Genomic DNA, 115,343 nt, shown 5'->3' with positions numbered 1-115,343 from the left:
GTGCAGCATATGGATCGTTGCGAAAAGCCCTGATCCCTATGTTCTCCGTCCTCCCTCGACAGCCTGCGCTGTCGAGGGCTTTTCTTTTTACTGGCCTTTGAGTTGCAGCCCATAATGCCGGTTCAGGACTTGAATCGACGATTTGTAGGCGCCATCGCTCCAGCCCGAGCGATTGATAAAGTAGGCTTCCCCAACCAAAGATACGGGTTCTCCCGGCAAAGGTTCGAGCGACCAGGCGGCGATCTCCGCATTGCTGTTCGTTGCCCCTGCGCGCAGAAAATGCCAGCCGGCGGGCCAGATCTGAACATGAGTTTTGAGCGGCCTTGGGATGACGACATTCTCGGGAAGGCTGACACCGTTTTGATGGAAGATTTGCGTCAGACCTTCATGAATTTCCGCTTCCACCTGCTTCATCGAATGTTTCGCAAGTTTTTCCCAGTGTTCCACGCAGCGCTGATCATCATCATAAACGGAGCGGGTCACGTTCTGCACCGCGGCGCTGGCTTCCATGGGAATTTCGATGAAGTTCACGCAACTTTCCGTGGTCCATGCGCGCCAGACCTGGCCCTTTTCATCAGGCTGTGCCGGATTGCGAATATCCTTCCACCAGGCGTAAGGCCACCATTGCGTGATCGTGGCGACTTTCACGCCCACGATATCCTGAAAGGGTTTTTGTTTGGCAATACGGGCCGGAACATCACCGCGCAGATGCGGGAAGGCGCTGGGTGGGACCGCGAGCACAAGTTTATTGGCGGCCACTTTATAGCGAGCACTTTGCAGCTGGTAGCCCTGGCCTTTGCGATGAATGCCGTGGATGGCCTCCCCTTTGAAAATGCGCACGCCCGCAGCGCGAGCCCGCTCTTCCATGCCGCGAATGAAGCCGGACATTCCCCCCACAGGATAGGAGGCCACGCAGCAAACATCCCATTCTTCGTCCAGATAATCCAGATAGGAGGGGGCATCCAGATCATATTCAAAGTCCGCGCGGAAACGGGACATATCATGCAGGTAATCAAACCCCGCCTTTCCCACGATGGCGCTCACGTAGCTGCGAAAATCAGGATAGAGTCCGGCGTTGCCACGCTCCGGACCATGACGCAGTTGATCATAGAGCCAGGTTTCCGTGTCCGTACTGGGATCCTGTTTCACCGGCAGGCCGGGATAAAGCGAAACAAAGTCCTCTTTGCCAAATGCGGTGCGACCACGCGCCTGAATCAGGTCGGCGCTGACGACAGGTGTTTCCAGCTGCAGTCCGAGTTCAGCGGCCAGATCCAGCACCACCGTCTGCGTTTCCATGATGCGGCGGGCGCCCACGCCGATGCGTGGGGCATCCTTGGCATCGTTGTCATAAGAAATATCATGAATGCGACCACCCAGTTCCTCCTCTTTTTCAAAGAGACAAACTTTGGAACCCAGGATGGGCCCAAGACGGAAGGCGGTATGCAGGCCGCCGGCACCTCCGCCCACGATGGCGACCTCGCAGACCAAAGGCTCCGGGCTTTTTGCCAGCAGAGGCGCGGCATGGGCAAGGATGAACGTGCCGACAACGGCAAGAATCCAATGACGACTGGCATGCGTGAGGTTCATAAAATTACCTATTCCCTGTGTGGGGTGATGGATTCGAAAACAGGCCCCACACTACCGGGAATTCTTGCGCTTGCAAAGATAATTGCCGCAGGCGTTACAGGCCTTCCGTCTTGATCAAACGATCGGTGTCGGCCCGGTTGTAACGGGCGGAATGAAGCCCATTGGTGACCCAGGCTGCGCCCAGTCCCCTGGATTGAAAAAGCTCGCGGAAGGTCATCAGATCCGGCTCGCTGGGAATCACGGTGCCGGCGATATCTCCATAAGGGTTGTCAAAGGCAAAGGGATGATTGTGGAGAAAAGCGACTAAATTCCACCCGTTCTGCTGGAGTTCATGGGCGGCCGCAGCCTTGATGATCACCTGGGGAGCGGCCATGGATGACTGCTCAAAGAAGGCGGCGAAGACTTTCAGACGCGTGCCCTTCCGGTAGATGTGAGCACTGAACTCAGAGCCCGGCACATTCAAGGGATGATACTTGAGATGCTCGCCCATCAGCATTGACTCCACACAGATATTCCCACCGATGCGGCCAACCTCACCTTTTTCGATGAGGCGAAAGGATTGAACGACACCGGATTGCGGCCCATAGACCTTTTCAAAGATTTCCCGCTGCCGTGCCAGAAGGACAAAGGGGTCCGTATCGGCCTGTCCATTGGCGTAGTCGCGGTATTCCTGCACATTCGCGGGAATCGGTGCGGTTTCCTCGCCCAGCCAGGTCGCGGCTGCATCCAGATCCCAGACATACTGCCAGACTTTATTTTCAAAACGCTGTTCCCGAGGTTCAGGGGCCTCGGGACAGGCGGACAGCGGGGTCGCCATCAGTGCGACCAAAGCCGGAACAAGCGCACGCAGGGATACCACGAATTTCATAATGAACTCCTTGTTGAAATGCTACTTCAGATCCTCTCTACTGAGTTTCGCTGGGGATTTCAAGGCCGGTCTGGATCGAGCCGTGGGAGAATGTCCTGGCCCGTCATGGCGAAGTGATGGTAAACAGACCGATGACTGAAGTCTGAAGGAGAGCCCTGGCGTATGTTTCGCATTTTGGAAATCGGGACGGATGGATTGGTGGTCACGCACCAGGGCAAGGAGCACATCGCGCCGCCACCGGAAGGCTTCATCCGCTGGGTCGATGTTACTGCTCAGGATGAAGCCCAACTTGAAGTGCTGCGAACCGGCTTTCAATTTCATCCTCTCGCCCTTGAGGACTGCGCGCATTTCGATCAAAGACCCAAGGTCGAGGAATACGGGAGCTATCTCTTTATCGTCACCCAGGGTTTCGTCGTGGAAGGCGGTTCGGTTGAAAATCTCAAGATTCTTGAGCTTCATACCTTTCTTGGCAGCAACTACCTTGTGACCGTTCATAGCGAGGGGATCGATGCGCTGGATGCCGTCTGGAAGCGGGCCGTGGGTGATGGTCTTCTGATGCGCCGCGGCGCCGATTTTCTTTACTACCTGATTGCCGATCGCCTGGTGGATGGCAACTTCCCGATCCTGGATCTCGTCACCGAGGAATTGGAATCGCTGGAAGAGGAAGTCCTTTCCGAGCCACAAAGGGAAAATCTGAGCCGCATCTTTGAATTGAAACAGCAGCTGGTTTGCATGCGCAAGGTACTATCTCCGCAGCGCGATGTGCTGGCGGCTCTGACCCGACTCGATCATCCGTATATTTCGAATCGGACCCAGCATTATTTCCGCGATGTCTATGATCACCTGACGCGCATCAATGAATCGATTGAGGCCAACCGCGATCTTTTGAGCAATGCACTGGAAGCCTATCTTTCCTCGGTTTCGCAACGGACCAATGAGATCATGAAGCATCTCACCATCATGAGCGCCGTGTTTCTGCCTCTGACTTTCGTCGTTGGTTTCTTCGGACAGAATTTTCACACCCTCATCGGTCTTCCGCAATGGATGGAATCCAATGGCCTGATGTGGGTGATGATTATTCTTTGTGCGATTATCCCCGTTGTCATGATCATTTGGTTCAAACGCAGGAACTGGGTCTAAACGACACTTCCGTAACTTTCTGATAATACATCTGAATTAAAAAAACTTTCAAAAAATTCATTTTTTAACTGACTGTCCAGCCAGCTATCGGTTACAAGTTTTTATCAACAAAATAAAAACGACAGTAGAAAGGGGTTTCGATGCTGAAAACCTGGAAACACAAAGTTGCTCAATCCGTCGCTTCCAGCCTTTTGATCAGTCTCGTGGCTTGCGGTTCTCCGGAAGACATGCAGGAAAACAGCGAAACCAAAGTAACAAATGGCAAGACAGCAACAACGGGTGAGTATCCTTCTGTGATTCTCCTTCGGTTCAGCATGGGCTACAGTACATCCATCTGTACCGGTACCTTTGTGAACGATGCACAGGTGGTGACAGCCGCCCACTGTGTCTATGACCTTGTGAAACGCGGCTACAGCGCTTCGTCGATGTCTTTCGATAAAAAACTTTCGGATGGCCGCAGCCAACGCATTGCTGCCACCGATCTGGAATATCATCCAGGTTATACCGTTGTCCCTGGCCGTCTGAGCAATCATGATCTGGCCGTGGTGACGTTCCCACGCTATTCGGCGCCCGCCACCACCAAACTCTATCCGCGCACGCCGAGTGTCGGGCAGAAGTTCACGATCGTGGGCTACGGTGTGAATGACTACGATTACTCGTCCTCCGGTCAGCAAACCGGAACCAACGGTTCGGGTGTCAAACGCAAGGGCGAGAATACGATCGAGCAGGTTTCGGGCGGCTTTATCCGTTTCACCGGTGTTCCTTCCTCCTCCTCTTCCAAGGTGGCGTTAGGCCAGGATTCCGCCAGCGGATCGGGTGACTCCGGAGGTCCCATGCTGATCAATGGTGCGCTCGCGGCCGTGACATCGGGTGGTGCCTTGACGCAATCCCGGGATCCCAATGGAAAGACCGTGATCATGAAAGTGTCCAACTACGTGGACCTGAATGAAAACTCGAACAATGACTTCCTAATGTCGCGTTTGATCAGCGCGCAGGTTCAATAATTCCCAGCTCATCCATACCTTGAAGTTCAAGCCCACCTGATCCCAGGTGGGCTTTTTTTTACTGGCCAGCCAAGTACTCCTGCTGTTCCTCTTTAGGAACAGTCCCTGCAAAGGCCTTGTTGTTGCTCTGATGCAGCAGACTGAAATCAAGGAGTACCGATATGAAGCGCTGGATGCAAAAGAGAATGGCTCCCCGCCTTGGATTCATTCTCGGGGTCAGCGGTCTTCTGGCTTGCGGCCCTGTTCAACACAACAAGGAACAGACTTCGTCCCCCCTTGTCACCGATGTGGCTCATACCATTGCCAAACGTCAATCGATCGGAAATTGCTGGCTCTATGCGGCCAGCACCTGGCTGGAATCGATGGCGCTCCGTCACCAAAACGAAACGCTCGATGTCTCGGAGTCCTATTGGACCTGGTGGCATTTTTACAACCAGCTGGTGGCGCCGTCCACCATCGAAGAGATTGCAACCGGTGGCAGCTGGGGCTTGGCCCGTTCGATCATTTTAAAGCATGGCATTGTCAGCGAAGGTGATTTTCTTCCCATCGAAACGGCTGCCGAGATGTCCCAGCGACAAAAACTGGCGGTCGATTCCATCAACGAGCAGTTGACCACTGGAGCGTTAAAAGACCCGAAAGCGCGCACGCCTGCGAAGGTGCGTGAGGTTCTTGATGATGCCTTTGGCTCCGACATGGCGGCCGCGCAACGACTGGCGATACCAGCCACCGAGAAGATCATTCGGGTTCTGCCGAGCGGTCAGCTCGTTTCGTTGCGTGACCTGCTCGATAGCCGCTCAGCACAGGCCTGGGTGGAGGTCCCGTTTCCGCGCATATTTGGGGAAAAAGCCGTGCCCAGTGCGAGCACGCAAAATGCCCGTCGTCAGCTTTGGACCCGGGTCTTCCGCGCCTTGAATGATGAACAGCCGGTGGTCATCCGTTTGATGATCGACTTCAATGCGCTGGATGCCAAGGACGGGACTTTCAAGGGGCAACGTCTGCACGAAAGCGGAGCGGGCAGCCAGGGAGGACATCTGACTGTCCTTGAAGATTACACCGTTACGGATGTGCCCGGTGTCGGCGCGATCGGTCGGGGCGAAGTGAGCGAGGAACTGCAGGAACTCGCGCTCAGTGGCATCCTGGATAAACTGGTCGCGAAAAATTCCTGGGGCGTGAACCGTCCCGACCGTGGCATCAAGGATGGTATCTCACTCTTTGATCGCAGCTACCTTGAGGATCAGTTCGCCTGGAAGGAGGATGATGAGGATCCTGAAAGTCCTGTGCACTGGTACACGACTTTGGGAGGTTTCGTTTTACCTCCCGGCTACTGAAGGTTGCCAAGTTCACTGATGGAAAAAGAAAGGTCATCCACCCGAGGGAGGATGACCTTCACGAATAGCGGGATTATTCGATCAACGCGGTTGAGCCGTCCGGCAGAGGATGACACTCCAAGGCCATGGATAAGGACATGGTTTGGGTGTCGGCGCTGGGGTCGGTGTCACCGTTGGCGTTGGCTTGGGTGTTGGTGTCGGCTTCGGATCAGGAGTCGGGGTCGGTTTGGGTGTCGGTGTTGGAGTCGGAGTGGGCGTCGGGGTCGGCGCAGGCTCCTGCGCAGCCAGATAAGGCTTGAACCAGCACAGAGGACGGAAGCCGGCGGAATAGCCTTCGGATTGATTACAGGTGTATTGCACCGCAGCTTCCTCGGCATCCTTGCTGTTGCGGAGGCTGCCCAGATCGCGACCTGGGATCACATGGGTGTCCCATTCCTTGTTACAGATCGCGCCGGCTGTATAAGTATCCAAACGGCATTGACCCGCGGGATGGGAATTGTAGGTGCGGCTGACGACGCTTTTATCCGGCGTGGAGAAATCGGCTTTGGTTCCCCCCAGAGCAGCGAGCAGATTGGCCAGCGAATGTCCGCCTGCTGTCATACGATAGCAGAGGTTTTGATCCTGTTCCGATTCCCAGGCTTTATCGCAAAGGGCTTTGGGTATGGCTTCGACCGTATCGCGAAAACCGGCGTTGGTGGCATGATCATCTCTCCAGAGCTGCCGCCCGCAGGAAAGCGTCGCAAAATAATCCGATTCGCCTTCATTGGCAGCCCACGAGGAACTATAAGGATAACCGCCGAGGTGGTGGCCGATTTCATGGCACAGCACGAGCGCAAAGCCATCGCGGGTGATTTCCGGCCGGCGGGCAAGACCACCATACATGTTCACCTGCCAGGTGGAGCCGGTCTGCATCGCACTGGCATTCACCGTGCTATCCGACCAAAGACGATTCACTTTCAAAGTGCCGCCAAAGCTGGCGACGATAGGCTTATAGTAGGCTTCCGCCTCATCAATCACTTGATTGAAATCTTCCTGGGTGATGCCTGCCGCCCGCAGCAGTCCATCTTCCTTCCAGAGATCGTTGGGAGGCAAAAAATCGGCCTGGGCCTGGGACGCGGTCAGGATCAGACCGGCTAACGCTGCGGAGGTTCGTCTTGCAAGCATCATCAATTCCCTTCACTTTCTTAGATTTTATTCATAATTCCAAGCATAGTTGGTTGGCTGGCCAGTTCAATTTCGAAATTATTAATCAATTGACTTATTATTTTGGGCTAACAAGACAGAGGAAGATGAGGCGGGAATGATCCTGAACCCTGGTGTTTTTCAGCAGGCATCATGCTTTGAACGGAGTACACATGTTATCTGAATCGAGGATGTTCAAGCATTGATGGCCGTCGAACGCTGTGTTTCACGCTCAAATTTGATGAAAAGGAGGGCACAGTCGTCACTGATTCTGGCATTTTTCCAGCAATGCTCCAGATCGCGCTTGATGGCCGCCATCATGGACTGGGGATCCGACCCTTCCGATTTCAAAAGGCGGGCGGCGAGCTGCTTTTCACGGAAGGTGTGACCTTCGGGCCCCTGGTTTTCGAAGAGTCCGTCTGTATAAAGAAAGAGAGTTGTGCCGCCTTTAACCTGAAAATTCGTGTGCTCGAACTCCGGAGCATCGACAACGCCCAGCATATTGCCCCTGCAGATCAGAGGAATCAGCGCACCATCCTGCACGAGATAAGGTGGGCGATGGCCGGCATTGAGGAAGGTTCCTTCCCAGCTCACGAGATCCACACAGACAAAGGCCATGGTCATGATGCGATCGGTTTTTTCACCGGTCAGACACACGACGCGGTTCACGGCCTGGGCGATGGTTTCCAATGCCTCCTGCCTGGTCTGCGCGGAGGATCGGACGACATCCACCAGCGATTGAATGGCTCCGGATACGGCGGCCGTAACCAGCGCTGAGGGGATGCCATGCCCGGTGACATCGCCCATGAACACATAGAGTCGTTGTGCGGTCTCATCATGAAAAACGCCATACCAGTCCCCGCCCGTGGTATCGGCGGATTGATATAGACTGGCGATCTGAACGCCAGGAATCTCCTGCTGACCGTGAATCAAAGCATCCTGAACGGCACGTGCCTGCTGAGCCAGCTTTTCACTTTCCTCGATCTGCTGTTGAGCCAGTATCTTCTGGTCACGCTCCGAATTGATTTTATCGCCCAGGGAAAAGGACAGCAGCAGAACTTCCAGGGCCGAGCCGAACTGCACGCTGTAATCGAAGAACATGGTTTGCGGCAAAAGGCCATTGCGATTGAACGAGAACAGCATCCCACCGAGCATGACGCAGGACCAGGCGAGGAGCAGGCTGAATGTCTGACGATCGCGCTGCTGTTTATAAGCCAGGACTGTGACCAGCAGACCCGATGCAATCATGAGACCAGCAATTGTGACCAGTGCAACCTGGTTGAAGATGGGATTGTCATAGAGATAAAGGCTCGCGGTGAACGGAACACAGAGCACGCAGAGCCGCCGCAGCATCCTGAGGCACCAGCTCTGATGAAAACTCTGGACGAAGTTCATGACAAAGAGCCCACCGAAGAGGAGCACGCCATAGGCAAAGGTATTGCATGTTTCCGCGGTCAGTATAAAAGGGGGCGGGGACAGCAAAGCCAGCCAGTCACGCACCCAGAGCATCATCAGCGTCATGGAGAGGACATAGCAGATGTAATAGAGATAGCTGCGATCGTAGGTGGTGATAAAAAGAAAGGCGTTGTAAAAGAACATGCTCAGCATGATGCCGAAATAGAGCGACTGCAGGACCGTATCCAGAAAATAGTGGGCTTCAAAGGACGTGCGTCCTTCCAAAGTCACCGGCACACTGCTCGTGGTCTGGAAGAGAAAACGCACGAGGAGTTCCCTTTGCTCACCTGGGTTCAAGTCCAAAGGAATATTATAATAACGCTTGGGAATAGGCCGACCCTCGACGCCTTCACTCCGATTCATCGTATAAAGATGTTCAGGACCATTCGGCCCCAGTTTCCAGATCGCGATCTGAACGAAGGAGGCATCCGGAAAGGACAGAATCCAATTCCTCTCCGTGGAGGCATTTTCCACGTCCAGGCGCATCCAGAGAGGCTGCTTCAGATAACCAAAATTCGGCGTCGACACCTGGGAGCGTGTCCATGCATTCGCGGGCAGATTCATAACCGTGTCCGCTGTCCAGTTCCCCTCCTGATCCACCACGTAGTCCAGCGCCTGTCCCACCAGCGTGGAAACCTCCGGTTCCTGCAGACGAAACGTCGCCGCTGCGGACTGAGCCGGGACACTCAGCAGCGTGAGCAGGATGAGAAGTCGGGTGAACAAGGGGCACCTGTCGCTGGTTGCATGGGGCCGTATCCGGAACGGCTGATCCTTCATTATCGGTTAACCCAGGAGCGGATTAAGGGCTTCTTTGCAGGATTTTCATTGAAGAAAGGGTAAAGAAGACGGTATCTTGGGACGCGAACAGTCCCCCAACGCCTGACAGGAGGATTCATGCCATCACTTTCACCGGCAGCGGAGCGCAACAAAGGGCCTATTTTTGAGATTCTGAATCCCCTCCTTCCGACCGGGGCCCAGGTTATGGAAGTGGCGAGTGGCACAGGTCAGCATGCGGATTATTTCTGTGAGAAAAGACCGGATCTTCGCTGGCAGCCGAGTGATCCCGATCAGGCGAGCTTCGAGAATATCATGGAATTTTACAGGGCGCGGAAAAGCGAAGCCTTTCAGGAGCCCATTCGCTGGTCGGTCTTCGATCCTCTCCCGGAGCCTTTGCAGCGAAGCTTTGATGCTGTTGTGAATATCAATATGATTCATATTTCGCCGTGGGAAGCCTGCCTCGCTTTGCTCGATCATTGCAAAATTTGGCTGGCATCGGGTGGTCTCCTTCATCTTTATGGCCCTTTTATTCTCGGCGATCGACCCACAGCTGCTTCGAACCTCGCGTTTCATCAGTCCCTGCAGGCACGCGATCCGCGCTGGGGATTGCGGGAGCTGGATCAGGTCGTGGCCGCCGCCGCCACACGGGGTCTTCTGTGGAAAAAGACCATTGATATGCCGGCGAACAATGTGTCCGTGCTCTTCAGCGCGCCCAGGCGGGATTTTCCATCACGGTGAAAAAAGACAAGGTCCCATCCGGCCATGGCTATTAATCCGCTGACAATCTAGCTGCTTTCGTTTACTATCAGAAGGAATACAAATTTCACAACGAAATGCCTGTAAACCCCGGTTGATCCGAGGCTGGGAAACCTTTCGCCTCTTCTGTGATCAATAACAGTAGGGATAACACGAATGCGTGCTGCCTTTTCCCTCGTTTTGTTATCGGCACTGGTTGCGTCCTGCTCGCAAGACTCCGATCTCTTCAAACAACTTGTTCCGTCATCGGCGGATCATTCACAAGGCCAGGATAAAGCAGACTCTCAGCCCGGCTTCCCTGCCCGGGGTGATGCCGATTTGAGTCAGCCCGGTGGCAAACGTTCGCTGTCAGCTGGTGAACATCATAGCTGTGTGCTGTCGGATGGAGCGGTTCATTGCTGGGGTTATGGCCTTGCCGGTCAGCTGGGGCAGGGTGATTCTCAGAATCAGGCGGAGCCGGTGTTTGTGGAGGCCCTGGGGCTTGATAATATTGCCGTCGCCTCGGGCGATCTGCATACCTGTGCGATCAAAGTTTCGGGTGAAGTTTATTGCTGGGGTTATAACCAAACTGGAGCGGTCGGCAATGGAAAATCCGGTCGTGAATATGCGTTCAGTGGTCAGGCCAAAGGCAATAACGTCACGCAACCGGCACGCGTTCAGGGCCTGAATGGTGTTTCCATCATGCAGGTCGCGGCAACGAAAACCACGACCTGTGCCCTGGCGCAATCGGGTGACGTTTACTGCTGGGGCAGTGGTTCAAGCTATGAGCTGGGTGATGGACAGATGGAAAGCCTGCAAAACCGCTATAACCATCACACCGGTGTCGCTCAAAAAGTGACGGTGCTGACGGAAAAAGCCCGATCGATTCACGCCGGTGATCAGGCGTTCTGTGCGGTGATGGTGAGCAATCGCATCAGCTGCTGGGGCAAGCTCACTCTGCCCACGGAGAAGGATTATCCCGTGGTGGACCTGAGCTCCGGTCGCTCCACCCTGAGTCTGACCATGGCGGATCAGCACGCATGCTTTATCACCGATGAAAATGAACTCTACTGCATCGGCGATAACTGGTACCAGCAGACCGGCCTTTCGAGTGTCGTGAGTGCCTGGACGCGGGTGGACGGGGAATCCTTCACACGTATTTCCACAGCCCGGAAAACCACCTGCGGCATCACTCCAACCCGGACGGTACGGTGCTGGGGCGTTTGTCTGCATGGGCTCTGCGGCACTCATTTTGCGGCGAAGCTCGTGAGTCCCACCCAGGCTCAGAACGTCTTTGCCTACACCACGCAAAAATCCATAGAAATCGAAGGCATCAGCGGCGCCGTGGAAATCTCCGTTGGCGCGCGGCATGCCTGTGCTCTGCTCGACAGCGGCACGATTCGCTGCTGGGGCAATGGCTTTCTCGGTGAACTTGGCCATGGGGAGAGCCACAGTTCCGCTGAGCCGCTGGCTGTGAATCTTTAACCTCTGACAGGAAGTTATTCCATGATGCGATCCTTACGTCGTTGGGCAACGGCTGCTGTTCTTTTGTTGTCCGGAAATCAACTGATGGCGGCTTCAGCGCCGTGCAGCGCCTGGTGGTGTCAGCCCGCTGTCACACCGGAAAAGTTGAACAGGGCTCTGCAGGATTTGAATGCGTGGGTGACGGAGGAGGCTCGCAAGGATGTCTACTACACGCGGGATTTGCAGCCGATGCCGATGGATGAGACGCTGAAGGCTTTCGATAAAAATGGTTACAACAACATCTATGGCTATGGTTACCTGCATTGGGTTCTAAAAAAGTCGGCGAAATTCGTGAGCCTGCTTTATCCCGGATATTTTATAACCGTTCTGCGGGTGAACACCAACCATCCCTACTCCAATCCCACCGGATCGCATGATGCCCATGGCAATGGCCTGGACGTGGATATGGGTTATATCCTGACCCATCCGAATGATGAATCCTCGGCGATTGATTTTGAGGCCCAGTTCTGGTTTGTGTATATGCTTTACACCGAGGCCCGGGTGGTCAGCTCACATCGCTATTCAGGTTTCAGTTACATTCATGAGATGGAATCATACCTGGACAGCGCGATCGCGCGGGCGATGATTCCCAAACATTTTCGTTTCAGCGGCATCACGGATCCCTGGGAATTCAGCCACATTTCGCATTTTCATTTCGGGATGAATCCCTGCAACAAACCTGTCACGCGAACCGCAGTCGGGCCACGCTGCACGCCATAAGGCGGCCGTGGCCCTTGCTTGCTATCGAGCGCTCACTTCCGTGTCCTGCACACCAAAATCATGAACCGTCGGGCAGTAGGCTGTGATCATATCCAGGAGAATGAGTGATGCCGCGCCCTGACGTTCCAGACGCGGGCTGCCGCAGCCGCCGGTTTCAAAGAGCACCAAATCTGTTCCAGCATGATGACTGCTGATCGAAGTGGTAGGACCATCGCAGACATAGTTGTTGGAACTGCTCAGTGTCTCCGCCCCTGCCTGTTCCAGAATATTAAAGATTGACTCGCTAAACGTGACGTTGCGTACCTCCCGACTGGTCACGGTGCTATCGGCATCGGCTCCGTATTGGTTGGTAATGATCACCTTGTCCAGAAAAAGTTCGCAAGTTTCCAGGCGAACGTGTTCCGGCGCCGTATAACCGGTGGCGTTGGTTTTGGTGATCAGCGCTGCTTCCTGAGCGAAAGCCAATTGAGCCAGGAGCCCCATGGTGCAAACGATAATGCCGTTGATTTTCATAGCTAGTCCTTAATTTCATGGGTAAATGGTGTCGGGCACGCAACCCGCGAATGCGTGGACTTTAAACAGGTTGCGGAGGGGAAGTCCAGCAGACGTTTCTTTTCAATGTGATGTTGCGTGTCGATCGAGACACTTTTTGTGATGCCGTAGCAAAGGATATGTAGGAGTTTGAGCGTCTGGATGAATGGTCAGACTTGCGTTCAAGAAGCTGGAAGGTCTGATTCGACGGCTGTGGTCTGGGCAGGATCATCAACCTTCATGTAGCCAGATGTCTCTTACAAAATGATTCAAGCCTCGACAATGAACAGATTTGCGGCACGCAGGCCCAGCATCAGATAAGTGGCAGCTGCCATCAGCCCGAAAATAAAGCTACCTGCGACGGCTACTGGCGCATAGATACCGGCATGAACCAGGGCGAAGGCCGGTGAAGATAGAAGGATTACCCAGGGTTTTTCTCATGAATTGCATGAGAGCTCCAAGGATGGGCACTTTGAAAATGATATCCTCTGTCACCGGCAAGCATGCGGCGGCACTTCCTTCCAAGCGCGCCGCCCACTGCCAGCATTTCATCCTATTTTCGTCTATATGCGTCGTAAGAATCGAAATCGCGCTGTGTCCATTGGTCTTCTCTCTCAAGAAAGTCTCTGACGTCTTGGTGAAACTCGTCATCGCAAGCGACCAAACACGCAGCAATGGTGCCTTTCACGATAATATCAACAACATCGCTGGTTTCGTAATTCCTGAAATATTCATACAGCGCGCTCAAAGACTCCGGATTTTCGCGAGCATAGTCTCGTAGCATTTCCAGCATGCCTTCGTTGCTCCAACCTGTAGCTGGTTTCTCCGGCATAAGACTTTCCAAAAATCTTATAACATCTGGCCTATTGTCCATATGTGACTAACTCTCCGAAAATTTAGCAAAAATTGACCTTATTTTTCCATCCTTATAATACAAGGTAAACGGAATACCCTTGTATACGCCCTGAAGGACGCCAGGAGGATTCGGTCCAGCTTTCATAATAGCTTCTTTTGCTGCTGTGGCAATATCCTCCGGAGTGAAACTTTCAGGCCAAAGGGTTTTAATGTGCCTGATACGACGGCCGTCGCTTGTAGGCAAAGAGATTTGTGCAGCATCCGAATTAATAAACGCTTCACGAGGAAACTGAACCTCTCGAACTCCATTAGGAAGTCTTCGCACCAATAACTTATTTGGATCAAGATTACGTTCGGAAAATGTTGACACCTCTACTATGTCATAAGAAAGGCCATGTTTCTTATTGCGAAAAATGAATTCGTTCAATCCCTTTTGGGTATGCAAACCGCCTGCAAGTTTAGTGGCTCCAGCGACATCATAAAGTTCTCCTCGAAGAACATGTTTGTAACCAGACAGGCTCCAATACTGCCCTGCATTGTTAACGATCTCTGTGAAAATCTGCCTGAAACACTCTTCTTCGGAGGTATCAGCAAAAGCGATAGAAACGCCAAAGATCAAATCAATTGCATTGGTTCGAGACGTTTGGTGTGTTGATGACAGCAGCGTGCAGCCGTAAGACAAGTCGAGGTCTCTTAATACCTCTTTTACTTCGTTCTCTTTAAGATCCGGTATTTTTCGACGCCCGCTTTCCAAAGTATCCGCAACAAAACCAGCAATTCGGCCAACTTTTGTTGTTACTACACCTGCAGCTTCGGCTAAAACTCGCCAAATTTTTCCGCTGCCAATAACAAGGCCTGCTGCGGTTGCAACTCTGCCCGCAAATGTCAGCTCCGATCCATCGCAGTAGTCCCTGCCTACGGTGATTTCATACCAGTCAGCAAATTCCCCAGATGCACCTACTTTCGCCAAACACTTCGTAACGTCCTTGACTGCTTCGATTGCACCATCAGCAATTGACTTGAGGCGATTATGAACAGCAGATGCCTCTTCAGGAAGTTTTAACAAAGTCTGATGAAATGCAGTGCCCAGGAACCTGACCGCCTCAAGAGCAAGTCTTTGCTTCTCAGTGAGCGTCCCTTCCCATTTTTTCAGTTCATCGTCCAGCGCCATAGCCTGAGCCGGAGCATTCGGCTTGATGTCATCCCTAATGGTTTTCTTGATGTCATCTGGCACGGGACTATCGAGAGGATAGCCGTATTCATCTAAGTTGAAATCCACTTTAGAAAAATAGTCCTCCACCTTGTCAGTCGCGCTCTTAAAGTCGACGAATGTTTCCTGACTCAGAGGATCCTCAGATGCAAGGCTTCGGCCGAACACGGGAAACGTATATGTAAGGCCAAGCACAGAAGTCAAAAACCTGCGTTTGTCGGTCGTGTAGGATGCATCAAAAATCACCTGGTACTTATCGAAGAGCCCTAAATAAAAGCCGCTGGAATTTGGATCAAGTGATGGTGAAGGATGAACGATCTCTTCGACGGCGGCTGCCTTATAGTCGTCGTCCAGAGGTAGAGTTACACCCAGTTTTCCAGCAACAGCGAGAACTGTTCGATAAATATCATCCAGAGACTGAGAGACAGCGAGAATGAAATCCCTTATCTCTTTCTGGATTCGGTCGACTTCGTCCTTCAGCTCTTTGATAGTGTCAGATTCGCCACAAACCCTGGCAAGCTCGGCAAAAGCCTGTGGATTAAGCTCCAGGATTTTTTTGGATGTGATGCTCGATACCCTGCCCTTGCACTGATCCAGTTCTTTTTCAGCACCAGCCAATTTTGCTTTTACATCCTTGATTTTTTCATCAAGCTTCTTGGAATCGGTGTTATCCTCGAGGATAAAATAGTCGCCGTCAGAATGAATACTGCCACCGTTTAGGGTGAATTTGCAGTCAATACGCTTTGGGTCATTGGCACATTGACGATTTGGAAGGTCAGAATAGATAAATTTTTCTTTCGGGACTGTTCCCGAGGGACAGCTCAAATATGGCTTCATATAATCATAGCCATTTACAATTGCCGACCACGGAACTGTCTTGTTGCTGGTAAGGCTGGAATTGACACAAACTGCTGAACCAGCCTGTGCCAATGAACCCCCACTGGCTTCGTAAACACCCTGCGAACTCCTAAGAACTATCACACCTGCCTTCCAAATCGGCCCAACATCTGTACACGCTCCATGAGGGAGCAACGTCCACCCATGAATTTCCGAGCTGGCGGCTTCGATTGTTTGTCCAGTGTAAGGATCCTGTCCAACTGGCCAATACCTGTTACTATAATCGACATGGGCCAAGGTAAGGTAAAGATCAAACGGCTCGAAGTTACAAATGTTCCAACTGTTTGGAACCTCGTAGGGATCGCCAATGTGGGCTAGTTCTGATTTCTCCTGCGCAACCTGACCACAGGAAATCACAAGTAAGAATGTTGCCCAGAAAAATATTGAAGGCATCCTGGAATGCACCTTGATCTTCCGGTTATAGGCGCTCATCATTCCACTCCAACTCTGGCTTTTTGATCGTTCAACCATGGACGAAGTCCTTTGACTGTCTGGATCTTTTGTAGGTTCGCTATCTCAATCGCCTTTTCAAAATTCGAGATGCACTCACGTTTCTCCAGCTCGGTTGCAGACGGCGCACAAATATCCCGAGGTGCTGGATCTGGGCAACCTTGGCAGAGATTAGGTGTGCCTACTTTTGTATCGGCGATTATCTCCCACCAGACTTCAGCAGCCCTTCCAAGCTCCTTGAACATATAGATAGCCTGATCCCATCGCTTACCGGCTTTCTTAAACCAACGCTCCGGAATTCCGACAAAGTTCAAGCTCATTTCGGGCCACTTCACATTCGATACCTTGAATTCAGGAAGCTTTGGCCCTTTTATTGAGGCGGTTTTCTCCTCCAGGTAGTCCGTCGAGAAAACCTTGGGAAGAGACTTGACATCATCTTCCAACCTTTTGATTTCGCCCTTGATGTTCTCAATCACTTTACCAACCGAATCCACTCCATCCTGGATGGCCTGTCCAACTTTATCGACAGCTTTCTTCAGCTTCTTGCAGCAGCTCACCTTAAGCTTTTCAGGCTCAAAATCATTTCCGAACACTGCGTTCAGATCAATGATAGGACCCTTTTCCAGCGCTGCAATGGCTAGCCCGCTCGATTTCAGACGACCAAGGTGGATTCCCACGGGCACTCCGTCCTGACTTAATAGGCGGCCTGACTGCCCATGCCAGCTGGGACAGTGGTAGGCCATGAACCCCATTGCGCTTTCGATATAGGCTACGCGGCATCGCTTTTTCAGTTCGCCATCCAAAAAGCCAAGGTGCGGTGATTTCATGGTAATATGCCTGCCTTCGCCAAAAACATTCTCATTGAGGCGGACAATCAGCAGGCGCTCACTGGTCTGAAACAGATCCGATCGCGCGTCTTCCGAAAAGTCGCGAACGCTTTCAATTTTTTTCGATCCAATGTTTTCGAGAGAGACGTTTTCATAGGGCTCGGAAACGCAATGGTTTGGCAAAAGGATTTCATTTCCCGAAAAAACTGTTGCAATACAAGCTCTGCCGTCGACCAGCGCACGAAACATTTGCTGATCAGGTGCGGCGGAAACTGCACCTGATCCAGCCATCAGCATCAATGCCATCAACATCGCTTTCATATTTCTACCCCATCAATCTGCTTGAGCATATCCTGGGCTTTGGCCAACGAGGCATCCAGTTTAACGGATTGCTCGAAATCAAGGTTTGTTGGAAGTGTGTATCGTCCTGAGGGAGTCATTCCTAGCTCGGCCAGACAGAAGGCTTTGAGTTTTTCATAAAGATCCGTCTTGACTGGGTCGAGCGTGGTGGAATTCAGTTTAAACAGTCTCGTATGGACGTTCCGCGTCCTGGTCAAGTGAAAGGATCGCTTGCCGTTCACTGTGAAAATTTTTGAATTATCAAGCTCCCTGGCCATGTCCGCCGCGGCAGAACCCAGGTTGTCGATGGCATCATTTTTCTCGGCCTCAGCCACAAACTTAAGGGATTTGATCGGGGCTATTAGAGCTTCCAACTGCTGTCTATAGGTGGCCGAGAATTGCAGAGTTTCGTTCACTTTTCCGGCGCGAATGTTGGAGATATTTCTGGCAGCCATCGAGGTTGCAAGGCGCCGGACCTGCTTGACCAAATTTCTCTCGGCAGTAATGTCATCGATATGTTTGAGAAACTGATCGAGATTAATAGCATCAATCGCTGCAGAGGCCTTGTTCAATTCAGCCACTGTTTGAGAAAGAGAAATGACAACATCGAACTGAAGGAATGTGTCGCAAATATCCGAAGGAATGGCGGCAGGCATAACGGAAAGAACAGCCTTCTTCGCTGCTTCAAAATTTGCTGCCAAAGCATCTCTATTGGTTATGACGGAATTTTTCATTTCGTCAAAATCTGGAGGAAGACTCCAGTTTTTAGTGAGATAAGTAGCCTCATCCCTCAAGCGGCTCATGGATTCCACATTGCTCAATAAGGCAGCCAGCTCTGTCTGGAATATATTTTTCCCACAACTGCTGCCTACTTTTAACGAGCGGTAGTCTTCCATCAGCGACCTAAACGCTGCAGGATCCGTCGTTGTTTTCATCGCCTGATACGTCTCGCTCATCCACTTCGAGAGCTTGTCCATATCGGCGCTTTGTTGGGCAGCACGTTTGATGAATATAGACAGGTTTGACTGAAGTGAATTGGCCTGGCCCTGAAATTCAGAGCTGATCCTCTGCCATGAATTCGCAACGCGAGTGGCCTGGATATCGATCCTCTGAATCTCTTCTTTTTGGCGCTGAAGCTCGCTTCTTCGCGCCATAAGATTAGCGCTCTCGTCACCCTTTGACGGTGAAGAAATTGTCATCCATGTAACTGCTGCCACATACATCAGTTTTTTCATAGGCTGCCAGACCTCCATTCGCTCCGTTGGGTTTAATCCAGCTTGGAAATCAAGCGCTTGAGAGCATTCGAGACCGATATGGAAGTGGCCTTGAGACGATCAGATTCGGCCTTGAGGAATTGATTTATTTCTACCAGTTCAGACTTTTTTGCGACTGTGCTGGCATCCAGGGCCTCGGACACTTTTGTCACACTTTCGACACAAAAGGCATCATTCACATTCGCTTCGCACTGTTCTGCAACCTTGGCAACTTCGCTGAGATCGCTTTTCAATCTAGCGAGATCATTGATCGAGCTTTGATAGGATTCAATGATGCCAGGAATTGCCGCCAGACGTGTCGTGTCATTGACTGATAAGCTCGCAGCATCTGCCGCTGTCAGAGCATCGAGTTCCTGCTGTAGACTATTGACTTCAAAGACCAGACCGTTCGCCAAATCTTCGATTGTCGCTGGTGAATCCTTGATGACCACCCATTTGGCAGGAAGTTCAGCAGCTTCATCGACGCTCGTCTTAAGGTCCGCAAGCTGAGTATAACTATCGCTCAAAAGACCTACTATGGTGCGCAGCATATCAACATCTGGAACCGATACGTTGCTGATGACTTCCATTCTGCAGGTTGGTTGATAGGTTGCACTGTAGTTGATTTGTGGAGAGAAGACATACGTTGATGCGCCAAGCGCTGTGTAGTTTACTGACTGGCGAATTTTTTCAGCCACAGCCTGGGAAGACGCTAAAAGCATCTGATGGCTGGTGCCAACGGCAAGGTCCACTGGGGTGCTGTCGGGGAAGGCAGGACAATAGAGTCGGTAGCTGAGCGTGTTTTCTATGGGAACATTAACGACATATTTGGACAAGGTGGAAGTAATTGCACTGAACGGTACGATAACTGGAGCGCCGCTGCAGAAGCGAAATGCCCCGGCTGGACCAGGCCTCTTGCAGTTGGCGGCAGATGGTTGATAAATGACCTGACCGAATAGAGATGTTGAAACCAGAACCGCAAACAGCCCGGCTGCTTTTGAAATGGAACTTTGCATGAAGGCTTCCTTGATGATTGGCGTTTAGCAGGCAAGGCGCAAGTGCCTCTGAGACTTTTTTTAAGAAAACAGTTGCAAGAGAATATTGCACTCAGCCCTATGTGAGTCATTCAGGCATTGTTAATACTGTGTGCGAATTATCTAGTCAACTGGATTTGAGGCTGGAAATAAAAAAGATGTTCCAACAATTACAGTCGTTTAAGAAAAATTAACCCGATGATTTTTCAGCTTATCCTGTCCGCAATATCCAGCCGACACCTGAATCATTCGATTGACCACACAGCTGGCTGGTGGTAGAAGTGCGCCGAAATCACCAGCTCCTGTCGATTGGGGCTGGCACAAACAGGACCTCGCGTTAACCTCTCCTAAGAAGGAAACTAAACCTTGAAAAAGCTCCGCGTATTGGCAGTTTTGACCGCAATTGCAGTCCACGCTAGTTCATCCATGGCAGCAACTACGAGAGTAGAGCAGAATGTAGGTGAGCAGTACACATATGCGCCTGATCAAGACTTGATCGCCACGCTTTCACCTCTTCGGACTGGATTCTACGATCAAAATATAAATCTCCCTGAATTCAATGAGGGTGATCCGTTGGCAGCACGTCCACAAATTATGATATTCACGACCCAGCCATATACTGGTCTGTATCCATTCGACGCCGATCCTTTCGGTAAAACTGTGGAACCTCTTTCCATTCATACAACTGGCGGGCAGGGTCCTGGCCAAACCCAAGGTGAAGCACATTTGATGGTACGTCTTACTATCAGCCAGAAAGCTGACTCTGAACTTGAGCTGCCAGGAAAAAGGCTCCTCATAACCAAAGGGGAGTTCACAGTCAAAACCGACCTGGGACATTCCCGCCCAGATAGTCAAGTCTATGTCTCAGTTTATTGCGGTAGCAAACTGCTTAATGAATTGAGTTCCAACACTATTCGAATCCCAGCAGGAACCGAAACGACTTTGGTAACTCCACAGGCACAAATTAATGATTTTGACTTCGCAAATTGCCGTGAAGACGTGAACGTATATTACGTAGCGGATGCACAGAACATTCAATTTAAGAGCTTGACCTGGATGATAACAAAAGGCACAAACACTCCCGCACCAGTTGACAATCCTTCTGAAGTTCGCAGCTGCCAATATAAGCACAAGGCACCCAGTCTGGGTGGATCAGTCGGAAGAGTAACCACCAGAGATGCCTTTGGTAGATCACGGACCTGTGACTCGAACGGCAACTGGAAAATGACTTGCAATGACAACAGTGGCAAGACAGACGAAGTCGGCTGCAGATAACGTCGAGAACTGGTCAACCAGAAGATATTCCTAACGCCTTTCGTTGGCGCTGTTACAAAATAGCGAATTCTTGCGATGACAGATGGCCCATTTGATTGCCTGCTCGGTATCGCTATTGGATGGTGGAACGCACGGAATTTCCAGGAACGGCTTAACTCCGGCCATCGCTTAAGCGAATAATTGATGGCTTTAAAAGAGGGAATTCGATTCCACATTACGTTGCCCATCGTCGCTTTACTGAACTTCAGGTGCATGGAGGGGGAACACTCCAGAGCCTATAGGGGCTATTGCTCGCTAAGCACACTCTCAGCAAGTAGGTTAAAAGGAAATTGCGCGTTATCAAAACGTGTGGACGCTGCTCATCGACCTCGTCTGGATGGCTGGTGATAGCTCAGACAGAGGCAGCATGGGGATGGTGGATCCGCCTGCAGAGACTACAACGGGGACTGAGTCGCTCCGATGGGACGTGAATTCTCTGGTTAGTTTCCTGATTTTCTGCTTGAGTGGCCGGGAACGTGCTTTCATCTTGAATTCTGCATAATAGTGGAGACAGATGACCATCGACTTCCCAAGCCTCCTGGCCTCCCATCGCAAATTTTTTTGGACGCTGCGCACGGACCTGAGCTTTGACTATTTTTCTTTTCAGGAGGAAGGGGCCGGTTCCCTTCTGCTCATTGGCATGCATCTTTCGGAATCCATGCCCTGGCTCTGCGCCAGAAACCCGCTTTATCTTGCCAAGGCCCCAGGGCTCATCGACGCTGAATCCAAACGCATCCTCGGCAAACGCTTTCGGATCGACGCAGATTGTTCCACACCGTCGCTGCCGCAAAGGACCCTTGATACCCTATCCCTGGTGCTGCAAACCGTGGCGGATACGGGCCACTGTTTTCACACGGAGTCCGAGGTTCCGCCTATGCAGAAGACCCCCGGCAAACTTCTGCCGCGCCCACTCACAGCCCGAGCCCACGTGGCGCTGGATGGCATGGAATGGACTCTGCATGCCCGCAACTTTTCCGAAGTGAGTCAGTGCCTGCATGCCGAACTTGCTCTCGTGTTTGGTCTCAGCCAGCTCCTCAGCGGCTTGCCGCAGCGTCCCGAAAAGCTGCAAACCTTCCAGCTGGAAACCACGCTGAAACCTTGCAGGATGTGCGCTGCCTTTCTGCATGTCGTGCGAAAAAAATGCCGCACGTTTTCCGTCAGCTATGAGAAGGACGATCCAGGGCGGCTGGCTGCTCATACCCTGCTGGATCGCTTTGGTTACCAGTCGAACGCGTGAGATTTCTCCGCGGTACAAGCTGGTGCCAAAGCTCCCGACCCTGGCGATCCACAAAAACGAGCGAAGCCCTGTCGGCCTCGAGGGTCAGTTCGGTAAAACCGATTTCATTGGTTCGGAAAAGGGAGGGCTGGGCACTGGGCATGACGTGTTTCCGAATTTCTGCACCGTGTCCGACGATCGCAAAGGTCATCCCATTCCAGGGCGCGAAGACTTCCGCATGATGCTCATGACCCGCAAAGAAAAAATCCACCGGGTGACGTTCCAGAAACGGAAGAAAGACCTTTTTCATTTCCTTATGATCGCCGCGCAGGCCGGTGGACCAGAGATGGTAATGGCAGCAGAGGATTTTCCAATCCGGGGTGTCTTCCGCCAGCTCCGCGGCCGCGAATTCCAGAGCCTCGTGCGGATAAGGAAATTCACTGCCCGCCGCGGTCACGTTCAGGACGATGATTTTCACAAACCTGTCTCGAATGACATAACTTGGGGCCGGCAGCACCCAGCCGCCTTTTCCCTGACTGAGGGCATTCACCTCGCGGCTGTACCGCAGCTGTTCCGTGATGCGGTCCTCATCCATATCGTGATTGCCGGGTGTTTGATAAAACGGGACGCCGGCCCGGATCAGCTCGGCGAAGGGCTCTTCAAAAATTCGCTTCATGATATCCGGGGTGGTGGCGTCGTACTGGTTATCGCCGGTTGATAACGCAAAACGAAAGGGATGGAGCGCATGCCGCCTGGCCATGATGCGACCCAGATCAAACTGTTCGGCGTTGCCGCGTCCGGCATCGCCGTAGATGGCGATATGAGTCCCAGCTTTCTGCATGCGAAAACGTCCTCGCGAAGGGTTGGCTTGTAATGGTGTGATGATGAGAAACTTTACTGTGCAAAACCTGCGTTTCGCAACGAAAAAGCTTGTCAGTCTCTTTTTAACCACCACGTCCCAAGCGCGAGGAAACGCCGTTTTATTCCTTAAGGCAGAGCGTGGCCGAAATCAGATTGTCGAGTCCGAAGCGATCCAGGTTGAAGCTGGTTCCTCCATTGACGGTCGAGCCGCCCGTTCGCTGCCAGACATTTTTTGCAAAGGAAAGGCCTGAACCATAGACATAGACCGTGTTGCTCCCCCTGAATCCAGGGTGCTCAAAGAGCACCGCGTAGTAGCCGTCCTTGACCCAAACGCTGCTGACCTGATCACCCCAGCCGCTGGCCAGGTTGTAATCAGCATTCTGATTGGCCTTTTGTTCCAAGACAGTCCCGCCACGGTTGGGCTCCTTGTAATAGAGGCACTCCGCGGACAAAGCCGGCTGGGCAAGAAAAATGAGTAGAAAAAAACGCTTCATGAAAGGACCCTTTCCTTATTCAAAACAAGCCTTGAGGGAGCCGCTGTTGTCGCCGAAGGCATCCTTCTTGTCGTTGATGATCATGTTGATTTCGGAAATCTTATTGAACGTCATATTAGCCTTCCATCCGGTCCAGGCACCCCAGGCGGTGGGGCTTTTCCTTGTGGCGATCAGAAGGTGTCCCAAATTCAGGCTGTTCACCATCCAGTTGTTGGGTTTGAAATTGTCGGGATGGCCGGCGGGGCCAACCATCTTGCTGCCACCTGCCAGAGCGGTCCAGGTTCCGGTTACAGATTTCAGTTTGGAGCGCGGCCGGATGAACGAGAAGGGCTGATCCTTCTTTTTGGGGGAAAGCGTCACGCATTCATTCGTGATTGCCTTCAGCATGGCGGTCAGGTCCTGAAAAAGTGCGGTCTGCGTTCCCGTGATCTTCTTTTTCACACCTGCGATTTGAAAGCTCATGGCCGGCACGCCAAAATTAATCTGATAGACCCGGTTGATCAGAGGATCCAAAAATTTCTGACGTATGTAAGCATCATGATCGGCTTTCAGCGAGGCCAGCGTGATGACCTTGCCCGGTTCATTGAATTGGCGTGCGGTCCACTGGTCGAGCAGATCATCATGATATTCAGCACCAAAGGCATAGGCCATGGACTGGATAAAGACGATGCGGTCGAGGGCCTGGGCTGATTTCAAAAATTCCTGCAGTTCAAGACTATGCGGGCGCAGGCTGCCATCCCGAAAGCGTTTCGCGAAAAAGTTGAGTTCCTCTGGAAACGGCGTGCGACTCCAGGCCGCGGAGAACGATCGAATGACGATATCCGCGCTGTCCAGCTTGGATTTTTTAAGAGCGTCCACAAATTTTTGTTCCAGCCAGGCCGTGGTGCAGGTGCTGCCCTGGACGCGACATTCATTGCTAAGCTGGGACAGAAGACTCGGTGTGATGTCGATGCCGTGAACATCGTGATAAATTTTCTCAATCTCGGTCTCATCGAGATTGCTCGCCGCGCATCCAATGGAATAGAGCCGCGCCTTGGGTTGACCCGGCACGTAACTCCGGACGAGGTAATCCAGAGATTGATCCGTTACTTCATGCAGGGAGCTGGGGATTTTGCCAAAGAGCTGAGCGGCCGACGCGCAGGAAAACTGCACCAGCGTATCCTGGTAGGCCTTAAGGCGCAAAAGAGGAACCGGCCGAGGCTCCTGATTGATGATGTGATAGGCATCGCTGGCAAAATCAGGACGTGTGGCACTCTCGCAGTAAAGGACGGGCTGTTCCTCGATCTTTCCGTTCACATAATCTTCAAATTCAGGAAGGGAAGGATCGAGCGTCTCGAGTTCACCCGTAACGGGAAGCCCAAAGGCCGCCTGCAGGCGATCATCCGGCGCCTGGCAGCTCAAACGGAACGCGCGACCACCCGTGAGGAGCACGCGGCTGACCGAGACTTCATTGTCCTGCACTCGGAACAGGCGTGCATCGAAAGGCAGAGTCCTGGGTGTGGCCTTGGGAATGGAGAGATCCTGGGGCAGAGCCTCGGCTGTGTCGAAGCAATGGAGAGCCTGGATGTAGTCCCCACCGGGGATATCCGGAAGGTTTTCCTTGAAGATCGGAATCATGGGATCCGGGCCGGCGAAGGTTTCGAGAATATTCTGACAGCCGACTTCAAAAAGATTTTTGTCGAGCGGGCTGAAAATATTGAAGCGGACCAGAACATGGCTCTTCTTTTTCGTTTGATCGATCACGCGATAGATCTGACTGAAAAGCGGAGACTGCTGGTTGTCGCCATTCAATGCATCACAGCGGAGGAAGGGCTGCTCCGAGATTTTGAATGCGGCCTCAAGATCCTGCTCGTGGATGGGTTCGATATCGCCGGTCCCCAGGAACACATCACCGAACGAACGCACGACAGCCAAGGGATCACGGCCTTTGCAGGACACCGCAAAACCCTTCAGGGTATCCTGTTTCACACCGTTCGCATCGGTTTTCGTTTGCCTTATGATCACCACGGGAAAGCCTGCCTTGGGCAGTTCGCTGAAGGAGGCGCTGGTTTCTCCGACCAATTTAAACATGCGAACTTCGAGGCGGGTTGTGTCGATGGCGGCCTCGTCCCACGTGATGGTGGGAGCCGCCGACTGCTCGGCATTCAGGATGGACGGAGTATCCTGTTGTTGTTCTGTCCCACAACCTGCGGCGAGCAGAAGAAGAGCAAACCTGGTAGAGTGTTTTGGCCATGGCCTGAACATGTCGTTGTCCTCGTATAAGAATGGGCGCTGACGGATCACGCCCCCCAAAGCAATAGAAGTGCCACAAGGCAGCAGACGGAAAATCCCTGGAAAGAATTGCATCATCCTTCCCAGGGAGCCCTGTTCACGTCCACGAAAGTGGACATTCGGTGATGGATGTCCAGGTTTCGAGACGTGACAGCTGCGGGAAGAAAGCACCGCGACTGTCATCCTCCCCGGTTGGGCGCATGGGAAGGAGTGGCATCATGTTTGCTCCCGGATCCCGCCATGAGCAAAACCTTTGGTTTAACCCCTCGCAGAGTTGATGATCCTCCATGAACGCAAACTTCTCCATCTATCGCCTGGCGCTTTTCCTGTTTCTTCTCGTGGGTGCGGGTCCGCTGTCCGCCCAGGATGTTCCGGCAACAGCTCCGTTACCGACAAGGATCGACGTGGATCCTGCTTCCGGGACAGCCTCCATCCTGCTGCCTCTTCCCGGGCTGCCCGGTCGCGCGGACTGGACACCGCAGCTCGCGCTCAGCTATCAGCAGGACAACCGGAATCGCAACCAGGGTGTTGGCGTCGGCTGGGGTTTGACGCTCTCCTCGATCCAGGTGGAGCGTGAATTCGGAACACCCCATCCGTTTTACAGCCAGAATGTGAACAGCCAAATCAAGGACACCGCCTATCAGCTGAGCCTCGATGGAGAGGTCCTGCGCTTTGTTCAAAGCCCCGGTCCTGAAGGTGATGTGGAGTATACAACCGAAGCCTTCAACAGCCGTCTGCGCATTCAACGCTTCGATCGGCCCTTTGACGTCGAACTCCGTTCAGCTGACGGCAGTCTGGAAAAGAAAAGAATCAGTTCGGGATTTATCGTCCAGTCGGCGGATGGTCTGCGTCGGGTCTACTCCGGCGATCTCACGGTTGCGGAAGGCTATCTCGTGACCAACATCGCGAGCCTGCCCGAAATTCAACGGAAATTCGTGAGCCGCTGGCCCCTGGTCTATGAAATCAAGCCCGATGGTGACTTCATTCAGTACGATTACTTTGTCGATCAGGGCCGCAGCTATCTGAAAGAGGTAAGTTTCGCCAGCGGTCGCTCCCGTTATGTCTTCCACTGGCGGACCTTGTCGGCCGGACCTGTGAGCTTTGCCTCCGGCTTTCGTCAGGAAGGCCGGATTGTTTATACCGGACTGGTGGCCTGTCTTGATCAACAGCCGCAGTTCACCTGGCTTTTCTCTTTTACTGATGCGGATGACACAGACCTGCAGCCGCTGTCCTGCCTTCGGGAGGAAACGGAGTCGGATTCGGAAACGGGCTTTGTGTCTCGACGCCTCGCGTCCGTAGAGGACGGGACTCTGGGCACCGTCCGTCGCCTGTGGCATCAGGCTCTCGTCTGGTTGAATTCCACCTTTTCCTGGAACGCGGAGATTGAAACAGTCGAAAGATTCGCGGATTCCAAGGACGCTGCTCTTCATCTACGCCGCATCCATCGCTTCGGTCAGACGGTGGGACGCCTTGATGATGAACGAATCGCCCGTGAGCCGGACATCACGATTCATTACCAAAGCTGGCAGGCCCCCCAGGAAGGAATGTTGAGCGAGCTGAGCACCGCAGGGATGAACGGCTTTGGCCTGAATGGCAACGGCGAGCTTTTTGATGCGGATCAGGATGGTTTGCTCGACCTGGTGGTATACGACAAGGGCAGGAGTATCAATCGCGTTTTCCGGAATCAGGGCAAGCCGGGAACTGCGCATGAATTTGTGGAGGGGACTCCATTCACGGTGCGGCGCCGCACAGCATCGGGCTTGCAGGTCTTCACGCCCCAATTGAATGAAAGCAGTCAGACCTCACGCATCATGCGCAGTGACATCAATGGAGACGGTTGGGAGGATCTGATTGAGATCGCCAGCGATGGAACCTGGACCGTCTTTTTCAATCGTAGGCCATTGGGTGCCGATGGCTTTGAATCCACAGCATCCAGGGTGAAACTCGAAACCCCGGGCCAGACACTGGATCTCAAGGTTGATCGCAGCTTTTTCGTCGATGGACGTGGTCATCTCGTGGACATCAATGGTGACGGCCGACCGGACATTATCCATCCGATGCGCGGCACCGATGGCAAGGCGCGGTTTCAGGCCTATATCAATAACACCCGCAAAGGCGCGGAAACGGTCACCTTCATCAGCCGCACCTATAAGTTTCCCTTCAGCACGACCGAAACCGATCTTCTGGCCCAGCCCGAATATCGACTGCTGGATATCAACCAGGATGGTCTGATCGATCTGGTGCGCATCGTGGCCCTGGCCACCGGATCCAAGGGCCTTTGCCTTTATGAAAACCTGGGACAGGCCGCGATGAACTCCGCGTTCCTGTTTCGCGAGGATAAGCCTTCCGCGGGCGTGACATGCGAGGATCATGCCTTCCATCGCTTCGAAGATCTTGATGTGAACAGCAGCGCCCTGGTCGAAGCCATCAATGGGATGTTGATCCTGGACCTTGATGGCAACGGTGCCATGGACTTTGTACGCCTGAATGAAACCAATCAAAGTATCGATTACTGGCTCGGATACACGCACCAAAGAGGTTTCGCGACCCGGCAGTCGATGCCGTTGCCAGGCCGCATCAAAATCACAAAGAACAAGTACAATACCCAGACCGCTGACATCGATTTGGATGGCTACGATGAGATCCTGCTTTGGAATGTGGACAGCAAAACTCTGCAGACGATCGACCTGAATATTGCGAACGGCGCTCAGGTACCCGCCCTGGGTCTGCTCACGCGGCTGGAAGCCGACAATGGATCCATTCAAACTCTGGATTATGACACCTATGCCGCCATCCGCGAGCAACAAAAAAGTCTGCCGTCACCCCGTCGGATGCAGCCTCTCCCCCTGAATTTGACACTGGTTACGCGTCACACGACAAGCACACTGAATTATGAGGATCCTTCCCAGCCGCGATCCCATGATATGGCTGAATACCAATATGGAAGTTTCCAGTGGGACCCCGAGCGGGGCCAGCCGCTGGGGACTGAATTCGTGCGTGTCTTTAAACCAGGAACCCTCCGGCAGGGTCTGGTGGTGGAGCAGGCTCAACTGGAGACTCTGGATTTTGGTCTGGGTTTGACAACTCTTGAGCAGCGTCGCTACCTCGGCCGCTTTCCGAAGCTCACGGAAAAGGCGAACCTGCCCTGGGATGCCGGCAGGGAGGCAAGTCTTCTCAACTTTCTCGCCAGTTCGTCCCGCAGCGCGTTGTGGTTTGAAGATGTGTATGGATGGGAAGCCCCCGACCGCAAAACCTTGCAAATGGTGCATGAGGCATACAGCCTCACAGGCTTCCCTGCAACCCAGCCCGGTGACAGTCGCAGCTTTAACACGGCCCATTTTAAGCCTCGATATTTTGTTCAGCATGACAGCACCAGCACCGTGATCTGTGGAACTGAAGATCCCGACTGCCAGGATCCCAAAGAGGAAAAAACCACCTGGCGTTATGATTCCAATTTCCGTGTGCATAAGAGGCTCCTGACGCAACCGGATATCAAAGCACCTCGTGATCTGACTCTGCCAGGCCGCACGATAGAGACGGAGTTTCTCTATGATGAGGCCTCGGAACGTCTGGGCATCCTGAATAACGTTCGCCACAAAACGGTTCAAAGCCTCCAGAGTCATTCGGCAAAGCTGATCAGCCGCTACAAGGCGGACTACCATCCTGAATTTGGCCTGCCTCGAACGGAGACAAGCGAAAGCTTTATTTTCGAAGACGACCTCAACAAAATTCCGGCCCCTCTGCGTGAGCATATCAGCCCCCAGATGAATCGGACCGTGACAACGAATTATGAGGACACTCATGGCTTCGCCGTGGTCACGTCCATCCATGATGATATCGGTCTGATCGAATCCTATAGCTATGGGCCGGCGTCTCTGTTTCGATTGAAAACACAAAACGCCGCAGGGCATAACACCTATCAATGCTTCTCCGAGCAGGACTGTCTGATCCCCGATCGTCAGGGTCTGCAAACCCAACTGCCGGCTTCACCCTTTCCCGTTCTTCTGCAAAACGCCCAGGGTTACTGGACGCGCATCGATCGAGATGGGCTCGGCCGACCCTTGCAGGTCCGCGGTGCTGTCGGCGAAGCTCAGACCTTCCGTTACATTCCGGCTTCCTTCGAACGTCCCTTCGCGGTGGAAACCATGACCCATGAGCAGGGTCAGGATGTTTATTGGCAAAGAACAGCCCAGTTTTTCGATGTCACGGGCCATCTGCTGGCAGAAATAGTCGATCGTGCCGATGAACCCGCCTGGATTCACGCGCAGCACGGTTACTCCCGTCGCGGTCAGCTGGTGTGGGAAGCCAACCCTTATCAGTCGGCTGAGAAATATTCTGAACTCGTGGCTCATGGTCGCAACCTCCTGACGGGTGAATATCCGGGCAGCCGTTCCATGTTTGATGCCTTGGATCGCCTCACCCTGAAGTCGTCCCCAGGTGAAGCCGAAATCACGACCTGGCAGTACCCCAGCTGGGGTCAGGTGACGATCGTGGAAGGCGGCGAAGGTGCGAGAACCCGGACTGTGATCGCCCGTGATCCCGCCGAGCCTGAAGGCCTGATCGATGAAGAGGATCATCTTCATGTTTACATGAGAAACGAAGCGGGCCTCCTGCAGGGAATCAAAAGCCCGGAGGACCGTGAACCGCGCTCGTTTGTGTTCGATACCCGAGGCCAGCTGGTGGCCAGTATCCTGCCCGGCATTCGCACGGAACTTCTGCAGCGTGACAGCCGGGGCCGTGCGATCCGATCCTGTACTCTTGGCTTTGATCAAAAGGATCTGAGAGTCATTGAGAGCAACTTCGATGGGATGGATCGGCTCACGCATATTCGCAGCGGCACGGGTCAGACCAGTCGTCATTTGACAGAATTTTATTATGATACAGTCACGGATCCCGCGGGCCGTTCCCTGCAGCTCGACGGTGCTCTTCTCGGTACGCGTGTTTACGATCCCGTTCAGACCCTGGATACCTTCGATGTCTTCGAACGGGATCGTAAAGGTCGCGTGACATCCCATGAGACGTTTTATCTGCAGGCCGACGGTTCCATCGCCCACAGATCGCAGGAAAGCTGGGATTACCGCGCCGATGATCAGCCGATTCGGGCTACCCTGAACAGCACCCTGCAGCTGCAATACGGTTATGACGCCAGCGGGGAATTGAGTGAACTAATCGCTGATTTCGAGAATGGAGAAAATTTATCCATCCTGGCTGAAGGACGCTGGTCCCCTCTTCTTCAGCTGGAAAAAGCCTGGTTCGGTCCCCAGCGATTCGTGGGAATCTGGCAACATGATGATCAGCAACTCTGGTTGAATTCCCGCCTGCTTTGCCGGGACGATCCTGGGCCTGATCAAGCCTGTCGCGACACGGCCTTGATTCATCACGAAGAGTATCAACGCTATTCCGATGGCATGGTGAAATCCAAAGGCCGACATGCTTATGCTTATAACAAAAGGAGAGAACTCACGACCGCCTGGCAGCCTGCCCTGGATGAGCAGTGGCTGCTGTCGCCAGCCGGGCACTTTGAAACCTATCAGGGCCGGACCCAGGAAACTCTGCTTTCCTCGAACCGTTCGCCCATGCTGCCCCGTGTGGCGGCTTCGAAAAAACTTGAGCTGGATGCTCTGGGTCGCGTCATCCGCTTTGCGTCGCAAACGGCCAGGTATGATGAGCAGGATCGGCTGCTCGAAACTCAAGGCGACAACACCACCACATTTTATGGCTACCATGCGGATGGCCGCCGCAGTTACAAACGGATCCGCGGCGTCGATGGTGTGGAACAAACCGTCTATTTTCCAAGTGATCAGCTGATCCTCGGGGCTCAGCAGCAGGTTACCATCCAGCTGCCTGGGGGGCTGGTTGCTGAAATCGACTTGAGTCGACGGACCCTGCATTACCTCGTCCTGGATGCTGTTGGTACTCCGGAAAAACGTCTGGATGCTGCGGGTCAGGTCGTGGAAACGTGGGAACGCAGCGCCTATGGTCAGCTCCTTCAGGCAACACCGGAGCCAGGACCTGAAACAGCTCTGGCGCCACTCGCGTTCGCAGGTCATCGTCTGGATCAGGAAACGGGCTGGATCAATATGGGCCGCCGGATGTATATTCCCGAGCTCGGCCGCTACCTGACGCCCGATCCCTTGTTCCTCTTTGATCCGGAATCCTGCGTCAGCGCCCAGTGGCAGGAATGTGAGCTTTATACCTACGCCGCGAACAATCCAGCCGCCTTTGACGATCCTTCCGGTCTAAGTCTGGCCGGTCGTGTCGTCTCAACCGTGAAAAATGCAGCGAGCCGTGTCGTTCACAGCAGTTCCCGCCTGCTGCGTCCCTTCAGGCCAACTCTGACTCACAGGGCGACGGCCGGATCGCATCAACGTGGACTCATGCAGGATGCGGCCAAACAAAGGGCCAGCTATCTGTCCAAAGTTTCCAGTCTGATGGCGGCCGCCGAACGCATGAAGGCGGAAGGCAAGTCGCCCGAACACATTGCCCGCGTGACCGTGGAGGGGCGCAATGCCATCAAGCTCGAGGTTCGGGCTCAAGGCAACTGGTTCCTTGCCAGAGCTGCTGATATTCGCAATATTGTGAAGTATGGAAACCGCGCCGGGCCCTCCGCGGATCGCCTCTATCAGAAATATGGAAGCTGGGAAGAGGTGACCCGGGCCGCGATGCGAACCAATAGCACGATCAACCGATTGACAGGGAATGAATGAAAACTGTCCTGCAGCATTGGAATGTGAGCTGGCTCAAGGTCATCCTCACCGAAAACGGTCAGTTCAGCCTCTGGAAAGGCCTCCTTTCCAAGTCCAGGCCGCAGGGCCAGGCCTTTCGGGTGGATGGGGCTTGGTTCGCCCTTTATGCAAAGGATGGTTCGCTGCGCTTTCGCAAAAACTCGGAAGAGTGGACCGTAAGCGAAGACCTGCAGTGTGCATATGAACGTTCGTCCGATCACAGCCGCTGCTTTATCCTCAAGCTGCAGGGCCGCGAAGTTCTGCGTCATCGCTATCGGGCGGTGGCCAGCCGCGGTCTTCGCCAGCTGGATCCGACCTATGATCAGACGGATGAAGAGCTGGAGGATTTTTTTCTGTGGGCTGCGCGTCTTCTGAATGACAGAAGCTGGCAGGCGAACATGCTGAAAGCTTGGACAGTTGCCCCTTGATGTCCTGGATCCTGGACCTTGATCCTGATCGGGGTCCTGAAATCTGCACAAAGCGTCTCTCCCTTCTCACGAAAAGCCATGAATTCCCCTCAAAATTCATTCCCTGACCCCTGGCACATCGATTGCTTTGCGGCCAGACATGGAGACTGTTTCGGCCATTGCTTAGGGAGCCAACATGCTAAAGAAAGCCTTTCTGTCCATCATGGCTTTGGCCATGATGGGTACGTCCTGTCATTCGGGGAATCCCGATTCAACCACCAAGGAGTCCCCTCCGCCTTCTCACAACCTGGGGCAGGCTCTTATCGATTCCACTTTGCTCGAAGTGAGAATGTTTCAAATCTCCGGCGAGCGCAGTCAAGCTTTACAGGATTTACCGAAGAGCTTTCCCGTCCTGATCATCAACCAGAAAAAAAAGGCCGCGGATGGTACAGAAAATTACGAGCCGATCGGTTTCGCCATCAATTGCAAGGGGCGGGATCCGCGCGCGGTGGTCAACGCTTTCGGTGAGGCCTTTCTCGAAACCGATCATCCCGAACTCATCACGGAAGAGGAACTCGAAGCCCTGTTTCAGGTGAGCCGCCAGCCCATCCTCCGCTGTGATGCGCTGCAAGGAAGTCTTCAGACCACCCCGATGTTCAGTCAGGTCTTTCGGGTGATCGATCAGGCCGGAGGCAAGGTTCATCATCTCGTGCGCTTTCATGCCGCAAGTCCCCTGGATAAGCGCCTCTTTGAAATCGGCTGCCAGAATATTATGGATGCCTTCGGCCAACCCCAGGGCGGCTCCATTCCCGTCCTAAAGGAAAGTTTGAAGGACCTCCCCGGCGCGGATGACCCCGGCGCCTTGCATTGCTTCAACACGGCAAGCGCCCTTCCTCATAACCTGTCCATTCCTGTGCATCCTGCGGAAGAATATCCTTTCGATGCCCGCCTCTATCGGGTTCAGGATAAGGAACTGGGACTATTGCGTGTGCTCCTGACCGGAGGGAAGGCCTTCCGCCTCAATTGCTCGGCTGCGGACAGTGAGCTGCAAAAAGCCTTTGGTTTTCCCGAAACCGGCAAACTGGATACCATCACTGTGGATGATGAAGCCTTTGCTGATTATCTGAACGGCAGGATGGAAGACCAGCCCGTTTTCCATTGTCCGAGCGTGTCCCGGCCGGAATTTGCCAGCGATGCTTATCGCATCAGCAATCAGGGCCATCAGGATCCGCAGGCCGCTCTCCGTAATCCTCTGATGCGACTCAAAACGGCTGAGGACACCCTGGTGCAGTTTAGCTGTGACACGGCTGCCCGCTTCTTTGCCGGAAGGTTGATCGATCGGCTGATCACGGAACCCGGTCTTCTGCAAAACATGACGCTTGAGTCCAGAGATTATCTGGTTCGCAAATATGTTCCGGGTCAGCTCAAGACCCGCAAATATCGCATCGGTTGCGCCAGCGACGCGATGGGTCCCAAACCCGAGGATATTCAAACAGCCTTCCAGCAGGTCTTCGGTGTCAGAGCGAACGAGGCGTGGATCACCCAGAAGGCTGCGGAAATCAAAGCCCAACTCAGCAGCTTTCACCTTAAGGACATCGTGAACTACTTTGTCCAGGGTATGGCGATGAGCGAATTCGAGGTGAAAAATATTACCGAACGCGCCTTCCGCAAAGCCAAAAACCGGGAAGCCTGGCCCGAGGAAAAGGCTTTCTTTGCCGACTGGATTCTGCAGCAGAAAAAATTGCGACCACATCATGATGAGCTGGTCGCCTATCTGGGTCGCGTCAAGGAACTTTCGCGGGAGGAGCTGATCCGTTCTTATATGGATGTTATGAATAATGCCTCCGCGGACGGTATCGCCTGGTGGGCCGGCGAATTCATGTCCCATCCGGATAAAACCTATACCTATGAGTCCGTCGTCTCCTCGCACATCTCCTGGCTCATGTTGGATGAAAACACAGGGGCACTGGATCATATCATCAGGATGGCTTATAAAGCGGCTCTTCAGTGGGACATTGACTCCACGTGCCAGGAAAAAATCCGGAATTGGATCAAAAAGGATCGTGTCGTCCGCGCCCACTACAAGGAACTGATCGGTTTCATCAAACAGCGTGCCCTTGAACTTATACCCGGTCCGCATGCTTACTTTGAGGCGTTGCGTACCACCAATTTTCGTTTCACCAACAACTGCCGTGGCCACATCGATCTGGTCCTGCGACTCGTCACGACCAGTAATAGATGGGAGATCAGGAACTTTACCGTGGCCCAGGGAGCCACCGTTGCGATCGATAGCAACGGTCGCTATGTCCATTGGTTTGCCCGTTCACCCGCCACGGGCTTTGAATCCTGGGGCGATCGCCTGACCGTCACTGACGTTCAGGTTCCCTATCAGAACGGCTGGAAAAAGACCTATCGCTACGATCTTAAAGGTGGGGAAGGCGGCTGGGCTTCCCAGTCTGTCCAATGCTCTTAAAGAAAGGAAGGCTATGAAAAGGATTTTGTTTTTCCTGATGCTGGCGGCTGGCCCCTGGCGGGCTCAGGCGGAAGGCTGGAGCTGCTCGTCAGCCTCACTCCCTCAGGAATGCTCGAGTTCCGCGGTCGATGGGGTCAGTGAGCCGGCGGAGCATGCCTGTCTTCTGCGCCTCTACAGCTGTGGAAAGTATGAGCAGGTCATCCAACGGGTCGGAAGCGCCGAACGCGGTTTGAACAAGACGCAGAATTATTTTATGGGCGTCAGCTACTTTGGTCTTCTGAATCGGGTGCGAGCCCAGAGTCTTCGCTGCCATTACATCAAGGCCGCGAAGCAGCAGCTTGACGAGTTCATGGACGCCGTGCAGGTGGTTTGCACCGACCCTTCCGACGCCACAACCTGTTCCCGAAGTCCCGTGAGCTACGGAACGGATCGCGACATCGACATGATTTATCATGCGACGCGGGTGCAGGATGTGCTGAAGAACGAAGGACGCTGCGCGGAGTCGGCCCACACCGAGGCATCGATCTATCGTTATGCGCGGCATTATACCAACGATATCTTCCGCAGCTCCGTGCATGGAGTGGCCTCAGGAAATGATGCCGTCACCCAATCGATCAACCTCGGCCTCAAGGGGATTCAGGAATCCTTGAATCTTTTTGTGACCGAAGCCAGCAAACTCGAATCGCGCTATAGCCAGTACAGCATCCTGATGGAGCAGGCCGGCAAGGATCTGGAGGAGATTTCTCTCTTTCTCCGCAACACAGCCTTGTCTTCGGATATTGTGGCCGTTGAAATCAAGGATGGTCTGGCCCAGGTGAGGGTCGACGACAGCAAACTCAGCGGATATCTCGACAGCTATGATAGCCATCTGGAGAACGCAGGAGCCATCCCGCTGCGGCAGGCGGAAAAAAGCCTCGATCAGTATTTTGAGAAAAATACGGTGTATTACGCCGACATTCGCGATGAAAACCTGAAACGTGTGGACGACTACCTGATCCGCTCCGCGCTCTTTAACAACCTGTTTCGTTTGGATGGTGATGTGAAGGACAAGCTCCAGCAGGCGCAAGGCACCACTCCAGGGGCCTCTCAAACGCTCAGCTCGGTGCAGCAGGTCCTGCAGGAGTATAAGACCGCCTTCAAGAACAAGGATGAGCCCTGCAACATGGTCTTTCACAAAACCAAATGGCATTGCCTCAATTAAAGGGACAGCAACATGAACTACCTGGCAAAAATATCGGGCTGCGCTCTGGTCCTCGGAGGCTTCCTGAGCCTCCAGGCCCTGGCGGCAACACCCCAGATGAAATACACCGCGGAGGAACTGCAAAAATCCTGGGAGCAAGTCTATGCTGCAGGCGGGGATGACCCCCTTTTCCAAAGCCTTATGGATGATGTTCTCAGCCGGGAACTGCTCGTCCTCGGGGCTCAGGACCTCAATCTGAACGGGGATGCCAGTCCTCGGGCTGTGGCGGCTGCGGCCCAGGGTGATGCCGGACAGGTGGTGAATTACTTTCCGGTGAAAAGCCTGAACGCCGATCAGGGCCGCCTGCTCTACGGCAGTCTGCATAAGATCGAAGGGCTGGCACAGAAATATCAGCTCCACGTGGGAGCCGTCGAAGATCGCAAGGCACCCGCTGACTTCAGCCAGACTCTGATGAAAAGACAGAACGGCCTGGATATCGAACGCTTTACGGCGAATGTTGTCCTGTTTCTTCTGGCCGAACGCATGAATCAAAAATGCATGTACTACAGCCGGGCGCAATCCTTCGCCGAGTCCCTGCAGGATCTGACGATGGATCAGGTTCCCGATGGCTGGGCCGGCTATGCGAGTGGCGTTCAGCATTTCATACGTGATGCCTCGCGTGGTTTTGCCAGAATTCCGGCTCAGCTCTGCCGCTTTCAAACCAAACTCAGCCGCGCTGAGGATGAAGCCATCGTCAAAAGAAGAATTGAAAACACCCTGATCGAAGCGATGAATCGGGCCATCGAAAAGCACGACAATGTCATCAATAACCGCAAGGATGATTTGCAGGCCGTCGTGAGCAAAAGCCATGTGGCCATTCCCATCGACAAGGTGTCCGCATTGAATCGGGGCTTCCGCGATACCAATAGCCTCCTCATGATGATCAAGAGCGACCTTCTTCTTCTGTATACCGATAACGGCACCACCAAATCCCTCCTGAAGAAGATCGAGGAAAAGATCAATAATATGGGCAGGGGCAGCGATCAGATCACGGTGGCCCACCAGGCTCTGGACAAATTTGAAGGTGCCCTGAAACCTTTTCTGAATGACCTTGAAAGCGTTGCCCGCCTGCCCATGCTGACGGCCGAACAGAAGGCCAAGGTCAGCGTCTGCCAGGATATCTCAAAGATCCTCAGCTCGGCACAGGACGCAGCGAATGCCGCGGCCAATCAGGAAAACTTCAACCGCTGCCTCATGGCGACTGCGGAGCTGTATAAGGAGGCACGGGAAACACTGGTGGATGATCCGGCTCAGGTGGAGCTGTCAAGCAAGGTTGCGATGCTGCTCTCCTATTTTCAAGCCCTTAAAAGCGGGAATTGATTATGAAACGATATGTGCTGATAACCCTGTTTCTTGGTCTGATGGCAAGCCATGCTGCGAATGCCGAGCCGAGTGCTCAGGATCCGCTGACGGAAGCCAAACCTCTCTGTGATTCCCGTCATGTGACGGAAGCCCGGAAATTTATCAACCGCCGCATTGCTCTTTTGAGTGTCGCGCTCACTCATGCGGATTTTAACCATATGAGCGCCTACTCCTATGATATCGAAAGCTGGCTCCTGAGTTGTGTTCCCCCTGCGAGCATGACCAAGGAAACGTTCCAGGGACAGATCTGCGATTCCGAATGTTTCGCGAAACGCGCGGAAGTTTTTCTGTTTATGGTGTCTGAGCTGCCTTATATCAGCAATGGCAGCAAATCCCGTCTCGAGAAAGTCAACATGGAGCAGGGCGTTCTCGGCGGGCTGAGGATCGTGGATCAGGGCCTTTTGCAGCTGTCGCGGATGAATTTCGGCAGCCATGAATTGCCCGCGGCGCCTGATGAGAAGAATGGAGGACGCTCGGAATCCTTCAATAACTTTCTACGGCAGCAGGCACGCCTGACCGCAATCAAGGCCCGTTTGATACTGGCTCATGGGGACAGTCTTTATCAAAGCATATCGCGGACCCGTGCTGAAACCCTGAAAATGCGCCTTCTGGGCGAGGACGTGACCCAGCAGCTGGCCGGCAACAACGGAACCGAGACGTATTTTGCAGCCAAAAAGTACGAAGACGCTTCCTGGGTTATCCAGGAAGCTCTGATCGACCTCCCGAATACGGACGCCTTTGCCAGCGAGTACTTTGAACTCTCCCGCCTGAAGAACGACACGATTGAAAGACTCCGTTCCATTCAGAAGGGAAACCTGTTTCTCAACATCGATCCCGAGGTCTTTACCACCAAAAAGTCAGAGGATCTGCTCCAGAGTCTCGCGGCTCAGCTGAATTCCATCGCCGTTCTTGAAGACCGGGTGGATGACATCATCAAGAGCTGGGAGGCGGTGAAGCTCGATGAAGACCGGCGCGGCATGGAAAATCAAAGAATTCGTGACACGCGCAGTATCGAGCTGAAAAGCTATGAAATAGCCCAGCTGCATGAAACCGCCGCCTCCATCCAGCGCAACTTTGAAACGGCCCTGTCGGAAAACGACCTCAAAGGCCGCATTCTGAGCAAGCAGGCCGATATCCTCGAACGCAACAACGCCATCAATCGCCTGCAGCTGGAATTGGCCAAGGCCAAAAAACAGGCGGAAACGCAGCAGGACCTGATCAAAAAACAGGCTGAAGTGGATCTGACGTCGCTGGCTCGCGACTCCGCACGTGAGAAACGCGATGAATACCGCTGGATGATCGATGTCAACCTGTCGAACCTGAACCTTGCTCTGCAGATCGAACAGCTCAAGTCTGAAATTGATAGTCTGGAGCAGCAGGTCAAGATTCGCCGGACGGATTCCCAGGCGCTGGATAAAACCATCGCCGCGCATGAAGCTGACATCAAGGCCCATGATGCGAAGATCAACGAGCTGAACAACCTGATCGCCAAATTTCAAAAGTCCAGCACCGAAGTTTATCAGGATTCCCGCAAACCGCTGGTCATGGGGATCTGCGCTCTCATCGCTCAGAAAGCACGCCTGAAGGGTTCAGCGGACGGATTTAGCGACAGCGATGGAGGGGGCTCCTGCCCCACACCGTCCGTGCAGGTTTCGGAAGAGGCATACTGGAGGAGCCTCTTGCAGATGCGCCGGGAATTTTTCGGTGAAAAGGGTGAAAAGCTCACAAAAAATATCAGCTCCCTGCGTCAATGTCTTTTGACCGCGCCGAGTGCCGTACCCGGTGCAGCCTCAGGATCGAATCCTTGTGCAGCTTTCGGTTCTCTCGAAAAGATCGCGCGTGAAACCCATGAAAAGGAAATGGCGATCTTTGAACAGGTGGAAAAACCCAAGTTCGAAGAGAGAAAGCGCATCCTTGAGGAAAATCTTCGGCTCCTGAAGACCGCCATGGTTGGTCTGGGTGTCTCCAAGGGTGCGCACACGGTGATCACCTCGGTGGCCGGAGCCTTGCGCACGGCGGCGGCGGGCATTCGCGTCACAACCGGTGTCGCAGGCCTGGGGCCCATGCTGACCACGGAAATCGATCTGGGTGAAAAAGCCAAGTCGGCCTATGACGTTGCGATGGATATCTGGAATGGGATGAATGAGATTGCCCAGATGGAAGTCAACTATGCTTCGGAAGTCAAAGCGCTGGAACGTGCCAAGGCTGAACTCGAGCAGCAGCTTGAAGCCACGATCAAGCAGTACAAACCGGGCAATCTGAAGGAACTCGTCATGAACCGTACCCTGGCCGATATCACCGGTCAGGATCTGCAGCTGCAGAACGAAACCATCACGATCATGGCGGATGCCAGCAAATTTCTGATCGAGAAGGATTTCCAGATGAGCAATTTGGATGCTGAAGCCCAGCGCATCGACGCCGAGATCAACAAGATCAAACGCGAACTCGACAGGATGAAGTCTGAAAACAGCCTCACGGCTTTCGATATCAAAATGGTGCAAAGCCAGATCGAACAGGAACAGCATCAAAAAGCGTCACTGCGAGCCGCCATCGAAGGCCTTCACATCCAAAAGAAGGGCATCGACGTGGATATCCACCGCCTCGCGGCACTCGTGACCAATGCGGCCAAACGCAAATCGATGGTTGAGAAGACAGCCGATGAGGTCAAGGATCTTCAGGCCAAGTCCAATGCCGAACAGCAGATCATCCATGAGCTGATGACTCAGCTTCAGAATAAGATGAGTCTTTTGACGGCAAGCCAACTGAAGCAGGTGGTGGAGATCTTGGAGTCGGATACCGAGAGCCTCACGGCGCAAATCAAGGGTCTGGCCCGGGAAATCGCCAGCATCGAGGAGCAGATCGAGACCGTGGATAAAAAGGCGCTTGATCTGACAGCCAGTATGAAGGCCGGTCTGGATGAGATCGCCTCCGCGATCAGCGTCAAGCGCCAGGAAATCCTGGCCCTGGCGAAGAAACCGGATTCCTTTGATCAGCAGAGGGAAATGTTCTTCGCCTCGCAGGTCGTCGCAGCGGATCTGACGCGCGGAGCCAATGAATATCTGCGCGCGAAAAAGGAAAAGATGCACTATGTGAATTTCCTCTACAACCTTTACCGCAGCCGGCTTAATACCCTGGCGACGCTGAAAGGCAAAGGCCAGCAGGAGGACCTCGTTCCTTATATCCTGAATTACGAGGATTTGATGAAGGCCGTGCAAAACTGCTCGCAGCTGACGGATCTTCCCTTCCACTGCAGCAGCGATTCCCTTGCCTTTGATGAAAGCCCGGTGGTGGTCCGCAAGGCGGATTTCATCATGCCCGCGGACAGTGGGTTTATGCAGGAACTCCTCGGCAAAGGCCGTGCGCGCTTTGAAATCACGCATGAAGCCATGCCGCCCGGAAACAGCGCGCACTACGAGGACTACATCAAGCAGAATGGTTCGTTCATGCAGTGGGAACCTCTCATCATGCGCACCTACTATAACATGAGCGTGGTGAATATCGTCCTTGGTCTGGAAGGCCCGGGACTTCCCGATGGCAAGGATCGGAACTGCGATCCGAAGGTCATCGTCCGGCATCTCGGCTTTGGCGTGCGCTATCTCCCGCTCAGCAATGCCCAGGGTGAGGCTGTCCCGCAGTTGGCGGTGGATGCCGCAAGGGTCGATGTTCTGAGTCCTCATTTGGATGAATCCATGTTTAAAACCTATATGAATTTCTTCACGAATGGCGACAGCATTCCTGAGGAATTTGTGGATCCTCAAACCCGTCAGCCCCGGGCCCTGCGTTATCTGGGAGCTCCGCTGGTCGGAACCTATGAGGTGGCTCTGGATGCCATGGATCCTTTGACGATCAAAACCTGTTTTGAAAAGCGCAATTTGAGAATTGGCTTCAACTTTACAACTCCTTTTTCCATCTAGGATGAACCCATGAAGTCTTTCATTCCGCAACTCTGCATTGTTCTGAGCCTTGGGAGCGCCACCGCGTCCCTTGCTCAGTTTAATGAGGAAATCAATCTGGCCTTCAGGCCGGAACGAACGCTCATCCCGGCACCCATTTCCGATCGCAGTCCCGATAAGGCCTGCGATGATACCTTGGTCGAAACCCTGAGACTCCTGGGCCGTGTTCCGAGCGATACAGAGGACACGCCGAAGGCTCCGATCGGTTTCATGAAGGCGCTTTGCCTTTATCATGGCCAGGCGGAAACCCGGGAGGCCAAGGAAACGCTGATCGAACTCTTTCAAAAAAGCACGATCCGCAATCTGGCTCCCGCCCAGAAGCAGGTGGCCTCTCTTTTTGAAGGGGTCCTGCACTGCGATCTGGCCCAAACGATCCTGAGCGAGCCCAAGGCTTTGGCGAACCGGCTGCAGCGCACCCGTTTCTGTGCTCACCGAACAATGGCTCGCGAGGCGTTTGGGGATATCGATTGGGCCGGTTTTCAATTGGAGTATGAAAGCCCTACGTCACGGGACAGCGTGGATGGGTTGATGGAGAAGATGGGGCAGTGTGGCAATGATGTGCTGGCTGATGTTCATGACACCAGCTGTGGTGATTTCACGGCGCTATCCGAGCAGGAACTAAATGTTCTTGCTGAGCGCGCCGCCCTTGAAATCATGGCTCATTATATCGATCTTAACCAGGATCCACAGGATCCTGAACTGGAAAAAAAGATCAAGGCGCAGATTCCTCCCTATTCCGCGATGCTGGCCCGCAAGGTTCTCATGACCCGGGATACGCTCAACAAGAGCAACCTGAACTTTGATGCGATGATCGACCACAATATCAGGCTCACGGCCTCCGTTGGTGAACTGGAAAGGATCTATGGAACCTACGACAGTGAAACCGGACTTCTGGATGCATCCGGAGCCTATCCGAGCCGCGTGGCCGCCCTGCAAAAAACCTATCTCGATCTGATCAACCGGGCTCAGACGCTCTATGATCTGGCGGACAAGTGGGAACGCGGACTTTACACCGATGACGCTTCCGGTCAGCCGCACAACAAGCTGCTCGATGTCACGAAGCGACAGAGTGAAATTGGAGCCCAGATGGAGTTTCTGCTGGGCAAAGGTTCCATGACGGGGCAGGAGGATGCCTCACTTCCTGTGTTGGTCGCGAAGATGACCAGCACCCTGCAGGCTCTCGGTCAGGATCGTGAGGAAAACAGTAAAAAGCTCACGCGGGCGCTCTGTGCTCTTTATTACTGCGAAATTCGCGCCAGGGATCAGGAAACGGAATATAAAACGATCTGTTCCTCCACCAAAGTCACAGGAACCAATCTGATGATTTACGAAATCAATCCGCTCTGCGAGGTGCCTCAGTCGTCACAGGCCGGCAACCTTGCCTTGCCGGGTGGCGCGCGTCGCGTCATGGACATCTGCAAGGACGCCGGGTTTCCCGCAGCCTACCTTGCGGGTGGCGTGATGCCGACGGCCCAGGCCCAGCAATGCATGAAAGATCCCGCGGCCTTTGACACAATGCTATTTCCCAAGACATCCGGGAGCTGAGATCCATGAGAATCATCCGATCGCTCGTCATGCTGACTCTTATGCCCTGCCTTGTTCATTGCAGTGAGCCTTTGCCAGGTGAGCTGCAGAACACGGAAGGCCAAAATCCTTTGTCGTGTCCAGGAGCCCTTGAGGCTCCGGATATTGCCCTCTATCATGAGGCGGATGCAACCGATACAAATGCCCAGCCGGGACTGCGGAAGCAGTTTGTGGTCACCGCCCTTGACAGCGCCTGCGCGAAGCGTCAGGTGCTGTTCGAAGGCTGTGGGGAGGAGTCGATCCAAAGTCTCTTCGGCTATTATGCCACGCGCCCTCGGGTCATGAGTGCCGAGGAGATTCGCCGGTTTGATGAAGGAGACAGAAAAACCGTTCCAGCGTTTACCTGCAGCAGCGACTTTACGCCTCTCCAGGATCAACAGGGGCGTCCTGCCGCGATTCATGCCGTGAGCGGAAAAGGTGGCTATGGAGCCATGCAGATCGGGAATCCGTTGGACGTCACGCGTCCGACTTATGTGGTGGCTCCGAACTCCTGTTTTGCCTTGAATCGAAAACTGAATATCGCGAAGTGGGCCGCCCAGCTTGAGCGGCCTGAGGATGCGATTCTGATCCCATTCCGTCCGGAAGCGGATGCCCTCACTCTTCAGTTCAGCTGTGCGCATGAGAAAAAGTCGGCGTCTGATAAGGAAGGCTGGGTTCTGACCCGCAGTGTGATCGGTGACAGCCAGACGACCTGGTTTTTGCGCTACCTTTCCAAGGAACCCGGCAAAAGTCTTTATTTCATGATCTATCGTCTGGATGGACAGGAGTCTTTCAGTCCGGAGCAGGCGCAGGCTTTTGAACAGCAAATGAGCGAACGCCTGGGTATTAAACTTACAGATATAACCTTTGAACCTTTAGGCAGTCCGGAAGAGAAGACGCTTCTGCTCGACTACTGCACCAGCGACTGCGAAACCTTTCAGCCCCAGCACATGGACCTTGCCGGAGAGCCCATCCTGATGGAAGCGGCTGGGGATTCGCGTCTGCACCTTGTGCCGGTCAGCAATCCATTCCTGGATACCGAATTTCAGGTGGAATTGACCGGCCGCCGTGCCTTCAAGTTTCGCGCCTGTGAAGAGGCGATCGATGACTTCAAAAGCAGGCTTGGATTTCAACCCGTGGAGGGTGTCAGCGAGTCCTGGGAAAATCGCCTGAAGAAGGGGGCGGAAAGCACCGCGAATTTTGAAATGATCGACGTGCCCTGCTTTCAAAAAAAGCCGGTCTGCGTGCGATCCATTCCAGCCGGAACGGATCTTTCCACGAGCATGACGAATACCCCGGGCAGCGTGAGTTCCTATATCAGTCGCCCCAGCACCGGTGTCTGCTCCCGGGCGAGCGAGCTGGAGCTGCGGCTGGAGGGCGATGCTTTTGTGCGCGGCAATGCCTTGACCCTGGGCAACACCTCAAGGTCGCACTTCACGAAGATCACTCTGACTGGCAATCCACAGGCCAAAATCACGCTCGCTTTGGATTGCAACCGGATCACCTGTGATCAGCAGACTCTGGTGGCTGTGCAGGCTATACCCAACACACTGGTGGAATTGAAGGGCCTTCAGTTCGCGACGATTCATGATCCCTTGAAAATGAAAACAGTGGCTGTGCGTGGTCTGGGCACCGGAGCGGAGACAGGGGCGCTGCGGGTTCATGAAGTAAATATCGGCGGGCCTGAAATGGGCGAATTTCACACCGGCCTTTGGCTGGAGAATATCACGACCTATGCCGCAAGTCTGAAGGTGCAAAGCGTCATCGAAGCCATCCACGGTCAGGGTGGGCAGCTTGCGCTGATTGGCCGCCGCCGTCCGGGTGAGATTCGTGCAACCGATGCGCTGTCCTTGAAGGTGATCCCTCCGCAAAAGATGGAACCCGGAACGCGTCGGCCATCACTGAATGTTCTGCGCGTCTTGAATCTCACGGATGTGCGCAGCTTCCTTTATGCCACGCAGTTGGATGGGCCCATGGCCATGGAACTTCAAAACAGGACGGAGGGTCCATGGACCACCACGTCGTGGTACATGGATGTGAGCAACTCCTATGCGCTTTATCAGACCGATTCCACAGCGATCCTGACCAAGGGACCCCAGCAGGCGCACTTTTATTTTCCCTGGGTTCATGATGTCGCGCGCCTCATCAGCTTCGGTGGCTCGAACAAGGGTTTGCCTCAGTTGAAGTTTGATCTTTTTGTGGAATCGAGCTTTGTGCTGGACCGCGATACGCCCATTGAGAATGACTACCGCGGCCAAATCAATGGTACGGCGGCGGGTGATTTGAACATCTGCCGCGATGAAGACAACGAGGATGGCTATTGCTTCCTCTCGTTATGAGGGCACGCCCATGAAATTTTCCAAGTTCCGTCTGTTCGCATTGGGAACAGCCGTCCTGGTCGGAGTCACCTGTATGGTCTGGTATTTCCTCGCGAAACCCAAACCGGTGCCGGTGGCTCTCAAGGTTCTGCAAACCCGCGCGGCATCCGAAACGGGTGCGCTGCAAACGCTGTTCGATAGCTATGCCAGTGAGCATCCTCAGCTCAGCATCACGGTGTCCTATGTTGATCCCAGCATACTGCGGGAAAAGGCCGGAACCGGATTTCTGCCGGATTTCGATGTTCTGGTCACGGATCAAAAAACGCTCGCCGTTCTGCAGGAGCACAAGGAGCTGGTGGAGTGGGCGGGTGATCCGGAAAGTGCCGCGAGCCAGGTGGACCTCCCATTCTATGAGGAAGGTTATCTGCTGCTTTACTACAACAAAAAGCTCGTGAGGACGCCGCCCGAGACCTGGCAGGAGCTTGTGGCTCAAACCGTAGTCCAGGCCAGCCCAAGTCAGAAGCGTTACGGCCTCGCCATGCCGGAAGAGGCTTTTGCGCTCCTTCCCTTTATCAGTCGGGCTTTCCTTGGTGACCAGGGGACTCTGCTCGAAACAGTGCAGGAGGGTCTTGTGAGGGAAGGCATTGAAACCGTTCGAACGTTGCGGCAGACCTTTTCGTTGACCCCACGCGACTGTTCCGCGGAATGTTCCGTTCGCGTTTTCCTGGGCGGTCAGGCGCCTTTTGCTCTGGCCGGCGAGTGGCGCTGGCGGGACATGGCCAGGCAGTTAGGCCCCAACCTCGGCATGGCGCCTCTGCCACGCCTCGGCAGTGGGAAAAGTTTGAGTGCTCGCACCACCGTTTTTCTCGCGGCCTCCCGTTCAACTCATCAGGATAACGTTTCCATGCTGTTGGATCTGAAGAATTATTTTCAGAGCGCGGAAGGAGCAGCTCGTCTTTTTTCTCAACTGGGCAAGCTGCCGAGCCCCTACCTTTCGCGCACGGTGGAAGCCGATGATGCGCAGGCCAGAAGCCTGATGACGATTGTGCAGGAATCGAGCGTTCGGGTGGAGGAGGAGACCTATCTGCCACTCCTGGCTCGCTTAAGGCCAGCCCTCGAGGAATATCTCGCTGGGGTCATCACAGCGTCTGAGCTGATCGAACGACTCGGGCGACCGCAGCCGGAGTCTTGAAATTCGCTGCTTTCGCTGAGCCCGTCCGGGCTCGCTGTCTGGCCGGGTGTCCCATCACTGACCCGGCGGACTCTGCTCCGGACGATTCCCAGGCCTGGGCAGACCCTTGAATATGTCATCCACAAAGCGCGTCAGAAGACCAAGGGCCTGTTTCACATCCTGAAGTTCGGCCTTCAAGCGGGCGATTTCCAGTTTTTCTGGCTCCGTATCGTCGAAGATTTCGCCACCCTCCTCCCTCAAGATGGCGATTTCCTTTTTAAGATTCCTGATCTCCTCGTTCCGTGTGCGCAGCATATGCCCGAGCCATTCGATTTCATCCCTGAGGGTTCCCACTTCATTTTCAAGCGTGTGATCCGGGACTCCTTTTGCCTTGTCACTCGCCACCACCAGCGATTCCAGCCACGAGCCCAGGGTCCCTCCGGCCAGCCGTGAGGCCATGCGCAGCGAAGCCAGAGCCAGCTCGGGATTATGACTTTCCGCCAGCTTCAGCGTCTCAATGATTTTGAATGTTGTCTTGTCCATCCGCCTTGTCCTGCATGTTCAGGTTATGTGGATATTCACGGAATTCAAAAAGCCCGGTTCGTATATCAAGATGGGCTGTGCGGATATTTCCTTCTGCCGCAAGATTCAACGAGGGATCGTGTGCCTCCATGGGCCGTTGGAGAGGATTCCTATGCGCATGAATCTGAAACTGTCCAGGCATGGCCGACGCCGTAAACGATTCATCGACGTCAGCATGAAACGGCCCGGCTCCGAGTATCAGATCATCTGCACTCAGGAGCCCAAGAATCTCCGGATGAAAAGGTCTGGGCAGGCCTCCATGTGTGATCCAGATCTGACGATCGTGAAGCTGCAGAAGGATGGCCTCATGACAGTGATCAAGAAAACGGCGCATAACCTCCGCGTCGATGCCAGCGGCAGCCAGATCCGCCAGGATTTTTGCCGGAGTATCCAGGGACAATCCCTGAAGATGGGTGCGCAGGGCACGCTCAAGGTGTCCCTCACAGAGCAGCCAGGGCTGCTCCGTACTTTGAAACCAGCGCACCAGCTCCGCATTATCAGGCCCATGCCCCAGGACATCTCCCGTAAACACAAAAAGATCCTCGGGGCCGGCATCCCGCAGGCGCTCGCGCAGGGGAGCTACGCAACCGTGCAGATCGCCGAACCAGGAAATTCCTGCCGGCGGGCGTGATCGCAGATCCAAGGTCAAAGGTCTCAGGCGCGAAACCATTTCATCCGGCGTGATGACGTCCAGCCAGTCGGGAGCTTCGAAAGTCGCAAGCAAAGCGGCAAAACCCTGCATCACATCCTCGGGCACGCGTCTCATCTCCTCGCGCTGCTGATTCCGCTGCCGACAGATTTCAAACGGCACAGCCCCGAACGAAATCAGATAAGACCGGTATCCATAGCGGCTCACCAGCTTGCGATAGGGTTTGAGGGATTCCCGGGTCAAATGCGTGGCGTCGATGAATGTGGTCGAGCCGTTGCGCATGCGCTGATTCAGGCAGTCCAGAAGAAAGCGCCAGACGTGGCCGCCCATCCTTTGCGAAATCTCCAATGTGCCATCCACCTTGAGACGCGGGGCAGACAGCATGAGGCGTATGGCATCACTCGACAGGGTGTGATCCTGCACACCATGAGCGGTGATCCACGTGCTTTTGCCCGAACCAGGCAGTCCCTGGAGAAGAAACAGTTTTCGCATCAGCAGCCTCCAGGGCCACCATAAACCGCCTTTTTTGAGCAGGCAACAAGCGATTCATCCAGGAATTTCCGTGGGTATGACCCCCCGTTTTTGAATTCATACAGAAAAGACTCAATCCCGCCGCGATTCAACCGATCCATTGCTTACAAACTGCGCATCCTATTGGCTTTCACTCCACTGAGAGAAAAGCATGCTACGAATTTACCGACTTGGTCTATTCCTGTGTTGCCTGACCGCGTGCGCGGAAAAGCACACATCCTTCAGGCATTCATCGGCAAGAATTTCAGCGGATGCGGCCTCGGTGCCTCCTGATCCCGTCGCCTCGCTCACACCGACACCTGTCCCCGCGCTCAGCTTTCAGTCGACCAAGGCCGACTTTCGACCTCTCAGCAAAATCGAAATCCAGAACTCACTCCAGGATATCCTGCGTTTGCCGGAGCCCCTGGAGTTGAATGGATTCCTCGAGCAATCCAGCAAATCGCAAATTTTCCGCAATTCCTATAACATTCTCAACGATTCCTCCAGTCTCGCGGGACTCAGTCGGGACATCAACGCTCTCCTCGACAACCTGAACTGGGCCCAGCTATCCACCGCTTCGGTGCAATGCGATGCCCTGGCTTCAGCGGATTGTCGGACAACCCTTCTCGAAAGACTGGCAGTTCATGCCTGGCGCCGGCCGCTCGATCCCGCGGAACGGGAGACTTTGATCCGGCAATCCGCAGACATTTCCAAACTGCCCGCAACCGTGCAGACCGGGGCTCTGGCCCACATTGCAGGGCAAATCTTTTTTGATCCGCGTTTTCTCTTTCGCATGGAACTCGGCGTGGATGCGACGGCCCCCTCCTATGCGCTGGCACCCTGGGAAAAACTCAGCGCCATTTCCTATAACCTGACGCATCGACCGCCCACATTCGAGCAGATCCAGACTCTGGCTGAGTTTGAAGATGATCCCACACGCTTTGCTCAGTTGATTGATCAGCTCATCGAGACACCAGCCCTGGCAGCCTCGCTGTCCGGCATGATCAGTCAGTGGCTTATGTACTATGGGCTTGAGGGCATGGACGTTCAGGGCGATCCGAACTGGTCGGCACAGAAGGCCAAGGAACAGCTGGCCGCGGCGGAGCAGTTCATTGCCACGACCCTATTGCAGGAGGGCACGTTGCGTTCCCTCTTCACCAGGGTCAATCCTGAGAACAATGGCTTCGGGCTATTTGCGAGCAAGGCGTTTTTAACGTCGACGAGCAAAAATGGTCAGGCCTCCATGATCATTCGGGGCGTCCGAATCATTCGCAATGCCCTCTGCCAGGGCATGGGGCCACCTCCGGGAACGCTCGAAGCTGCGCCGCCGAAGGATCTTTCGCCCATGGATCCCAATTACGACATCAAGCTCAGTCTGATGCATGGAGCACGCCCCGCCTGTGTGGGTTGTCATCGACTCATTGATCCGGCCGGCCTCGCCCTTCATGCCTTCGACGGATTTGGTGTGCAGACCGATGCGATGGTGGATTTGAGCGCCCTTGGCATCGCTTCGCAGGTCACCGTTGCCCTCGGCGGCCAGCGTGAATCGATAGCCACGGCATCCGCCAAGGAATTTGCGGAAAGCATCGCCAACTCCACGACGTTCGCCCGTTGTTTTTCGCGGAATGCTCTGCGCTATATTTTAGGGCGTGACCTTGCGGAAGATGAGCTGGCGACGGCCGATATCCTTGCGGAAAGGCATCTCATGGCTCAGGCGCCGGACAAGGAAAGTCTGACGAATTTTTTTCGGGAAATCATGACATCCGATACGGTTTACATGCGGGTTCGCTGATGGGGAGCAGGGAAATTTCATGAGTCAACATTTGCGTCTGTCACGGCGATCCATTCTGAAAAGCATAGGCGGTCTGGCCGTCTCCCTGCCGTTGGCGCGCAGCCTGGCGATGGCACAGAGTGAAACGACCAACGGTCCTTTCAAGCGGGTGGTTTTCATCTGCGGTGAATCGGGTGCATCGAGCCTTTGGTGGCGCCCGCGCGGCGGAGAAAAGGACTTCGATATTGAATTTGATGGAGCCGTACTCAAGCCGCTGGCTCCACTTCGGTCCAAGCTTCTCATCCTCAACGGTGTTGGGAATTTTGCAGCCGCCTTTGGGGTGGAAAATCATGAAGCACGTGCCACCACGTTTACCGCCTGGGCCAACTCAAAACCTGGCGAACCGAATTTTGCCCGCGGTCCCTCGGTGGATCGCGCCATCATCCGCGAGCTGCAGGAAACGCGGCCCCTTTATGCGGCCATCGGCGGGGATGGGGGACCGGGAAGCGAATACTATTATGCCGGCCCTGGTTATCCCATCGGTGCCGTGGGCACGCCCATTCGCATCTTTAATGCTCTGTTCGCGGATTACAATCCACCGCCGCAGAATACAGAGGAGCTGGCTCTGCAGGAGTTCCGTCGTTCGCTGCTCCAGCAGCAGGTCGCCGATGCCAGCCTCTTGCGTCAGCGTCTCGGGTCGGAGGCGCAGGCCAGACTCGACCAGTATCTCATGACGCTTCAGGGCCATCTGGATTCCCTGACGCTTAAACCCGTGCCGCTGCCTCCGATTCCGACGCCCATGAAACCAGCCCGGAATCCTGACTACAAAACGCCCATTCCCATCACGGGGCCTTATGATCTTTACACCAGGGATCTGGATCTGATCGCGGATGGTCTTATTCTGGGACTGACCCAGGTCGCCTGTTTGAAAATCCATCATGGTATCGTCGAGGATGGTTTCGTTGGCAAACCGGTGGATACCTATGATCCCAACGGCACGAAAATGGGTTCCATGCTGATCAGCGATTACCATCAGCACGTGGCTCATGCGCAGCTCGTGGGCGATCGCTTTTCCAACCTGTCCCCAAATCTCATGGCGCGTGATGTCCATACCGTGGTCGCCAAGGCCGTGGCCCGGTTCCTCATGCGCCTTGATGCAGTGCGGGAAGTGGATGGCTCGACCGTGCTCGACAATACGCTGGTCGTCTGGACCACGCAGATGGGTGACCAGGCCACGCACTTCAGCGGTCGTCTGCCCTATGTTCTGGCCGGCGGACTGGGAGAAAAAATGGGGACATTTAAAATGGGTCGCTTCGTGGACTACGTACCCGGTGGCATTCAGGGAGCCGCGGAACTCCGGGCGATGAACTGTGCCGTGCCTCATCATCTTTTACTCAACAGCATCCAAAGAACGTTTGGTGTCCAGCAGGACATCTTTGGCGAAAACCTGGACCCCTCCCGCTGCATGGGATATTTGCCGCGTGCCACAGGTTGATCCTGATTAAACCGGAACAGGGATCACAATGCTGATCGCCACCGCTGGGCTTTTTTTCAGATTACGATAGCCATGCGGTTGATGACCCGGAAACGCGAGCACATCCCCTTTCCTGACGACAAGATTCTCGCCTGCCACGTGCACGACAACCTCACCCTGAAGCACGGTCATGTATTCCTTGGTTCCGTTCAAATGCGGCTGCCCACCCATGGCGGACTCAGGTTCAAATTCCATGCGATCAATGGCAATCCCACGAAACTTGTCCGGCAGCAGCTTATGGATACGCACCAGCCCTCCGCTGCGAACCTGAACCGGCACCTTTTCCGCAGGAATCAGCGAGGTCTGCGAACGTGGACGGGACAGGAGTTCCTCGATACCCACGCCCAGCGCGGCAGCCACGCGCAAGAGGTTGACCAGCGAAGGGTTTCCATCGCCCGACTCAATATGCGTCAGCGTCGAACGCGGAATGCCCGCCATCTGAGCAAGTTGCTGCTGACTCAGATTTTTCCGGCTGCGTAGTTCATTGATATTTCTGGAAAGATAAAGAGGAACCCTATCAAGTTCATCCATGCCACAACCTCCTTGCCATCTCATAACCTGGCCCTTGGCCAATATATTGACCATTTTGTCGACATAATGTCCAGTGCGAACGATAACACGGAGGAAGGCGCCTGTTGCGCCATGAAAGGGAATCAATCATGAAAAAGAATATTGTCATAACAGGTGGAACATCCGGTTTAGGAAAAGCCCTGGCTATCCAGTATTATGAGGCCGGAGCGCGCGTCGCGATTCTGGCCCGCAACGCCACACGCATCGAAGAGATGATCCGTCACCATCCGGGCATGATCGGACTTCCCGTCGATATCAGCCGGAAGGAGGCCATCCACCCGGCGGTCGGGGAAATTCACGCGAAGCTTGGCACGGTGGATATCCTCTTCAATGTTGCCAGTTCTCTGGGCCCAAGCCCGCTGCGGCTGCTCGTCGATACCGACTGCGAGGATTTCGAGGAGGCTCTGCAGACCAATCTGCTTGGGCCCTTCCGTTTCACCAAAGCACTCCTGCCGTCGATGCTTCTGCGGGAGCAGGGTGTGGTCGTGAATATTTCCAGCGATGCCGCGGTCCAGGCTTATCCACGCTGGGGGGCATACGGTGTTTCCAAAGCCGCGCTGGATCATCTCACGCGGATTTTTCAGGTTGAACTGGAATCGCAGGGTCTGCATTTTTTGGCGATTGATCCGGGCGACATGCGAACACCGCTTCACTTTGCAGCCGTGCCGGATGCGGATCCTGATCAGCTGCGCGACCCGCGTGATTCCGCACGTCGCATCATTCAGCTCATTGCGGACAAACAATTTCAGGAAGTGAGGACATCCGTATGATACCGGCACGACACTCGCAAAGACGGCTCGGCAAAACACGGCTCATGGTTCTTGGTCAGCACCAGCCTCCTCAGCATGAACTCGTGGAAGATCTGCCTGCGATCCTTAAACCGTTCGATCTTCTTATCGTGAATCGCTCGGCGACTCTGCCCTCCAGCTTTCACGGTCGAGTGGAGCGAACAGGAGAGGCTCTTGAAATACGTCTCGCCTCCTTTCAAGGGCCTCTGGCCGAAGGTTTACGCGACTGGGCCGCCTTTTCCTTTGGGGCAGGCGACTGGCGGATGGCCACGGAGGAACGTGGACCGCCGCCCCCTCTGCAAAAGGAGGATAGGATCATTTTCGGCCCTGATCTTGCCGCAGAAATTCTCTCTGTAACAGAGGGCCGACTGCTGCATATTCGCTTTCAAGGTCCTCATCTGGAACAGAGTCTTTACCATTATGGACAACCTATTCAGTATTCCTATCTGAAGCAAGCGCTGGCGATCTGGGATCAGCAGACGCTCTTCGCGGGACCGCCCATTTCCACCGAGCCGCCCAGCGCCGCTTTCCCCTTCAGCTGGGATCTTGTTTTGCAGCTCAAAAAGCGCGGCATCCATCTGGCGACGGTTCTGCACGGAGCGGGGCTTTCCAGTACAGGATCCGAGCGTCTGGATGAGCTTCTGCCTTTGCCCGAGTCTTATGAAGTGCCATGGGAAACGCTCAGGAAAGTCCAGGAAACAAAGGCCCGGGGAGGCCGTGTCATCGCCCTGGGCACCAGTGCCTTGCGAGCTTTGGAATCCGCATTTCAGGTTGATGATTTCTCCAGGCACCGCGGGATGACCACCCTCCGCCTCGGAGCATCCATGCGACCGCGGATCACGCAGGGTTTGATCACGGGTATGCATGAGCTCGGGACGAGTCACCGGCAGCTTTTGACAGCATTTCTGCCGGAAAAAATGTTGGCGGCGGGCTTTGCTGAGGCCGAGCGCAAGCACTATCGCAGTCATGAGTATGGCGATCTCTGCCTTCTCATTTCTGACTGAAATTCCCGTGCCTCCTTTGTTTGACATCCACTTGATCCCGCTGCTAAAAGGAACACTCCGCGTGAATCAAGTGGGCTCATCATTCCGATACCAGGAGGTATGTATGTCACAGCTGAATTTCCTGCCCTGGTCATCCGTTCCTCTTTCCCAGGCAACACTCCATGAGAATCTTCCGGCTGTGCTCGATAATCATAAGTTTCGCTGGGCTTCGTCGCGCCGTGATACGCAGGCCTTTGCCGCTGAGCACGGTTCCGCTCTTCGCGCGCATCTGGCGACAACAGGCTGTGTGCTCCTTCGCGGCTTTCCTGTGGACGGGGCTCAGGACTTCGAAAGTCTCCTGGACGGCCTGCAGATTCCTCTGGGCGATAGTTATGAAGGGGGAGTCAGTCCACGCAACGCCGTGACCGGCAGGACGTTTACCTCGACCGATGCCTCAGGATATTTTCTGATCACTCCTCACAATGAAATGTGTTATCTGCCGCAGAGGCCGACCTGCATCGCCTTTTACTGTGAAGTTGAACCGCAGCGTTATGGGGAAACGCCGATCTTCAATTCCAGGGAAACGGCTCGGGAATTGCCGCGCGATCTGACTGAGAAAATGCAGCGGCTCGGTGTTCTGTATCGCCGCTTTACCGCCAAACGTCCCAGCTACTCGAATGTTGAGAAGACTCTGAACCAGACCTTTGGAACCGACGACCGTGTAAAAGTGCAAAGGATCCTGGATAAGCTCCAGGCACGCAGCGAGTGGGATGAGAAAGGCAATCTCGTCTTTGATGTGCACATGCCTGCTTTCGTGCGGCATCCTCAAAGCGGGCAGGACTGCATGAATCTTGTCATCTTCAACAGGTATGCGCACAGCCTGGACACGGCTCTTTTCAAGGATCGGTGGAATCCCTGGAAGCTCTTTATGATCAACGCCGTGATGGGTTACGTGCAGAGTAAGCCGCGTGCTTTCATGAGAACCCTTTGGGGCGACGGAACGGAATTAAGCCGCGAGGAAACGCAAACCCTGCTCCATACCGCGTGGCGGCATTCCGTGCTTTTTCGCTGGAGAAAAGGTGATGTCCTGATCCTCGATAACATCCTTTGGGGCCATGGAAGAATGAATGTTCAAGGACCTAGACGTATTTTGGCTGCACTGGGACACTCGTATGATGTGCATGCGATGACCAGGCCAGCGGTTTCAATGTACGGGCGTGCTTCCTGGTCGGAAGCAGGCCCGGGAGGAGGAAATTACTGAAGCGGAATGGTCACGACAGCTACATCATCGTTGCCATCGGCGCCGGCCCCTTTGAGACCCACGATGACAGCCTTGTCACCAGCCGGTGATACGGCTGCGCCCCAAAGAAAGTCTGCCGTCCCGCCGAAATCGAAAAGGCGCGCGCCTTTTTCCGCGAAGGTGGTATCGGCCTGACCATCAGCATTCAGAATGGCAACCATTCCGTCCGCTGTCTCGGCCGTCGTCCGACCGCCGCCGACGAGCGCGATGCGCCCATCAGGGAGCTGGGTCATGTTACGACCGTTGTCATTGAAGCCAGCGGCATCAACACGGGTATAACCGTTCGAGCCATAAGTGGTGTCGAGGGCGCCCGCAGACGTGATGCGAAGGGACAGAAAGTCCAGGTTTTCCTCGGCTGAGTTACGACCATAGCCCACCGTGACAATGGAATCACCCTGGACCACAGCGGAGTACACTTCGGTTGTCGCCTCAAGAACAGCCTGGCTAAAAATGCCGTTCTCGCCATAGGTCGTGTCCAGAACGCCATTGGCATCAGTGCGGTAAATGACGGGAACCACGACGCTGCCGTCGCGCATGTAGCCTGTTCCCAGGATTTGGCCGCTGGAGAGAACGATGGCGGGCTTGGGCGAAGCGCTGAGATTGCGAATATCCAGGGTGGTTCGACCGGCGGTTCCAAACGTCTCATCCACGACGCCGTCGGCGCTGAGGCGGGTGAGGACAAAATCAGTATCGGTACCGCCGTCACGTTTTGCGGAACCATGGATCAGAAGACGGCCGCTGCTGTCCGTCGTCATGCCGCCAATGTTATCAGCGACAAAGCTTGTGCCGCTCACTTCACCTTCACTCAGATTCAAGGTAACCAGGCCGTCGGTGCCAAAGGTGCTATCCAGGCTGCCGTCGGTATTGAGACGCAAAAGACCAATGTCGCGATCCCGCGTATCGCTCGCTCCGGCATGCTCGATGGTGCCAGCGATGACAATTTTCCCCGAGGATTGGACAACGATGGACCTTGCCACTTCACCTGTGGTTCCGACGATGGCATTGTGAATCGCATAGCCGTCCGTGCCAAAGCTGGTATCCAACTCACCGTCAGACTTGAATTTGGCGACAAGCATTTTGGAATCCGCTGTACTTTCCGTGCTATCCGCCACCGAGCCAGCCGCGTAGTAGTTGCCGGCACTGTCGAACGCGACAGAGAAGAAACGATCATGACCGGTCGCCGATACCGCGAGCACTTTTTGAGTGGGCTCGCCCAGGGTGACCACGGTCGTGGAATTGTTGTCATCAGAATCATCATCACCGCAGCCAGCCAAAACGCCCGCGGCCAGAACCCAACTCAAAGCACCAAGATTTTTAATCATTTTCCCTCTCCTCAGATGTTGAGAGGGCTATGATAACGAAGTTGATAATCAATTTCAAAGATAAAACGGAAGCAAAGTGCGGCGGGAACCGCCTTCGACGGCCCGTTGGACGGTCAGTCGTTAACAAAAACCCCATAAAGAGCCCGCAGGGCTGTCTCGTAATCCTCCGGCATCACACCCACAATGATATTGAGTTCGCTGGCCCCCTGATTGATCAGGCGTACATTCACTTGCGCTTCACGCAGAGCCACGAAGACTTTGGCGGCAATACCGATCGTCTTGGCCATGCCTTCCCCGACCACAGCAATCAACGCGATTTGGGGTTCGAGTTCCAACCGATCGGGGTTCAAGGTGTTGCGGATTTCCTCGAGGACAACTTCGGTCTTGCCTTCCAATTGCGAGGCTTCGACGATGACACTCATGCTGTCGATAGCCGAGGGGCAATGCTCGAAGCTCACACCGTGGCGCTCCAAGACTCCGAACAGGCGGAAGGCAAAGCCCACCTCCTTGTTCATCAGGTTCTTTTCTATATTGATCATCACGAAGTTTTTCTTGCCGGCAATGCCTGCAATCTCCGTGGACTTGTCGATCTCGGGGCTGAGTTTGTTGACGATACGCGTGCCCGGATGATCCGGAGCATTGGTATTTTTGATGGCAATGGGAATGCCGACTTCGCGAACCGGAGAGATGGCCTCATCATGCAGCACCGTCGCGCCCATATAAGAAAGCTCGCGAATTTCCGCGTAAGTGGCTTCCTCCATCGGCTTGGCGTTGGCGACGACGCGAGGATCCGCCATCAGGAGTCCGGACACATCCGTCCAGTTCTCATAAAGTTCAGCTTGCGCGGCTCGCGCGACGATCGCTCCCGAAATATCCGAGCCGCCCCGGGAGAATGTCTTGATATGCCCATTGGCATCGCGCCCATAAAAACCGGGAATGACATAACGCTTGTTCGTGTTCGCCAGGCGTTCGCCGAGCATGCGGTACGTATCCGGATGGACGCCGCCGTTGGCGTTCAGCAGAATGCACTCCTGCGGGTCGATGAATTCCGCACCCAGGTAAGCCGCCATAAGCAGGCCATTCAGATATTCACCTCGCGAGGCGATGTGGTCCTTGCTCACGCCGCGGATGATGGTCTTGTGCAGCTGGTCGAGGTGATCTGCCATGCCGGCCTTCAAGCCCAGAGCCTGCTCGATTTCCAGGAAGCGTTCACTCACCCGTGCAAATACCGGAGTGAAGTCGCTCCCCACGGAAGCGCTCTGCTGGCAGAGGTAGAGCAAATCGGTAAGCTTGGCATCACTCGCCATACGTTTGCCGGGCGCCGAAGGCACCACGATCGTGCGTCGCTGGTCAGCTTCCACGATGGCCCGGACCTTTTTAAACTGGAGGGCATCGGCGAGGCTGGTTCCACCAAACTTACAAACTATGCGCGACATAACTTTCACCTTCGTTCTGTGGACTTCCAGACAGTGGTAACGCTCGTCATTTGCACCAGGTGTCGCAAATTCAGAGCGCGCCGGCCCTTCGGACATGTTCCCCTGCCTCTCGAAGCCAGCTTTGGGGGCTGATTCAGGAAGAGTAGCAGGATTTTATTGATGGCCTTCGGATTAGCAAGTTGAAACAGCTGTGTGCCTCATGCGCCCGAGACGATTGGGTCGCCACGCCAGTTCATGGAGACCCGCAAAGCGGGTTCGTCATTTTCCCTGCCATTAGCTTATAGAGGCCCTTCGAGAACGCCATTATGACACTTTCTGCGACCACTACGTCTGTCTGCAATATTTAGCTGCATGAAACGTCCAGACTGCGTTCGGTGTCCAGCGTTCGAACTGTGAGTCTTTTTCACTTCATTTCAAAGATATTTCAAATGACCAGGAGAGTTACACCATGTCCTACAAACACCTTTTGTCTGTGAGTCTTTTCATCAGCATCCTGCAAGGCTGTGGCGATACACCGGACGAAAAAAAGCTGAAGCGCAAGAACAATGAATTGCGCCGGCAAAATAATGAACTGACCATCACCCAAGATCAAACCCAGGCCGAGCGTGATGCCGCTGTCACGGAACTTGAAAAAGCGCGCCAGGATCTGAGCAAGGCTCAGGAAGACAAAGCCGCGGCCGAACAAGCCAAAACAAAACTCGAAGCTGACCTGACGGCCAAACAAAAGGTGGCCTCTGACCTCAATACCCAACTCAAAGCCAAAGAAGCCATGATTGCGGAAAAGGAAGCGCAGATCGCCGATCTACGTTCCAGCACGACCGCCGGCAGTGCGGAAGCTGCTGAACTGAAAACCAAACTGGCCGCTGCTGAAGAGCAGGCCAAGGCTCTGACGAATGAACGCAATCAGCTCAAGGCTTCTCTTGATCAGGCTCTGGCCGACGTTCAGGCTGCCAAGGCTGAGCTGGATAAGCAGCTGGCCGACAAGGACGCTGTCATCGCCGACAAGGCGAAGGAAATTGAAACTTTGAACGCGACTTTGGCCGCCCTTGGGAACGACCCTGACGTCCTCAAACAACTCGAAAAGGCCCAGGCTGAAATCAATAAACTGAAGACGGAACGTGATGCCTTGAATGAGCAGCTGACGACCGCCCTGGCTCAGGCCAACGAAGCCGCAGCAGCCGCCCAGGCCGAACTCGAAGCCCAGCTCGCGGCCAAGGACAAAATTGTTAAGGACAAGGAAAGCGAGATCGCTGACCTGACTGCGAAGCTGGAAGCCCTTTCCAGCAACCCGGACCTTGAAAGTGCCAGAGCCGAAATCAACAAGTTGAAAGAAGAGCGCGACGCTCTTAAGGCTGCGATCACCCAGGCGGAAGGCGCAGCGCAGGCCGCGGTTCAGGAACTGCAGGCCGCCAAGGCTCGCATTACGGTTCTGGAAGGTCGCGTGGCCAGCATTCTTCAAAAAACATTGGCGGACATCCGTGGCCTTTGGCTCAATGAAACTGAAATATCTGCCATTAACAATAACTTCTGCTACGAGTTTGTTCACGTTGCGACCGATGGCGGCTTTGCTCAAGCCATCGCCTGCAGTGATGGTCAGGTTCAAATCCAGAAACATTCCCTGGATCGCTTCAGTGCCCAGGGTGTGCCGGTACAAAACTCTATCGACTACAATGGAAGTTATGGTTTTGTCATCGACGGTTCAGCCTCGAGCAGCACCTGTCAGGATCCATCCAGCTCGCTTCTGAAGACCGGCAACCGCCTGGTTTTTGAAATGACCCGTCAGGACTTTGGCCGGGGAGGTGGCAGCCTGGTTTCCAGAAACATGGTCGTGGCGAACGCACAAAGTTTCAAAGGCTTCACCAATGCAGCCTTGAATTTTGTCAACAATACCTACGATTATGCGACCCTTACTGTTCTCGCGAATCAGCCTGACGCAAGCGACCTGCTCAAAGCTGCGACCGCTTTCGTTGGAGCCCTGGAAGGGCAAGGCGCGAATATCCGCCTGGGCTGCTTCGATGCAAACGGGGTTTTCACGTCTTCCAACTAATTGAACAGGACATTAAAGGATAACAACCCATGAAAACAGCGATCAGCATCTTCACCCTTCTGGCGATCAGTGTTGGCTGCGGTCCGCGCTCCCAGGATTCGACGCTCGACCAGGCTTTTGATGATGAAAACCAGGTCAACAAAAGCGGGTATACCGGGGCCCTGGATTACGAAACGCTCAAGAACAGTTTTGAGGCTTCCACCGAACGGACGCCCTGGACTGATACCTACTGGCCAAGCGTTAACAAAGGTCTTTCCTATCGCTGGGCTCAGCTGACGAGCAGCCCGACGTCTGAAATCGGCCTCGTGGATTTCCTTGATACTCATCTGGAAGAATCAGGCAAGGAAAAGCCCAGCGTTTATCTTTCGCCTGCTGAAAAGTACGACTTAATCTATCGCTGGCGTCACAACAAGGAATTGAAGGCGGAAACCCTCGCGTCCCTGCGGACCGAGCTGGCTGCCAGGGAAACCGAAATCGCGGCGACCGAAGAGCTCGCCCCGAAGCGGACGGCTATTGGCCAGATGAATCAGGCTCTCAGAAAGAACAGCACGGCTCTTCAATCCGTTCTTCCGCTTTCACGCGATGGCTGGACGACCTGGACCAATCGCACAGCGTCGCCATCCTATAAGTATTTGAATCAGGCCGGAACCGGTGATGAATGGGGTTGGGAAGGTCTGTGCCACGGCTGGGCCCCTGCGGCTCTGTTCGCAGAAGCCCCCAAACACGCGGTTAAAATCAAGATGGATGACAAGGAAATCCTGATGACCGAAGGGGATATCCGGGGTCTCTTGACTTACGCCTGGGCCAACTATTCCCCGCGCAAGGATCAGTACTTTATCGGCCGCCGCTGCAACCTCGATGTGGGCGATGAATCGAGTCGTGGTCCCGTGGATGCCTCAGGTCGCAATATCTATGGCAGTTTGAAAAAGACGGCTGACGCCGCAGAAATCAATTTCTCGCTGGTCGAGGAATTGTCGTTGCCCTGGATGAACACCAGCTGGATTTATGGAATCTTTAGCGGCAACGCCTACTTTAGGCTCTATACGATTCGTCTGCATGATAACAGTGCCAAGTCCTCTTATCTTTTCGAACTGAATTACCTGGATAAGGAAACCGGACGTTGGGGACAGATGAACTTCCATGCGGATCGCCTGGCGCAAATCAAGACCTTTGTTGCCGATCAGAATGCCCCACGTCCTGACACACTGGCTTCCGTGGAAATCAATGGCTGCGGTGACGTAAATCCTGCGGCCCTCCATACGACTTTGATCAAAGCCTTGAAGGAAGATCAGGTCGGCTTCGTGATCGACCGGACCCAAAGCGGTCAGGTCTGGAATCAGCCGGTGCATGCGGCCCAGGTGAACGTCAAGCCTGGCAAGAGCGTTGCAGCCCTTATCAAAGAGTATCCCGGCCTCATGAAGCGTTTGGCTCCAGGTGCGGCCACTGTGGTTGAAGTCAAGGTGGATCTCCAGTGGTCTTATGAACCCCGCGGTCCCATGATGGATTACACCCCCGAATATGACCTGCGCTATGCAACCGGTCCGTCGGAGCTTGAGTACTTCCTTGAGTTTGATGCGAGTGGCCGGTTGATCGGTGGGGAGTGGGGAACCTTCAGTAAACCCCAGCCTTCCAGCCAGGTGCCCGACTTCATCTATGGCTTCAAGAAAGGCTCCGAACCGATGGATAACCTTTCCTCCGGTTTCGATTACAACGGCATCATCGGCCAGATCCATGACTGTTCTTTGAAAGCGACCGCCGATGGAACGGAAGTGGTCCGAAACTCACGCCTGAGCTATGTGAACTGCGAAATCACCAAGGCAGCTCCATAAGCACCGGAATGATGAAAGCGCCGGAGCCTTCGGGCTTGCGGCGCTTTCCTGTTTTTCCTGGACGGGGCTTTGAACCAGGGGGCCGCACAGGCCATCGCGCGGACAAAACGAGGCCTGTGCAGCTGGAACCTGGGTTCCGGGGCTGTCGGTATCCATGCATGGCTGTGGAACATGCAAAGACCGAGCAGCAGAAGCAAGGGTGCCATCAACCCAGCAGCTCCGGGAGCGGGCCGCTGTAGAGAGTATTGCCAATGGTCTGGATATCCGTCTGTCCCATCAGGTGAGCGACACTCACCAGGAGACGGTTCCAATGCATGCCGTTATTCAAGTTGGCCCAGTCGCGCGGAATAAACGGATATTCAATCATGCGACCGGTTTTTAATTTCCCACCCAGACGTCCCGCCATGAGTGCGGGAATATTGACCCCGTCATGGCCGTTGGGATTGTCACCGATGTCACTGGCCACCAGAATCAGGGTTTCATCGAAGAGGCTGTGATCCCCAATTTTCGCAGCCTTCAGCTGCGTGATCAAGGTCGCCACTTCCCGCATCATGCCGGCCTGGGTGTTGAAAAATTCCGGGCCTCCGGCATGGGACAGAAGGTGATAACGCTGACCCGGCCTTTGCACACCTTCGGCGATGAGGTCGCTTTCAATATCCGAGTTCCCATACTGCAAAAGTCCAACCCGGGTGATGCCGCACGCAAAGGCCTGCAGCATGATTTCCCGGTTCAGTTTGAAAACCGTAGGCGCGGACTCCGGTGCGTGATACCAGGGCACCGGGGTATTGGTGGCATTGGGAATTTGCGCTTCCAAAGCCTTGGGACTGCAGGTGGCGCTGGCCTGGGGCTTCGCACCGCCGCCGGTCGGCATGGTTCCGGTTTGTATGGCTTGCTCACGGGCTATTTCCTTTTCCAAATCATCCAACGCCAGCACATGCGCTTCAAACATGTTGCCTTCGAGTGGACCGAGGATGCGCTTCATCTTTCGAATGTCACCGCGCAGATAATCGATGATGCGTTTTTTGCCAGTCGCGACATCGGTCTGGGCCAGGCGCAGAGCCCCGCTGCCTCCGGTCGGCAAAGTGAAGTTGCCAAAGATATCGGTAAAGGCCGCCTTGGGATTGTCCTTGGCCGGCTCGGGCTGACCCGTGGAGCGAAAGGAAACGGACTGCCTGGAAGCGGGCAGGGACGTATGAACACCGAGGCTGATGAGGCGCCGCAGCGTATTCTGGCCCAGGCGATCCGCCAGCAGCTGGTCGATGGAATAAGGCTTGGGTGTAAGGCCGGCGATGGGATTGACGCCAGCCGGTTTCAATCCATCATTTCCCCAGCCGGCAAAAACCTGGGCAGGGCCCCCATCGTGGTTGCTGTCACCGCGGGTGCAAAGGCCTTTGAAAAGAATGATATCAGCCTTGTGCGGTTCGAAGGGTGCTGTGACCACCGGCAGGGTTCCGATGGTTCCACCCTGCGACGTGGGCCAGAAGGATTCATTGTAGGCGCCCGAAGGGAAATACACGAAGATGGCCCGGGCCGTGATTCCCCCCTGGCCATAGGCGTCCGTGACGCGCAGGAGCCTTAACAGGGGAAAGAGCAGCATCGCACTGCTGGTGCTTTCCAGAAGCTGGCGGCGGGTCATGCTGGGCTTGATTTTCATGAATATACTCCAGGCCGTTCCATGTTTATTCCAATGCACCGATCAAACGGGTTCTGAACGCGGGACTCGTGACCAGTTCAAGTATCGCTGTTTTCATATCGCCATTGTTTTCCTGCATGCGGTTTGCAATGGCCTCGATTTGACAACGATCCAGTTCGCTCTGCACCGTTTGCTTATCCTGGGGCGCGACCCCAATCATGACTCTGGGCGCGTATTCAAGCCGCCCCAAACCATAACGAAAATTCTGTCGCACAAAGCACTGCAAACCTTGACGGGACTGAGCGATGGTTTCCGACAGGCCTTGCGGGGTTGTGATCATCAGCTCTTTTCCATCGATGGGCAGAAGGCTGTCGACGACGATAGGCTGACCCGCGTCTTCCGTCCGGAATTTGCCAAGGGCATCGAAGTTTTCCAGCGCGAAGCCGATGGCATCGATCGTTGCATGGCAACTGGCACAGCTTCCCTGCGTATGGACGCGAAAACGTTCCTTATTGGTGATCCCGGGTTTGGGTTCGGGAATGGGCACGGGTGGCGCTGGAGCAAAGCCGACGCAAAGAAGGCGTTCGGCAACAAACACACCCCGGGTGATGGGATTGGGTTGATCCGGCAAAGCATGGCTGGCGAGAAAGCCGGCCTGCCCCAGCACCCCGCGGCGCTGCTCCTGCGCAAAAGTCAGCTGGCGTCCGTTCATGGCCGTGGAGTCATAGATCCAGGCTGCTGACGGATCAACGATGGTATAGGAGGAGTTGATCAGCTGCCCATAGGTTTTCACCTCGGCATCGAACATGGTGTTGACAAAGAATTCTTTCACTTCCGCCGCCAGCTTGTTTTTCAGATCGGCGTTGAATTCCGGCTGCGCCTTCGTTACGGTTTGCACGCGATTGGCATCCAGCCACATCGAGGCAAAGTCACCCCAGGCTTCCCGCGCACGGGCGTCGGCCAGAAGACGTTCGGCCTGGCTGCGTATGACCTCGGGCTTTTGCAATTCGCCCTGCTGCGCGAGCTGCCGGAGGGTACTGTCGGGTGGTCGCCTTAAAAGGATGTAGGAGAGCGCGGAGGCAAGTTCCCAGTTATTCAAAAGGTACGAGCCGTCGCCCTGTTTGTCACCGAGTTCCGAGCGGTACAGGAAATGATGGGAAAGAACGAGGGCCTGCAGCAACAGCCTCGTGGAATCTTCCGCCGAAGTGCCATCCGCAACAAAACTATCATAAAGCGCGAGGAGCTCATTGATTTCCTCCGCTTCAAGAGGACGACGCCAGGCGAGTCCGCCCACTTCCGGGAGACGCTTTTCCACGCAGGCACGACCTTCGGCCAGACAGGGAAAGAGTTGAGGCTGAGTGATATTTACGCTGGAGCTGAGGCTGCTCGCCATGCTCATGTAAGCTTTGAAGCGGTCGCCATAAACATAATTCGTTTTGATGGCGATCGTATCAAAGGCTTCTTTTTTGGGAATGTCATTGATCAGGGTGCTGAAATCAACGCCCTCGGTGCTACCGAATATATCCTGAATGGTGTTGATCAGCTCACTGTTGCTGAGGCGCCGCCAGGCCCTTAAACCGCGAAAGGTTTCAGGTTTGTCGCAGACCAGCGCCGCATAGTCGCCGGCCGACAGTCCGCCTTCCAGATCTGCGCCAAGTTCGGCATCAGCATCGGCGATGGAATTGGCTTGGGGTGGTTTGGGAGCCTTCCGCATTTGACAGGCGGTCAGGCACACGAGGGAGAGAACACAAAGCAGGCGGACGTGAGGCATCATCATGCGACTCCGAACATGTCAGCCAAACATGAAGTTTGGATTTTTTCTGTAACATATTCGAGCCTCTCTTTCGAAGGTGTTCCCGGAAGGAATTGTCAGCAAGGAGTGTTCCGCCCGCGCAGCGCGAGCTGAGTTGAAGGATATAGGCAGGTTAGGGAAAGCCTTTCCTGTCGATGGTTTGGGCAGGGACCATGGCTTGGCCACTGGGATTCTGCTGCCGGGTAAGAAAAGCTGCAAAAACAGTGGGTTAATAAGTCATGGGCCGGTTCGATTTCGTGGCTCCAAAGCCGCGGAATGGCATCCTTATTCGGAAACCTTCGAGTCTGAAATTCTCAGCACCGATAAGAAATAAACATCTTGCATTCGTAAGGAGCGAGCGATGCTGCAGCACATGGGAATCTGCGTCGCAATCATTTGCGCCGGAGTATCTTGCAGTAGAGCCAATCTTGATAAATCGCCTCTGCTGTCGAACCAGGTTCTGGATCGGGCAACGGAAACGACTGTGTTGACGCCCGAGCCGCGGCCGGCTCCGACTGCAGAGGAGGCCACCGCGCCCGTCCCCATGTCCAAGGAGGACGATGCCGAGGAGGAAAAAGTCATCCCGCCCGGGAACATTTCCGGCTCCTACTTGATTTGTATGGAGATGAAATCTCCCACGACCGCCGCTCCTGAGTCGACGGTCAACTGTGCGCTTCGCGATCAAAAGACCAACAACAAGATCGCCCTGAAAACGCAATACTCCAGTGTGCAGTGGTCTTATGAGTATTCCGGCAGTGGCAGCCTCAATATTCTGCTCAGCGAATTGCTCACAAGCCCTGAATGGCACGTGACCATCGCATTGAAGGCCGCAAGCCTGGAAGAGGTCCAGGCTCAACGCAACGCTGTGAAATTTTTGCTGACAGTTCAGGATAGCGCGGGCGTCCAGCATCAGGAGGCGTCGCCTGTCAGCATGGGGGCCTTGCGATGGCTGGCTCTGGATGGGGGACGTATCCCGGCCAATGCCGCTGTGGGTGGCACGGAACATGACGGTGCCGACAGTCTTTTCCTTTGCCGCCTTTATAATAACGGCGACATCATTCCCGGCAAAATGATTGTTCATTACAATGATTCAAGCAAGTCCATATGCTATGCCACAACCAATAATGGAGCCCTGACTTCCCATAGTGATGATGCCCGAACCCTCATCTATCGCAGTGATGTACTGGTCATCACGCAGGGAAGCTTTGATGAGTATTTCGAGTGGCTCCCAGCTTCCAATGGTTTGAAGCCGGCTCAGGCCATCATCTCGGGAGTCGACCCGCTGGGCAATCCCCTGTATGCCTGCCGCGGACTCCAGGCCGATGATGCCGTGGACGAGCAGACGCCAGGGGTCCTGCGTCCCGGTGCGGCCGGCTGCTCTCATGAATACTATGGTGTGAATATTACCGCGAACTATCAGGTGCTGGCGTGGAAGGAAGCGGCCACGAAGAAAATCATGGATGGGCGGGTGATTCCCCCGCCTTGAATCGGATAGGATGGGACGATCAAAGCTCCGGAGCTGGTTGCAAAGGAGCGCCGTAGAGACCACGTACTGCGGCAAAGTCCCATTCCGAAATGCTGGAGATTCCCTGGCTATAACCCATAATGCTGGGGTGCAAGGCCTGCTCGTTTTCATCCTTCCGAAACTCATGACCCAACCCCAAATAGTGGCCGATTTCATGAATCAGAGTTTCGCTGTCGCCAGCGATCAATTCGGAACGAACCTCAAAGTGATCCACAAACACAAAGACATCGCTGTCGACAAAGGATTTGCTGGCAGCATTCACGGACGGGACCGCCAGGCCGGCGATATAAAAATCGTCCGAGCTTTCCGCTTTGAAGTTGCGGACCAGATGAATGCACTGCTGATTCAGGTCAGAGAAGGGTGCATAGGTTTCTGTGAAGCTGAACGCCAGGGGTTGGCTTGATGTGAAGTTGGCCACTTCCTTGTCTTGAAACCAGGCCTTTATGCTGGCTTCGATGGACGCCTGTTCGAAAGGAGAAAACTTGCCGCAGGCCTGCAGTTTCATGGGCTGTTTCCAGGAAACCTTGGCGCTGCCGAACAAATAGGAATAGTTCTCAGGTGCAAAGACCAGAGGCTGAACATCGGCGTTGGAGGCAAAGCTCAGACTGACCAACGCCAGACCTTCACTTTGAGTGGGTATGGTGAAGAGAACACTGAAAGCCGTCCCGTCATCTTTCAAACTATAGTGCTGAATTTGGACCGGAAAGTTTTTGAACGTTGCCAGGTTAAGCACGCCATCCTTTTCCACGAAACCCAATTCCACGGAGTCGGCCTGGCCATCCTGATAGGACCATTTGCCTGCCTGAGTTTCGACAAATTGAAAGTCATTCAGTTCAAACGCTTTGCGAATCGCATCCTCTTCCGATTCGGTGCTGTTTTCGTCTTCCACATCATCCCAATTCTTGGGGGTATCCTTCGGAGACCGTTCGACGAAAGCCGTGAAGCCGGATAGCGTAAAGTTCTTGTAGCGGTCAAGCTCCTCGACTTTCAGGAAACTGGTTTTATTCTGTGTGCTGCCCTGGATAAGGATGGTCGGATTGCCGTGGACGAAGTATTCAACCTTGGCTGTCGGGCCGGCAACATCGCGCTTTTTGCTTTTTTTGGATCCGCAGGCTGGCAAAATGAATAGGGACAGAAGAGTTGGTATCAGAGCGATTTTATTAAGATGCATGCTGGAGTTCCTTTGGAAAAGTCAGTGAACTGCAGGGTAGGACGTGGATTCGAGCCGAATATTGCAGAGAAAAAGCGACATTTTTGTTGGCTGAATCGACGTTGCTTCTCCGCATATCGCATCATAGGATTCCAGACCGTCCAAGTGGAACTCCCGCTGCGGCGCGTCTAGTTTGGGTCCTGACAGGATGTGTTGACTCTCTCGTGAAAAGGACCTTATATGAAATTTCGTCTCGTGATGATCGTTTCCGGCCTCTCTTTTGTTTTGTCTGGACCAGCCGCGATGGGTTTGTCCCGGGCCCCTGTCCTGCTGGATGCTCAAGGGCATGATGCCAAGACGATGATCGCTGTTTTGGAGCGCTCAGGTATCCAGGAACAATCCTCGATTGAGTCCACTTTTTACCAGACGGACGAGGCTTTCTGCGTGTCCGGCACCAACGTTAAGATCTGCCAATTTTCGGTGGGTGGTGGGCTGTTTGTTCGCGCCAATGCCAAGGATTCCGACAGCTTCATCAAAGTGATTCGGAAAAATGGGGCTGAATCATTCGCCGTCACGAATGGCAGACGCTGGGATCTCAGAAACGTGGAGTGCTCCACTCACTTTGATCTTCAAACGCGACAGCTGGTCAGCCAGTGTACGTTTGAACAGTAATCCCCCATGATCGGTGGGAGCCTCGCCCGGGCTCTCCCGCCCCTGATTCTCTTTCACAAGAGTATGATTTTCCTTTTGCCATTCTTACCGATAATCCACTTGAATGTTGAGCCTTTCAATGAAGTGTCCTGGGCTGGCTCATGGATCGTATCCAAACTCTCATCCTTGCCTTATTCCTCGCCCTGGCCTGGACCGCCCCGGTGCGTGCGGAATCCTCATCACAGTGGATGGAGCAAGCCACTTTCGTCGAACGTCAACTCCTCGATGATCCGCAGGCTGCCTATGACCAGGCTGTGACATTACGGGCCTCCGTGAGCAGGAAAGAGCAGGCGGCCCTATGGATTCGGGCCTCAACCGCCATGATCATCGGCCTGTCCTACCTGGGGCGTTATGAGGAAATCGAAGCCATTCTGGATGAAGCCATGGAGGCCGCAAAAACGCACCAAGTGAAGGACCTGGAGGCGATGCTCCTGATTCAAAAGTCGCGGACTTTGGAATATCGCGGTCAAAGCCAGGACGCTTTGAATCTGCTGCAGAGCCTCGAACCCAAAGTGGAAACCCTCGCGTTACCGCGCTTCACGGCCAGCCTCTATAACAACCTGGCCAATTTCAGCCTGAAGTATGGCAACGAAAGCCAGGCGGCTCTTTATGTTCAGAAGGCCTTTGATGCTCTGAAGAATCACCCGCATGATCACACCTACTATGCGATCCTGAATAATATCGGCAGCGCTTACATGAAGCTGTCGGTGGAGGACCAGGGGCGGGCCATCTCCATTTTTGAGGAGGTGAAACGTTACGCCCTTGATGCGAAGCTTCGCTTTCTGGGCAACCTCGCAGCCTACAATCTGGGCCTTTGTTTTGCCGATGCGCGCCGTTGGTCGGAAGCCCTGGCGGCTTACCAGGACTCCCTGCGTTTTGCCGTCGACATGAACGATACCCAGAGCATCGCCTACGGGCACTTCGGGATCGGGCTCAGCTTGAATGGTTTGGAGCGATATCGCGAAGCCCTGACGGAACTTTTGAAGTCCTTGGACATTTTTGAAGCCCAAACGAATAACTTTGCCGCCTTTGAAGCGCGTCTGGAACTTCTGAAAGCTCATGTGCAGTTGAATCAATTCCGGGAGGCCGAGCAGATCCTCGAACTCCTCAGGAAGGATCCCTTGCTTGAGGACGCCCTGGTCCCTCTCCAAGCCATCACAGAATATGAGGCCCTGCTCCGGATGCGCATGGGTCGCTTTGAAGAGGCGGCCAAAACCTATCAGCGTCTCATGGGAGTCATGAGTCAGCTTGAAAAAACCCGCAATGTCGAGCTGGCAAAGAAGTACAATGCGCAGTTCGAGCTCGAACGTCGGACCCAGGCCAACGAAAGACTGCAGCAGGAGAACAGAATTCAGGCCATGGAACTGGAAGGGAATCGCAAGTACAACGCCATCCTCTTCGTCTGTATCGGCCTTATCGGTTTCATCAGCCTGATCATCGCCATGCATTCAATCCGTATGGGACGCAAGAACAGAAGGATCGAAGAGCTGCAATCCTATATCGAAAACAACATCCTGCAGCGCTTTTTGCCGCCGGTCATGGTTCAGGAAGTGCTCGAGGGACGGTCGCGCCTCGAGGAATCCGCGAAAATGGAAACGGTCACAGTCCTCTTCGCGGATCTCTGTGATTTCACGCTGGCCACCGATCAGCTGGGTGCGCAGGCGGTCTCGCATATTCTGAATGACTTCTTCCTTCATATGACGGATATCGTCATGGAGGAAGGCGGTACCGTGGATAAATTTATAGGTGACGCTGTCATGGTCATCTTCGGAGTCCCCGATCCCATGACCGCCGAGGATCAGGCCCGCAAGGCCGCGCGTTGCGCTCAGGCGATGCAGGCCTGTCTGCAGACGTTGAACAAGCGCTGGCAAACAAACCATGAGGGGCATAACTTTGCCATGCGCATCGGCATTCACCAGGGGCCGGCCGTGATAGGAAGTTTTGGAGGCCGACGCCGCTCTGATTATACGGTGGTGGGAAATTCCGTTAATATCGCCTCCCGGATTGAAGCCATGGCGGAGGCCAATGAAATTATCCTCTCGCGAGTGATCGCCGAACAACTGCCCGAGGGCCGCTGCCGTTACCTCGGCGAATTTCAGATTCGCGGCATACGTGATCTCATGACACTTTATGCCCTGGACCCTTCACCGGTTGAATCGGAAACCTTGCCTTTAGGCGCGTGAAGGCGGTATCCCGGCACGCGGCGCCAGCTGGCCCGTTCCGTCCCGTGAAAAGGCCCGGCGCGGGAACCTCCCTCATATGTCAAATAGTAAGACCATTCCCTGCCGACCTCTGCCGTACGAAAGGCCCGCCTGATCTGAATGTGAAGCTTATGACGCTTCATTTTCACGCAAGTTACTGGAGTTTATCATGTGGTTGGCGTATTGATAAATCCATGTAGCACCCATCATCCTAATGATCTCAACTGATGCATCGTATCGGCATAGGGTCTGAAAGGAGCTCTCAACCATGGTCATGGAAACACAGTTCAGTCCCCTCCTGGTCACCATATCCATAATCGTTGCGATTTTCGCTTCCTATGTTGCTCTGAATCTTGCGCATAGCGTGGTTCAGGCCCAAGGTCGTGCTCGCGCCATCTGGTTGAGCTGCGGAGCGTTGGCGATGGGCGTTGGCATCTGGAGCATGCACTTTGTTGGTATGCTCGCCTTTGAAATGCCCGGCATGACCATGGCCTATGATCTTCCCCTCATGATTCTGTCGGTGGCTGTCGCCATCGGAGCTTCCGGACTGGCCTTTCACATGCTGAGCCAGCCTCTTGTCCCAATGGGTTCCATACTGTCCGGCGGCATTACCATGGCCGCTGCCATCGCCGGCATGCATTACATCGGCATGTATTCGATGCGCATGGCGGCCACGATCCAGTGGAATATTTACCTCGTCGTGCTCTCGGTCGTCATAGCCCTGCTGGCCTCGTACGGGGCTCTTTTTATCCTGATCCGGCTGCGGGATAAGGAGGAAAAGTTTTGGAAAATTCTGAGCGCCAGTGTTGTGATGGGGCTGGCGATCTCCGGCATGCACTATACAGGCATGTATGCGGCCACGTTCGTGCACAAGGAAACCTCAACCATTGGCAGTGAGCATCTCATTGTCACGTCGTGGCTGGCCGTGGTCGTTATCGTGGCTTCCCTTGTCATTCTGGGCCTGGCTCTTGCGGGATCGTTCGCTCATAGGCTGGTGACCAGGCGCAGCAGGAAAGCGGATGAGATCCTGGGAAAAAGCGAAGAAAAATTCCGCCGTCTGGTGGAAGCCGTCAAGGATTATGCCATCTTCATGCTGGATCCAGCAGGCCGGATCACGACCTGGAATTCAGGTGCTCAGCGTATCACCGGCTATCCTGAAGAGGAGGTCATCGGCAAGCATGTGTCGATCTTCTATCGGCCGGAGGATGTCGCCAATCGCACAGCTCATCATGAACTGGAAGCGGCCCGGCAATCGCAGCACTTTGAAGGCGAGGGCCGGCGGGTGCGGAAGGATGGTTCCATTTTCTGGGCGAGTGTGGTCATCGTCCCTCTGAGCAACCCGGATGGGACCCTGTCCGGTTTTTCCTCGGTGACGCGCGACATCACACAGGTCAAGGAGTCCGAACAAAACCTGAGGCAGCTGAATGAGGAATTGGAACAACGGGTTCGCATGCGGACGCAGTCCCTTCAGGAACGTGAAAATCAGCTGCGCACAATCACGAATGCCTTGCCTGTGCTCGTCGCCCAGCTGGATAGGGATGAACGCTTCCTCTTCGCCAACGAGGCGTTTTGCAAGTGGTTTAATCATAAGGGTCATGAGCCTGTGAATGGAAAAACCCTGCATGATATCTTCGACGACGCCCGGTACAAAAGGAATGAACCCTTTATAAGAAATGTTCTGTCGGGCGCGGTCACGACCTATGAAAAGGAATCGACGAGCGGCACCACCACGGCGACTCTCGCCATAACGCTTGTGCCGGAGTTTGACAGCGAACATAAGGTATCAGGTTTTATCGTCGTGGCCAGCGACATCACGCGGCACAAGGAAATTCAGGCGGAACTTGAAAAGGCCAAGGAAGCGGCTGAAGTCGCCAACGCCACGAAGAGCTCGTTCCTGGCGAACATGAGCCATGAAATCAGAACGCCGCTCGGAGCCGTCCTGGGCTTTTCCGAGCTGTTGATCACCGAGGAACTGACCAGTCCGGAGCGCTCCAACTATATGGAGATCATCAGGCGCAATGGCCAGCTCCTGTCGAACATCATCAATGACATCCTGGATCTTTCGAAGGTCGAGGCCGGCAAGCTCGAGGTCGAACGGTCGGATGTTCCTCTCAGTGACATTCTGAAGGAACTGGCCTCGATCCTCAGTCTGGAAGCGGCGGCCAAGGGCATCGAATTGAAGGTGACATCAGAAGGCGTCATGCCGCAACAAATTAGAACCGATGCGCTTCGTCTGCGGCAGATCCTTTTGAATATCGTCGGCAATGCCATCAAGTTCACGCAGCGGGGTTCCGTGACCGTTCGTGTCAAACTTCAGCCCTATGCCGATGATACGATGAAACTCGTGTTCGTCGTGACCGATACGGGTGAAGGGATTTCCCCGGAAAAAATGGAGCGGATTTTTGCTCCCTTTTCCCAGGCGGATGTGTCCACCACCCGGAAATTCGGAGGGACAGGTCTGGGCCTGGCTCTTTCGAAAAAGCTTGCCAATATCCTCGGCGGTGATGTGATCCTCAGCCGATCCGCACCGGGGCAGGGAAGCACCTTCGTGGTGACGATCGATCCGGGCATCAGTGAAACGGTGCTTTTCCAAAGCTCCGATCAGATGGTGAACAACGTCATCCCGCTGGCCAAACCCGCAGAAGAAGTCAATCTCAGCCGTCTCAAGATTCTGGTCGTCGATGACAGCACGGATAATCAGGCTCTGATTAAACGTATTTTGAAGGTTCTCGGGGCCTCTGTCACGACAGCCAACAACGGACGCGAGGGTGTGGAGCGCGCTCTCAGTGACAATTTCAACCTGGTGCTAATGGACATTCAAATGCCAGAGATGGATGGCTACGAAGCCGTTCGAACGCTGCGGGATCACGGCTATAAGAAGCCGATCATTGCGCTGACCGCCCACGCGATGAAGGAGGAACATAATCGGTCCCTCCAAAGCGGCTTCGATGACCACATCACCAAGCCCATTGATCGCAAGCTCCTGGTCCGAACCTTGTCCAAGTATCCTCACTAATCCAGGGCCCGGATCCCAGGCCCTGCTCCTCTCATGCCCAGCGCGAAGCCCTTGTCGCCTGAGGGCCAGCCATGCTACGCTGCGGTCCTTGTTCAGCCCTTATTCAACCTCAGTCCAGCGAACAATCGAGTCCTTATGTATCGAAATATTTTAAGTCAAGTTGGTCGCTCCATCTATGCCCTGCGCGGCTGGACCTGTGAGCCACTGCCGCCTTACTGGCAAAAGAAGCAGGTTATTATTGGCTTCCCTCATACGACTATCATGGATACGGTGATGGCCTTTTCCGGGTTTGCCATCGTCAAAAAGAAGGGCCATGTCCTGGTTCGCAACCAGGACTTTCGCTGGCCCTATGGCGGGCTCCTGAAGAAACTGGGGGCCATTCCTGTCGATCGAAGCCAGTCGACCGGTCTGGTCAGGCAGATGGCCGAGGAATTCGCTAGCCGGGACGAGTTTCATTTGGCGCTTGTACCCGAAGGTACGCGGCGTGGGGTTCAAAAAATAAAAACCGGGTTCTGGCACATAGCGAAAGAGGCCAAGGTTCCCATCGTCTGCTGGTATCTGGATAATCAGAACAAGCGGACGATCTGGGCCGGGCAGCTGATCCCCGGGGACTCCCTCGAAGCGGATTTGGAAGCCATTCGTGTCATGTATCAAAAAGTTGGATTCATGATCCCAGGGATGGATGCACCCGACGCAGCCGAGAGGACGACAGGCCATTAATTCAGGAAGAGATAGCTCGTGCCAATGGTCACGGTCCTGGCCTTGGGCCAGAGTATGGCAGGCGAGCTATCCAGGAAACCTGTCGCTGCGAAGAGGGAGAGTGAGCGGTGCGAGTAGGTGGCCTGCATCAGGGTCACGTCCGCCGTCCATACCGACTCGTCAGTCGTGAAGATCGATTGTGTGAGCGAACCGGCACTGCTTACGGCCCATGAGCTATTGAAGCGCCAGGTGAAATCCAAGGCTCCTCCCCAGAGTCGATCAAAACGCGTCTGGTAAATCACGTCGCTGTAATCAAACTCCAAGCCTGCAGCGGTTCCAAATTCGTCAACCGCCAGGCCATCCGTCGTCAAAGGGGTGGCCGAACGAGGACGGTTTTTCTTTGCCTGGCCTCTATTTTCCCTTTTGAGCCAGAGCGAAGCCTCGGGTGTGATGGCTCCGTCGTCCCGATAAAACGCTCGCGCCCCATAGCCCGTAAACGTCAGAGTTGCAGAACTGAGAAAGTATTCCTGAGTCGCTGCGATGGAGGCCTGCGTTTTCTGCTGAATGGAGCGACTGTATTCCGATGTCGGCAGAGAGAACGATGATGAAAGGGTATGACGCAACGAGGGATGGACGATGAAGCTCTTGCTCAAACCCGCGTGGACATCCTGGAATCCATCCGGATCGGGCATGGCGCTCACTCGAATGAAGGTGGAAAAGTTGTAGGGAAGATTCAATCCGAGTTGAAGGCTGCCTATTCGCGTTTCTCCACCACCTTCCAGCTTGTCCTTGAACCAGTTGGAATATGTCACGTCCGTGCTTCCAAACCATGGACTGGGTGTCTGAGCGCGCTTCTTGATAGCACGACGTGCTGCATGGGCTGAATCCCATGAAATCATGGAGCTCACGTTGATGATGATGAACAGGAACAAAAAGGCTCGCAGCGCATTGTGAAATGCGTGATCAAAAGGCACGTGATGATTCCTCCAGGCATCAAAAAGCGCATATACAAATTCCTTATCGTCATTCTGTGGAAAAACTTGACATATTCATGATATATCGAATGAATTCAATTATTTACGAGGGTGGTTATCTACACAGAAAAAACCGGAATTTGGACCCTCTTCAGAGACGCACGGATCGCGTGTCGCGCGAAATTGTGCGGTCGAACTTTCCACGCTTGAAGGGTCTTACAAAGTTTTTTCAATTCAAGACGGAAAATGTCGATCAGTGATTATCTCGTTTCGATGCGAGTCAACATTTTGGAGAACGAACATGAAAAACGTCACGCTTGCACTTTTGATCGCTGTTGTCAGCATGGGCGCCTATGCAGCTCCAGGTGGAGCCTCCGCTGTTGCCAAAGGCCATGGCAAGGCTGTCAGTGCAGCCGCCAAAGATCCCGCACGCGTAAAAGGAGCTGGTGGTGTATCGGCAGCTGCAAAAGGTCATGGTGCAGCGGTGTCGGGAACTGTGAGAAAGAACAATAAGGCCGCACCTGTCGCTCCTGAGGCGGCACCTGCGCCCGCACCTGTCCAGTAATTCAAACTCAGGTCAAGTCCAAGGGGAAGAGGTCGATAACCTCTTCCTTTTCTGCGTGAGACCGTTCAGAAGAATGGCAAGTCTTCATTGAACTCAAACGAGACCGGTTCGGCTGCATCAAACATGGCCTTATAAAGCTGACAAGCCGCCTCATCCAAAGTTGTGCAGTTGTTCCACGCTGCCTTCAACTCCTCGAGGGGCACGCGAAATTCCGGATTGGGCCGTACGATTTGCGAAGCAAAGACCGAAACGCCGCCCATTTTGGAGTGTTCGACCGTTGGGGTGTGACAGGGGCCCCCACAGCGAGTCTGGGTTTGATTGAAAATCGGCCCAATTTGCACAAAGGGTGCATTATCACTCAGCGCCTCTTCAATGGGAAAGGCGAGCTCACCCTTGATGGAAAGAGTTTCCTGCCAGGTCTCACCAAATTCCAAAAGATTGTCACCCGGCACGACCGACAGAAAAAGTCCTTCGCTCTGCAAAAATATGCGCGGCTGTTCCCGACTGATGGCGGGTTGTGCACTGATTCGGCTGGCCGTGGCCTGAACTTCGAGCGGATGCCTGAGACTGGCGATCAGACAATCCAGGCTCAAAGGCTTGGGCAGTTCATTGATGAGCGCTATCACATCCGCAATGCGAGTGATCGGCGTATCACGCGGTGAGCAGGTGTTGCCCTGGGCCACGTCCGTGTCGGTGGATTCCGGATCGGTCTGCGACGAGCCGCTGCCACCATCACTCCCGCAGGCGGATAGGAGGAGCAGGAGCAGTCCTGACTTCATTGAGTTCAACACAAAAAATCCCCTTCTCGCTGATCAAGCCAACTCTAGCAATAAACCTGCCAGAAACGCTGTGGTTACGGCGCTCCAGACTCTTATAATAGCAGGATAAAATCAGCTGTGGAGCGGCGCCGGGGGCCTTGTGTTGGATTTGCTCGTTATCCCGCGCGCCCGTTGCTGCAGATCAAGCGATTGCCAAAAACGAATTATTTGCGAGGGGCAGAATTGAGAAGGGCCTGCAGCGCTTCAACCGTCTCCGCGCGACCACGGAAAAGTTCCAACTGCTGGTGCCCTATCTGACCCTTGGGTCCGATGACGGTAAAAATATTCGAGTGGGCGAAATTCCCGGTCTGCATTTTTTTATAACGAACACCGAGCACCGCAGCCAGCTCCTGCACGTCCTCGTCCGGAGCCCGGAGCAGACGCCAGTCGGGATTCAGTTTTCTTTCCTTGGCATATTGAGCCAGACGTTCCTGGGTATCCCTTTCCGGGTCGAAGCTGAAGAGCAGAACCTGAACCTGGCTTCGCTGTTTTTCAGGAAGAGCCTTCTGCAGCGCCGCCAGCTCACTGATAATCAGCGGACAGGTTTGTTCACAGCTGGTGAAGACCATGCTGGCCAGCACGATCCTGTCCTGCATATCCTTCCAGACAAATCTCTGGCCGTTCTGATCGGTCCAGCTGCTGGTAAGCTCATGAAGGCTTCCCTGTTCGCTCGACCTGCTTGCCTCCTGGGCCAGGACAGCTTGCGATAACGTGGAAAGCAAAAGGATAAAAGACATCAAATTAAGGCGCACGATCACGCGCGCAGCGGAAACCAAGGTTGCCAAGGGAAAATCCTCCTTTCAGACTGCTTCGGAAAGCAAAGCGCATATAGCTTGCATAGTTGGACGGATCCTTTCCGCCCAGGGTGGCTGCCCCACAAAATTCAGCGGCCTCGGGGGCCGAATTACTGCGGGCTTCGGTGGATGCAATATTGGAACTAAAATCACTGGTCCATTCCCAGATCAGCCCATGCAGATCCTGAACACCAAGCCGATGTTCAGAAGGCTGTCCCGCTCCCACCGCGCCGAGGACAGCCGCCGAAGGTCGGGAATACCACTCCAGGATCACCTGCAAAAATTTTTCCCGATCCTCCGGCGTGCGACCGTAAAATTCGGGTCCGGCGACATACTCCCACTCATAGGTCGTGGGCAGGCGCTTGCCTTGGGCTCGGCAGTAGGCACGGGCCGCGAACCAGGAGACGTGGACCACCGGGCTCGCATCCGGAGCCCGGGGTCCTGGAGTCCGCTCATCAACCCAGTGATTCAAATAGCTGGGATCCGCAAAGAGCCGGCTGACCTTGTTACGCTGCCAGCTGGGATTCTGCTGAACAAACTGAAGGAACTGACGATTGGTCACGGGGGTTCTGTCGATGGCGAATGCGGCCACCGGGATGACCGGGGCCTTGAGAGGGGCCCGCGGCGTCTTTTTCTCCGGAACAAAGGATTCATAAAGGCCCGCTGGAATTTGCAGCATGAAGCTGTCTTCCTGGGCCAGAGCCCAGGCGTTGGGACCGCAAAGCAACAGAGCGATGATGGAAACCTTTGAACTGTTCATATAGACCTGCCCCCGTGATCCACGACCTGGCTATTTCTTCGCGGCCTTGACGGCTTTCACTTCAGCGGGTGTCACTTCCTTGCCGCTGTTGCCCCAGGAGTTGTAAATGAAGGTCAGAACATTGGCGATATCATCATCACTCAGAGTCCAGGCCGGCATCACGCTATCAAACTCCTGTCCGTTCACTTCGATTCGGCCTTCCAATCCATGTACGACGGCGTGGATGGCGCGCGTTTTATCAGCATTCAGGTAATCAGCCTTGGCCAGAGGAGGAAAGGCGCGTGGAATGCCCTCGCCATTGGGCTGGTGACAGGCCGCACAGTTGGTATCATAGACCTTCTTACCAACAGCGATGCGTTCCGCCTTGGTTTTGGCTGGAGGCGCGGCCTTGGTGCCGGTATCGATGGACTGAATGCCGGAACCCTCGGGCAGGTAGACTTCATCCTTCTCCTTGCCGGAATAGATTTCCTTTTTATCGTTGCCTTCGACTTTGATTTGGGCCAGAGCACCCTTGTTGAACGCGCGGAAGATCGAGTGATCGACAATAATATAGGTTCCTGGAGCGTCGGCCTTGAACTCGACGATAGCCGAACCACCGGCCGGGATCAGAGTGGTCTGCACGTCCTTGTTCACCATGGATCCGCCTTCGACATGGACCTTGTCGAAGATTTCCCCGATTACGTGGAAGGAGGATACGAGGTTGGGACCGCCGTTGCCGACGAAGAGGCGTATGGTCTCGCCAACCTTGGCGGTCATCGAACGGTTCCCCGAGCTCGCTCCTACGGATCCATTGAAAACAACATAATCCGGTTCCTCGCGCAGGGCCTTGTCCATGCTAAAAGCCTGCAGTCCACGTTCACCATATTTGCCCTTGGTATAGAATTCACTCTGCAGCACATAGAACTCGCGATCGACTTTGGGCAGGCCTTCCTTGGGTTCGACATAGATCAGTCCATACATGCCGTTGGCTATGTGCATACCCACAGGTGCTGTCGCACAGTGATAGATATAGAGCCCGGGATTGAGGGTCTTGAAGGTAAAGACGGATTTGTGACCAGGGGCGGTAAAGGACGCCGAGGCACCACCGCCAGGGCCGGTGACGGCATGAAGGTCGATGTTGTGTGGCATCTTGCTGCTGGGGTGATTGCTGAAATGGAATTCGACGGTATCGCCTTCGCGAACCCGGATGAACTTGCCGGGAACTTCGCCACCAAAAGTCCAGAACGTATAGTCAACGCCATCGGCCAGACGGGATACAACCTCTTTCGCTTCCAGATGAACGATGACCCTGGCCGGAGTCTTCCGATTCAGGGGAGGCGGCACTTCGGGAGCGAAAGTCAGTTTTGCCTCTTCCGTTTTTAAGTCAGCACTCAAACCTCTTTGCGGATGGGACGCCAGGAGCAGCAGGGCTCCTAAAGCCCAGAGGGGATGCCATAGACGGTTGGAGAGGGAGATCATACGAAAACTCCGTTAAGGGTTGTTAAGGCCGATCGATCGGGTTCGAGCCATGAGGCGCAACGCCCACAGCCCGTCCCATGCAAACCAAACACCAATCGTTAATGTGTTGAAATCGTGAGTAATAAATTATAGCGAATGATTCAGGAAAGAAAGAATTAATGGAAAGTACCGTTTGGTGAGGCAATTGACGCAAACAAAAGTTTTTTCGCGCACGGCATGACGAATCGAAACCAACATGGTTTCGATCCGTCGGCAGGACTCGTCATTGTTCAGGGAGACCATAACCATTGGTATGGGGGACTTCCACGGCGAGGTTGTGTTGCTTCAAGACTTCAACGGCGAAGGCTCGGGCCGCAGTCTGGCTGTTGGCCTGCTGACTATCCATGCGCAGGATGAAACCATCGGGACGTGATTCCAGGCGAACGTGAATTTGGGGATCGTGAATGACACCCGCGAGCTTCTCGCAAACGGTGTTGTCATGATCGGTTGGCTCCGCCCATGACGGTGTTGACGGAAAAAGGCCGCTGGCCATCGTTACCAGAACGAAGCGAAGACGTTTTGAATCATAACTCATGGACTTTTCCTCCTCCAAAAATCGAAATGGGATTGATCACACGGCGATGCCTACTGAAAGGGATCTTGCAAAAGACCAGCCATTGTTACTTGGAATAGGAACCGGCAGGAAATATTGGTCAAGGAGAGGGGGCAGCAGCCCGTCCCTGGAGCAAAACCAACAGGTTGCGCCGGGGATATGGCGCAGCCAGCGTCCATAATTCCCAATCCCCACCGAGGGGTTGATCCCATGAGAGACAAGCCTGTGCATCCTCTCAAGTTTTCTGCAATATTTCCGATCTTCAGACGTTTGGGTTAAGAGATAAACCAAGGAGGTTCCGGCTCGTGCGCAAATCGTTCATAGTCCTTATGCTACTGGGAATGGGGCTTGTGGGTTGCACCTTTCAAAAGGCGCAGTTGACCAGCGAAATCCAATCCGAACTGGATCGATTCAATGGGAATCATCAGCCCCTGCAGGATTTTTTCCGCGAGGCGGAATACTCTCAACTGAAGATCTCCCCGGATGGCCGCTTCATCGCTGCGCTTTATCCCAGGAATGGCGTGAATTCGATCGGCATTCTCTCCAGCGATCTCAAAGGTCTGCTCTTTACCGGCCAATTCGATGATGAGCGGCATATCCTGGATTATGAGTGGGTCAACAATACGAGACTCATCCTGCGGGCTGGCAAGAAATATGGTTACCTCGATGGCCGTGACTGGGATGTGCAAACCTTTTTTGTGGATTATAATGGCCGCAATTTTAAAAATTTCTTCGCCAAACAGCGGGCGAGTTACCACCTCGTGAGGATCCTGCCGAATGATCCTGATCATGTGGTGATGGCCCGCTACCACTGGTCGGACCGTGGACGGCCCACGGCTGTCAAGGTCAACGTCAATAACGGTCAGGAAAAGAAGCTGGCCTCGCCGCCGATCGAACGCGGATTCTTCCTGGCTGACGAGCAGGGAGAAGTCAACGTAGCGTTGGAGGTCAGTGATGAATCCTTCGATGAAAGTCAAATTCATTATCGACTCGGGCGTGGGACCAAGTGGGAGAAACTGCAGTATCCTGTCAAAGGCAAGGGTCATCTGAAGCCTCTTCATCTCGACAGCAAGAGCAAGGTGCTCTATTTGACTTCGTCCCTGGAAACAGGCAGGGAGGGTGTCTATCGGCTGGATTTGACCACAGGACAATCCAAACTGATCTCCGGGGATCCAAAGGTGGACGTCACGGGGTTTGTCATGGACCGGGGGGATCGGCTGGTCGGCGTAATTTATGATCCTGACTATCCCGAAGTCGAAATGATCGACCCGAATGCGGAGGTGATGAAGCTCTATCGCGACCTTCTAATTAGTTTTAAACACCAGCGGGTTGATGGCGTGAGTTTGACTTATGATCAGTCCGTCGGCATCTTCAGGATATCCAGCGATAAGAACCCGGGTGAATTTTACAAGATCGATGTGAAAAGTCGCCAGGTCACGTTCCTGGGACGCTCGAGATCGTGGTTGAAACCGGAGAACCTGGCAGCCATGAAACCGGTGCAATTCAAGGCCCGTGATGGCCTGGACATTCATGGTTATCTGACCCTGCCGCCCAAGGGCCCGCAAAAAAATCTCCCGGCCGTGCTGGTGGTACACGGTGGACCTCACGGCGTCCGTGATTTCTGGGGCTATGATCCCGAAGTGCAGTTCCTGGCGGAACGCGGATTCGCGGTGCTGCAGGTGAACTACCGCGGGTCGGGTGGATATGGTACGAAATTCCTGGAATCCGGCTACAAGCAGTGGGGTCTTAAAATGCAGGACGACCTGACCGACGCCACGCACTGGCTGGTCAAAGAAGGATATGCTGACCCGAAAAGATTGGCGATCTATGGGGGGAGCTACGGCGGCTATGCGGCTCTCATGGGAGCGGTGCGTGAACCCGACCTCTACCGTTGTGCGGTGACCTATGTCGGGGTTTCTTATTTAACCATTCAACGCAGTGACAGCGATACAGCGAATTTTGATGCCGGTGAGGATTATATGGATCGCGCTCTCGGCACGGACGAGGACGATCTGAAAAAGCGTTCCGCGCTCTATAATATTGACCAAATCAAGGTTCCGATTTTCATTGCCCACGGCAAGGATGATCGGCGCGTGCCCTTTTCCAACGCGGAAGAACTGCGCAAGGCTTTGGAGAAAGCGGGCAAACCTTTTGAGTGGATGGCCAAGGATTCCGAAGGGCATGGATTCAGTCAGGATGCCAACCGCTATGAATTTTATTTGAGACTGGCTCAGTTCCTGGAAAAGCATACGGCTACGCCGACCCGCGCCGCTGGGAATTGATCGACCAGGGGACGAGTGACCGTCCCCTCCTCCTGAAAAAAATCTGCAGTAAACCCCGGGCTCACACGTCTTCGTCATGTTGTTGAGTTGTCCAACATGAACGAAGGTTAAGCTTATGTTCAGAATTTCTTACGCCAAATATTTAATGCTTCCGATTCTCGCTCTGTCCACGTCCTCCGCCTTTGGCGGCCTGATCACCAAACAATGGTATCATGGCTCGTGGGACTGCAACATTGATGGACGTCCTGCCAAAATGGTTTGGCAGGTGGTCAACGATCCGCAGACGTCATGTCACGGCGATATCTGCTCGACAACGTCGGGTGTGAAAACCATTGGCTGGTTCAGTGACAACGGTGCACCGTGGGTCAGACTCGGCATCAATCCCGGCACGAACGGCAACCGCCTCAAAATTCGTTACATGGGCCAGGAGCCGGACAATTGGTATCTGGATTTTGTCAGCCACAATACGACGGCCGTGGGTAAAACCACGTGGCGCGGCAAGCAGTATCCCCTGAGTTGCTGGAATCGACACTGATTCCAGGAGGGCGGAACGCCCTCCCGCCTCTTAACTCTGCGCTGGAAGAATCGCATCCACTTCCACTTCGATCATCATCTCAGGATCCACCAGGGCATCAATCCCCAGCATGGCCGTTGTCGGAGGGTATTCCCCAAAGAATTCCTGATGGGCCCGACCATATTCCTCCCAGCGCGAAACATCGGTCACAAACATGCGGGTTCTCACCACGGCTGACAAGGGGCAATCCAGTTTAGCGAGCGATTCCTTCACAATCTCAAAGCAGCGGCGTGCCTGCCGATAGGCATCACCCGGCGCCACGACTTTCCCTCCCTCGCCGACCGGAGCCGTGCCGCTGACAAAGACGAAATTGCCGGCCCGCAAAGCCCGGCAGTATCCTACTTTCTTTTCCCAGATTCCACCTGAACTGACGCGTTGAAAACTCATGTTCGCTTCCTCGCTTCATGGGGTTCTATGATGCTCGTAAGCTAGTGGAACTTGCGGCGCCAAACAATAGGGATCAGGTCCTGGCCTGCTCGAATCCTGCACTTCCGAAGCTTTTTTCAGGCCGGGGCTTTCGCGTATGCGAAATGTCGTGAGCGTGACCATGAGGCGAACGCGTGTTAGGATAGTGGTGAATTCAAAGGAGTGCAGAACCCTCGAGTATGGAGTAGGACATGCCGAACTCAGGTCGAGCCAGGATTCCAGGCAGCATACTGCTCGTCGATGATGATGCAGGCGATCGGTTGCTGATCCAAAATATCCTGAAGAGTTGCAATAGTGAACTCGGACTTCATTATGTTGAAGATGGCGAGGAAGCCTTGTCCTTTCTTAAACAGCAGGGGGCCTATGCAGATGCGCCCCGACCTCACCTCGTCCTTCTCGATCTGAATTTGCCCAGGAAGGATGGTTCTGAAGTGCTGGCCGAGATCCGTGCCGACCCTGATCTGGCTGGTCTCCCTGTGATTATTCTGTCCACTTCCAGTGCTCCCTCGGACATTCGGAAAAGTTACTCGCTGCATGCCAATGCATTTGTTTCCAAGCCCGGAGACCTCAATCAACTTCGTCAGGCGATCCAGAATCTCTATGCTTTTTGGTTTGGCACGGCCCGGCTGCCCGGTCCGTGAGCCAGACCTCATAGGATTCCCAATCCTACCGGGCTGGATCCGGACCGCGATGTCGAGGCTCTGGAGTTGAAAAGCTCCAGAGCGGTCGTCAGGATGCGATCATAGCCGCTGTTCTTGTGTAAAAAAGGTCGGACAAGGCCCTTCCTGATCTCGTCGGGACTCGGGGTTCGCATGGTCCCACTTATCAAGAGCATGGGCATGCGATCGAACAGCGCCGCAAGATATTCGCCAATCTCAACGCCCGTCATATTTCCGAGATCGTAATCAAGAATAGCCACATCATAACTTCCAACCAGGGCAACAAAACCCAGATCCGCCAGGGACTCGAAATAGTCGAGCGAGACGCCGCGTTGGATGGCACACTGTTTCATGATCAGACCAAACGATCGATCGTCGTCGATCAGAATGATGCGACACCCCTCCAAACTCTTTTTATGCAGCATGACATTCTCCTTCTCCTGGTTGGTTATCACCTGTTCGAAAAAGCATAAGCTTCAAGTGCTGTGTCCAGGATCATGGCTGGACCATTTTCTTTCAAAACAAAGTTCCGCACCGATCGGGGCCAGGGCTGGTTTTTATCAGGCCAGCGCTGCGAGTGACTGATCATAATGAAAGGCATCGTGTCAAAGACCTCTTCCAGGAATTCAGCCACTTCGATCCCGCTGAGATCACCGAGGTCATAGTCGATAATCGCGAGGTCAAAGTCCTGCCTCGCAATCCTGGGGATGTCGTCCATCCTCCAGACGCCGGTCAAGGACAGGTAATTTCGCCTGGCGTATTGCTCCATCATGCGGACGAAGAAGGGATCATCGTCAAAGAGAACGATCCGTGGCGCTGGCGGAAAGCTCAGGGCGACTTCTGTTTCACGCTTCAGATTGCTGTTCATAGGAGTGACCTCCATTTCGGGTGCACCCATTGCACCTCTTATCCCTCTATCGCAGAACCATCGCGGGTTCTTGAGGATCGAGTTCCTTCCGTTTTGTGGCCAGGTTCCGGTAAACCACTTGATTTTGAGAATTTTTCCGACCTTCAACCTAGAAATCTGGCGAAAAAGAACGGATTGAGACCCGGATCATGAGGCACGTTCGGCCCCGGATCGGTAGGTGCGGAGAAGCTCAAGCCGTGCCGCCTCGAATTGCATCATCAAACGCGAGGTCACTTCCCGGGCACCATCAAAACTGTTCTGACTTCCAAGCTCTTCAAGGAGCTCACAACTCGCCGCCAATTGATGGGCACCGAGGTTGCGGCTCGTCCCTTTGAGCTTATGAGCATGACGTTCCAGAGCGCGGGCTTCACGCGCTTCAATGGCTTCATTGATCTGAACGATGATGGGCGGCGCGATTTCCACAAAAAGGTCGATGAGCTTGTCCACAAAGATCGTCGTGGAGTCGTGGGGCGATCCTTTAAAAAAGGCATCAAAAACCCGGGAATCAATGGCGGTGCCGCAAGCCTTCAGCGAGGGCTCTGCGCTGGCCTTATCCTTGTTCATCCCGGCCGGACGTGGCTTCACCTCGCCCTCGCCCAGCCAACGATGGAAGGCCGCGCGGAGATCGTCCAGCACGATGGGTTTCACGAGTATATCGTCCATGCCCGCATCAAAACACAGCCTGGAATAATCGGAGAGGGCATTGGCTGTTAAAGCGAGTATCGGTATCCTGCTCTTGTGAGGGGGCAGGGCCCTTATGCTCCTGGTCGCTTCGAATCCATCCATCTCGGGCATCTGACAGTCCATGAGCACCAGCGCATAGGAACCATTCTCGATGGCTTTGACGGCTTCCCAGCCATTGGCCACAACATCACTTTGATACCCGAGTCGCGCGGTCATGTTTGCTGCGACCTGCTGGTTCACGCTGCTGTCATCAGCAATGAGAATACGCTGACCTGAACCTCGCATGGTCGGCTGCAAAGGGCGCGGCGCTTTTGAGACTGGGGCTGAAATCTCCACGTGGCGCAGGGCTGGATCGGTGAAAATTTGCGCAATCTGCTCATAGAGGGCGGCCTGCTTCAGGGGCATTCGCATCTCGAAGACCTGGTCCGAACAGAGGCCCAGTCCTGCCCCAGCCGTGGGAGGAAGCAGGATGAGAACGGGAAGAGTCCTGTGGTAACCGGCAGCCTCGGTATCACAGAGTCCTCCGTCCAAAAGCAGAAGTTCAAAGGCTTCCTGTGTCCTCTGAAGTTCGGTCCGGGCGTTTTCGAAGCTCTCTGTTGTTTTGCAGACGAGGCCCCGCAATTCGAGCTGCTCTTTGAGTATTCTCGCGTTGCCTGGATTGTCCGAGACCAGAAGAACACGTTTGCCGATGAGGTCGACGCGCTCGCTGCGCCGGATGACCGATTTGTCGAACTGCAGGGTAAACCAAAAGACGGACCCCTGGCCTGGCTCGCTTTCCACACCGATGCTGCCGCCCATCATTTCCACAAGGCTTTTGCAGATCGCGAGGCCGAGACCGGTCCCGCCGATAACATTTTTGGGACTGCCTTTAATTTGGGTGAACGCCTGAAAAAGTTGAGCACAATTATCCCTGCTGATGCCGGCCCCGGTATCGCGAACTTCAAAGCGGACCCGCGTCGGTGGGCCAAGGGCTTCCAAACCGGCCCGCACAGTGATCTGGCCTGCACTGGTAAATTTGATGGCGTTGCTGACCAGGTTGGCCAGAATCTGCCGCAGTCGTGCATCATCGCCGACCAATTCCGTGGGCAGGGAGGGCTGCACGATATTGGCAAGCGACAGGCCTTTGCTATGGGCCATCTCCGCATAAAGGTCCAGGGTTTCCTCGATGACCCGTCGAATATTGAAAGGGTTGGGTTCCAGCTGCATCTTGCCCGCTTCAATTTTCGAGAGATCCAGAATATCGTTGATGATGCTCAGAAGATGCTGACCCGATTTTCGAATGGTGTTGACGTACTGCTCCTGTTCAGGAGACAGCGGTGTTTCCGCGAGAAGGCTCGTCATCCCGATGACACCATTCATGGGCGTACGGATCTCATGGCTCATGTGGGCCAGAAATTCTGACTTGTACTGCGAGGCCGTGCGCGCCGCTTCCTGGTTGGCAATGGCCTGGCGCAGGAGTGTGGCGCGTTCAATGGCAAACGATACGGTCTTCAGCAATTTGAATTTGGTCAGTTCAACCTTGGGAAGATAATCCTGAGCCCCGGCTTTCACAGCTTTCATGGCCATGGTTTCGTCATTGAGACCGCTCAGGATGACGACGGGAACCGCGGGATGCTCCTCATGAAATCTTGTAAACGTCTCCAGGCCCTGGCTATCCGCAACATTCAGATCCATGAGGACCGCATCAAACAAGGCCGACTCCAGGACCTGACGAGCGCCCTCAAGGCTGTCGACAACTTCAAGGTAGAGACTACGGAAGTAGGGAATTTCGCCTGACAGATGATACCGCAGAAGCTTCGCGTCGGCCGCATCGTCCTCAATCGCGAGAAGCCGTAGATGATTGACGCCTTTATTCATACTCACCACCTCCAGGTTGTGCACGAGGCCAGTCCTTCCCCACATCACTGATACACGATCGGTTGTGGCTCCCTGGAAATTGAAGGCAGGAGTCGGCGTAGCTTACATGGCGTAAGAGTCGCGTGGACCGATACTCTGTCCGACAGGCTACAACCCCGGTAAAGACGCCTCTTACTCCCAGAACATCATGGCAATTATGATGCTGTTCAGGTTTGGGGCTGCCCTGATCGAAAGAGAAAGTGTGGTCTGATTGGAGGAAATCCGTCATGGAGCAACATGATCGGCAGCGTTACACAATCACTTTGGATGATGATCCCACGATTCGTCTGATCATCGAACACGCGACGGGGATGACCTCTCTCCCCTTCGTGTCGGTGGAAACGTTGCTCGCGCGGGCTGATCACTATGCACCGGTTGCTCTTTTTGTTGATATCCACCTGGGAGTCAAAGGCTGGGGCCTGGATGCCATTCCCATTCTGCGAACGAAGTGGTCCTGTCCCATCATCGTGATCACGGCCGATGCGGCCAGTCAACTGATCGCTCAGGCCCTGGCCCTTGGCGCTCATGATTTCATCCGAAAACCCATTCAGGAACCGGAACTGCAGGCTCGTCTGCGGGCGCGCATCGCGGAGATGACGGAACGTGTGCAGGAGTCCGTTCGTCCTATCGGTGATGTGGTCTACACAAGCAAGCGCCGGCTGCTTGAGAGAGGCGACCGAAAACAATTCCTGCCCCCTTATGAAGCGCAGATTTTCGAAGCCCTGGTTGCGGCCCAAGGCATCATTATGACCAAAGACGAACTGCGCTGCAAAGTATGGGGAGACATCAAGGTTAGTGACAGTGCCCTCGATAAAAAGATCTTCACGATTCGCAAGGTCCTGCGTGATCTCGGGTCTCAAATCAAAATCCAGTCGAAGTATGGCAAGGGTCTTAGCCTGATTGTGCCGCGGACTGGATCCAGGACGTCCAAGGTTGAAGCGGCTTAGCTGCGGAAAGAGGAGGTTGACGTGAAACCAGCAAAAAACCTGATAACCCGGAGCGTGCCTCATCCAGGCATGGACAGCCTGTCGATGGCGCATCGGGATGAAATCGAACGCCTCGTGGAAGTCCTGATGGCCGTCAAGCAGGGTAATTTCTCGGTGCGCCTTGAATATAACAAGGGCGATATCCTGAGCCGTGCCGGCGAACTTCTGAACGACATTATTGGTCTGAACGAGCACCTGTCCACCGAACTTCTGCGGGTTGGCAAGATCGTGGGGCAGGAGGGACGGATGACGGAACGTGCCTCGGTTGGTCCAGCGAAAGGTTCGTGGGCCAGCAGTGTTCAGTCCGTCAATCAACTGATCGGAGACCTGGTCGCACCCACGAATGAAGTGGCACGCGTTATCACCGCTGTGGCCCGGGGTGATTTATCCCAGAAGATGTTTCTTGAAATCGAAGGCCGCCCGGTGCGCGGGGAATTTTTCCGCATCGGGACGACGGTCAACTCCATGGTCGATCAGCTCAACTCATTCGCAGCTGAGGTCACCCGTGTGGCCAAGGAAGTGGGGAACGAGGGAAAACTTGGTGGACAGGCCGATGTTAAAGGCGTCTCGGGAACCTGGAAGGATCTCACGGACAACGTCAATGGACTGGCCGGAAATCTTACGGCCCAGGTGCGGAACATCGCCAAAGTCACCACGGCCGTGGCCAAAGGTGACCTTTCCCAGAAAATCACGGTGGATGCCAAAGGCGAAATCCTTGAACTCAAAAATACCATCAACGTGATGGTGGATCAGCTCTCCTCCTTCGCGGCGGAAGTCACCCGGGTGGCCAAGGAAGTCGGCAATGAAGGCAAGCTTGGAGGCCAGGCGGATGTGAAGGGTGTGTCAGGGACCTGGAAGGACCTCACGGATAACGTGAACGGTCTGGCCGCCAACCTCACGGCTCAGGTTCGAAACATCGCCAAGGTCACCACAGCCGTCGCCAACGGTGACCTTTCCCAGAAGATCACGGTGGATGCTCGCGGTGAGATTTATGAGCTGAAAAACACGATCAACACCATGGTGGACGATCTGCGTTCGTTTGCGGCCGAGGTGACCCGCGTGGCCAAGGAAGTCGGTACGGAAGGAAAGCTGGGAGGCCAGGCGGATGTGAAGGGGGTCTCGGGAACCTGGAAGGACCTCACGGACAATGTCAACGGCCTTGCCGGCAACCTGACAGCCCAGGTGCGAAATATCGCCAAGGTTACGACAGCCGTCGCGAAAGGTGACCTTTCGCAAAAAATCACCGTGGATGCCAAAGGTGAGATTCTGGAGCTCAAGAATACCATCAACGTGATGGTGGATCAGCTGAACTCATTCGCCTCCGAGGTCACTCGTGTGGCCAAGGAAGTCGGGACCGAAGGGAAGCTGGGAGGGCAGGCGGATGTCAAAGGTGTCGGTGGAACCTGGAAGGATCTCACCGATAATGTGAACGGCCTCGCTGGAAACCTGACCGATCAGGTGCGGAATATCGCGAAGGTGACCACGGCGGTGGCCAAAGGCGACCTTTCGCAGAAAATTACGGTGGATGCGAAAGGTGAAATACTCGAACTCAAAAACACCATCAACGTGATGGTGGATCAGTTGAACTCGTTTGCCGCCGAGGTAACGCGGGTGGCGAAAGAGGTCGGCACGGAAGGGAAGCTCGGTGGTCAGGCCGATGTGAAAGACGTGGCCGGAACCTGGAAGGATCTCACCGACAACGTGAACGGTCTCGCCGGCAACCTAACGGCCCAGGTGCGAAATATTGCGAAAGTCACCACAGCCGTGGCCAACGGAGACCTTTCGCAAAAGATTACGGTCGACGCCAAGGGCGAGATCCTCGAACTGAAGAACACGATCAACACGATGGTGGATACGCTGCGTTCCTTTGCGGCTGAGGTGACCCGTGTGGCGAAGGAAGTCGGTACGGAAGGGAAGCTCGGTGGTCAGGCGGATGTGAAAGGTGTTTCAGGAACCTGGAAGGACCTCACCGACAACGTCAACGGCCTCGCGGCCAACCTCACAGCCCAGGTTCGGAATATCGCAAACGTGACGACCGCCGTGGCCAATGGTGACCTTTCGCAGAAGATCACGGTGGATGCCAAGGGCGAGATCCTGGAGCTTAAGAACACCATCAACGTGATGGTGGATCAGCTCAACTCCTTCGCGGCTGAGGTGACCCGTGTGGCCAAGGAGGTTGGTACCGAAGGCAAGCTCGGTGGTCAGGCGGATGTGAAGGGTGTTTTGGGAACCTGGAAAAATCTTACGGATAATGTCAACGGTCTCGCCGCGAATTTAACAACCCAGGTGCGGAATATCGCCAAAGTCACCACAGCTGTGGCGCAGGGCGACCTGTCGCAAAAAATTACTGTGGATGCGAAGGGTGAGATCCTGGAGCTGAAGAACACGATCAATACCATGGTGGATCAGCTCAACTCCTTCGCGGCCGAGGTGACTCGTGTGGCGAAAGAAGTGGGTACCGAAGGGAAACTCGGTGGTCAGGCCGAGGTGAAGGGCGTATCCGGAACCTGGAAGGATCTTACGGATAATGTGAACGGCCTGGCAGGCAACCTCACGGCCCAGGTTCGAAATATCGCCAAGGTTACGACAGCGGTGGCCAAGGGTGACCTGTCCCAGAAGATCACCGTAGATGCGCGCGGTGAAATCCTTGAACTGAAGAACACGATCAACGTGATGGTGGACCAGCTCAATTCCTTTGCTGCCGAGGTAACCCGCGTGGCGAAGGAAGTGGGGACCGAGGGAAAACTCGGAGGCCAGGCCGAGGTGAAAGGTGTCTCGGGAACCTGGAAGGACCTCACGGACAATGTGAATTTCATGGCCAGTAACCTCACCAAACAGGTGCGGGGCATTATCAAGGTCGTGACGGCCGTCGCCAACGGTAACCTCAACGAAAAGTTTGTCCTCGAAGCCAAGGGTGAGGTGGCAGCTCTGGCTGAAACCATCAATAGCATGACGGATACCCTGCGGATATTCGCCGATCAGGTAACAACGGTGGCCCGGGAAGTCGGTATCGAAGGGAAACTGGGAGCCCAGGCCCGGGTTCCCGGGGGTGCGGGGACCTGGAAGGACCTTACGGACAATGTGAATTTCATGGCCTCGAATCTGACCATGCAGGTGCGCGGTATTGTGAAAGTCGTGACCGCGGTCGCACGGGGTAACCTGAATGAAAAGTTCGTCCTGGAGGCCAAAGGTGAGGTGGCGGCGCTCGCGGAAACCATCAACAGCATGACCGACACGCTTCGAACCTTTGCGGATCAGGTGACGACCGTGGCCCGCGAGGTCGGTATCGAAGGCAAGCTCGGCGGTCAGGCCAAGGTTCCTGGTGCGGCCGGTACCTGGCGCGACCTTACCGATAACGTCAACCAGCTGGCCGGGAATCTCACCGCTCAGGTGCGGGCGATTGCCGAGGTCTCCACTGCGGTGACAAAAGGTGACCTGACCCGTTCCATCAATGTCGAGGCCATGGGGGAAGTGGCCGCCTTGAAGGACAACATCAATCAGATGATCAGCAACCTCAAGGATACAACCCAAAAGAACAAGGAACAGGACTGGCTGAAAACCAACCTGGCGAAATTCTCGGGCATGATGCAAGGGCAACGGAACATCATCTCGGTGGCCCAGCTGATCATGTCTGATTTGACTCCGCTGGTCGATGCTCAGCATGGTGCTTTCTTCATGGTCGAGGGCTCGGACAAGGACAGGAGGATGCCCGCGCTGAACCTTATCGCGAGCTATGGGTTTTCTGAGCGGAAGGATCTTGCCCATTCGTACCGGCTCAAGGAAGGTCTGGTCGGCCAGTGCGCTTTCGAGAAAAAACGCATCCTGCTTTCAGAAGTTCCGGAGGACTTCATCCATATCGCCTCAGGCCTGGGGCACGCTCCCGCGCGCAACGTGGTGGTTCTCCCGGTGCTCTTTGAAGGTGAAATCAAAGCGGTTATCGAGCTGGCTTCTTTCAAGGTCTTCAGCCAGAACCATCTGACTTTCCTCGATCAGCTGATGGACTCCATCGGTGTTATCGTCAATATGATTTCATCGTCCATGCGCACCGAAGAGCTTCTTCAGGAACTCAAGCGTTCCAATGCCGAGCTTGAGGCTCAGGCGAATGAACTGAATGATAAAGCCATGCTGCTCGAGATCAAAAATCAGGAAGTCGAGCTGGCCAGCCGTAGCGTCGAGGAGAAGGCTGAGCAGTTGCAGCTGATCTCCAAATACAAATCCGAATTCCTGGCGAACATGTCCCATGAGCTGCGCACGCCCCTCAACAGCCTCCTGATCCTGTCCAAAACTCTGGCGGAAAACAAGAGCAGGAACCTGACCCAGGAGCAGGTGAAATTCGCAGCCACCGTCTATTCCTCGGGAAATGACCTTTTGGCTCTGATTAATGAGATCCTGGATCTCTCCAAGATCGAGGCCGGAAAAATGCCGATCCATGCGCAGGATGTGGAACTGTCTGATGTGGCCGAATACCTGGAGCGGACCTTCCGCCATATGGCTGATCAGAAAGACCTGGATTTTGCGATCGAAATGCATTCGGATCTGCCGGCCCATATCTATACCGACGTCACGCGTTTGCAGCAGATTCTGAAGAATCTGCTCTCCAATGCCTTCAAGTTTACCGAGAATGGATCGATCCACGTCACGATTGGGCCGATGCCGAGTGAGTGCAAACTCGCCGATGGTGTGGTTCTGTCAAACAAAGGCATGCTGGCTTTTGCGGTGAAGGATACAGGCATTGGCATACCGCTTGAAAAGCAGAAACTGATCTTCGAAGCCTTTCAACAGGCGGATGGCACCACGAGCCGGAAATACGGTGGGACCGGACTTGGTCTGACCATCAGTCGCGAAATCACCCGTTTGCTGGGAGGCTGGCTGGAAGTGCAGAGCCTGCCGGAACTTGGCAGCACCTTCACACTCTATCTGCCGCAGGAATACGCGACGGCTGAGCTTGGGCAAAATCAGGACAGCACGGAAGCCGAGGATCAGGCGGACTTCCCTCCCTTGCCCAGGGATGCTGACTTTACCGGACGCAAAATTCTGGTCGTGGACGACGACAGTCGCAATATCTTTGCGATTGACACAGTGCTCGAAGGTCAGGGCATGCACGTGCTTCATGCCGAGAACGGCAAGGTCGCCGTCAGCATCCTGAACGAAAACACGGATGTTGATTTAATCCTCATGGATCTCATGATGCCGGAAATGGATGGCTTTGAAGCGACACAGATGATCCGGGATGATCAGCGTTTCCGGGAGCTTCCCATCATTTCACTGACCGCCAAAGCCATGAAAGGGGACCGCGAAAAGGCCATCCAGGCCGGAGCATCGGATTACGTGACCAAGCCGGTGGATCCGGATCAACTTTTGGCCATCATGTATCGATGGATGCAGAAGAAAGTCTATTTGCAGAAATCAGTGTAGATCGGCGGAACGTAGAGAGAGAGGAATACCATGACAGCAACACTCCAGGCGGATGACCGCGTCAGCATACTGCTGGTTGATGATAAGCCTGCCAATCTCATCGCCCTGGAGTCCTTTCTCTCCAAGGAGGACTACACAATAGTCACGGCAACGTCTGGGGCCCAGGCCCTGTCGCTTCTGCAATCCGGGGATTTCGCCGTCATTCTCACCGATGTGATGATGCCTGAAATGGACGGCTATGAGTTTGCATCCCAGGTCAAGCAGATCGTCTCCTTGCGTGACATCCCGATCATCTTCATGACAGCCATGGCCGGTGATGTGGTGGATATTTTCCGCGGCTATGCGATCGGCGCTGTCGATTACCTGCAGAAACCTTTGGAGCCCGAAGTTGTCAAAGCCAAGGTCACGGTGTTTGTCCAATTGGTTCGTCAGAAGAGGCTCATTGAACGGCAGGCGGCACAACTTTTGGAAAATGAGCGACGCGAGCAGGAGTACCGCCTCCTGGAGATGGAGCGCAGCGCTTTAACGGAACGCAAACAGGCTGCGGCCACACAACGGGAACTTGAATGGCGCGTGGCTCAGCAGCTGGCCCTGGCCCAGCTCAGTCGCCTGGCGTTGCTGCGTCGCAATAATGATGAATTGATGCAGGATGCGGCGTCGGTGGTTCAACAGACTCTCCATGTGGATATCGGCCTGCTCACCGGACTCAATGAGAATGGGACAGCCTGGGAGGTCAAGGCAGGCTTCGGCAGGAAACAGGATCTGATTGGACGCTGCAGCTGCCCGATTGCAGCGGATGCCTGGGTGCAGATGCACAATGAGGCCAAGGGGCCGCTTGTTTTTCACGATATGGCCGCCCTCCAGCTCTTTCCGCTTCACGCCGAGCTGGAGACGGATGGCGTGGTCGACGGGGCCAGCGTCGCGATTCATGGCGAGGCCGAGCCGTTCGGTGCACTCAGTGTCTTCAGCTGCTCGCCGCATATTTTCAGTGCGGAGGAAACCAGCTTTCTGCAGGCCGTCGGCAATATCCTGGGGATCGCTTTTGAGAGGCAGAAAAGTGAGTCGGCGATTCGGGAGCTGACACGTTCGAATAATGACCTGGAGCAGTTTTCCTTTGCAGCCTCCCATGATTTGCAGGAACCCCTCCGCAAGATTACGAGCTTTTCCCAGCTTCTGGCTCAGGATTACCGATCCCAGCTTGAAGGTGACGGTCTGATGTATCTCGACTTCATCGTGGATGGCGCCAATCGCATGAAGACCATGATCGAGGACCTGCTGGATCTGTCGCGCGTCAGCGTGGGCAAGATCAGCCGGGATCCCTGTGCCCTCAAGCAAACGGTCGAGGCTGCCATGAATAATTTGGCCGTTTCCATCGCCGAACATGGAGCGTCCATCAGCGTCGGGCCCTTGCCGAGTCTTCGGGTGGACACCTCGAATTTCGTTCGCCTCTTTCAAAATCTCATCAGCAATTCCCTCAAGTATCGCGCGGAGGCTCCCCCGATCATCCAGATTTCATGTGAAAGGGTTGGCAAGGAATGGCGCTTCTGCGTTCGTGATAATGGCATCGGCATCAACCCTTGCTATCTCGATCGGATCTTTATCATCTTCAAGCGCCTCCACAGTAAAACGAAATACCCTGGTACTGGCATCGGCCTTGCGCTCTGTAAAAAAATTATCGATCGTCATGGAGGCCGCATCTGGGCGGAGTCGTCCGGGGAAGGCGGGACGGCTTTCTATTTTACCTTGCCTGTTGAACATGAACCGGGCCCGAGCTTCTCAGGCTGAGAGGTTCTTACGTCAATGTAACCTTTTCCGAAGTGTTGAAGTTGCCGATAGTTTTTCTGATGTTGAGTTTTTCTTCACAAACGCCAGGAATAACGCTCGCAAGGCTCGTGCTCGGCCTCTGCCTCTGGATCGCCATGATCGAAAGCGCCCTGGCCCTGCCCGATCTGAACGATAAGAGGGCGGTGCTGCTGGCGAGTCTCGATCATCCCAAATCCCTTGAGATTGGGCTTCTGGATCGGATGGAGCAAGGGGCACGCGATGCGGGCGACATCGAGTGGATCCGCGCTGTCTGGGCTTATGGTCTGCTGGCCTCCGATTCGGCTGTGGATTTGCATCGAACCCGTGGTGTGGATCTGGTTCCCATTTATTCCAAGGCCATTGACCTGGCGCGATCCCAACAGCTGCATGCCGAAGCCATCGATATTCAATACGCTCTGGCTTATCACCAGGAAAAGCTGGATCTCGCTGAGATGGATCGGCTGATCCACGAAGCCAGCTCGTATCATTTGCCGGAATCCCATGCCCGCATGAGGGCCGTCAAGGCCCTGCTCCTGATGATCCAAGGAGACGTCGCAGCTGGCTCACGCCTGATGAACGAACTCACCCAGGAACTGGACGGCACGCTGAAGCTGAAGGACTACGAGATCCTGGTTCTTAAAAACTATATAGCTTTGGGTTTATACGACCTCGACCAGAATGATAAGGCCATCCGACTTCTGGAGGAGGTGGACACGCTCACCACGCAGCTCAACTTGCGTTGGATTCGAATGCCAATACTCCATAATCTGGGTCGTGCCTGGCTCCGCAGCGACGAGGGGCAGGCCGCAGGTCTACGGGCGAAACCCTATGTGGAAACGCATCTCAGTCTGGCCCAGGAATTTCATATGACCTGGGATGAGGCCATGGCGCTGGTCAGTGTTGCCCTGGTGGACATGCGCATCCAACAGTGGGACGCGGCCCTTGATAAAGCCAGACGGGCAATACGGATCTTTGCTGAAGCGAAGGACAGCATGAGGCAGGGGGAAGCCGAATCGGTTGTGGCCCAGATTGAAATGGAACGAAAGAATTGGGATGTGGCGCTGTCGTTTGCTCAGCAGGCGCTGGAGCATGTCTCCCAATCCGGATATAAAAGGCTCATGCTGCAACTGCAAAAGAATCTCTACGAGATTTACAAGGCCAAAGGTCAAATCAAGGACGCGCTCGGGCACCTTGAACAATACACGGAGCTTTACAAAAATCTCGCCGAAGAACGTGAAAAGAACGAATTTCGCAAGATGACCGTGAACATGGGTCTGGCCCTGGAGGAGGAACGCAATCGCAACCAGGCCAAGGAACTGGCCAGCCAGAGGCTTATGAATCGCTGGCAAAGCCTGGCGGTGCTGTTCCTCACTCTGGGCGTTCTGGGTACCGTGCTGGCCTTGCTACGAATTCGCAAAATCAATCTGAAGATCGCGGCCCTGAACGCCTTCGTTCGGACTCAGGTTCTGAGCCGTTTCCTTCCCCCGGAACTGGTTCAGGAAATCTCCGAAGGGCGTTCGCGTTTTAATGAAGCAGCCGAGCGATGCGACGTCACAGTTCTTTTCGCGGACCTCTGCAGTTTCACGCTGGCCACCGAACGGCTGGGAGCCGAGAATGTTTCCAGAATCCTGAATCATTTTCTGGCGTCGATGACGGAAGTTATCTTTCGACACGGCGGCACCATCGATAAATTCATCGGTGATGGCATCATGGTTATCTTCGGTGCTCCGACCCATATTTCCACCGAGGATCAAGCCCAACGGGCTGTGGCCTGCGCCGCATCCATGATGAAGGAGCTCGAACGGCTCAATCGCGACTGGCGCATTGAGTTTCAATGGGAATTTCAAATGCGCATCGGCGTGCACCAGGGGGCTTCGATCGTAGGAACCTTCGGTGGCGACCGTCGCGCGGATTATACCGTTGTGGGAAGCGCCGTGAATATCGCATCCCGGATTGAAGCCGCAGCGGAGCCCAATCAAATTCTTCTGACAGCAACTGTCGCCAAACATTTACAGTCTGCCTTGATTCGGCCCGCCGGGAGTCGTCGCCTCCGCGGGGTCAGCGGTGACGTTGATGTCTTTGTGCTGACGCTGGAGACGGACGGAAAGCCCCTGGACCTCGCGGGTTGAAACGTTTTTACATTACGCTGTGCATGATTTGTCACCACCCACCGACAGTTGATTTTAAGATAAATACGTTATTTAATGCGAAGCACCTGTCATGGAATGCGATACGTTCATTGGGATTTAAACCTGAGATCAGAGGGCTATATGCTGGCAGACCTCACCATTAACTTCAGCAAGCCGAGCCGAACTGTTGAGATTCAGCAGGTCATCCAGGCCAAATTAATGCATTTCGATCTGCCCACCCATCTGCGGGAGACAGGAACCAGGATCGCTCTCATTCAGGATCGCGATAAACCTTTTTTGGCTCAACCGATCATCTACACCTTCTTTGGTGATCATGGCATCGCTGAATCCGGACTTTGCAAGCGGTCGAATACGGCGAGCATTGATGTGGTGCGGCAGTATATTTCGGGGAACAGTGCGCTGAATATCTTCAGTCGGCAGAATCGCATCGAACTGAGACTGGTCGACTGCGGACTCAGCGACGAACTGAAAGATCCCAAAATCATTCAGCGGAAAATTGGGAAGGGGACTCGAAATTTCGCTCAGGATCAAGCCATGTCAAGTCTGCAACTGGAGCGTTGCCTCAAAAACGGCCGGGAATTGATTCGAACCCGTCGCAATCAGGCCAGCAATACCGTTGGCATTGGCATTCAATCGGTTGGTTCTGAACTGGCCTGCATCATGCTTCTGGCCCGCCTGCGCTCGCTGCCTCTGGAAACTCTTCTGCAGAATCACCCGGCTTTCAGTCAGACCGATTTGATCTGGATCCTTAAAAAACTCCGATCGATTCTGAACTCCAGCGGTCCTGTCAAAGGCCCCTTGGAAGAAATGCAGAACTTCGCCGGTTTTGAAATGGCGACCGCGCTGGGAGCTATTCTTCAGGCCTGTCATCAACGATGCATCGTCATGGTCGATGGCCTGGTCGGCAGCTGCCTGGCGTGGCTGGCAAGCCTTCTCTTCCCGGAATGCGCCTCGCATATGATTATCGCTCAAAACACCCAGGGTTTTGCGGACACCTGGCTCGCCAAAGAGCTGGGAATAGAGCCTTTGACTCGCTTTGACACTCTGATTTGTGATGGCAGCGGCATCGCTCTCAACTTTCCCATGGTTCAGGCGGCCTGCAGTTTCCTGAATGAGAGTACAGCCCATCGACTGCAATCAGGAGCATAGCGGACGCGCGTGAGGCTCAGTAAATGACCCAGTGGGCATATGTCCCGCGTTTTAGGGGAAGAGAAAAGACCACATAGCGATCCCATTCCACGCTGGCGACGACCGGCAAACCATTCACCAGCACACGCGGTTCGGTCTGAATTCCTGCGGGTATCCGCACGCGGTAGACGACCTGATCTGTAGCGATCGCGCGCGTCCAGCCAATGACAGCCTTGCTTCCATGGATCAGCCCATACCCTGGACTCACCCACGAGAAGGGTCCTGAAACGCCGGGATCAATCAGCATGCCGCGCGCATCGGCCCGAACGCCTGCCAAACGCAGACTGCTAAGAAGCGGTTCGCTATGCGCAAACAAATTGGTGGCCGGGAGGTCGGCCATGCACATCTCGGGAAAGCACCAGGTTGAGCCCGCTTTTCCCAGATCGGCCTGCTCGTCGAGTGGCGTAAAATACATATCGGGTCCCGTCCAGATCCCATAGCCATACTCGGGGTGCGTGGCAGCGTGATTGGCGAGTGTCTGCCGCAGAAAAAGGCGAAACGCCAGCGCTCGCCTGCCGTGCTGCAGGAGCCCTTCGATTGTTGGTCCGGTGAGGGAATACCAGTTGCCCGGCGTGCCCCCCTCAAACTCCGATGAACCGATCGCCGCGAGTCCCACAGGCGAAGGATCCAGGTTGTCCCGCTCGATGCGTGCGGCGAGCGCCTGAACGTTGCGGGGAGGGATTAAACCTGGGACGCCGAGAGCAATGCCATTCGACGCTATCCACACGGAAGCGGCCCCCAGTTCCATCGGTGAGTCGGGAGCACAATAAACATAACCGCGATTGAAGTGATCATCGCGCCACTGGGCTTTCATGGCCCGGCGTAGAGCGTCCACATCGCGTCGGACGGAATTTGCCGTCGCCGTGTCGGCACGCATTTCCGCGAGATTCGCAAAGGCTGGGTAGGAAGCCAGGGCCAGGGCTGTGTTCATCGTGGATTCACCATGCCTGATGGTGGCAGCGCGGTCGGGAGAGAGGAGCACGACGAAATCATCCCAATCTGCATTCAAAAGACGCACAAGGCCATTCGCCCCTGTGGACACGACGTTTTTCGCATAACCATAGGCTGCGACCAGCGCCTCATAGACCGTGGCGCTTCCACAACGACCACGCCCCTCTTCACACCAGTAAGGGATACGTTCATCGAGAAACGCATAATCCCGCGTGGCATGGACGTATTCTGTGACCGCAAGGAGCAGCCAGAAGGTGTGATCACTGGGTGTGAAACCTTGCTTATTCCAGGCTCCATATCCAGCCGTCGAATAGGGCAGCTCACCGCTCGGCTTCATCGCGCGGAGGAAGTAGACAAGACTCTCACGGGCCAGTTCGGGATCGGTATAAATCAGCGGCAGCAGGTGACGAAACGTCGACCGTGGGCCTGAGTTTGTGCCCCACTTATACAGATAAATGCTTCCCTGGTTGAGGACGCGTGCATCGAAGTATTCCTCACGGAGCACGCTCGATCGCAGATAGTAATAGCTCCACGAAAGTTCCCGCCGCAGCCAGGGGTATCCGGGAAAATGAACCTGGGGTATCGTGCCAGCCCACCTGGCGACGATGCGTGGGAGTGTGAAGTCCGGCTCCTGCTCGAGACGGGCCAGGACATTGTCCTCTTCACCACGCGGGGAAAGGCCGAAGGCCACATCAAGAACATGGCGCGCACCAGGGGCGAGCACGAAACGTTTTTCGGTTGCCAGGACCGCATCCTGATTCGCCAGCATGCCCGATGCATCGATTCCATTCTGCAGTGACCCGCGCGCGACGGCGTGCGGCAGGGCTCGTCCGCCGCTGCCGAGAAAGGCACGCTCCACAGTCTCAAACGCGTGGGGCGCTCCATTCAAATGAACCACGAACGAAACCTGGGGTACGGGATCGCGCCAAAGATCAGGTCGCTCGATATCACCGGGTTCGGCCTGGCTGGTGGCCTTGATTACACCACGCGCGGCATCATAGGACGTCCTGACGGTCGCTGGGTCGTATCCGGAGGCTTCGGGCTTTTCCGTAATTTGACGCGGATGCCACCACGCGACGTCCCAGTAATTGAAGTACGTGATCGATTTTAGTTGGGTCGATGTGTTGGTGAATATCAGGCGCTCGCGGAGAACAGCGTCCTCGCCCTCGGTGAGGTAAATGGTGTGCTCGAGCCGGAGATTTTTATGCTCGATGATCTTCTTAAAGTAACCCATGCCGAAGATTCGCTCGTAGCGACTGCCGTGCGGTCGGTCCTTCCAAAGGGTGCTCCACGTGTTCGCTCCATCCTTGACCCAACCGAAGCCCCCTGCATAAGCTCGTGCAGTTTCATCATAGGCGTTGGCGAAACGATGATAGGAGCGCGCACTGTAGAGTTCCACATAACCATCACCGTGGGCGAGGGCATTGACCCCGTCATTGCCCAGCTGATGGATGGCGTCATCACCGGCGATGCAAGGTGTGCGTTCTCCCGTACAACCTGTATAGCGGTAGGCCGGCAGTCCGAATTCGTCGGTGATCCAGCTTCCATGATGACCGCTGCCGTACGCTGGATCTGTCCAATCCGAGGTCCCGGCATGAATCCTATCCCCTCCTGTGCTTAGGAACGCTGCGATGAATGCCAACACTCTAAGACTGCCAGTGAGAGTCATGATTCCATCTCCTTCTGTGCAGAACACTCCGAGGAGCGTTGCTTTGATTTTAGGCGCATTCGGATCGAAAGCCAGAGATTTTTTGAGCGTAGAGAGTTCGTGACATGTATTTTTGAATGGCAAATCCAACCTTATGTTGATGCCTGTCAGGCTGCGCTCCGGAGGAGGGACGATCGGGATGACTCCAGCCCAGACTGGATTTTGGTATGGACTTTTGCATTCAAAAATTTCAATCTGGTGAAAACACATAAAGGAAGAGTCATGACAAAGTACTCTGGTGGTTGCCATTGCGGCAAGGTGCGGTATGAGGTGGATATGGAACTGCAAGGTTTGATTTCCTGCAACTGTTCCATCTGTTCTAAAAAAGGATTGATTCTCGGCTTCGTTGGTGAAAAGCAATTCTCACTGAAATCCGGGAAGGAAATCCTGAAGGACTATCAGTTCAACAAGCACCATATTCATCACCTTTTTTGCACGAACTGCGGAGTATCCTCCTTTGCCAATGGCGCTGGCCCGGATGGTTCCCTCATGTATGCGATCAATGTTCGTTGCCTTGATGACGTGGATGTCACGACATTGCAGACGAAACCGGTGGATGGCAAGAGCCTTTAGTCCTTAAGACCGCTGACCATCAGGCCTTGGGCCCCAGGCCAGGGCCCTCGACATGGGGCGAAACGAAAGGGTTGATTGATGACAAAGTGGTTTTTGCTCGGACTCTGGCTGCTGACATCCCAGGCTTCGGCCTTTCAAACCTTGTATATCGTACGTCATGCGGAAAAGGTGGATGACAGCAAGGACCCCGGTTTAAGCCTGCAGGGCAAAAAGCGGGCGCTTGATCTGGCCATGCATCTGCGCGATGCGGGCGTGACGTCCATTTTCGTGACGGAATATCAGCGTACGCAAAAAACGGCTGAACCCCTGGCCGAGTTTCTGGGTCTCAAACCTTCGGTGGCCGCAAAGGATATTCCGAAGTTTGCCGCCCAGCTTCTGGCTGATAAGAGCAGCGATGCCGCTCTGGTCGTGGGGCATTCCAATACGGTGCCGGACCTGGTCAAAGCATTGGGTGTGCCTGTGAAATGGCAGGTGGCTGATACAGAATTTGATCGCCTGGTGATCGTGACGCTCGCAAAGCCCGTACCGGTTGTCAGTATGCTCCGATACTGAGATTCAAGTATTCACGTTCCGCATAATCCATAGCCTGGTCTCTTCAAGCCAGGCTGCTGACTCGCGGGAATTTTCACGTGGGGCCCAGGCTGCAAAATCCTTGTCCGTGCTGGCGACATAGGGACCATCCTTGGCTTCCATCACGACCGTTCCTTCCTCCAAAGCCACCAGGGAATGCCAGTATCCTGGCGGAATGTCGACGACACAGGTTCCATTGGGGCTGAGGATCATGCAATCCTCGATGGCGCCTTCATCGTTGAAAATCAAAACGGCAGTTTTGCCTCTTAGAATCACGAACATTTCAACTTTGGGTGGATCGACATGCCGATGGGCTCTGACATAGGTGTCGGGTTCCAGAGCGTTGAGCATCCTCTGAACACGGTCTTCATAACGGTGGAGATTGAAATTCATCCGGCGCCGTGGCGAAGCCTTGGCCTTGGCCGACACTTCATCAAGACGTTGCTGATCGACAATTTGAACAGTTCGGTCGGATTCATTCTGTTGCGTCATAGGTCCACGTCCTGGCCAGGGGTTCTGCGCGAGTATAGCCATTCTCCGCCAGGTGAGCAACGTTATGCGTCAAAGCCGAAAGGTCAGTCCCAGCGGACCATTGATCTGCCGCAGCGGAAAATAGTGATTGTTCCTGATCCCGGTCGCAAGCTAACTTGGCCCTTCCAGAAATCTGAAAGGAGTTCTCCCTATGTTCACGTTTTCCAACCGCCTCAGTGCCGGCATGATGGCCCTGCTTCTGACGGCCTGTACATCGCCGGACGGAGGAAACAAGTCCATGACGGATTCTGCTTTGGACGCCAAAGACCAGAAAAATAACACCCTGCTGGCTCCATGGACCGGGCCTCATGGCGGTTTGCCGCCCTTTGATCGGGTGAAAGTCAGTGATTTCAAAGCGGCACTGGAAACCGGCATGGAGGAAAAACGGGCCGAGCTCAAGGCCATCGCGGAAAATCCGGAAGCACCGAATTTCGAAAATACCATAGCGCGATTGGAAGACAGCGGTCGCGCTTTAAACCGCGTGTTGACCGTCTATCATATCTGGTCCGGCACGATGAGCAGCCCCGAATTCCAGGCGATCGAAAAAGAGATGGCCTCGCCGTTGGCGGCTTTTGAAGATGAGATCATCCAGAACGAAAAACTATTCAAGCGTTTGGAAGCGGTCTACCAGTCACCGGCGCTGAAGACCCTTAGCCCTGAACAGCAGCGGCTGGCCTGGAAGTATTATACGGAATGGGTTCGGGCTGGCGCTAAACTTGATGCCGCCGATAAGCAGAAGCTCAGCGCGATCAACCAGAAACTGGCGAAGGCCTTTACAACGTTCCGTCAAAATCTTTTGGCCGATGAATCCACGTTTATACTTCTCGAAAACGAAAAGGATCTCGCAGGCCTTCCCGACGCTTTGATAAAATCAGCGGCGGCCGCGGCTGAAACCCATGGGGCCAAGGGGAAATGGGCGATCACCAACACGCGCTCTTCCGTGGAACCTTTTCTCACCTATTCGAGCCGTGCCGACCTTCGCGAAAAGGTCTGGCGGGCTTATGTCAACCGGGGAGACAACGGCGACAGCCACGACAATAACCAGCTGATTCCTGAAATCCTGCAGCTGCGCGCGGAGAGAGCCAAACTCCTTGGCTATGAAACGCACGCGCACTGGCGGCTTGAAAACGCCATGGCACGGACACCCGAGGCTGCCATGGCCTTGATGCAGGAGGTTTGGAAACCGGCTGTCGCCCGCGTTCGCGAAGAGGTCAAGGACATGCTGCCGCTTGCGCAGCGGGAAGAGGGCAGGAAGGTCATCGAACCTTGGGATTACCGGTACTATGCGGAAAAAGTGCGCAAGCAGAAGTACGATCTTTCGGAAAATGAAGTCAAGCCTTACTTCCAGCTCGATTCCCTGCGCGAAGGCATGTTCTGGGTTGCTGGAGAGCTCCTGGGATTCGCCTTCGCACCTGTGGAAGGTTTGCCTGTCGCCCATCCGGATGTCCGCGTTTGGGAAGTCAAGGACAAGGCCAGCGGACGTTTCATCGGGCTTTGGTATTTCGACCCCTATGCGCGCGAAGGCAAGCGCTCCGGTGCCTGGATGAATGCGTATCGTTCACAGGAAAAATTTCGCGGTGATGTCACCACCATCGTTTCGAACAATTCAAACTTCATCAAAGGAGCTCCCGGGGAACCCGTTCTGATCAGTCTAAGCGATGCCAGGACTCTGTTTCATGAGTTTGGGCATGCCCTGCATGGGCTGTCGTCCAACGTAAATTATCCGCTGCTGGCGGGAACGGCCGTGCCTCGGGATTATGTGGAATTTCCTTCGCAGCTCCTCGAAGAGTGGCTTTTGACCCCGCAGGTGTTGAGTCGCTTCGCCCTGCATTACAAAACCAGGAAGCCCATGCCTGAGGCTTTGGTCGCGAAGATTAAAAAGGCCTCGAAGTTCAACCAGGGTTTTGAAACGGTCGAGTATCTTGCGAGTGCCCTGGTTGACATGAAATTCCATCTGAAGGGTGCGCAGAAGATTGACCCTGATGCTTTCGAGAAGGAAACATTGGCCGAACTCGGCATGCCGAAAGAAATCGTGATGCGCCATCGGCCGACCCAGTTCGCCCATGTCTTCGCCAGCGATGGCTACTCGGCGGGATACTACAGCTATCTGTGGGCTGACACGTTGAGTGCCTCCGCGTTTGAAGCCTTTATGGAAGCGAAGGGGCCCTATGACAAGACGGTGGCCGAGCGGCTCAAGAAGCATGTCCTGTCCGTCGGCAATTCCGTGGATCCTGTGGAAGGATTTCGATCCTTCCGCGGCAAGGCTCCAGGCAGTGCGGCCCTGATGCGAAAACGCGGTTTTCCGGTGAGCAAAAACTAAGGATCTGCCCAAGGCATGGGCGAGTTCGCGGCGTCCATGCCTGGAATTATCGCTTCTGCTGCATCAGCCGCAGGAAGTCGGAATCGGTCGATATCACGAAACTGCCCTTGTCCTTGAGCGTCTTGCGGTAGGCATCCAGGGTTCGTGTGAACTCATAGAAGTCTGGATCCTGGTTCAACGACTTGGCATAAATATTGATAGCTTCAGCCTCGGCCCGGCCTTTGATTTCCTGGCTTTCCCGATAGGCTTTGGACTCGATCTCTTTCAGATCGAGATTCAACTTGCCTCGAATCTTGGCCTGCTCGCCTTTGCCTATGGAGCGAATCTTTTCCGCAATACGCTTGCGCTCCGAGATCATGCGGTCATAGACTTTTTCCTCGACACTCTGTTCATAGGCTATGCGGCGCAACTGGGCATCGATCAGCTCGATTCCGAGTTCCGCCAGCTTTTCCTTGGCTCGACTGTGAATCATGTCGCTTAAACGTTCACGGCCAACTGTAATGACTTCCAGTTCGCCGGTGATCTCCTCTTCCATCTCAATCGTCGCGGCGGTTGGCTCGGCTTTCTCGGCCGCAGCCAGAGCTTCGGCACGCTTTCGCGCCTGGTCCAGGAGCGTATTGGTATTGCGAACAGCTTCGACCAGATTGTGATTCGAAATAACATCCCGGGTGGAGCCATCGAGAATACTGCTGAGCCTGGTCTGAGCCGCATCCTCAGTACGCACGGTCTGGGCAAACTTGACAGCATCTATGATGCGCCAGCGGGCGGTTGTGTCCACCCAAATGAATTTTTTATCCTTGGTAGGAATCTGATTGGAGTCCCCATCCCATTCCAGGATGCGCTTCTCGAAATAACGGACATCATGAATGAACGGCAGCTTAAAATGCAGACCGGCCTGAGTCACGGGCTGGCCCACAATACGACCGAACTGAGTGATGAGGGCCTGTTGCCCTTCCGGAAGGGTATAGGCCGAGCCGTTCGCCAGCAAGGCCAGGGCGAAAATAAGGGCCGGAATCGCGTAAGACTTCATATTATTCACCATTGGCCCCGCTTCCTTGAGGCACCGGCATCACCTTATCCTGGGACGGCGGATAGAGGGGCAGGACCCCTTTGATTTTACTATCCACAACCACCAGACTCTTGAGGTTGGAGAAGACATCCTCCATCGCCTCAATATAAAGGCGCCGCCTTGTGACATCAGGTGATTTCTTGTATTCCACGAGCATCGCACTGAATCGGGACGCATCGCCTTTTGCCTGGTTGATCAAGGACAGGGAATAGGCTTCGGCGTCGGCAATCAGCTGTTCAGCCTTGCCCTTGGCTTCGGGTATGACGTTGTTATACTCGCGCTCCGCGACATTGATGGCCTTTTCCTGCTCCTGCTTGGCTGCATTCACATCATTGAAGGCTGTTTTTACGGTTTCCGGTGGCGTCACATCCTGCAGCACAACAGCCACGATCGTGATTCCCATGTCGTATTTATCGACAACGTCCTGGGTCAAGCGCTTCGCTTCATCGGCAATTTCAATACGGCCAACAGTCAAAACATCGCCGACCAGCCTGTCCCCCACAACGCGGCGCATGATGGACATGGAAACGTCCCGTATGTTTTTCTGCACATTACGAGCATGAAAGAGGAATTTCCAGGAATCACTGATGCGAAATTGAACGATCCATTTCACATCAGCGACATTAAGATCTCCGGTGAGCATCAGGCTCTCATCGGCATAGCTTGATTTGGAATACTGCGTTCCACGGCGACTCTGGGCCACAGAACGGAAACCAAATTCCTCCTGCAAGAGCACTTTGGAAGGCACCTTGGTCACGCGATCAACGCCAAAAGGCATTTTTACGTGAAGGCCTGGAGGGCTGGTTGAATGATACTTCTTAAAGCGGGTCACGACCCCTTCTTCACTAACATCGACAGTGTAGAAAGACGTAAAGACCAGCACCAGCAGGAAGATCAGGCCCAGGATATAAAGCCATCCGCGGGGTGATTTTTGGGAATCTTCATCATCTCCCCCATTGCCGCCGCCCCCACCGCCAAAAAAATTGCGAATCTTGTCGATAAAATCCTGAGCGTGGTGCTCGGATTTTCCACCGCGAATACTTCTGAATCCATTGTCGTTTCGATTTTCCATGCTACGACCTTAGATGTATTTCCATTCTCATGCAAGCGATTCCGGATCTTTCTGGTCATGACGCGCGCGTGCGTTGGATGTTCTGAAACCGTGATTATTCCCAGGAAATCTCAGCTATCACAATGACATGAGGAGACCCTTCAACCTTGCCATTTCCACAAATTTTTGTTTTAATGGTTCATATCGTGAGTTTAATTTCAAGAAATCCTCCGGGAAATCGAAGGATATGAGCACTCTATGATTCTGCTGCGAAACATTACGAAAGCCTATGGTGCCAACTCCGTGGTGAAAGGCATCAATCTTTCTGTGGAGCAAGGGGAATTGCTGGTGCTCGTCGGTGAATCCGGTTGTGGGAAAACGACCACGCTGAAGATGATCAATCGCTTGATTGAATATAGTTCAGGCAGCATTGAGATCCAGGGCCGGGATATTGCGACGCTTGATGCGCCTACCCTGCGTCGAGGAATTGGCTATGTATTCCAGGGAGTGGGTTTATTCCCTCATCTGACGATTGCCCAGAACGTTGGCCTCGTCCCAAAGCTTTTAGGATGGTCGCCGGCCGAGATCGATCAACGTGTGCAGGAACTCCTGGAGCTGCTCCATTTGCCATTTTCCAGTTATGGGGCTCGCTATCCTCGGGAGCTTTCCGGCGGGCAGAGGCAGCGGATCGGCCTCGCCCGTGCTCTGGCTGCGAAGCCTTCGATCATGCTCATGGATGAACCTTTCGGTGCCGTGGATCCTGTGAGTCGCGATCGCCTGCAGATTGAATTTCGAAAAATTCACGATGATGCTGGTCTGACGACCGTTCTGGTCACCCATGATATGACGGAAGCTTTGCTGATGGCCGATCGCATTGCCGTCATGTTCAACGGCCAGCTCCTGCAAGTGGGAACGCCGTTTCAAATGATGAATCAGCCCGCTCACGAATATGTCGAGCGTCTCATGGCGACACCCAAACGCCAGGCGATGACATTGGCCCGTCTGACCGAACCATCAAAGTCCCAGGATTTGTCATGAGCGCAGCCTTGAACACCCAATTGGAGTTTTTGCCGGCAAACCTTGCGGGTCATCTGCTTGTGACTGTGGTGGCCTTGACCTTGGGCATTCTCGCCAGTATGCCGCTGGCTGTGCTTGCCGTGCGCTCCATGCGTCTGCGTTATCCCATTCTATCAGGCATCAGTTTGATCCAAACGATTCCCGGCCTCGCTCTGCTGGCGTTAACGATTCCCATCCTGGTTGCGATCAATAGTTATCTGGGCAGTGAAATCGCGGTCCTCGGTTTCTATCCTGCCGTCATCGCCCTCACACTGTATAGCATGCTGCCCATCGTGCGAAATTCCGTGGTCGGCATTCTGGATGTTGACCCTACGCTCATCGAAGCGGGCCGGGGAATAGGCATGACCCGCAATCAAATTCTCAAGCATGTGGAAATTCCGCTCGCCTTGCCGGTTATTATCGCAGGCATTCGCACGGCAACAGTCTGGACGGTGGGGACAGCCACTCTCGCCACTCCGGTCGGCCAGCGCTGTCTCGGCAATTTCATTTTTCGCGGTCTTCAAACACGCAACTGGACGGCGGTTCTCGTGGGCTGCATCGCGGCTGCAGTCCTGGCTATGGTTCTGGATGGGCTCATAGCCGGGCTGCAACGTGGAGTCGATCGTCGCCAGCGTCCCCTCATCATCAGTGCGGGGGCGGCCCTGGTCGCTCTCTTTACGCTGGGTTTGCTTGGTCCGAATCTGGCTCGGAGTATCGATCGTATGCATACGCCCACGCAAGTTGAAAACAGCATGACACCTCAAAAGGGGATCAAGATTCCACAAGAAACCATCGTCATTGGCGCAAAAACATTCAGTGAACAGTACATCCTTCAGGATGCCATGAGCCTGCAACTGGAAAAGGCTGGCATTCCAACCCGACGACTGGAAGGCCTGGGATCCACGGTGGCATTTGATGCACTGGTGGCAGGAGAAATCGATGTTTATGTCGACTACAGCGGCACGATCTGGGCCAATGCCATGAAAGAAACAGGGACAGCGGAGCCTTGGATTGTTCTGGCCCGAATCAGTGCATGGCTGGCTGAGAATCATGGGGTTCGTAATCTGGGGGCGCTGGGTTTTGAAAATGCCTACGCGCTGGCCATGCGCGAGACCCAGGCCCGGGAGCTTGGGATTCAAAGTATTGAGGATCTGGTCCGCCATGCTCCCAGGCTTCGCATCGGTGGCGATTATGAATTTTTTGGTCGCCAGGAATGGCGTGACCTAGTTCAAGTCTATGGATTGACGTTTGCCGATCGACTCACCCTGGATTCGACTCTGATGTATGGTGCCGCTTCCAGAGGTGAGGTCGATGTGATTTCGGCTTTCTCCAGCGATGGCCGTATCGCAGCGATGAATCTCACCGTGCTCAAAGACAATCGACAGGCGATGCCTCCCTACGATGCCCTCATTCTCTTATCAGCGGACGCTGCCGCAAGGGATGATGTGGTTGCGGCTCTGAACCCGCTCCTCGGGGCGATCCCGGTGGAGCTGATGCGACAGGCCAATTATATGGTGGATCGCGATCAGGACAAGAAAAGCGTTCGTCAGGCAGCTGAATGGTTGCTTGAAAATGCTGAACTCTAGTCTCTGCTGCTTCGTTCCTTGGCTGGAGCGACAGTGGGATTTTCTGCGGGAAGGACTGACATGAAGCAAAAGTATTCTCTTGCACTGCCCGATCGGCAGCTGGCAAAAACCCTGGGCCAGGACAAAGCCTATTTCACCATAGACGAAAATGGCGAGAAGTGTAGCTTTCGCTTTCACGACTATGACGAGATTTTCAAAAGACCTGGGCTTTATGAACAGCTTTTCCATTGTCATCTGCGCTGCGCCTCCCCGCGTTTCGTGGTTGCGCTTTTGGATCGCGTGGTGGTTGCTTTTGGAAAAAGCATGAGTGATCTGAATGTGCTTGATCTGGGGGCCGGCAATGGCATGGTAGGGGCCGAGCTGCTCAGTCACGGGGCGCATAGCATCGTAGGCCTGGACATCCTTCCCGATGCGCGGGATGCCGCGGAACGTGATCGGCCTGGTGTGTATGATGCTTATTACGTTGCTGACCTTATCGACCTGCCTTCTCCTATCGAAGCTGAACTTCAATCCTATAAGTTCAATTGCCTGGTCTGCATCGCGGCCCTTGGTTTTGGTGATATCCCTCCTGAGGCTTTTTTGAAGGCGTTCCGTCTCACCAGCCCGGACGCCTGGCTGGCCTTGAACCTTAAGGATTCATTCTTTGGCCAAAGCGATCAATCAGGCTTTTCCGGCCTCATCAAGCGCCTGATAGCCGACGCCTACATCCAGATCCTCCACGTGGAGCGATATCGCCATCGCATTTCCGTGGCTGGTGATCCGCTCTACTATTATGCGTTCATCTTTCGGAAGACACGTGATGTGCCGGAGGATTTTGCGCAGAGCCTCTAGGGTCAAAATACGCGGGAAAACCTTTTGAACTCTTCCGGCAGCTCGGTTTCGAAGCGAAGCTCACGCCGGGTCACGGGATGGCTGAAACCCAGCATGCGGGCATGAAGAGCCAGGCGTTTATACGGCCAGCTGGGGTGAAGGGCCCGATCGCGTTCATATCGCACATCGCCGAGAATGGGGTGGCCCATTTCCGCAAAATGAACGCGAATCTGATTCCTGCGACCTGTTTCCAGATTCACAGCGACCAGGGTGCTATCCGGATAGCGGGCGATCACGCGGTAATGCGTGATCGCCAGTTCGCCCGTTGATCCTGATTTTTGATTCAGAGCCTTATCGGTCTGCAGGAGACTGCGAATCTCACCCTGATCCTGAGCCAGCTTTCCGGCAACGATCGCGTAGTATTCGCGTTCCGGTTTGCGAGCCGCGAACTGGCGGATAAGATCCTCGGCGACGGCCGGCCGCAGACCGAAGACGAGTATGCCCGAAGTGTCACGGTCCAGGCGGTGCACAACACAGACTTTGGCTCCCCGGGATTGCCCACCCGCAAGGAAGTTGGACAGAAGATCCACCAAAGTATTTTTCTCGCGACGGTCCGTGGGTACGGTGAGGACACCCGCCTCCTTGCTGACGACAACCAGATGCTCATCACGGAACAGCAGACGGAAGCCATGAGTTTTCCGCTCGGGAGGTTTTTCGCGATACTTGCGTTCCGGGTCGTAACTGACATCCACCACATCCCGGGCCACCACATGCGTCCCATGGTCCTGGCACTCCATGCCATTCAGGGTGACACCGTCATGGTCCATAAGACCGCGTACCCGGGCACGCGAAAAACCCAAAAGCCGAGCCACCAGGATATCGATCCGTCCTTCCTCGCCTTCAAGAACATGATGGGTCTGTTTTTTTAACGGCATGGCAGGAATCTTCCTTGGGCTGTGAGTTGTCTATGTAGCAGGGCTGGCCGGAAAAGGCTTCAGAAAAGTCCCCTCGTCCATGTCAGTCGGATTAGCGTGGCAACGACCATCCCCCTCCCAGCGCTCTGTAAAGAGCGATATCATTGGACAGGCGCAGCTCGTGGAGTCGCAGATACTCCTGCTCGGATTCAAAGAGGCTGCGCTGGGAATCCAGATACTCCAGATAGTTTGAGACGCCTTTGTCATAACGCAGCTGGGAAATGCGGGCTCGCTCGCGGTCGGCGTCGGTTACGGCTTTCTGGGCGTTCACCTGCACAAGCAGCTGGTCGCGGGCGGTTAACGTGTCCATGACTTCCCGGAAAGCATTCTGTATCGCCTGCTCATATCGGATAATGGCGATGTTCTTGCGAACATGAGCCAGATCGAGGTTCGCCCGGTTGCGTCCGCCCGCAAAAATCGGCAGATTCAACTGCGGGGTAAAATTCCAAACCTCAGTACCGTTTTTGAATAATCCTGAAAATTCCTCGCTCACGGTCCCGATGCTGGATGTGAGGCTGAGGCTGGGAAAGAAGGCTGCCCGTGCGGCGCCGATATTGGCGTTGGCCGCCAGCAGAAGGTGCTCGGCCTGCCGAATATCAGGGCGCCTTTCCATCAAGGACGAGGGAATACCAGCGTGGAGCACGGGAAACTGAACGTTCTCTATATTGGACCTGTTGTCTTCAAAGGCAAAATCAAAACTCCCCACCAGAATTCGCAAGGCGTTTTGCATTTGGGCGCGTTCCCTGCGGACCGCGGCCAGGCGGGCTCGGGATGTCTCGGTCAGCATTTCCGCCGTTCTTAATTCGAGGACCCCGGTGACTCCGGCTTCAAGCCGGCTGCGGTTCAGCCGAAAAGCGTCTTCGCGGGATTTCAGGGTATCACGAGCCAGCTGTTCCTGTTGGGCCAGCCCGCGCTCCCGAATGTAGGTTGTGGCAACATCGGCCACAAGACTGATCTGAGCCGCGCGATGGGCCTCTTCCGTGGCAAAGTACTGGGATAGAGCGGCCTGCGAGAGACTTCTCACCCGGCCGAAGAAATCCAATTCGAAGGCTGTAAGACCAACGGCGGCCTGGTATTGACTGCCTGTGATGGGTCGAGCGCTGATGGGATCCATCTGCTGACCGCGAGAGAAGGTCCCGCTGGCATTCACCGCAGGGAGCCTTGCTGCAGACTGAACGCCATACAAAGCGCGGGCCTCTTCCATGCGAAGAGCGGCCAGGCGCAGATCACGATTATTTTTGAGCGCGGCCTCGATGATCTTCTGAAGGCCTGGATCTGTAAACTGCTGGCGCCAGTCGTCGAGCTGACTTCCGGAATCAGCTGTTTCAGAATCTGCCGGATAGGAATAGGAACTCGGGATGGGAGCCGAGGGTCTCTCATAAGCAGGATTCAGTGAGCATGAGGCCAACGAAACAAGGCCAAAAGCAGAGAGCCGAGGAATCCATTTCATGATGTCGCCTCGCTCGTTCGGAGCGTTGATTGATTTTTGTTCGCGCGCTTTCCTACGTTGAAATAGCGACCTATGACCGTAAAAAACAGCGGCACCAGAAATATCGCCAAAACAGTCGCCACAATGATTCCGCCCAACACGCCTGTGCCGATCGCATTCTGAGCGGCAGATCCCGCACCTCGGGCGACAGCCAGCGGAAAGACACCAAAACCGAAGGCGAGTGATGTCATGAGAATGGGTCGGAGCCTGAGACGGGCGGCTTCCAGGGTGGCATCGATCAGGCTTCGGCCCTCGGCATGGAGGTCTTTGGCCACTTCAATGATAAGAATGGCGTTCTTTGCGGAGAGGCCAATCGTTGCAATCAAACCGACTCGAAAGTAAACGTCATTCGGCATCCCCCTGAGAGTCACGCCCAGGACCGCGCCCAGGACACCCAGAGGCACCACAAGAATAACGGCTGCCGGAATTGCCCAGCTTTCATAAAGCGCCGCCAGAGCCAGGAAGACGATCAACAGGGAAAGAGCATAGAGCATGGGGGCCTGGTTGCCTGACTCGCGCTCCTCAGCCGATTGTCCCGCCCATTCCAGGCCGAGGCCAGCGGGCAGTTGAGCCACCAGTCTTTCCATGCTCT

At 54.5% G+C, this 115,343-nt stretch carries 84 protein-coding genes (2 of these 84 cut by a window edge); 45 read left to right on the top strand and 39 right to left on the bottom strand.

Features of this window, described 5'->3' with window-relative positions; translation table 11 throughout:
* Positions 1 to 33, top strand: partial view of a hypothetical protein gene (locus OLTU_RS23335; protein WP_141735158.1) — the 3' end only. Its footprint begins 468 nt before the window's first position; the window shows 33 of its 501 coding nt (coding positions 469–501); the start codon falls outside the window, past its left edge; the stop codon is at positions 31 to 33.
* Positions 34 to 87: 54 nt separating this feature from the next.
* On the opposite strand, the gene OLTU_RS23330 is transcribed toward OLTU_RS23335, so the two are convergent.
* Together OLTU_RS23330 and OLTU_RS23325 are read right to left on the bottom strand one after the other, a co-directional pair.
* Positions 88 to 1,587 (bottom strand): FAD-dependent oxidoreductase, encoded by a 1,500-nt coding sequence (locus OLTU_RS23330; RefSeq protein ID WP_141735157.1) that lies wholly within the window; start codon positions 1,585 to 1,587, stop codon positions 88 to 90.
* Positions 1,588 to 1,681: 94 nt separating this feature from the next.
* Complete coding sequence (locus tag OLTU_RS23325; RefSeq protein ID WP_141735156.1) at positions 1,682 to 2,455, bottom strand: hypothetical protein; 774 nt, start codon at positions 2,453 to 2,455, stop codon at positions 1,682 to 1,684.
* A 162-nt stretch (positions 2,456 to 2,617) separates the two neighbouring features.
* On the opposite strand from OLTU_RS23325, the gene corA reads away from it, so the two are divergent.
* The 3 genes from corA to OLTU_RS23310 all read left to right on the top strand — a co-directional run bounded on the left by corA (position 2,618) and on the right by OLTU_RS23310 (position 5,927).
* Positions 2,618 to 3,595 (top strand): magnesium/cobalt transporter CorA, encoded by a 978-nt coding sequence (gene corA, locus OLTU_RS23320; RefSeq protein WP_141735155.1) that lies wholly within the window; start codon positions 2,618 to 2,620, stop codon positions 3,593 to 3,595.
* A gap of 140 nt (positions 3,596 to 3,735) precedes the next feature.
* On the top strand, positions 3,736 to 4,599 hold the full coding sequence (locus OLTU_RS23315) for a trypsin-like serine protease (protein ID WP_141735154.1): 864 nt from the start codon (positions 3,736 to 3,738) through the stop codon (positions 4,597 to 4,599).
* A 161-nt stretch (positions 4,600 to 4,760) separates the two neighbouring features.
* Entirely contained in the window at positions 4,761 to 5,927 is a 1,167-nt protein-coding gene (locus OLTU_RS23310; RefSeq protein WP_141735153.1) for a hypothetical protein, read from the top strand.
* An 81-nt stretch (positions 5,928 to 6,008) separates the two neighbouring features.
* Here OLTU_RS23310 and OLTU_RS32050 read toward each other — a convergent pair whose 3' ends face one another.
* Both OLTU_RS32050 and OLTU_RS23300 read right to left on the bottom strand, forming a co-directional pair.
* Complete coding sequence (locus OLTU_RS32050; protein WP_176736887.1) at positions 6,009 to 7,094, bottom strand: hypothetical protein; 1,086 nt, start codon at positions 7,092 to 7,094, stop codon at positions 6,009 to 6,011.
* A 210-nt stretch (positions 7,095 to 7,304) separates the two neighbouring features.
* The gene (locus tag OLTU_RS23300) at positions 7,305 to 9,287 is read right to left on the bottom strand and encodes a SpoIIE family protein phosphatase (RefSeq protein ID WP_176736886.1); all 1,983 of its coding nucleotides are present in this window, start codon (positions 9,285 to 9,287) and stop codon (positions 7,305 to 7,307) included.
* A 171-nt stretch (positions 9,288 to 9,458) separates the two neighbouring features.
* On the opposite strand from OLTU_RS23300, the gene OLTU_RS23295 reads away from it, so the two are divergent.
* The 3 genes from OLTU_RS23295 to OLTU_RS23285 all read left to right on the top strand — a co-directional run bounded on the left by OLTU_RS23295 (position 9,459) and on the right by OLTU_RS23285 (position 12,320).
* Positions 9,459 to 10,079, top strand: a complete 621-nt coding sequence (locus tag OLTU_RS23295) for a DUF938 domain-containing protein (protein ID WP_141735151.1) — start codon at positions 9,459 to 9,461, stop codon at positions 10,077 to 10,079.
* A 174-nt stretch (positions 10,080 to 10,253) separates the two neighbouring features.
* Complete coding sequence (locus OLTU_RS23290) at positions 10,254 to 11,561, top strand: RCC1 domain-containing protein (RefSeq protein ID WP_141735150.1); 1,308 nt, start codon at positions 10,254 to 10,256, stop codon at positions 11,559 to 11,561.
* A gap of 21 nt (positions 11,562 to 11,582) precedes the next feature.
* Positions 11,583 to 12,320, top strand: coding sequence for a hypothetical protein (locus OLTU_RS23285; RefSeq protein ID WP_141735149.1), 738 nt, complete (start codon positions 11,583 to 11,585; stop codon positions 12,318 to 12,320).
* Positions 12,321 to 12,341: 21 nt separating this feature from the next.
* Here OLTU_RS23285 and OLTU_RS23280 read toward each other — a convergent pair whose 3' ends face one another.
* The 6 genes from OLTU_RS23280 to OLTU_RS23255 all read right to left on the bottom strand — a co-directional run bounded on the left by OLTU_RS23280 (position 12,342) and on the right by OLTU_RS23255 (position 19,698).
* A complete protein-coding gene (locus OLTU_RS23280; RefSeq protein WP_141735148.1) occupies positions 12,342 to 12,833 on the bottom strand; it encodes a hypothetical protein in 492 nt (163 codons plus the stop codon).
* 571 nt (positions 12,834 to 13,404) lie between these two features.
* Positions 13,405 to 13,683, bottom strand: a complete 279-nt coding sequence (locus OLTU_RS23275; RefSeq protein WP_141735147.1) for a hypothetical protein — start codon at positions 13,681 to 13,683, stop codon at positions 13,405 to 13,407.
* A 48-nt stretch (positions 13,684 to 13,731) separates the two neighbouring features.
* Positions 13,732 to 16,284 (bottom strand): hypothetical protein, encoded by a 2,553-nt coding sequence (locus OLTU_RS23270; RefSeq protein ID WP_141735146.1) that lies wholly within the window; start codon positions 16,282 to 16,284, stop codon positions 13,732 to 13,734.
* The gene (locus tag OLTU_RS23265) at positions 16,245 to 17,411 is read right to left on the bottom strand and encodes a hypothetical protein (RefSeq protein ID WP_141735145.1); all 1,167 of its coding nucleotides are present in this window, start codon (positions 17,409 to 17,411) and stop codon (positions 16,245 to 16,247) included. The genes OLTU_RS23270 and OLTU_RS23265 overlap by 40 nt, the downstream gene beginning before the upstream one ends.
* Positions 17,408 to 18,664 (bottom strand): hypothetical protein, encoded by a 1,257-nt coding sequence (locus OLTU_RS23260; protein ID WP_141735144.1) that lies wholly within the window; start codon positions 18,662 to 18,664, stop codon positions 17,408 to 17,410. The genes OLTU_RS23265 and OLTU_RS23260 overlap by 4 nt, the downstream gene beginning before the upstream one ends.
* Positions 18,665 to 18,696: 32 nt before the next feature.
* Positions 18,697 to 19,698: a hypothetical protein gene (locus OLTU_RS23255; RefSeq protein ID WP_141735143.1), complete on the bottom strand. Its 1,002-nt coding sequence runs from the start codon at positions 19,696 to 19,698 to the stop codon at positions 18,697 to 18,699.
* A 384-nt stretch (positions 19,699 to 20,082) separates the two neighbouring features.
* On the opposite strand from OLTU_RS23255, the gene OLTU_RS23250 reads away from it, so the two are divergent.
* Both OLTU_RS23250 and OLTU_RS23240 read left to right on the top strand, forming a co-directional pair.
* Positions 20,083 to 20,991 carry a hypothetical protein gene (locus OLTU_RS23250; protein ID WP_141735142.1) on the top strand — a complete coding sequence of 303 codons (909 nt, stop codon included), beginning with the start codon at positions 20,083 to 20,085 and terminating at the stop codon, positions 20,989 to 20,991.
* A 553-nt stretch (positions 20,992 to 21,544) separates the two neighbouring features.
* Positions 21,545 to 22,267, top strand: a complete 723-nt coding sequence (locus OLTU_RS23240; RefSeq protein WP_141735140.1) for a Bd3614 family nucleic acid deaminase — start codon at positions 21,545 to 21,547, stop codon at positions 22,265 to 22,267.
* Here the strand turns inward: OLTU_RS23240 and OLTU_RS23235 are convergent.
* The 4 genes from OLTU_RS23235 to OLTU_RS32965 all read right to left on the bottom strand — a co-directional run bounded on the left by OLTU_RS23235 (position 22,188) and on the right by OLTU_RS32965 (position 26,092).
* Positions 22,188 to 23,087, bottom strand: coding sequence for a metallophosphoesterase (locus OLTU_RS23235; RefSeq protein WP_141735139.1), 900 nt, complete (start codon positions 23,085 to 23,087; stop codon positions 22,188 to 22,190). The two genes, OLTU_RS23240 and OLTU_RS23235, sit on opposite strands and share 80 nt — an antisense overlap.
* A 139-nt stretch (positions 23,088 to 23,226) precedes the next feature.
* A complete protein-coding gene (locus tag OLTU_RS23230; protein ID WP_141735138.1) occupies positions 23,227 to 23,601 on the bottom strand; it encodes a peptidase inhibitor family I36 protein in 375 nt (124 codons plus the stop codon).
* Between the two features lie 15 nt (positions 23,602 to 23,616).
* Complete coding sequence (locus OLTU_RS23225; RefSeq protein ID WP_141735137.1) at positions 23,617 to 25,845, bottom strand: hypothetical protein; 2,229 nt, start codon at positions 25,843 to 25,845, stop codon at positions 23,617 to 23,619.
* A gap of 124 nt (positions 25,846 to 25,969) precedes the next feature.
* Positions 25,970 to 26,092 (bottom strand): hypothetical protein, encoded by a 123-nt coding sequence (locus OLTU_RS32965; protein ID WP_281181247.1) that lies wholly within the window; start codon positions 26,090 to 26,092, stop codon positions 25,970 to 25,972.
* 67 nt (positions 26,093 to 26,159) lie between these two features.
* Here OLTU_RS32965 and OLTU_RS23220 point away from each other — a divergent pair, with 67 nt between their 5' ends.
* The 9 genes from OLTU_RS23220 to OLTU_RS23180 all read left to right on the top strand — a co-directional run bounded on the left by OLTU_RS23220 (position 26,160) and on the right by OLTU_RS23180 (position 47,105).
* Positions 26,160 to 32,579, top strand: coding sequence for an RHS repeat-associated core domain-containing protein (locus OLTU_RS23220; protein ID WP_141735136.1), 6,420 nt, complete (start codon positions 26,160 to 26,162; stop codon positions 32,577 to 32,579).
* Positions 32,576 to 33,025, top strand: coding sequence for a hypothetical protein (locus OLTU_RS23215; protein ID WP_141735135.1), 450 nt, complete (start codon positions 32,576 to 32,578; stop codon positions 33,023 to 33,025). Before OLTU_RS23220 ends, OLTU_RS23215 begins: the two co-directional genes overlap by 4 nt.
* Positions 33,026 to 33,200: 175 nt before the next feature.
* A complete protein-coding gene (locus tag OLTU_RS23210; protein ID WP_141735134.1) occupies positions 33,201 to 35,477 on the top strand; it encodes a hypothetical protein in 2,277 nt (758 codons plus the stop codon).
* A 13-nt stretch (positions 35,478 to 35,490) separates the two neighbouring features.
* Entirely contained in the window at positions 35,491 to 36,678 is a 1,188-nt protein-coding gene (locus OLTU_RS23205; protein WP_141735133.1) for a hypothetical protein, read from the top strand.
* A gap of 12 nt (positions 36,679 to 36,690) precedes the next feature.
* Entirely contained in the window at positions 36,691 to 38,037 is a 1,347-nt protein-coding gene (locus tag OLTU_RS23200; RefSeq protein ID WP_141735132.1) for a hypothetical protein, read from the top strand.
* A gap of 2 nt (positions 38,038 to 38,039) precedes the next feature.
* Positions 38,040 to 41,993, top strand: a complete 3,954-nt coding sequence (locus OLTU_RS23195; RefSeq protein ID WP_141735131.1) for a coiled-coil domain-containing protein — start codon at positions 38,040 to 38,042, stop codon at positions 41,991 to 41,993.
* A gap of 9 nt (positions 41,994 to 42,002) precedes the next feature.
* Entirely contained in the window at positions 42,003 to 43,577 is a 1,575-nt protein-coding gene (locus tag OLTU_RS23190; protein ID WP_141735130.1) for a hypothetical protein, read from the top strand.
* 5 nt (positions 43,578 to 43,582) lie between these two features.
* Positions 43,583 to 45,934 (top strand): hypothetical protein, encoded by a 2,352-nt coding sequence (locus tag OLTU_RS23185; RefSeq protein WP_141735129.1) that lies wholly within the window; start codon positions 43,583 to 43,585, stop codon positions 45,932 to 45,934.
* Between the two features lie 10 nt (positions 45,935 to 45,944).
* Complete coding sequence (locus tag OLTU_RS23180; RefSeq protein ID WP_176736885.1) at positions 45,945 to 47,105, top strand: extracellular solute-binding protein; 1,161 nt, start codon at positions 45,945 to 45,947, stop codon at positions 47,103 to 47,105.
* A 54-nt stretch (positions 47,106 to 47,159) separates the two neighbouring features.
* Here the strand turns inward: OLTU_RS23180 and OLTU_RS23175 are convergent, their stop codons facing one another.
* Together OLTU_RS23175 and OLTU_RS23170 are read right to left on the bottom strand one after the other, a co-directional pair.
* A complete protein-coding gene (locus tag OLTU_RS23175) occupies positions 47,160 to 47,627 on the bottom strand; it encodes a hypothetical protein (RefSeq protein WP_141735127.1) in 468 nt (155 codons plus the stop codon).
* On the bottom strand, positions 47,599 to 48,807 hold the full coding sequence (locus tag OLTU_RS23170; RefSeq protein WP_141735126.1) for an AAA family ATPase: 1,209 nt from the start codon (positions 48,805 to 48,807) through the stop codon (positions 47,599 to 47,601). Before OLTU_RS23170 ends, OLTU_RS23175 begins: the two co-directional genes overlap by 29 nt.
* A 301-nt stretch (positions 48,808 to 49,108) precedes the next feature.
* On the opposite strand from OLTU_RS23170, the gene OLTU_RS23165 reads away from it, so the two are divergent.
* Positions 49,109 to 50,617, top strand: a complete 1,509-nt coding sequence (locus OLTU_RS23165; protein ID WP_218110217.1) for a DUF1588 domain-containing protein — start codon at positions 49,109 to 49,111, stop codon at positions 50,615 to 50,617.
* A gap of 19 nt (positions 50,618 to 50,636) precedes the next feature.
* On the top strand, positions 50,637 to 52,091 hold the full coding sequence (locus OLTU_RS23160; protein WP_141735124.1) for a DUF1552 domain-containing protein: 1,455 nt from the start codon (positions 50,637 to 50,639) through the stop codon (positions 52,089 to 52,091).
* A gap of 6 nt (positions 52,092 to 52,097) precedes the next feature.
* On the opposite strand, the gene OLTU_RS23155 is transcribed toward OLTU_RS23160, so the two are convergent.
* Positions 52,098 to 52,661 (bottom strand): helix-turn-helix domain-containing protein, encoded by a 564-nt coding sequence (locus tag OLTU_RS23155; RefSeq protein ID WP_141735123.1) that lies wholly within the window; start codon positions 52,659 to 52,661, stop codon positions 52,098 to 52,100.
* Positions 52,662 to 52,789: 128 nt separating this feature from the next.
* Between OLTU_RS23155 and OLTU_RS23150 the strand changes: the two genes are divergently transcribed.
* The 3 genes from OLTU_RS23150 (at position 52,790) to OLTU_RS23140 (ending at position 55,732) form a co-directional block, all read left to right on the top strand.
* Complete coding sequence (locus OLTU_RS23150) at positions 52,790 to 53,470, top strand: SDR family NAD(P)-dependent oxidoreductase (protein ID WP_141735122.1); 681 nt, start codon at positions 52,790 to 52,792, stop codon at positions 53,468 to 53,470.
* Positions 53,467 to 54,492 (top strand): S-adenosylmethionine:tRNA ribosyltransferase-isomerase, encoded by a 1,026-nt coding sequence (locus OLTU_RS23145; RefSeq protein WP_141735121.1) that lies wholly within the window; start codon positions 53,467 to 53,469, stop codon positions 54,490 to 54,492. The genes OLTU_RS23150 and OLTU_RS23145 overlap by 4 nt, the downstream gene beginning before the upstream one ends.
* A gap of 103 nt (positions 54,493 to 54,595) precedes the next feature.
* A complete protein-coding gene (locus OLTU_RS23140) occupies positions 54,596 to 55,732 on the top strand; it encodes a TauD/TfdA family dioxygenase (protein ID WP_176736884.1) in 1,137 nt (378 codons plus the stop codon).
* Here OLTU_RS23140 and OLTU_RS23135 read toward each other — a convergent pair.
* Positions 55,726 to 57,093, bottom strand: a complete 1,368-nt coding sequence (locus OLTU_RS23135) for an NHL repeat-containing protein (protein ID WP_141735119.1) — start codon at positions 57,091 to 57,093, stop codon at positions 55,726 to 55,728. The two genes, OLTU_RS23140 and OLTU_RS23135, sit on opposite strands and share 7 nt — an antisense overlap.
* Positions 57,094 to 57,206: 113 nt before the next feature.
* Positions 57,207 to 58,529: an aspartate kinase gene (locus OLTU_RS23130; protein WP_141735118.1), complete on the bottom strand. Its 1,323-nt coding sequence runs from the start codon at positions 58,527 to 58,529 to the stop codon at positions 57,207 to 57,209.
* Positions 58,530 to 58,977: 448 nt separating this feature from the next.
* On the opposite strand from OLTU_RS23130, the gene OLTU_RS23125 reads away from it, so the two are divergent.
* Positions 58,978 to 60,576 (top strand): coiled-coil domain-containing protein, encoded by a 1,599-nt coding sequence (locus OLTU_RS23125; RefSeq protein WP_141735117.1) that lies wholly within the window; start codon positions 58,978 to 58,980, stop codon positions 60,574 to 60,576.
* A 29-nt stretch (positions 60,577 to 60,605) separates the two neighbouring features.
* Positions 60,606 to 62,405, top strand: a complete 1,800-nt coding sequence (locus OLTU_RS23120) for a hypothetical protein (protein WP_141735116.1) — start codon at positions 60,606 to 60,608, stop codon at positions 62,403 to 62,405.
* Positions 62,406 to 62,610: 205 nt separating this feature from the next.
* Here the strand turns inward: OLTU_RS23120 and OLTU_RS23115 are convergent, their stop codons facing one another.
* Together OLTU_RS23115 and OLTU_RS23110 are read right to left on the bottom strand one after the other, a co-directional pair.
* Entirely contained in the window at positions 62,611 to 64,059 is a 1,449-nt protein-coding gene (locus OLTU_RS23115; RefSeq protein WP_141735115.1) for a DUF1552 domain-containing protein, read from the bottom strand.
* A gap of 25 nt (positions 64,060 to 64,084) precedes the next feature.
* Entirely contained in the window at positions 64,085 to 65,815 is a 1,731-nt protein-coding gene (locus OLTU_RS23110) for a DUF1592 domain-containing protein (RefSeq protein WP_141735114.1), read from the bottom strand.
* A 376-nt stretch (positions 65,816 to 66,191) separates the two neighbouring features.
* Here OLTU_RS23110 and OLTU_RS23105 point away from each other — a divergent pair, with 376 nt between their 5' ends.
* Positions 66,192 to 67,316 carry a DM9 repeat-containing protein gene (locus tag OLTU_RS23105; RefSeq protein ID WP_141735113.1) on the top strand — a complete coding sequence of 375 codons (1,125 nt, stop codon included), beginning with the start codon at positions 66,192 to 66,194 and terminating at the stop codon, positions 67,314 to 67,316.
* Positions 67,317 to 67,335: 19 nt separating this feature from the next.
* Here the strand turns inward: OLTU_RS23105 and OLTU_RS23100 are convergent, their stop codons facing one another.
* Positions 67,336 to 68,526 (bottom strand): zinc metalloprotease, encoded by a 1,191-nt coding sequence (locus OLTU_RS23100; protein WP_141735112.1) that lies wholly within the window; start codon positions 68,524 to 68,526, stop codon positions 67,336 to 67,338.
* Positions 68,527 to 68,745: 219 nt separating this feature from the next.
* Between OLTU_RS23100 and OLTU_RS23095 the strand changes: the two genes are divergently transcribed.
* The 4 genes from OLTU_RS23095 to OLTU_RS23080 all read left to right on the top strand — a co-directional run bounded on the left by OLTU_RS23095 (position 68,746) and on the right by OLTU_RS23080 (position 75,153).
* Complete coding sequence (locus OLTU_RS23095) at positions 68,746 to 69,177, top strand: hypothetical protein (RefSeq protein WP_141735111.1); 432 nt, start codon at positions 68,746 to 68,748, stop codon at positions 69,175 to 69,177.
* Between the two features lie 140 nt (positions 69,178 to 69,317).
* Positions 69,318 to 71,399, top strand: coding sequence for an adenylate/guanylate cyclase domain-containing protein (locus OLTU_RS23090; protein WP_141735110.1), 2,082 nt, complete (start codon positions 69,318 to 69,320; stop codon positions 71,397 to 71,399).
* Between the two features lie 286 nt (positions 71,400 to 71,685).
* The gene (locus OLTU_RS23085) at positions 71,686 to 74,433 is read left to right on the top strand and encodes an MHYT domain-containing protein (RefSeq protein ID WP_141735109.1); all 2,748 of its coding nucleotides are present in this window, start codon (positions 71,686 to 71,688) and stop codon (positions 74,431 to 74,433) included.
* 135 nt (positions 74,434 to 74,568) lie between these two features.
* Positions 74,569 to 75,153: a 1-acyl-sn-glycerol-3-phosphate acyltransferase gene (locus OLTU_RS23080; RefSeq protein ID WP_141735108.1), complete on the top strand. Its 585-nt coding sequence runs from the start codon at positions 74,569 to 74,571 to the stop codon at positions 75,151 to 75,153.
* Here the strand turns inward: OLTU_RS23080 and OLTU_RS23075 are convergent.
* Complete coding sequence (locus tag OLTU_RS23075) at positions 75,150 to 76,106, bottom strand: hypothetical protein (protein WP_141735107.1); 957 nt, start codon at positions 76,104 to 76,106, stop codon at positions 75,150 to 75,152. The genes OLTU_RS23080 and OLTU_RS23075 overlap by 4 nt on opposite strands.
* A 301-nt stretch (positions 76,107 to 76,407) precedes the next feature.
* Between OLTU_RS23075 and OLTU_RS23070 the strand changes: the two genes are divergently transcribed.
* Positions 76,408 to 76,671, top strand: a complete 264-nt coding sequence (locus OLTU_RS23070; RefSeq protein WP_141735106.1) for a hypothetical protein — start codon at positions 76,408 to 76,410, stop codon at positions 76,669 to 76,671.
* Between the two features lie 65 nt (positions 76,672 to 76,736).
* Here the strand turns inward: OLTU_RS23070 and OLTU_RS23065 are convergent, their stop codons facing one another.
* The 5 genes from OLTU_RS23065 to OLTU_RS23045 form a co-directional block, all read right to left on the bottom strand.
* On the bottom strand, positions 76,737 to 77,450 hold the full coding sequence (locus tag OLTU_RS23065) for a hypothetical protein (protein WP_218110216.1): 714 nt from the start codon (positions 77,448 to 77,450) through the stop codon (positions 76,737 to 76,739).
* Positions 77,451 to 77,653: 203 nt separating this feature from the next.
* On the bottom strand, positions 77,654 to 78,274 hold the full coding sequence (locus OLTU_RS23060; RefSeq protein ID WP_141735104.1) for an SCO family protein: 621 nt from the start codon (positions 78,272 to 78,274) through the stop codon (positions 77,654 to 77,656).
* The gene (locus OLTU_RS23055) at positions 78,231 to 79,043 is read right to left on the bottom strand and encodes a formylglycine-generating enzyme family protein (protein ID WP_141735103.1); all 813 of its coding nucleotides are present in this window, start codon (positions 79,041 to 79,043) and stop codon (positions 78,231 to 78,233) included. The genes OLTU_RS23060 and OLTU_RS23055 overlap by 44 nt, the downstream gene beginning before the upstream one ends.
* Positions 79,044 to 79,073: 30 nt before the next feature.
* Positions 79,074 to 80,501, bottom strand: coding sequence for a copper-containing nitrite reductase (nirK, locus tag OLTU_RS23050; RefSeq protein WP_141735102.1), 1,428 nt, complete (start codon positions 80,499 to 80,501; stop codon positions 79,074 to 79,076).
* 262 nt (positions 80,502 to 80,763) lie between these two features.
* Entirely contained in the window at positions 80,764 to 81,075 is a 312-nt protein-coding gene (locus OLTU_RS23045) for a hypothetical protein (RefSeq protein ID WP_141735101.1), read from the bottom strand.
* Positions 81,076 to 81,398: 323 nt separating this feature from the next.
* Here OLTU_RS23045 and OLTU_RS23040 point away from each other — a divergent pair, with 323 nt between their 5' ends.
* Both OLTU_RS23040 and OLTU_RS23035 read left to right on the top strand, forming a co-directional pair.
* Positions 81,399 to 83,375: an alpha/beta hydrolase family protein gene (locus tag OLTU_RS23040; protein ID WP_141735100.1), complete on the top strand. Its 1,977-nt coding sequence runs from the start codon at positions 81,399 to 81,401 to the stop codon at positions 83,373 to 83,375.
* Between the two features lie 145 nt (positions 83,376 to 83,520).
* Positions 83,521 to 83,910: a DUF6006 family protein gene (locus OLTU_RS23035; protein ID WP_218110215.1), complete on the top strand. Its 390-nt coding sequence runs from the start codon at positions 83,521 to 83,523 to the stop codon at positions 83,908 to 83,910.
* Between the two features lie 30 nt (positions 83,911 to 83,940).
* Here the strand turns inward: OLTU_RS23035 and OLTU_RS23030 are convergent, their stop codons facing one another.
* Positions 83,941 to 84,336 carry a RidA family protein gene (locus OLTU_RS23030; RefSeq protein WP_141735098.1) on the bottom strand — a complete coding sequence of 132 codons (396 nt, stop codon included), beginning with the start codon at positions 84,334 to 84,336 and terminating at the stop codon, positions 83,941 to 83,943.
* A 230-nt stretch (positions 84,337 to 84,566) separates the two neighbouring features.
* Between OLTU_RS23030 and OLTU_RS23025 the strand changes: the two genes are divergently transcribed.
* Entirely contained in the window at positions 84,567 to 85,016 is a 450-nt protein-coding gene (locus OLTU_RS23025) for a response regulator (RefSeq protein ID WP_141735097.1), read from the top strand.
* Positions 85,017 to 85,024: 8 nt separating this feature from the next.
* Here the strand turns inward: OLTU_RS23025 and OLTU_RS23020 are convergent, their stop codons facing one another.
* The 3 genes from OLTU_RS23020 to OLTU_RS23010 all read right to left on the bottom strand — a co-directional run bounded on the left by OLTU_RS23020 (position 85,025) and on the right by OLTU_RS23010 (position 88,482).
* Positions 85,025 to 85,459: a response regulator gene (locus OLTU_RS23020; protein WP_141735096.1), complete on the bottom strand. Its 435-nt coding sequence runs from the start codon at positions 85,457 to 85,459 to the stop codon at positions 85,025 to 85,027.
* Between the two features lie 26 nt (positions 85,460 to 85,485).
* Positions 85,486 to 85,902 carry a response regulator gene (locus OLTU_RS23015; protein WP_176736883.1) on the bottom strand — a complete coding sequence of 139 codons (417 nt, stop codon included), beginning with the start codon at positions 85,900 to 85,902 and terminating at the stop codon, positions 85,486 to 85,488.
* Between the two features lie 186 nt (positions 85,903 to 86,088).
* Positions 86,089 to 88,482 (bottom strand): hybrid sensor histidine kinase/response regulator, encoded by a 2,394-nt coding sequence (locus OLTU_RS23010; protein WP_176736882.1) that lies wholly within the window; start codon positions 88,480 to 88,482, stop codon positions 86,089 to 86,091.
* Positions 88,483 to 88,748: 266 nt separating this feature from the next.
* Between OLTU_RS23010 and OLTU_RS23005 the strand changes: the two genes are divergently transcribed.
* The 5 genes from OLTU_RS23005 to OLTU_RS22985 all read left to right on the top strand — a co-directional run bounded on the left by OLTU_RS23005 (position 88,749) and on the right by OLTU_RS22985 (position 100,024).
* Positions 88,749 to 89,468 (top strand): response regulator transcription factor, encoded by a 720-nt coding sequence (locus OLTU_RS23005; protein ID WP_141735093.1) that lies wholly within the window; start codon positions 88,749 to 88,751, stop codon positions 89,466 to 89,468.
* Between the two features lie 69 nt (positions 89,469 to 89,537).
* Positions 89,538 to 94,922, top strand: a complete 5,385-nt coding sequence (locus OLTU_RS23000; protein WP_141736847.1) for a HAMP domain-containing protein — start codon at positions 89,538 to 89,540, stop codon at positions 94,920 to 94,922.
* 30 nt (positions 94,923 to 94,952) lie between these two features.
* Positions 94,953 to 96,707 carry a response regulator gene (locus tag OLTU_RS22995; protein WP_141735092.1) on the top strand — a complete coding sequence of 585 codons (1,755 nt, stop codon included), beginning with the start codon at positions 94,953 to 94,955 and terminating at the stop codon, positions 96,705 to 96,707.
* Between the two features lie 35 nt (positions 96,708 to 96,742).
* Positions 96,743 to 98,854 (top strand): adenylate/guanylate cyclase domain-containing protein, encoded by a 2,112-nt coding sequence (locus OLTU_RS22990; protein WP_218110213.1) that lies wholly within the window; start codon positions 96,743 to 96,745, stop codon positions 98,852 to 98,854.
* A gap of 96 nt (positions 98,855 to 98,950) precedes the next feature.
* The gene (locus OLTU_RS22985) at positions 98,951 to 100,024 is read left to right on the top strand and encodes a nicotinate-nucleotide--dimethylbenzimidazole phosphoribosyltransferase (protein ID WP_218110212.1); all 1,074 of its coding nucleotides are present in this window, start codon (positions 98,951 to 98,953) and stop codon (positions 100,022 to 100,024) included.
* Positions 100,025 to 100,040: 16 nt separating this feature from the next.
* Here the strand turns inward: OLTU_RS22985 and OLTU_RS22980 are convergent, their stop codons facing one another.
* Positions 100,041 to 102,683 (bottom strand): GH36-type glycosyl hydrolase domain-containing protein, encoded by a 2,643-nt coding sequence (locus tag OLTU_RS22980; protein WP_176736880.1) that lies wholly within the window; start codon positions 102,681 to 102,683, stop codon positions 100,041 to 100,043.
* Between the two features lie 261 nt (positions 102,684 to 102,944).
* Between OLTU_RS22980 and OLTU_RS22975 the strand changes: the two genes are divergently transcribed.
* Together OLTU_RS22975 and OLTU_RS22970 are read left to right on the top strand one after the other, a co-directional pair.
* The gene (locus tag OLTU_RS22975; RefSeq protein WP_141735088.1) at positions 102,945 to 103,295 is read left to right on the top strand and encodes a GFA family protein; all 351 of its coding nucleotides are present in this window, start codon (positions 102,945 to 102,947) and stop codon (positions 103,293 to 103,295) included.
* Positions 103,296 to 103,373: 78 nt separating this feature from the next.
* Positions 103,374 to 103,847, top strand: a complete 474-nt coding sequence (locus OLTU_RS22970) for a SixA phosphatase family protein (protein WP_141735087.1) — start codon at positions 103,374 to 103,376, stop codon at positions 103,845 to 103,847.
* Between the two features lie 3 nt (positions 103,848 to 103,850).
* On the opposite strand, the gene OLTU_RS22965 is transcribed toward OLTU_RS22970, so the two are convergent.
* Positions 103,851 to 104,357 (bottom strand): WbuC family cupin fold metalloprotein, encoded by a 507-nt coding sequence (locus tag OLTU_RS22965; protein WP_176736879.1) that lies wholly within the window; start codon positions 104,355 to 104,357, stop codon positions 103,851 to 103,853.
* Between the two features lie 190 nt (positions 104,358 to 104,547).
* On the opposite strand from OLTU_RS22965, the gene OLTU_RS22960 reads away from it, so the two are divergent.
* A complete protein-coding gene (locus tag OLTU_RS22960; protein ID WP_218110211.1) occupies positions 104,548 to 106,716 on the top strand; it encodes a M3 family metallopeptidase in 2,169 nt (722 codons plus the stop codon).
* Between the two features lie 46 nt (positions 106,717 to 106,762).
* Here the strand turns inward: OLTU_RS22960 and hflC are convergent, their stop codons facing one another.
* Together hflC and hflK are read right to left on the bottom strand one after the other, a co-directional pair.
* Complete coding sequence (gene hflC, locus OLTU_RS22955) at positions 106,763 to 107,746, bottom strand: protease modulator HflC (RefSeq protein WP_218110210.1); 984 nt, start codon at positions 107,744 to 107,746, stop codon at positions 106,763 to 106,765.
* 1 nt (position 107,747) lies between these two features.
* Positions 107,748 to 108,857, bottom strand: a complete 1,110-nt coding sequence (hflK, locus tag OLTU_RS22950; protein ID WP_141735084.1) for an FtsH protease activity modulator HflK — start codon at positions 108,855 to 108,857, stop codon at positions 107,748 to 107,750.
* Between the two features lie 237 nt (positions 108,858 to 109,094).
* On the opposite strand from hflK, the gene OLTU_RS22945 reads away from it, so the two are divergent.
* From OLTU_RS22945 to OLTU_RS22935, 3 genes are read left to right on the top strand one after another with little or no spacing between them, the layout of a single operon-like run.
* A complete protein-coding gene (locus OLTU_RS22945; protein ID WP_141735083.1) occupies positions 109,095 to 109,874 on the top strand; it encodes an ABC transporter ATP-binding protein in 780 nt (259 codons plus the stop codon).
* A complete protein-coding gene (locus tag OLTU_RS22940) occupies positions 109,871 to 111,478 on the top strand; it encodes an ABC transporter permease/substrate-binding protein (RefSeq protein WP_141735082.1) in 1,608 nt (535 codons plus the stop codon). The genes OLTU_RS22945 and OLTU_RS22940 overlap by 4 nt, the downstream gene beginning before the upstream one ends.
* A 60-nt stretch (positions 111,479 to 111,538) precedes the next feature.
* Positions 111,539 to 112,309, top strand: a complete 771-nt coding sequence (locus OLTU_RS22935) for a class I SAM-dependent DNA methyltransferase (RefSeq protein ID WP_141735081.1) — start codon at positions 111,539 to 111,541, stop codon at positions 112,307 to 112,309.
* A 2-nt stretch (positions 112,310 to 112,311) separates the two neighbouring features.
* Here OLTU_RS22935 and OLTU_RS22930 read toward each other — a convergent pair whose 3' ends face one another.
* From OLTU_RS22930 to OLTU_RS22920, 3 genes are all read right to left on the bottom strand, one after another.
* The gene (locus OLTU_RS22930) at positions 112,312 to 113,223 is read right to left on the bottom strand and encodes an RluA family pseudouridine synthase (protein ID WP_141735080.1); all 912 of its coding nucleotides are present in this window, start codon (positions 113,221 to 113,223) and stop codon (positions 112,312 to 112,314) included.
* 91 nt (positions 113,224 to 113,314) lie between these two features.
* A complete protein-coding gene (locus OLTU_RS22925; RefSeq protein ID WP_141735079.1) occupies positions 113,315 to 114,712 on the bottom strand; it encodes an efflux transporter outer membrane subunit in 1,398 nt (465 codons plus the stop codon).
* Positions 114,709 to 115,343: the 3' portion of a multidrug efflux RND transporter permease subunit gene (locus OLTU_RS22920; RefSeq protein ID WP_141735078.1), read on the bottom strand. 2,506 nt of this gene lie beyond the right edge of the window; the window shows 635 of its 3,141 coding nt (coding positions 2,507–3,141); its start codon lies beyond the right edge, outside the window; it ends in the stop codon at positions 114,709 to 114,711. Before OLTU_RS22920 ends, OLTU_RS22925 begins: the two co-directional genes overlap by 4 nt.

It is taken from the genome of Oligoflexus tunisiensis, assembly GCF_001748245.1.
GTDB classification, from domain to species: Bacteria; Bdellovibrionota_B; Oligoflexia; order Oligoflexales; family Oligoflexaceae; genus Oligoflexus; species Oligoflexus tunisiensis.
The sequence above is the reverse complement of the archived record's forward strand: the minus strand, read 5'-3'. Positions and strand labels throughout refer to the sequence as shown.

Coding starts and splice junctions, on each gene's coding strand:
- OLTU_RS23330 (WP_141735157.1), bottom strand. CDS start 1,587: ATGAACCTCACGCATGCCAGTCGTCATTGGATTCTTGCCGTTGTCGGC.
- OLTU_RS23325 (WP_141735156.1), bottom strand. CDS start 2,455: ATGAAATTCGTGGTATCCCTGCGTGCGCTTGTTCCGGCTTTGGTCGCA.
- corA (WP_141735155.1), top strand. CDS start 2,618: ATGTTTCGCATTTTGGAAATCGGGACGGATGGATTGGTGGTCACGCAC.
- OLTU_RS23315 (WP_141735154.1), top strand. CDS start 3,736: ATGCTGAAAACCTGGAAACACAAAGTTGCTCAATCCGTCGCTTCCAGC.
- OLTU_RS23310 (WP_141735153.1), top strand. CDS start 4,761: ATGAAGCGCTGGATGCAAAAGAGAATGGCTCCCCGCCTTGGATTCATT.
- OLTU_RS32050 (WP_176736887.1), bottom strand. CDS start 7,094: ATGATGCTTGCAAGACGAACCTCCGCAGCGTTAGCCGGTCTGATCCTG.
- OLTU_RS23295 (WP_141735151.1), top strand. CDS start 9,459: ATGCCATCACTTTCACCGGCAGCGGAGCGCAACAAAGGGCCTATTTTT.
- OLTU_RS23290 (WP_141735150.1), top strand. CDS start 10,254: ATGCGTGCTGCCTTTTCCCTCGTTTTGTTATCGGCACTGGTTGCGTCC.
- OLTU_RS23285 (WP_141735149.1), top strand. CDS start 11,583: ATGATGCGATCCTTACGTCGTTGGGCAACGGCTGCTGTTCTTTTGTTG.
- OLTU_RS23280 (WP_141735148.1), bottom strand. CDS start 12,833: ATGAAAATCAACGGCATTATCGTTTGCACCATGGGGCTCCTGGCTCAA.
- OLTU_RS23275 (WP_141735147.1), bottom strand. CDS start 13,683: ATGCCGGAGAAACCAGCTACAGGTTGGAGCAACGAAGGCATGCTGGAA.
- OLTU_RS23270 (WP_141735146.1), bottom strand. CDS start 16,284: ATGGTTGAACGATCAAAAAGCCAGAGTTGGAGTGGAATGATGAGCGCC.
- OLTU_RS23265 (WP_141735145.1), bottom strand. CDS start 17,411: ATGAAAGCGATGTTGATGGCATTGATGCTGATGGCTGGATCAGGTGCA.
- OLTU_RS23260 (WP_141735144.1), bottom strand. CDS start 18,664: ATGAAAAAACTGATGTATGTGGCAGCAGTTACATGGATGACAATTTCT.
- OLTU_RS23255 (WP_141735143.1), bottom strand. CDS start 19,698: ATGCAAAGTTCCATTTCAAAAGCAGCCGGGCTGTTTGCGGTTCTGGTT.
- OLTU_RS23240 (WP_141735140.1), top strand. CDS start 21,545: ATGACCATCGACTTCCCAAGCCTCCTGGCCTCCCATCGCAAATTTTTT.
- OLTU_RS23235 (WP_141735139.1), bottom strand. CDS start 23,087: ATGCAGAAAGCTGGGACTCATATCGCCATCTACGGCGATGCCGGACGC.
- OLTU_RS23230 (WP_141735138.1), bottom strand. CDS start 23,601: ATGAAGCGTTTTTTTCTACTCATTTTTCTTGCCCAGCCGGCTTTGTCC.
- OLTU_RS23225 (WP_141735137.1), bottom strand. CDS start 25,845: ATGTTCAGGCCATGGCCAAAACACTCTACCAGGTTTGCTCTTCTTCTG.
- OLTU_RS32965 (WP_281181247.1), bottom strand. CDS start 26,092: ATGATGCCACTCCTTCCCATGCGCCCAACCGGGGAGGATGACAGTCGC.
- OLTU_RS23220 (WP_141735136.1), top strand. CDS start 26,160: ATGAACGCAAACTTCTCCATCTATCGCCTGGCGCTTTTCCTGTTTCTT.
- OLTU_RS23215 (WP_141735135.1), top strand. CDS start 32,576: ATGAAAACTGTCCTGCAGCATTGGAATGTGAGCTGGCTCAAGGTCATC.
- OLTU_RS23210 (WP_141735134.1), top strand. CDS start 33,201: ATGCTAAAGAAAGCCTTTCTGTCCATCATGGCTTTGGCCATGATGGGT.
- OLTU_RS23205 (WP_141735133.1), top strand. CDS start 35,491: ATGAAAAGGATTTTGTTTTTCCTGATGCTGGCGGCTGGCCCCTGGCGG.
- OLTU_RS23200 (WP_141735132.1), top strand. CDS start 36,691: ATGAACTACCTGGCAAAAATATCGGGCTGCGCTCTGGTCCTCGGAGGC.
- OLTU_RS23195 (WP_141735131.1), top strand. CDS start 38,040: ATGAAACGATATGTGCTGATAACCCTGTTTCTTGGTCTGATGGCAAGC.
- OLTU_RS23190 (WP_141735130.1), top strand. CDS start 42,003: ATGAAGTCTTTCATTCCGCAACTCTGCATTGTTCTGAGCCTTGGGAGC.
- OLTU_RS23185 (WP_141735129.1), top strand. CDS start 43,583: ATGAGAATCATCCGATCGCTCGTCATGCTGACTCTTATGCCCTGCCTT.
- OLTU_RS23180 (WP_176736885.1), top strand. CDS start 45,945: ATGAAATTTTCCAAGTTCCGTCTGTTCGCATTGGGAACAGCCGTCCTG.
- OLTU_RS23175 (WP_141735127.1), bottom strand. CDS start 47,627: ATGGACAAGACAACATTCAAAATCATTGAGACGCTGAAGCTGGCGGAA.
- OLTU_RS23170 (WP_141735126.1), bottom strand. CDS start 48,807: ATGCGAAAACTGTTTCTTCTCCAGGGACTGCCTGGTTCGGGCAAAAGC.
- OLTU_RS23160 (WP_141735124.1), top strand. CDS start 50,637: ATGAGTCAACATTTGCGTCTGTCACGGCGATCCATTCTGAAAAGCATA.
- OLTU_RS23155 (WP_141735123.1), bottom strand. CDS start 52,661: ATGGATGAACTTGATAGGGTTCCTCTTTATCTTTCCAGAAATATCAAT.
- OLTU_RS23150 (WP_141735122.1), top strand. CDS start 52,790: ATGAAAAAGAATATTGTCATAACAGGTGGAACATCCGGTTTAGGAAAA.
- OLTU_RS23145 (WP_141735121.1), top strand. CDS start 53,467: ATGATACCGGCACGACACTCGCAAAGACGGCTCGGCAAAACACGGCTC.
- OLTU_RS23140 (WP_176736884.1), top strand. CDS start 54,596: ATGTCACAGCTGAATTTCCTGCCCTGGTCATCCGTTCCTCTTTCCCAG.
- OLTU_RS23135 (WP_141735119.1), bottom strand. CDS start 57,093: ATGATTAAAAATCTTGGTGCTTTGAGTTGGGTTCTGGCCGCGGGCGTT.
- OLTU_RS23130 (WP_141735118.1), bottom strand. CDS start 58,529: ATGTCGCGCATAGTTTGTAAGTTTGGTGGAACCAGCCTCGCCGATGCC.
- OLTU_RS23125 (WP_141735117.1), top strand. CDS start 58,978: ATGTCCTACAAACACCTTTTGTCTGTGAGTCTTTTCATCAGCATCCTG.
- OLTU_RS23120 (WP_141735116.1), top strand. CDS start 60,606: ATGAAAACAGCGATCAGCATCTTCACCCTTCTGGCGATCAGTGTTGGC.
- OLTU_RS23115 (WP_141735115.1), bottom strand. CDS start 64,059: ATGAAAATCAAGCCCAGCATGACCCGCCGCCAGCTTCTGGAAAGCACC.
- OLTU_RS23110 (WP_141735114.1), bottom strand. CDS start 65,815: ATGATGATGCCTCACGTCCGCCTGCTTTGTGTTCTCTCCCTCGTGTGC.
- OLTU_RS23105 (WP_141735113.1), top strand. CDS start 66,192: ATGCTGCAGCACATGGGAATCTGCGTCGCAATCATTTGCGCCGGAGTA.
- OLTU_RS23100 (WP_141735112.1), bottom strand. CDS start 68,526: ATGCATCTTAATAAAATCGCTCTGATACCAACTCTTCTGTCCCTATTC.
- OLTU_RS23095 (WP_141735111.1), top strand. CDS start 68,746: ATGAAATTTCGTCTCGTGATGATCGTTTCCGGCCTCTCTTTTGTTTTG.
- OLTU_RS23090 (WP_141735110.1), top strand. CDS start 69,318: ATGGATCGTATCCAAACTCTCATCCTTGCCTTATTCCTCGCCCTGGCC.
- OLTU_RS23085 (WP_141735109.1), top strand. CDS start 71,686: ATGGTCATGGAAACACAGTTCAGTCCCCTCCTGGTCACCATATCCATA.
- OLTU_RS23080 (WP_141735108.1), top strand. CDS start 74,569: ATGTATCGAAATATTTTAAGTCAAGTTGGTCGCTCCATCTATGCCCTG.
- OLTU_RS23070 (WP_141735106.1), top strand. CDS start 76,408: ATGAAAAACGTCACGCTTGCACTTTTGATCGCTGTTGTCAGCATGGGC.
- OLTU_RS23065 (WP_218110216.1), bottom strand. CDS start 77,450: ATGAAGTCAGGACTGCTCCTGCTCCTCCTATCCGCCTGCGGGAGTGAT.
- OLTU_RS23055 (WP_141735103.1), bottom strand. CDS start 79,043: ATGAACAGTTCAAAGGTTTCCATCATCGCTCTGTTGCTTTGCGGTCCC.
- nirK (WP_141735102.1), bottom strand. CDS start 80,501: ATGATCTCCCTCTCCAACCGTCTATGGCATCCCCTCTGGGCTTTAGGA.
- OLTU_RS23045 (WP_141735101.1), bottom strand. CDS start 81,075: ATGAGTTATGATTCAAAACGTCTTCGCTTCGTTCTGGTAACGATGGCC.
- OLTU_RS23035 (WP_218110215.1), top strand. CDS start 83,521: ATGCTTCCGATTCTCGCTCTGTCCACGTCCTCCGCCTTTGGCGGCCTG.
- OLTU_RS23030 (WP_141735098.1), bottom strand. CDS start 84,336: ATGAGTTTTCAACGCGTCAGTTCAGGTGGAATCTGGGAAAAGAAAGTA.
- OLTU_RS23025 (WP_141735097.1), top strand. CDS start 84,567: ATGCCGAACTCAGGTCGAGCCAGGATTCCAGGCAGCATACTGCTCGTC.
- OLTU_RS23020 (WP_141735096.1), bottom strand. CDS start 85,459: ATGCTGCATAAAAAGAGTTTGGAGGGGTGTCGCATCATTCTGATCGAC.
- OLTU_RS23015 (WP_176736883.1), bottom strand. CDS start 85,902: ATGAACAGCAATCTGAAGCGTGAAACAGAAGTCGCCCTGAGCTTTCCG.
- OLTU_RS23010 (WP_176736882.1), bottom strand. CDS start 88,482: ATGAATAAAGGCGTCAATCATCTACGGCTTCTCGCGATTGAGGACGAT.
- OLTU_RS23005 (WP_141735093.1), top strand. CDS start 88,749: ATGGAGCAACATGATCGGCAGCGTTACACAATCACTTTGGATGATGAT.
- OLTU_RS23000 (WP_141736847.1), top strand. CDS start 89,538: ATGGACAGCCTGTCGATGGCGCATCGGGATGAAATCGAACGCCTCGTG.
- OLTU_RS22995 (WP_141735092.1), top strand. CDS start 94,953: ATGACAGCAACACTCCAGGCGGATGACCGCGTCAGCATACTGCTGGTT.
- OLTU_RS22985 (WP_218110212.1), top strand. CDS start 98,951: ATGCGATACGTTCATTGGGATTTAAACCTGAGATCAGAGGGCTATATG.
- OLTU_RS22980 (WP_176736880.1), bottom strand. CDS start 102,683: ATGACTCTCACTGGCAGTCTTAGAGTGTTGGCATTCATCGCAGCGTTC.
- OLTU_RS22975 (WP_141735088.1), top strand. CDS start 102,945: ATGACAAAGTACTCTGGTGGTTGCCATTGCGGCAAGGTGCGGTATGAG.
- OLTU_RS22970 (WP_141735087.1), top strand. CDS start 103,374: ATGACAAAGTGGTTTTTGCTCGGACTCTGGCTGCTGACATCCCAGGCT.
- OLTU_RS22965 (WP_176736879.1), bottom strand. CDS start 104,357: ATGACGCAACAGAATGAATCCGACCGAACTGTTCAAATTGTCGATCAG.
- OLTU_RS22960 (WP_218110211.1), top strand. CDS start 104,548: ATGTTCACGTTTTCCAACCGCCTCAGTGCCGGCATGATGGCCCTGCTT.
- hflC (WP_218110210.1), bottom strand. CDS start 107,746: ATGAAGTCTTACGCGATTCCGGCCCTTATTTTCGCCCTGGCCTTGCTG.
- hflK (WP_141735084.1), bottom strand. CDS start 108,857: ATGGAAAATCGAAACGACAATGGATTCAGAAGTATTCGCGGTGGAAAA.
- OLTU_RS22945 (WP_141735083.1), top strand. CDS start 109,095: ATGATTCTGCTGCGAAACATTACGAAAGCCTATGGTGCCAACTCCGTG.
- OLTU_RS22940 (WP_141735082.1), top strand. CDS start 109,871: ATGAGCGCAGCCTTGAACACCCAATTGGAGTTTTTGCCGGCAAACCTT.
- OLTU_RS22935 (WP_141735081.1), top strand. CDS start 111,539: ATGAAGCAAAAGTATTCTCTTGCACTGCCCGATCGGCAGCTGGCAAAA.
- OLTU_RS22930 (WP_141735080.1), bottom strand. CDS start 113,223: ATGCCGTTAAAAAAACAGACCCATCATGTTCTTGAAGGCGAGGAAGGA.
- OLTU_RS22925 (WP_141735079.1), bottom strand. CDS start 114,712: ATGAAATGGATTCCTCGGCTCTCTGCTTTTGGCCTTGTTTCGTTGGCC.